Here is a 112,990-nt window from a genome sequence, read left to right on the forward strand (position 1 = left end):
GTCGGCAGCGCCTTCGAGGCCTACACGCGGACGCTGCAGAGCGGCCGCGAGCGCCGCGTCTTCTTCGTCCCGGCCACGATCAACTACCTCATCACGCTCGAGGCCGAGACGCTGATCGCCGATTTCCTCTCCGAGGCCGGCAAGGGCCGCTTCATCATCGAGGACGACGAGTCGAGCCGCATCGGCCGGATCGCCTCGTTCCTGCGCAAGCTCCTCGCGATGAACGCCGCGGTGGTCATCCGCTTCTCCGAGCCGCTCGATCCGTTCGGCAACCGGGTCGACGAGCTGGGCCGCTCGTTCGACGCCCGCGGTCGCGAGGTCGATCCGGCGAGCTACGTGAAGGATCAGGGCGGCAGGGCGGTCATCGACGCGGCGCGCGACGCCCAGTACGCGCGCGAGCTCGGCGAGGAGATCTGCCGGGCGTACGCGCGCGACACGGTCGTGATGGCGACGCACGTCGTCGCGGCGGCGAGCTTCGCCCGGCTCCGCAGCCAGGCGCCCGCCGCGGATCTCTTCACGGTGCTCCGGCAGCGCGACGTGCTCACGGTGCCGCGCGACGACCTCGCGGCCGACGTGGTGGCCCTCTGCGATCGGCTGCGCGCGCTCGAGCAGCGGGGGTGCATCGTGCTGGGCGAGGACGTCCGGCTCGGCTCGGGTGGGGACATCGTCGAGCGCGCGCTGCGCGCCTTCGCGGGTTACCACTCGTCGCCGGTGCTCGACTCGCGGCCCGACGGCATCGCGCTCTGCGACACCAACCTGCTCTTTTACTACCAGAACCGCCTCGCCGCCCACGGGGTGGCGTGGGACGTGATTGCGCCGCCCGGCGTCCCTTCCGGCCTGCAGGTCCAGCCGCCGCTCCCGCCGCTCGAGCCCGCCTCGCCGCCGCCGCCGCTGGATGAGCCGCGGGGCTCGGCCTCGCCCGTTTCGTCGTCCTCGCCGGCCTCGTCCCGCGCGGGCGAGGCGGACGCGCGCGTGGGCTCGATGAACGGCGCCGGGGGTGGCCAGTGAGCGCCCCGGGGAGCGCGCTTCCGGCGCCTTCGGTGGGGGTCATCGGCGGCGGTTTCTGGGGCGTGGCGCTGGCGCTCGCCGCGAGCCGCACCGGCGCGGAGGTCCTCCTGTACTCCCGCCGCGAGCACCCGCAGATCAAAGGCGGCCCGCGGATCGTGCGGGACCACGCGGAGGTCGCCCGGGCGCGGCTGCTCGTGATCGCGGTGCCGTCGAACGCGGCGCGGACGGCGCTGCGCGCGCTCGGCGATCACATGGACGGCTCGCACCTCGTGATCCACGGCGTGCGCGGCCTCGAGGGTGAGGCGCTGAAGACCGTCTCGGACCTGGTGCGCGAGGAGACCCCGGCGCGCCGGGTGGGTGCCCTGGGCGGCCCGGTGCAGGAAGACGAGCTCCGGGAGGGTCGTCCCTCGGCGATGGTGTGCGGCTCGCGCTTCCCGGAGGTCCACGCCGCGGTGACGGCGGCGTTCCAGTCGGAGGCGCTCCACGTCTACACGACGCCGGATCTCCAGGGCCTGGAGTGGGCGTCGGCGCTTGTCGGCTGCCTCGCCGTCGGCGTCGGCTTCGCCGAGCAGGCGGGCGCGGGGCCGGGGTTGCTCGCCGCGCTGATCTCGAGGGCGGTCGACAGCGCGGCCCGCGTCGCCGCCGCGGCGGGCGCGGAGGAGCGGACGATGCTGGGGCTCGGCGGCTACGGCGACCTGCTCGCCTCGATCCGGCTCGAGGGCCGCCCCGAGGTGGTGCTCGGCAAGGCGCTCGCGCGCGGGCGGACGCTCGACGAGGCGGTCGCGGAGGCCAGGCTGCGGGTGGAGGCGATCCCGCTGATCCCGCGCGTCGTGGCGTTCGCGAAGGCGCGGAAGGTGGATGCGGGGGTGTTCGAGGCGCTCGAGGCGACCCTGAAGGGCGGCGCGCCGAGGGCGGTGCTCGACCGGATGTTCGCGGCGTGAGGCGTGGCGACGGCAGCGCGCTCACTCGTTCGCGAGCGCGAGGACGGCCTGCGCCACGCCGGTGACGACCTTTGCCGCGCGCGCATAGTCGAGCGTATCCGGCGTGTCCTTGTCGGTGTGGTAACGCCGGTTGCGCAGAAACGCCGTGTCCGTGATCATGACCGCTGGATAACCCGCTTCCCAGTAGCTCCGGTGGTCGGACCAGTCCACGCCCTGAACGAGCGCCGGAGCGCTCAGGGAATAGGCGGGTAGATCGGTCGCGCCGCGCATCGCCCCCTTGACGGTGCGAACGAGCGAGAACCCTTCCAGGTTGCCGACCACGGCCACGAAGTTCCCCTTCGTGGGATAGAGCATGGCGAGCGGCGCCAGCGGGAATGCCTGACTGTCCTCCTCGTCGGTGAAATACCCGATCATCTCCAGGCTGATCATCGCCCGGACCTTCACGCCTGCTGCTTGCATTGCATTGGCATGATGGGCGCTTCCCATGTGCTCAGACCGGAAATAGGGCGGCTCCTCCAGCGTGAACGCCACGAGCTCGACCTCGCCCCGGAGGGGCGTCCGGCCGAGCATCCGCCCGAGCTCGAGCAGCCCTGCCACGCCGCTCGCGTTGTCGTCGGCGCCGGGCAAGTCGTCCGCCGCGTCGTAGTGGGCGCCGACCACGACGCGCGCCGGCGAGTCCGGGCCGAACCGGGCGAGCACGTTGCGGTACGTCCGCCCCTCGACATCGTAGAGCTGCTCGGTCACGCGTCCTCCGGCGGCGCTGAGCTCGTCGCGGAGGTACGCCGCGGCGCGGTCCAGCTGCTCGATTTGCCGGTAGCCCCGCGGGCGGAACTCCTCCACGAGCCTCCGGACGTCGCGCTCCATGCGAGCGGGGTCCGCGAAGAGCGCCGGAGCGGGCGGCGGGAGCGTCGCCACGAGGGGCTGGCTGATGCAGACTGCGACGGCCGCGAGGCCGGAGAGGAGCAGCGCCGCGGCTGCCGCGGCCCACCGGCCGTAGCGGGGGCGAAGCCTCGTGATCGCGCGAGCGTCTTCCGTGGTCGTCGCTGCGCCCGTGCTCATCGCGAGGGGAGGACATCTGGGGGAGGCGCCCTGTTCCTGGCGCGGGCAGGAATCGACGGGCGATCCTCCGAGACGGCCGACCGCGACAAGCACGCCGCGGCCGTCTCCGGGGCGCAGCGTCGCTGGGGGCGCCGCCGCGGGCGAGCTCGCCGGGGCCAGCGGGCGCCGGGGCCAGCGGGCGCCGGGGCCAGCGGGCGCCGGGGCCAGCGGGCGCCGGGCGATCTCGGCGCCGGCCCGCGCGTCGCGGCCGGCCGCGACGTCAGCCGCCGTCTCGCTGGCTCGCGTCGATCGCCGCCGGCGCGGCCGGCAGCTCGACGCTGTCGCAGCAGCGGAATCCCGTGGAGTAGTCGTGATAGGCCGGCTCGTGGGCGATGGTGGTGAAGTAGCAGCCGGGGCCGAGCTCGCTTGTCGTGCTGAAGAAGCCGCCCATGAACACGCCGTTTCCCTCGTGCCACGGCTGATCGCGGCGCTCGACGCCTTCGGTGCTCATCCGCATCACGAGCTCGCGATCGACCATGTCGCCGACCCACTCGTGCAGGTTCCCGACCATGTCGTGGACGCCGAGCTCGCTGGCGCAGCCGGCGTGTTCGCCGCTCCTCGCCAGGAAGCCGGGTTTCTGGTCGAGGTCGGGGCTGTTGAAGTGTCGTTCGTAGCTCCACCCGCCCGGCGGGTGCTCGCCGAAGACCTCCCGCAGGAGGTGGGGTTTGCCGGTGTTGCACCGCCCGCGCTCGCCGCGTGGGCCGTAGGGGTAGCGGTGGGCGCCGTTGCCGCGGCAGGCGCGCTGCCATTCCCGCCGCGTGCAGAGGCGCTTGCCGGCGGCGACGCAGGCGGCCTTGGCCTCGACGCGGCTGATGTACGCCTGCGGAAAGGCGCCGGCCGCGCTTCGGGCGAGGTAGCGGACGCCCGGCTCGGGGCGCTTGAAGTGCGGGTGGACGGCGAGCTCCCCGCCGGCGTCGACGACCAGGTGCGCCTCGTAGCGATCGATGCAGAAGCCGCCGACGAGGGCCATGTCGGCGGGGCAGGGGCCGGGCGGCGGGGCGGGGGGGGCGGGCGGCGGGACGCCGGTCGAGCCGAGCGGGGGCGCTTCCGCGGGGGCGACGCCCGGGCTGACCGCGGTCGGCGTGGCATCGGGCGCTGCGCCGCCCGAGATGGCCGCGCCGGCGTGCGCGCTGCCGGCGGATGCCGGCGTTATGAGCGCGGGAGCCGCGGCGGGAGCCGTCCCCTCGGCGGCGTCCGTCATGGGGGGGGCGCCGGGGGCGTCCGCCTTCTTCGCCGAGCTGGCGCCGCCGTCGTTCGGAACGGAGCACGCGGTGAGCCCTACCAGCGCGGCGAGCAAGGCGGAGCCTGCGGGACGTGACGGGCGGTGTCGGGGCGGCGAGGATCTCTTCGACAGGCGAGCCCGGAGGCGATCGCGGGGCGGCGCAGACGGCACGAGGCGGAGTGTACACGCGTCCCGCGCGGCGGCGTGAGATTGCGGTGCGCCCTTCCATCTTGCCCGCCCGCGTGGTCGCGTCGCTCTCGTGGGCTCGCGTCGTCGTAACTGAGATCACGCTGAGGGGAGGAGCGAAGCGTCGAAGTCAAGGCGCCTGTCGCGCTCGATCGGCGGAGCGGTGATGTCGTCTCGACGCAACGGCCCGCGAGAGGCGCTGAGGCTTTTCGCACTACGATGGCGCGCATGAGAATGCGCACATCGCTCCGCTGGCTCGCCGGTGTCGGCATCCTGGTCGTATCCGGCCGTGGGCTGGTGCTCGGCCTCGACGACCTCGAGGACGCCGCACCGGCGGACGCCACGACGGCGACGGGACAGGCGGAGGCTCCACGCGCGTGCCCGAGCACGCGATCGCGTGCTACTCCGGCCCCCCTGGGACGAAGGGCGTCGGGATCTGCGAGGCCGGGACGCGGGCGTGCAAGCAAGACGGCTCCGGGTACGAGGCGTGCCACAAGGAGATCTGGTGGTCGCAGGCTCCTTCTGCGGCTCGATCGACCGCGAAGACCGGTGGTGGGACCTTCTCGGTCGCTCGATCAGAACCCGCGAGCGCTAACACCACTGCGGGAAGTTGCCCCGGATCGGCAGAAAAACCGCCATGGAGCCAAGGTTGCCAAGGGAGAAGAAGAAGTGCCGTCCCGGCATTTCCCCCCTCCCATTCCCCTGGTTTCTTGGCGTCATGGCGGTTTGCATCCCCCTCAGACTTCCAGCAGTAGTGCTAAATCGCCTACTGATTGCACGGATTCACCACGGAATCGCAGCTCTCGTTGCAATCTGCGCAGGTGCATGCGTAAACGGCGTCAATCATCTCTTCCGTCGGTGTGCCAACGTGGTCTGTGTTGCAGCCGCTGAAGCACTGGGGCTGCGGATCGTTTCTCATGCACCCCAGCGCACACAGTTGCCAGAGCTGACATGAAATGTCGTCGCCGCAGGCATCCAGGCAGCCGTTTTGGTTCGCGCAACTCAGGCACGCCACGGCGCTGCCCCCTTCGCTACCCTGGCACTCGTTCAGGCAGTCGGTGAGCTCCTGATCCGCGGGGCCCGCTTCGAGCGACTCGAGCTGCTCGCACGTCGCGCCGACCACGCACCGAGCGCTGCACTCCGCTGCTGGATCTGCGCAGTCGAACGGAAGGGCGTCACACACGGGCAAGCCGCATTCGTCTGCCTTGTCGCAGGCCTGATCGCACACGGTGGCGCCGCCGTCGCTGCCGCCTCCGCCGTCCCCGCCAGCTCCGCTCGACGTCGCGGCCGTCGTCGAGCTGGTGCTCGCCCCTGTCGTGCTGCTCGTCGTTCCCGCGCTGCCGCTCGCTCCGCTTCCCCCGTCCCCGCCAGGGTTCTCCGTCGTCTCGCCCGAGCACGCTGCGAACGCGGCGCCCGCCGCGAGACAGAATACGAACACCAAAGAAGAAGTTCTGCTCCGCATCGCCGTTCTCCTTGGGCACGCCGCGGGTGTTCCACGTTATTGCCCCAACGGCGCGGGATCGTTCGCCTGCTTCATTCCCCCGGCAAGGTTTTTCGCCGAGGAACCCATGCCCGGGCGCGCGCATCCCCGCGACCAGCTTCCGGTGACGCCGTCGCCACCCGAAGGCGGCCCCGTCGTCGCCCTCCTCGCCCCGGCTGCGCCCGGCGCGCCCCCGGCACGCCACGCCGTGCTCGACGATCCCTCGCCGCCGCCTTCCCTCACGGCCCCGGCGACAGCGCCCCGAGCTCCGCGCCTTTGCGCTCCACGCCGAGCAGATCCCGCGCGGGCACCTCGCGCGCATCGCCCTGCCCGAGCAGCATCTTCGACGAGCGCTTCGGCCTGAAATCCGGCCGGCTCGGGTTCAGCTTCCACCAGCCCCCCTCGAGGATCACCCACGGCTCCTCGCTCGCGCGCACCACCTCCGCGGCGAGCCGCGCGCGCGTGATGCCCGTGATCGCCCGCGTCTCCGGCAGCGCCGCCGCCAGGCGCTTCAGGCCGTCCGGCATCCCGCCGTAGCTCACCTGGGTCACCACGTTGTTGTCCGCGTCGAACCGGTAGATGCCCGTGCTCAGCACCTCGATCGACGACGCGGCGTCGTTGACGAAGATGTTGTTCCGCAGCCGGCAGCCCCAGCTCCCGTTGCCGCACTGGAGCGCGGCCCGGCCGCTCGCGTTCATGATCACGGTGTTGTTGCGGATGAGGTTGTTGCGGCAGCCCCACAGCGGGAGCGCCTCCGGGCCGCTCACCTGCTCCGGAGCGCGCGGACCGGGCTCCACGTAGGCCCGGTCGAACGGGTTCGCGTTGTCCCACTGCGCGATCCCGTGGGCGAGGTTGCCGTAAACGAGGTTGTTCTGGATCAGCGAATCCGACAGCCCGGCGAGGTTGATCGCCCCACCGCCGATGCGACCGTTGCCGTTCATCACGTTCTGCTCGATGATGAAGTTGACGCCGCGGCCGTCCGGAAACCCGTACTCGCCGAACCTGTCTGTCGCGAGCTTCATCAGCCCCGCGGCCCAGGCGCGGGTCGGCTCCATCGGCGGATAGCTCCGGAACGAGGGGTGCCTCATCACCTCCTCGAGCGACGCCTCCGGATCGAGGTTCGCCTGGAACCCGCCCGCGTTGTTGCCGAAGAACACGTTGCGACGAACCACGTAGTTGTCCGAGCCGTCGGACGCATAAGCGCCGTGCTCGCGCCCGGAGAGGGCGAACAGGTTGTCCTGCAGGAGGACCGTGTGGCTGTCGGTGGAGTGGAACCCCCACGTGTGATGGTGATGAGAGAAATTGCCGACGACGGCGATGTGGTGCGCGAGCCTGCCGGTCTCGCCGAACGCGCCGTCCACCATGATGCCCGCGCGCGGCGTGCCCGCACGCGGCGCGCCCGGCTCGCTGCTCCCGGCGATGTTGAAGCCCTCGATCACGACGTGGTGCGCTGCCTTCAGGTAAATCATCCAGCGCGGGTCGGCGGCGCACCCCCGGTTGATCACGACCTCGCCCGGGCTCCCCATCGCCTTGAAATGGATGTACCGCTCCTGGCCGGCGCTCGGCTTGTCGCCAATCGAGAACCCCACGTACGTCCCGGGCAACACGGCGATGAGATCGCCGCCGCGCGCCGCGTCCGCCGCCTCCTGGAGCGTCGCGAACGCGCGCGTGACAGGGAGCTCCCGTGGCTCGCCCGCAGCGCCGCGCGCGTTCAGATCGAGCGCGGCCACGCGGATCGTGGCGGGGGCCGGCGCGCCGACGACGAGGACGCGCTCGTGCCGCGCCTGCACTTTCATCGTCTGGCGCACCCACTCGTCGGAGTCCCGCGTGGTCACGAACGGCTCGACGGCCGCGGGCGCCGGCGGCTCTGGCGCCTCGGGGGTCTTCGCCGGCGCGGGCGGCTTCTTCGCCAGCGCCGGCGGGGGCGCCGCGTCCTCGGGCGGCGGCCCCGGGACCTGGATCGTGCCGCTGCACGCGAGCGCGGCGACCGCGACGAGCCCGCCGCCGATGCGCGCGCAGCCACGGGCCAGCTGGATGACGCTTGTCGATCCTCTCATCTGGACGCTCCGGGGAAGGCCGCCCCTCCGAGGTGCGCCGCGCGTGCGGCGCTTGGCTCTCGTTGCCCCGGCTTACCCCAAAGCGCGCGCCTCGGCCAGGGCCCGCGCGCGCCTCGGCCCGCGCCGCGCGCCGCGCGCCGAGCGAGGTGCGACATCGCCTTCCAGCGGCGGCGGTCATGCAGCCGACACGTGCCCGTTTGCTTCCGTCGCTGCCCTTCCTTTGGTACGAAGAGCTCATGAAAGCGCTGCCCTCGCTCGTGAGCGTCGCTCTTGCCGGCGCCACCCTCCTCACGCTCGCGCCCGAAGCGCAGGCGAACATCAAGAATCCGAACGATCACCCCCGCTACTTCGCCGAGCTCGAGCCGCACGGGGACTTCGTCTTCATGCACCGCGACTACGGCCTGAGGCGGTACGGGCCCGGGCGCTACAACGGCTTCGGCGACCCCGAGTTCGGCCTCGGCTTCAGGGCGAGCATCGAGCTCGCCGACCCGGCGTTCATCCCGAAGCTCAACAACACTGTCGCCATCTCGTTCGGGCTGGATCTCACCAACTGCAGGTACTGCCGCCGTGACTTCACCATCTGGAGTCCGGTCACCATGCAGTGGAACTTCTTCTTCACCGATCAGTGGAGCGCGTTCGCCGATCTCGGCGCTGTCGTCCGCACCGACGGGTTCTACAACGACGTGTGGCTCGACTTCGTCACCATGGTCGGCGGCCGCTACCACTTCAACGACAACATGTCGCTCACGATGCGGATCGGGTATCCCTTCTTCAGCGTCGGCGTCTCGTTCTTCGTCGGCTGAGCCGCTCCCCGCTGGCTCTGGCCCTCTGGCGGGCTGAGCCGTCTCGGGCGCTGCCCTCCTGTCGCGCTCTCCCGGCGCGTCCGGGGCCGGCGGGAGCGCGCGGCCTCCGCCGTGGGCGGCCTCTCGCCGGGGCGGGCGTACGGCGCGGACATCGGGCACGTGCGGACAGGGCCCGCCCTGGTTAGACTAGCCGGAGATGGTCGGCTGGTATTTCGTAGGCATCCTCGGTCTCGCCCTGCTGATGGTGGTCCACGAGGGAGGGCACTTCCTCGCCGCGCGCGCTTACGGCATGCGCGTCTTGAAGTTCTCGATCGGCTTCGGCCCCACCTTCTTCAAGGTCGTCCCGAAGGACGGGTACTACTGGTTCACGACCGCCGCGGACAAGGTCCGCGTGCGGCTCTTTCGCCACGACCCGGTGAAGCACGGCCCCACCGTGTTCCAGGTCGCGATGATCCCCTTCCTGGCGTACGTGCAGATCGCGGGGATGAACCCCCTCGAGGAGGTCGATCCCGAGGACAAGGGCAGCTACGCGAACGCGAGCCTGATGGGCCGGATCGCCGCGATCTTCGCCGGTCCGCTCGCCAATTACCTGTTCGCCTCGGTCCTCTTCTTCGCGAGCCTGATGGTGGGCGGCAAGCCCCACCGCCTGACCGACATCGGCGTGGTCGCCGGGATGCCGGCGGCGGCCAGCCTGAAGGACGGCGACCGCATCGTCGAGATCGACGGGACCCCGGTCCACGACTGGGAGAAGATGGCGGAGATCATCTCCAAGAGCCCCGGCCGTCCGCTCGACCTCGTGGTGGAGCGCGCGGGCGAGCGCGTCGAGGCCAAGGTCACGCCCGCGAACGAGAGCGGCTCGGGCAAGATCGGCGTGATCCCCGTCGGGCCGGTCCAGCGGGTGCCGGTGACCGCGGGCGAGGCCGCGCTGCTCGCGCTGAAGATGCCGCCGAAGGTCGTGCAGGACCTGGTCGTCGGGCTCGGCCAGGTCCTCACGGGCAAGATCGAGGGCGAGCTCGGGGGCCCGGCGCGGATGATCGGGGAGACCGCGCAGGCGGCCAAGCGCGGCTTGCCGCACGGGCTCGAATTCCTCGGCGTGCTCTCGGCCTACCTCGGCGCGTTCAACCTGATCCCGTTCCCCGCTCTGGACGGCGGCCGCCTGATGTTCCTGTTTTACGAGGCGGCCACGCGGCGCCGGCCGAACGCGCGCGTCGAGGCGCACATCCACCTGGTCGGCGTGTTCATGCTGCTCGGGCTGATGCTCTACGTCACCGCGAACGACTTCGGCCTCGGGTCGAAGTAGCTTTCCCTGCGTGGCGACGAGGCCGCCCGCGCGGGTTCCGGCGCCCGACGAGCGCCTCGCCCGCGCGGTGATGCGGCTCCTGCTGCGCTGCCTGCCCCTGTTCTTGTTCTGGCCGTGCGCGCGGCCGGCGTCCGCGCTGGCCGCGGCGCCGGGCGCGTGGTCCGACGAGGAAGACGAGGCCGTCTTCGACGTCCCCGCGCCCCCGACGCTCCCCGGGCTCACGCTGCGCGATCCGACCTTCACCTTCGAGTACACGGCGGCCGTGATCGAGCCCGACGCGGCGAGCCGGGCGGGCGGCAAGCTCGCCTTCGCCTGGTACTCGCACGGTGAGATGGAGGTGCCGCTCGTCCCGCGCAAGTGGTTCGTCGGCGCGGTGCATGACAGCGCCGCGGCGAGCGTCCCGGGGGTCGAGCGGTCGATCCTGCTCGGGAGCCCCGAGCTGTACGGGCGCGGCGTCTGGTCGAGCGTGCGCGGGCTCGCCTCCGGCGGGGGCTTCGGCCTCGTGCTCCCGGTCCCGCGCGACGTCTCGCGCGACCAGGCCGAGGTGCTCCGGACGGCGCGCGTGGTGCGGCCGTGGGACGAGACGCGCTTCCGGGAGCTCACGCTCACGTTCCGCCCCTGGTTCGACATGCGGCACATCACCGGGCCGTTCATCTTCCAGCTCAGGCAGGGCCTCGACTGGTCGCTGCTCGTGCGCGGCCCGCGGTCCGGGGAGCGCCGCACCGACATCACGGCGCACACGGCGTTCTACTTCGGCTACCGGATCGCGAGGCCGGTCGGGGTGGGTCTGGAGCTGTGGGAGGTCTACCAGCTGACCCAGGACGTGCTGGACGACCGGCGCGCGACGTTCGCGGTCTCGCCGAGCGTCCGCTTCATCCTGTCGAACGTGCAGCCGGCGCTGAGCGTGCTCTTGCCGGTCACGACCCCGCTGCGCGGCGACGTCGCATCGTATTATGCCGCGCGGTTCAGCGTCGGGTTCACCTTCCCGACAGGCGCTCGACGGGCTCCCCCGTGAGCGCGGCGGGCGCGCTCGCCGGGCGCGCTTCAGCCGAAGGCGCGGGCTCGGCTTCGAGTGTGCGTGCATCCAGCGCGGGCGCTCGGTACCCTGGCCGCGTGGTCAACGCAGGATGGCTCCGGCGCGGTCTGGTTCTCGCGGCGCTACTCGGCCCGGCCGGCTGCTCGACCCAGCTCGTGAGCCTGAACGAGGGGCCCCGCGAGTACGTCGCGACGGACTACGAGAACGTGCTGCGCAGCTGGACGCGCACGGAGCACCTGTTTGCGCTCTCCGAGCTCGACAACTTCCTCACCGCCACCGCGACCTTCGAGTCGTGGGACTTCCGCTGGGCCTACGTGGTCCGCTACGCGCAGGACTACCGGCTCACGATCGAGCAGCGGCAGAAGCTGCTCGAGAAGACGCTCGAGGAGACGCGCCAGCGCCATCAGTTCTTCGTCGCGATCTTCGGGGGGGAGCGCAAGTACAACGACCTCTCGACGCCGAACAGCGCGTGGATCGTGCGGCTGATCGACGACACCGGGAACGAGACGGCGCCCGAGGAGATCGTCGCGATCACCAAGCCGAACGCGCTCGAGCGGACCTACTTCCCGTACAACACGGTGTGGCGCCAGGCGTTCCGCATCCGCTTCCCGCGCGCGACCGCGGACGGGAAGCCGACGATCTCGCCGAGCGCGAGGTGGTTCGGGCTCCGCTTCGCCGGGGCGCAGGGCAACAGCGAGCTCGTCTGGCAGGTCAACGAGGAAGCGGAGCCCATCGATCCTGCCGAGCTGGAGCAGGAGGCCGCGCGGCCGCTGCGGCCGAGGCGCGGCCAGCTGTAGCTCCGCCCGCCGGGCATCCCGCCAGGGCTCGCTGACGCGCGGAGCCAGCCGGGCCCCGCGCGGCGCTGGCTCCGCGCGCCGCCTCAGCCGCGCTGAGCGTTCATCGAGACCGCCTGCGCCAGGATGGAGAGCAGCTCGGGCGTGCTCTCGAACAGCTCGCGCAGCGTGGGGTGGTCGGCGAGGAGCACGAGCGCGCCGCCCCCGGCGGCGCGAGCGATCGACGGCGCCGGCTGGCCTCCGAGCAGCTCCGAGGCGAACAGGAGCTCGCCGGGCCTCGCGGTGCCTGCGATCGCCTGCGATCGCTCCGCGACCAGCTCCAGCGCGCCGGCGCCGATGATCACGAGCCCGGGGATGGGGTTGCCGGCGTGGATGAAGTGCTCGCCGGGCGCCAGGCCGCGCAGCTGGAGCCGGCCGAGGACGCGGCGCAGCAGCGGTTCTTCGAGCTCGCCCAGCGGCCCCATCGTGGCGCCTGCGAGCGACTGGATGCGGTCTGCGACGGTGCGCAGCTCGTCGAGCACCCAGGGGCAGCTGCGGAGCGCGTGATCGATGGTCGCCTGGCCCCAGATCGCCACCCGCGCGCCGTCCGCGCCGGCGACGACGCGCAGGGGGATGCCTTCCGCGAGCGTCCCTCGAGACGGCACGAGCGTCCTCGTCGCGGCGCGCTCGGCGGGGATATCGACGATGTTCGCGCACACGGCGGCGTCCCCGCGCAGCACCAGCGCCGCCCCGTCGACGGCGAGCTCCTCGTCGGACGAGAGGTCTTCCACGCGCGCTGCGAGCGCGAGCTCGTCGTGCATCTCCTCGGGCAGGTCCGCGAACGCCTCGATCTGCTCCAGGTCGCGGCCGGTGAGGGCCGCGGCGTCAGCGGCTGGCGCGGCGCTGGCCGCGCCGGGCCGCGGCAGATCCGGCGCGATCTCCGGTGCGAGGTCGCGGGCCGCGAGCGCCTCCGCCTCCGGTGGCGCGCTGGGCGGCGCGTCGAGCGCCATCGCGGTGAGGTCGGCGCTCTCGCCTGCGGCCGACCGCCGCCGCTCGTCCGAGGGCACATCGAGGAGCGGCGCCTCGGCGAGATCGGGGAGGGCCTCGTCCGAGGCCGGCGCGCGGGCGTCGGCGGCGGACGCAGGCCGCGGCGCGGCGTCGGGCGCCTGGGCCGGGGGCTCCTCGACGAGCGCGAGGTCCGCGTCGTCGAGCAGCTCTTCCACGGGCTCCGGCGCGGGCTCGCCCGGGGCTTCATCGAGCGCGCGCGGGCGCGGCGCCTGGACCTCGGCGCCGTGGGGCGCGGGCTCGCCGCGGGACGGGGTGGCCTTCGTCTGCAGGTCGTCGTCCTGCTCCGCTGCCTGCGGCGAAGGCGGAGGGGTGGCGAGCCGGCTCGACATCGGCGCTTCGAGGTCGCTGTCGGAGAGCTCGATGACGACCGTCCCCTCGATCGTCGACTCCGCGGGCGACGCGTCTGCGCTCGCAGGGGGCTCGATCTGTGCGCCGTCGCTCGCGGAATTTGCGGTGCCCTTCGCGGGGATGCTGTCGGCCGAGGCCCCGAGGTGTCCCGGGGGTTCGTTTCCGGTGGGCGTCGCCGGGCGGGGGCGCGCCGCCGCAGGCGCCGGGGGCGCGGGAGGTCGCGCGGAGATCGGCTTCCGCTTGAGCGTCAGATCGAGCGGCGCGGCCGAGGTGATGACCTCGTCTTCGTCTTCGTCGCCCGGCTGTGGCGTCGAGGGATGCCTGCGGGCCACGAGGTACGTGTCGCCGTTCGACGTGATGATCTCCTGGGGAGGCCGCGGCGGCGCGGCTGGCTCCGCGTCCTCGGACCACGGGTCGAGGATCGGCTCGCGCGGCCTGCGTTTGGAGCTGATCGCTCCCTGTGCGGGCGCGGCCGTGCCTGTGCGGGCCGCCGTGGGCGTCGGGGCCTCGGCCTCGACGACGATCTCGCCGATGTCGTCGCTGGGCGCGTGCTCGTCGGCGGGAGCTGGAGGGCTCGGGGCCTGGTGCGACGCCGAAGTCTGGAGCGAAGCCGCTGCGACCAGAGGCGCGGCGGATACCGGCAACGATGGCGCGGCGGGCTGCGCGGGCGGCGGGACGGACGCCGGCGATGGCGCGGCGAGCGGCGGCGCGGCAGGTGATGGAGGCGGCGCGGCGGCCCCCGAGGGTGCATCGGGAGGCGCAGCAGGCGGCGCGGCCGGGATCGACGAGGCCAGCGGCGGCGCCGCGGGGGGCGGAAGCGCGCCGGGCGGCGGTGTCGCGGAGGTCAGCGTGGGCGGCGGCGCCGTCGGGGGAGGCAGCGCCTGCGGGTGTGGCGGCGTGCTGATCGACGGCTGCGGCGGCGCGAAAGACGGCGGCGACACCGGCGGGGGGAGCACCTGCGGGGGCGCAAGCACGCCGGCCGACGGCGCCGCGTGTGTCGGCACGGCGGGCGGAGGCGGAGGTTGCGGGCGCGGAGGTTGAAAAGACGGCGGATGCGGTGCTGGCGCAGGCTGCGGGCGCGGGGGCGCCAGAGGCGGCGGGTGCGACGCGGGTGGAGACCCCAACGTGGGCGGATGCGGCGCTGGTGGAGACCCCAACGTGGGCGGATGCGGCGCTGGTGGAGACCCCAACGTGGGCGGATGCGACGCGGGTGGAGGCCCGAACGACGGCGGGTGCGGCGCTGGCGGAAGTCCGAGGGACGCCGGATGCGGCGCTGGCGGAGGTCTGAACGACGGCGGGCGCGATGCGGGCGCGGCGCCTCTTGCCATCGGCGGCTGCGGCTCCGCGATGAGGCTCGGCAGCGGAGCAGGTAGAGGTACCGCCGGCAGCGCCGACGGGGGTCGCGGTGCCGCGGGCGGTGGCTCGCTCATGGAGCGTGTCCCGGCGGGGCGCGGGGGCTGCAGGGGGCTCATCGCGGGGTCGGATCGGCCGCGCTCCGGCGATGGAGGTAGGGCAGACTGCAGCTCCTGCGGCGTGGGCACGGAGGCGGCGCGAGGAGGGATCGAGGACGGCCGCCGCGATGCTCCCCGCGGTACGGCCGGCGGTGGTATCGGGGCGGGCGGTCGCGCGCTCGGCGTCTTCGCCGGCGCTGTCACCTGAAGCGGGTCCGTGGTGAGCTGCTGCCGGAACGACGGAACCCCCGGCGCGGGAGGAAGCGGCGGAATGGCGTTCGCCATGGGGGCGGGCAGCGGAGCCGCCGGCGGTGGCTGACTCCGGTACATCGCGCCGGTCTGGACGCTGGGCGCAGCCGCCGGCGGTGCGGAGGGCGCGGCCGACGGCGCCAGCGGTTGCGCGTGCGGTGGGTCGAGCCGCTGCGGGTACGCGGCGGGCGGCGGCTGCGAGCGCGACACGGGCGGCGCCACCGGCGCGAAGGGCGGCGGCTGCGAGCGCGACACGGGCGGAGCCGCCGGCGCGAAGGGCGGCGGCTGTGAGGGCGACACGGGCGGCGCCACCGGCGCGAAGGGCGGCGGCTGCGAGCGCGACACGCCAGGCGGCGCCGCCGGCGCAAAGGGCGGCGGCGGCGGCTGAACGGGCGGCGCAGCCTGCGGGAAGGCACCGCCGGGAGACTGCTGCGTCGGCCGCTGCGCCATCGGCGGCGTGGGGGGCGACGTGCTGCCTTGCGCATGGCCGGGCGGCGCGGGGGAGAACGGCGCGATCGGTCGTGCTCCGGCGCCCTGCCCGCCCTCTGCACCCGGGCGGAGCGGCGGCGACGGCGGGGACGATCCCGTCAGTCGCTCTGCTTCGGCCGCCAGCTCCGGCTGCGAGAGCGGTTCGAACATGTCGATCTCGATCGAGGGCATCGAGGCGCGCAGCTCCTGGGTGAGCGACATGCGGCGGCGCCAGGTCTGCTCGTCCGACGGCGGCGCCTCGTCAGAGGACGGAGGCGGCGCGTCGCCTTCGCTGTCGATGGTCTCCAGGAGATCGGGATCGCTCGGCTGCCCGACCTCCGAGGCCATGACCTCCTCGAGCGCCGTCACGCACAGCCCGAGCTCCGAGGCGCGGAACGGCTGCCCGGCCGCCCCGGCGGCGTCGGCCGCGCGTCGCAGCCACACGATAGCGTCGCGCCGCTCGCCGCGCGCCCACAGCGCGCTTGCCGTGGAGATCCCCCACACGACATCTTCATCGTCATTCGGGTGAGGTTCGGGGAGGGCGACCACGCGGTTCGCCATGAGCAACACCACCTATCACAGGCCCCACTGCGGCCGTTTACCCCATGGTACCGAGCGAGCCGACGTCCCGGATCGGGCGTCGCGCGAGCCCCGCGGCGCGGAAAGCCGCGCCGCCCAGGAGCTTAGCCGCGCTCGCTACGGCACGTACAAATTACGGTACGGATGTCGCTTTTAGCGCTCGCCTCGCCATCGTCGCCCATCAGACGCACCGTCAGGTGCCCGTCAGAACCCGGTGCTGGCACACATGCGGGTGCGTCCGCGGCCTGTGCAATGACGGCGGGTCAGGTGGAGCGCCGTCCACCGATGCGCCGCGGCCGGCAGCCCAGGACCGCCGCGCGACGGCACATCTCCTCGACACCATCCCGCGATGCGGCCTCTCCGGGCATGCGTCTCGCGAGCCAGCCGATGAGCGTCAGCCCCGCTGCGCGGGCGTCTGCGGGCATCGTCCCGTCGTTCAGGAGGCTCGCGATCTGGGCGATCAGACGCGTGCGCGTTTCCTCGGGCGCCATCCTGGGTGCTCCATGAAGCATTCGAACGGGAAAGTCAAAAGAACCGCCATGCCGGCGCGCAGCCCCGTCGACGGGCACCTCGACGCTGTGTGCTCCTCGACATCCCGTCTGTCCCGCTTGCCTGGGTCGGCGGCGTGCCAACTCCCTCTGTGCAGTGGCGTCAAGATAAATCACATAGGGTCAAATCGGCGCGATCAGCACCTCGCGATCCTTCGCGCCGTTCGCGGGCCCGACGAGCCCGCGCTTCTCCATCGCCTCGACCAGCTTGGCCGCGCGGTTGTAGCCGACGCCGAGCTTGCGCTGCAGCCACGAGGTCGAGCAGCGCCGGGTGTCGGCCACGATGCGAACCGCGGCGTCGTACATCGGATCGGCCTCCGCGTCGGACGTGTCGGGCTCCTCACCCTCCTCGTCTCGGGGCCGGAGGATCGCCTCGTCGTAGACGGGCTCGCCCTGGAGCCGGAGGAAGTCGGTGATCCGCTGGACCTCCTCCTCCGAGCAGAACGGGCACTGGACGCGGCGCGTATCGTTCGAGCCGTTCATCTTGATCAGCATGTCGCCGCGGCCGAGCAGGTGCTCCGCGCCCTGCTCGTCGAGGATCGTCCGGCTGTCCACCTTCTGGGCGACGCGGAAGGCGATGCGCGTCGGGAAGTTCGCCTTGATCATGCCGGTGATCACGTCGACGCTCGGCCGCTGCGTCGCGAGGATCACGTGCATGCCGGCGGCGCGCGCCTTCTGCGCGAGGCGGGCCACGCTCGCCTCCACGTCCTTGCCCTGCTGCATCATGAGGTCGGCGAACTCGTCGACCACGATCACGATGAACGGGATCTTCTCCGGCAGCGCCGCGTCCGATCCGTCCTTCGCCGCGTCGATCTCCACCTCGAGCCCGTCGGCGCCGACGGCGCTCACCTTGGCCGGGGGCTTCGGCGGGCGCGCCTCGCCGCGCTGCACGCGCTCGACCCAGGCGTTGTAGGTCGTGATGTTCTTCGTCCCCGCGTTCGCGAAGAGCTGGTACCGGCGCTCCATCTCGTCGACCGCCCACTTGAGCGCGTTCGCCGCCTGCTTCATGTCCGTCACGACCGGCAGGAGCAGGTGCGGGATGCGGTCGAAGGGCGCGAGCTCGACGACCTTGGGATCGATCATCAGCAGCCTGAGCTCCTCCGGCGTCTTGCGGAAGAGCAGGCTCACCAGCATCACGTTGAGGCCCACGCTCTTGCCCGCGCCGGTCGCGCCCGCGACGATGACGTGCGGCATCGACGCGAGGTCGGCGAAGTACGGCGTCCCGATGATGTCGCGGCCGAGCACGCACGGCAGCGGCGCCTTCATCTCGACGAAGCGGCGATCCTCGACGAGCTCGCGCAGGTTGACGGGCAGGCGGTGCTCGTTCGGGATCTCGAAGCCGATCCGGTTCTTGCCGGGGATGGGGGCGACGATGCGGACCTTGCGCGAGAGGCCGAGCGCGAGGTCGTCCGCGAGGCCTGCGACCTTCGACACCTTGGTGCCGGCGGCGGGAGAGACCTCGAACGTCGTGACGGTCGGCCCCGGGTGGATCTCCTCGACCTTCCCGCTGACGCCGTAGTCGGCGAGCGTCTTCTCGAGGAGCTGCGCGGTCGCCTTCAGCTGATCCGCGTCGAGCTGCAGGCGCCCGCCCGCGGCCGCCTCGAGCATGTCCGTCAGCGGCAGGCGGAAGCCCGCCCCGGCCGCCGGGACGACCTTCACCACGGCCGGCTTCTCGCTGACGAGCTCGCGGCTCGTATCGACGATCGTCGGGTCGCGCGGCGCGACCCCGCGAGCCCGCTCCGGGCCGATGGCGGGCGAGGGCTCGCGATGAGCCATCGCGGCGTCCGGCGCGCGCGCGGGCAGCTCGCGATGAGCCATCGCGGCGTCCGGCGCGCGCGCGGGCAGCTCGCGGTGGGCCATCGCGGCGTGCGGCTCGCGCGCGGGCAGCTCGCGATGAGCCGCCGCGGCGTGCGGCTCGCGCGCGGGCAGCTCGCGATGAGCCGCCGCGGCGTGCGGCTCGCGCGCAGGCAGCTCGCGCGCCGGTGGCTCGCGCCGCTGGCGCACGGGCAGGATGGGCGACGGCGTCGGTACGTCGACCTCGTCCGGTTCTCCGAGAGCGGTCACCATCTCGTCGTCGCCCGGGTCGAGCGCCGCGAGCGCCACCGGCTCGTCCTCGTCGAGGTCGCCCTGCTCCTCGTCGAAATTGCCCTGCTCCTCGTCGAGGTCGCCCTGCTCCTCGTCGATGTGCGCCTCGCCTCCGAACGGCGGCTCTTCGCTGTCCTCCTGGGCGGCGGCGCCGCGCGGCGCCGCGGGAGACGCTGCGCGACGCCGCGTCGCTCGGCGCTGCGTTCCCTCGCGCGGCTCGGCGGCGCGCTGCGCCCGGCCGCGCTGCTCGGCGCCGTGCGACACCGCCTCGCGCGGCTCGTCGTCCCGCTGCGCTGCCTCGCTGGGCTCGGCGCCGTGGGTCACCACCTCGTGCGTCTCACCGCCGTGGATCACCAGCTCGTGCGGCTCGGCGCCGTGGGTCACCACCTCGTGCGCCTCACCGCCATGGATCTCCACCTCGCGCGGCTCGGCGTCGCGCGGCTCTGCGCCCCGCTGCGCCGCTTCACGCGGCTCCTTCGCCTGCGCCTTCCGCCCGCGCCGCGGCTTCGCCGGGGCGGCCGGCTCCTCGGGGGACGCGTCGAACGGCGCGCTCTTCCAGAGATCGAGCGCCGGCGCCTCGACGGGCGCCGGCTCGACGGGCGTCGCCCTGGCGGCGGGATCGGAGGGCCGCTCGTCGGTGTCGTCGGCCAGCGCGGCGATGATCGCGTCCGGGCTCGAGTTGCGCGCGATGATCGGCGGCGCGTTCTGCGTCTTGGCCTCGGTCTGCCGCTCCAGGTCGCGCGCCGCGGCCCACGCCCCGAAGAGCGCGCGCGCCCAGCCGGCGACGCGCGCGGCGATGGCGATCGCGAGCTGCTCGGCCCGGTGCGCGAGCTCGATGAACGAGAACGTCGCGCGGCCCATCAGGATGAGCGCGACGATGGTGAGCCCGATGATGTAGGACCCGATGTTCGAGAAGAGCGCGCGCAGCACCTCCCCGAACAGCTCGCCCACGGCCCCGCCGAGCGGCATCGCGCCGAACGCGACCGCGCTCGGGAACGCGACGTGCGCGAGCGCCGCGAGCACGATGACCACCACGATGTCGCCGCTCAGCCGGAACAGGCTGGCGATCGAGCGCTTCGCCCCCAGGAGCGGCATCGCGAGCAGCGCGAGCTCGAGCGGGACGAACCACGCGACGACGCCGATCGCCTCGATCGACGTCCCCGCGAGCGCAGCGCCCACGGGGCCCACCCAGTCGTCGCCGGACACCTCCGGCCGCAGCGGATCCCCGCGAAAGGACGCGAGCGCCAGCGCGCTGTACAGGGCGGAGACCAGCAGAACCAGCGCCGCCGCATCCCGGGCGTAGCTATGGCCTGGCGGCACAGCAGGACCCGCGATCCCTGCTGGGCTGGTCCGCGCGGCGCCGCGCGCCCCGGACCGCAGGGGCTCGCCAAGGCCGGCGGCGGGCTGGGCGCGGCGAGGAGCGAACAAGGGGACGTGCATACCTACCTGTACCTACTTTGCTCACATATGCGCACTGCGCTCGGGGGGCAAGAAGTATGGGAGGACTGCAAGAAGTGGAAGAGACCGGAAGAGGCGGGGCGGACAAGGAAGGGGCGAGGCGGCGTGGGCGCTGCCCTGCGCGCGCGGCTTGGCTCGCCCGGGAAGGCGAAACGCAGCCGCTTTCGGGCAGCGTGGGCGAGGGGGAGGGCGCCGGGAGGGCGGGGGATCGCCGGCCGCCTGCGCGCTGGAGTTCTGGCCAGATTTCGCGCAGACTTTGAAAAGGCTCCTCTCTATCCCGGCCTTGAAATTCTTTCAAACAGAGCGCTGCGGGCGGTACCATCCCGACCCTCCTGGGACGTGCATGGAAACTGTCGAACGAGCAGGGCGGCGCGTCGGCGCTGCGGGCCTTCTTTTGCTGTGCCTCGCGACCGCCGGCGCAGGGCTCGCGACGAGCGGGTGCCGCGTCAACGAGAACGACATCCACCGGTGGGAGAGCACGGCGCACGGCCCGGACAAGCTCAGGGCGGTGCTGTTTCACGATAAGTACGACAGCTCGCTCCGCGTCGAGGCGGCCACCTCGCTCATCCGCATGAAGCCGCGGCAGGGCCGGCGCGTGGGCATCGGCATCATGGTCGAGACCCTCGCGACCCTGGCGCCGGAGGCCCGGCAAACCATCGTGGCGGCGCTCGTTCCGTCGATCATCGCCGAGCTGAGGAAGCCGCCGCCCGTCGCGCAGCCAGGGCAGCCGCTGCCGCAGGACACGTCGTTCCCTTACAAGGACGCGGCGTACGCCATGCTCACGTCGGATCGGACCGTGATCATCGCGGACGAGGGGCTGAAGGAGGGGCTCAAGGCCGCCCTCATCGACTGGGCGATGGCGGACTTCGAGCACCGGCTCGAGGACCGCTCGCAGGCCTACGGGATGGAGCAGCTCCTGCGCTTCATCGGCCCCGCCGCGGTGGCCGGCCTGCCGAAGCTGATGACCCGCGAGGCGAAGCGGCTCGACCAGCTGGCGTCGCTCGTGGCCGAGTACGGCGACCCGCCGACGAAGGAGGCCGCCTCGGCGAACCTGGTCGCCATCGCCAGGTTCGTCACCTCCGGCGAGTGGACCGCCGTCAAGAAGCCCGAGCTCCAGGCGGCGAACGCCGCGTCGAAGCTCGCGCCGACCGAGAAGCAGTTCGAGGCGCAGCTCGCGCAGTACCAGGAGGAGGAGCTGTTCCGGGTCTTCGGGTCGATGAAGAAGCTCGGCGGCCGGCCGTCGGTGGACTTCCTCCTCGGGTTCGCGGCGGACAAGGAGCAGCCGGAGAAGCGCCGCCAGGCCGCCCTCGCCGCGCTCGAAGGCCGGCTCGATCGCAACAACCCGAGCGACATCCAGCGCATCCTCGAGATCGCGACCGCGGACGCGCCCGACGCGGTGCTCGACCAGGCCTTCCGCCGCGTCGGCGAGATGCCGCGCGAGCTCGTCGTCGAGAAGCTCTACGGCCTCTTCAAGACCGACAAGTGGAAGATCCGCCGCGCCGCCGCCGCGACCATCCTGAAGATGTCGACGGTGAAGCACATCGACGAGTTCATGAGCAGGCTCCCCGACGGCAAGGACAGCAAGGGGTTCGCCATGCCGGAGGCGCTCACGTACGGCGCGGCGCTCGGCGACCTGAAGGAGGGCTCGCCCGTCGAGGCGCTGAAGAAGCACTTCGCCGCGGGCCCGGCGGCGGCGCGGACGAGCGCGATCGCCTACTACTTCACGTTCGGCACGGCGGCCGATCTCCCGGCGGTCAAGCCGCTCGAGGGCGACTCCACGCGCGTGCCGGTCTGCGAGGCCGACCCGGACTGCAAGTGGGCGTGCGAGGTGCAGAAAGAGGGATCGACCGAGCGTGAGCTCAGGGACGTGAAGACCGTCGGCGAGTTCGTTCAGTACTGCATCGAGCCGGCCATGCAGGACAGGAAGCCGGAGCTCGAGAAGGGCGAGAAGAAGTGACGCGCTTCTTCGTCCGCCGCGCGCGTCACGCGCGGCCCAGAGCCGTCAGTTGCTTGCAGGGAAGAGGCCGGGAGGAGGCTTCCCAGCGCAATTCATCCTCCATTATCGTTGGGTAGAGATGAGCGCGGATCCGAACAAGAAAAGCGCACGGACGTTCCAGTGTCGCGATGTCCTTTGGGAGACGTTCGAGCAGATGGCGCGCGAGCTCGAGTGCTCCATCGACTACCTCATCAACGAGTCGATGAAGCAGTACGCGCGGCAGCGAAGCTACAGCCCGCGCACGCCGTTCCCGCCGCCCGCCAGGGGCGACGCGGTGCCCCCCTCCGGGCACATGGCGGTCCCGCACGCTCATCAGGCCAGCGCGCCACCTCCCCTCGCGACGTCCCAGCCGCCCGGGCTGGCGATGTCCGGCTCGGCGCCGCCCCTGGGAGGCTTGCAGCAGCAGCCTGCAGCCGGGATGCCCTACGGCGCCTCGGCGCCTGCGTATGGCGCGCCGTCGCCGCAGTACGGCGTGGCGCCCGTCGGGCCAGGGCCGACGCCGGTCCCGGCGATCACGCCGCCTCCTCCGCCTCCGGGGCAGGTCCGCCCGGGCGCGCCGCCGCCGCCCCCGCCGCCCCCCGGCAGCAGCAGCGCGGGCGGCAAGCGGCCCAGCCTGCCCGTGCCGCCGCCCATTCCGGGTCGCGTCGGCGGCCCGCCGCCTCCACCGACCAGCGTGACGCGCCTCGGCGCGCCGCCGCCGCTCCCGTCGCAGGTCACGAACCCCGGCGGGCGCCAGAGCCTCCCCGGCGCCTCGGCGAGCCGCTCGGGGCCGCCGCCGCCGCCGCTGAGCAACGCCGGCGGTTATGCCTCGCCGATGGGGCCGCCGGTGGCGCCGCCCCTCGCGCCCCCGCTGTCGCCGCCGCCGTATGTCGCTCCGCCGCAGGCCTCCAGCAGCGTGCCGGGGCCGCCGCCGATGGCCATGGGGATGCCGAGTCAGGTCCCCATCGGCCCGACGCTCGCCGCGTTCTACGCGGGGCAGCGGTTCGTGGTGAACAAGGATCGGTTCATCATCGGGCGCGGCAAGCAGTCGAGCGACCTGACGATCAAGGACCCGAACGTGTCGCGCCAGCACGCCATGGTCGAGTTCCTGAACGGCCAGTACTACATGGTCGACATGGGCTCGACGAACGGCGTCGAGTACAACGGCCAGCGCATCGCCCGGAAGGCCATCGTCGAGGGCGATCTCTTCCGGATCTGCGATCACGAAGTGCGCTTCTCCTACCGCTGAACCCGCCGGCCGCGGGCGCGCAGGCGGGAGTTTGGCTGGAGCGCAGGCGAAGGCTTAGGATCTCGCCGCAGGATGACGAAGCGTGGAGGCGCCGAGGCCGGCTCGCAGGAACGGCGGCGCGGCGCGCTGCGACGAGCGCGCCGCGGCGCGCTGCGCGGCGGCGCCGCGGCGCTCGCCCTCGGCGTGGCGATCTGGGGCGGAGCGGTCCTCGCTTCGCAGCTGCCGCCGTGGGTCGCCGCGGGCGACGCCCCGCTGCCGGCGTGGGTCAGGAGCGCGCGCGTGCTCAAGCGCGACCAGCCGCTGTTCGACGCCCCCGGCGAGGGCGCGCGCCGGCGCGGCTCTGTCGATCGCAACGTGCAGCTGCCCCTCTTTGCGGCCAGGCGCGCCGGCGGATGCCTCGGGCGCTGGCTCGAGGTGGGCGCCGCGGCCTGGGTCTGCGACGACGCCGTCGAGCTGTCCGCCGCGGGCCCGATCAGCCCGCTGGTGCGGACGTGGCGCGAGATGCCCGATGGGCTCCCTTACCGCTACTACTTCGTCGGCCCCGACGGGACCTTCGGCTACCGGCGGGCCGAGGCGGCCGACATCGACGCGCCGGACGCGCAGCTCGAGCCCGGCTTCGCGGTGGCGATCGTCGAGGAGCGGAGCGAGGGAGGCGCCCGGTACGGCCGCACGAACAGCGGCTTCTGGTTGCCGATGCGCGATCTCGTTCCGGTGCGCGCGTTCGCGTTCCACGGGGTGGACGTCGCGCCGGGCGCCGCGCAGATCGCGGCCGCGTGGGTCGTGTCGGAGCGGGCTCCGCTCTACACGCGGACGGGGGCGGGCTTCACGCGGACCGAGGAGAGCAAGGTGCGGTTCGAGGTCGTCCCCTACCTGGAGGAGGCGCAGGGCGCCTCGGGGAAGCTCGCGCGCATCGCGGAGGGCGACGTCGCGGCGTGGATCTCGACCCGCGATCTCCGGCGCCCCTCGGTGGCGCCGCCGCCCGAGGTCGACGTCGAGGCGGGTGAGCGCTGGATCGACGTCGAGCGCTCGACGCAGACGCTCGTGGCCTACGAAGGGCCTCGCCCCGTGTTCGCGACGCTCGTCTCGACCGGCAAGGGCGCGCCCGGGTCGCAGCGCGCCACGCCCGCCGGCACCTTCCGGATCTGGGCCAAGCTGCTCACCTCGGACATGGACAACCTCGAGGACGAGGCCGCCGAGCGGTACTACCGGATGGAGGACGTCCCCTACGTCCAGTACTTCTCGAAGGGGATCGGGCTTCACGGCGCGTTCTGGCATCGCTCGTTCGGCCAGGTGCGGAGCCACGGCTGCGTGAACCTGGCCCCGCTCGATGCGCAGCGGCTGTTCTGGTGGACGTCGCCCCGGCTCCCCGCCGGCTGGACGGCCGTCCTCCCCACGGCGCACGAGCCGGGCACCGTCGTGCGCGTGAGGTAGCGGCAGGCGCGAGGCCCGTCAGGGTGGCGGGGAGGGGGGGAGGGGGCGGGAGGGAGCAGCGGAGCCGGGCGCGGTAGGCGCGGCGAGCGCTGGCTCAGGGGGCGATCTTGCCCTGGAGGAAGAACGCGATGACCCAGGAGAGGAGCACGAGCGACTCGATGAGCGCCAGGCCGAGGATCATCGGGGTCTGGATCCGGGCAGCGGCGCCCGGGTTCCGGGAGATGCCCTCCAGGGCGGCGGCTGCCGCGCGCCCCTGGCCCATGGTGCCGCCGAGGGCAGCGATGCCGATCGCGAATCCGGCAGCGACGGCGAGCCACGAGTTCGCGTCGTACTTGTTCGACGCCGCGCCATCCTGCGCCAGCGCCATAGCGGGAACCAGTACCAGCGCAGTGCCGACAACGGCGGACAGCGACAGCTTGCTCTTCAGCGACATCCGAATCTGCTCCTTTCAAGCCACACAGCCCGCGGGGCTGCATGCGAAACATCTGCTTGGGTCGGGGGCCGCGGGGCGGTCCCCCATCGAGATCCGGGGATCGCTCCAGGGACCTCTGCTACTGCTCGGCAGGGGCCGCGCTTCCGCGATCCACCACCGCTGTGGGGCAACCCATCGACAGCGGGGCCCCTCTAATCCGATTTTCGAGGGCTGGCTAGCCTTCTCTTCACCTCCAGCGCCATTCTCCGCGGCGCCGGTGGGCGGCTGACCAGGCGGCCAGGCGAAGCGGTCAGTGGTGGTCTGCCTTCTCGGTCGCGAGCCCGATGTAGATGCAGCTCAGCAGGCAAAACACCAGCGTCTGCACGACGATGACGATGATCGCCAGGAACATCAGGGGCACCGGGACGAACAGCGCGACGAGCCCCAGGAAGATGCTCGCCACGAGGTGATCGACGCCGATGTTGAGCATGAGGCGGATCGAGAGCGTGACCGGGCGGACGCAGGTGGAGATGACCTCGATGGGGAAGATGAGCGGCGCCAGGTACCACTTCGGCCCGGCGAGGTGAGCGAGGTAGCTCCAGCCGTTCTCCTTCAGCCCGTAGTAATTGAACAGGACGAACACCACGACCGCGCACCCGATCGTGATGTTCAGGTTCGAGGTCGGCGGGTTCACCCCCGGGATGAGCGCCGACGCGTTCGAGAAGAAGATGAACGCGGCCGAGCCCCCGATCAGCGGGAAGTACCGCTTCGCGTTCGCGGGCCCCATCACGTCCCGGGCCATGCCGTAGAAGTAGCCGAAGAACGCCTCGAAGAACGTGCGCAGCGTGAGCTTGTCCTCCGGGATCACGGACTCGTTCAGGCGCCGGTACTGGCCGCGGACCTCGCTGGCGAGGAGCACGAACAGCACCATGATCAGAAGGCTCATGAAGATCGGCTCGGTCCCGCGGTAGTCCACGGTGTGGTGACCGATGAACGTCTTGCCGATGTTGCGAGCGTTCTCCCGGAGTCCGGGGAGCTGCGCCAGGAGGTACGTGAGGAACCCTGTGTGCTCAGGCATGGCTTTCGTCGTCGATGCGCCGCGCCGGCAGCCGCGCGGCTGTGCCGGCACGGCCGCGAGCGCTGGCGCGCCTTGTGGGAGTTCGCCCTCGATCGAGGGGCCTCGCCTCTACCACAACTCGTTTACGGTGGGCACCCTGGAGCGCTCCAAGTCGCCTCACGCCGCGCGGGTCGCTCCCGGAGGCCGGTTCCGGCCGGAGCTCAGCCGTGAGCGCCCGGCGGGCTTCCGTCCGCCGGGGGCTTCGGTCCGAACAGCGTCCCCAGGGTGATGCCGACGACGAGCGAGGCGTAGCCGACCATCAAGGCGACGCCCGAGACCACGTCGCTCTTCAGGAGGAGCCACACGCCGCCCATCAGGCCGAGCAGCTTGATCATCGCGATCAGCGTCCACGACACCGTGTGGCCCCGGCGCGAGAGGAACGCGTCGACGATGCGCGCGAAGACGTACAGGTTCACCGTCGCGATGGCGCCTCCGATGCACACGCCGAGCGCCGCGCGCGCGCCGTACGCGAGCAGCGCGGCCACGGACAGGACCGCGGCCGTGCCGGCGACCCAGCGGAGCACAGACCGCATCGTGGCGTCCCCGACGCCGGGCCGCTCCTCCGCGTCGGGCTCCTCGTGCGGCGGGTCGCTACCGGGCGCCCCGGGCCTTCGCTCAGCGCTCATCGTTCCCCTTCGCGTCCTGCAGCCCGTCGGGATCGCGGACGCCGTCGCTCGAGTCTCTCCGGCGCTCGTCGTCCGGCGCGCGCTCGTCCCGCCGTGCCTTCCGGTCGTCGAACCTCGGCGCAGGGTTCCCCTGCTCGCGCTCCTCGCGCTCGGCCACGGCCTGCATTTCCTTCCACGCCCGGAAGACCGCCTTGCCGGCGGCGCCGAGCCCGAAGAAGAACCAGAGCACCGAGAGGTACGGATCGGTCCCGAGCTTCCCGTCGAGCCAGCGGCCGATGAACAGGCCGACCAGCATGCACAGCACCACCTCGAGACCGACGGTCCCGTAGCTTCCGACGGCCTTCCAGTCCTGCTTCATCAGGGGATCCGATCACCGGGCAGTACGTGGGTGCCTCCGGTCGCGATTACAAGCGGTCCCGGACGGGGTCAACCGCCGTCCGGGGCCGCTCGATCGGCACCCACCGCGCACCGCCTGTCGTCCTACCGTCGCGCGACCAGCGCCTCGAGCGAGGAGCGCATCTCCCGCGCGGCCTTGCCGCGGTGGCTCACGAGGTTCTTCTCGGCCTCGCCGAGCTCGGCCATCGTCCGTCCGTAATCCTCCACGACGAACAGCGGATCATAGCCGAAGCCGCCCGCGCCCCTGGGCTGCCTGCCGATCCGCCCCTCGCAGCGCCCTTCGGTCACGATGGGCCGCGCCTCGGACCGCGGATCGAGCAGCACCATCACGCAGCGGAAGCGCGCTCGGCGCCGGTCGTCCGTGACGTCCGCGAGCGCCGCGAGCAGGGCCTCGTTGTTCTCCGCGTCGGTCGCGCCCTCCCTCGCGAAGCGGGCGGACAGGACGCCCGGCCGCCCGTCGAGCGCGTCCACCTCGAGCCCCGAGTCCTCGGCGAGCGTCACCATCGCCGACCGGAGCGCCCCGGCGCGCACCTTGAGGAGCGCGTTGTCGAGGAACGTCGCGCCGTCCTCGACCACCGGCGGCGCGCCCGGCAGCACCTCCGCCAGCGAGAGCACCTCGATCGGGAGGTCGGAGAGCAGCGAGCGCAGCTCCACGAGCTTTCCTCGGTTCGAGGTCGCGGCGAGCAGGCGCAGCGGCTCTCGGCTCACGCGACCCTCCAGCGATCCGTCTGGAAGAGCGCGGAGAAATCGACGCCGGCGCTCGACAGCGCCCGGTGCTGCGCGCTCGCGAGCGACGCCACGCCCGCGAGCGCGAGGTCGGTCATGCGATCGAGCTCCGCCCGGGGGATGGCCTCGTCCTCGGCCGTCGCCTGGACCTCGACGATCGAGCCGACCGCCGTCGCCACGACGTTCATGTCGACGCGCGCCGAGCTGTCCTCGGTGTAGACGAGGTCGAGCGCGAGCCCGCCCGGGAGGTGGCCCACGCTGATCGCCGCCACCTGATCGCGGAGCACCGGCGCATCGAGCGATCCGGCCGCGCGCATCCGATCGAGCGCCAGCGCGAGCGCCACGAACCCGGCGGTGATCGACGCGGTCCGCGTGCCCCCGTCCGCCTCGAGGACGTCGCAGTCGATCGCGATCGTCTGCTCGCCGAGCTCCTTGAGATCGATCGCCGCCCGGAGCGCGCGGCCGATGAGCCGCTGGATCTCCTGCGTGCGCCCGCTCGGGGCCTTGCCCCGCCCGTCGCGCGGCTCCCTGCGGGCTGGGCTCGATCGCGGGTGCATCTGGTACTCGGCCGTGAGCCAGCCCGCGCCCTTGCCCATCATCCAGGCGGGCACGGTGGGCTCGACCGACGCCGTGCAGAGCACGACCGTCCTCCCGGCGCGGTAGAGGACGGATCCCTCTGCGTTGCGGTGGAACCCGAGGATCATCTCCACGGGGCGGTGGACATCGAGGGCGCGGCCGTCAGGGCGATTCACGGGGCCGCCTTAGCACACTTCGCGCGTCGCGCGGGCTCGCCTCGCGGCGGCGCGCTGCGGGCCCGGGCCGCTACATCCCGAACCAGGGGCCCGGGTCGATCACCTCGGCGCCGCGCCTCAGCTCGAAGTAGAGCTTCGCGCCGCCCGGTCCGCTCGCGACCGTGCCCACCCGCGCCCCGCCCGCGAGCTGATCGCCGGCGCGCACGTCCGCGGCGCCGAGGTTCGCGTACACCGAGTAGAGCCGCTCGCCGTGATCGACGATCACGGTGAGCCCGTAGTCCGCGTACGTGTCGGCGAAGGCCACCCGCCCCGCGGCCACGCTGCGGACCGGCGCGCCGTCGAGCGCGGTGAGCTCGACGCCGGGGCCGCCGGCGCCGCGGCGCGACACCTTGCGCACCTCCGCGCGGCCGGCGATCGGGAAGGGGAGCCGCCCCATGAGCGAGCGGAAGCCGGCGCGGCGATCGAGCTCGGCGGGCCCGGTGTCCGCGCCGTAGATCGCGAGGTAGTCGGGGCGCACGCTCGTCTCGAACGCGCGCGAGAACGCGGCGCGGCGCTCTTCCTCCTGGGCCAGCGCGACCCGGGCGCGGTTCATCGCCTCGCGGTGCACCTCGAGCGGCGCCCGCTCCGCTCCGAGGTGCGTGAGCCGGTCCGCGAGCTCGGCGCTGCGCCGGGTCAGCTCCGCCTCGCGGGCGAGGTCGCGCTCGAGGGCGAGCCGGGTGCGCTCCACGCGGGCGGCGTGGTCCACCAGCGCGTCGAACCCGCCGCCCACCGGGAGGAAGCCGGCGCGGACGTGGCGGTAGTACGCGCGCCCGCGCGCGATCATCCGGCGGCGGGTGAGCTCCAGCGCGGGGCCGATCGCGTCGAGCTCCGCGCGCAGCGCCTTCTCCTCGGCGTCGAGCTTCGCGAGCAGGCGATCGAGATCGTTCTCGGCCAGCGCGGAGCCCGGGCGCGCCGCCGGGGCCCTGGCCGCCCAGGCGGACGTGGGCGCCGGGGCGCCCGGCACCTCGGCGCCGCTCGTGGCGGCGCCGGTGAGGAGCGCCAGCGCGAGCGGCGCGAGCCGGGCGCGGCGCCTCACACGGCCACCATCTTGCGCAGCGTGAGCAGCGCGGTCGTGGCGCCGAGCGCGGCCCCGAGGGTGATCATCCCGCACGCGACCTCCCACGGCAGGAACGACGGCGAGACGCCGAGCAGGTTGGCGAGCTCGTGATCGAAGCGGCCGCGCACCATCATGAACAGGGCGCCCAGCACGAGCAGCGCGCCGACCGCGCCCGCGGCGCCCTGCGTGGCGCCCTCGACGATGAACGGCCGGCGCACGAAGCCGTCGGTCGCGCCGACCAGCTTCAGCACCTCGACCTCCATCTTCCGGCGATGCAAGAGCAGGCGCATCGTCGAGCCGATGACGCTCACGACGGCGCAGAGGACGATCGCGGCGAGGCACGCGCTCGCGGCGACGCCGCCGCTGAGGAGGGACGACAGCCGCTCCGTCCAGCGCTGGTACGTCTCCACCGTGTCCACGGCCGGCAGGGCGCGCAGCTTCACCGTCATCGAGGCGAGCGCCTCGTCGGACACCTCCTCGGTGAAGCCGACCTCGAGCGACGCGGGGAACGCGCTCGGCGGGAGCGCGGCGAGGGCCTTGTCGCCGTCGTCGTGCACCACCTCGCGGCGCGCCTCGGCGCTCGTCACGAGCCGCACCTTCTTCACGCCCTCGGTGCCCTCGAGCGCGCGGGTGAGCTCCGCGGTCTGCGCCTCGGTCGCGTTGTCGCGCAGGTAGACCGTGGCGCGGCCGGCGCGCGACCAGCGATCGCGCACCGCCATGAGGTTCGTGACCACGAGGAGGGCCGACGCGAGGCAGACGAACGCGACCGCGAGCGAGAAGATCGACAGCGCCTGCAGCCGCCAATCGCTCCTCCCTGCCCGCCAGGTGCGAAGCCATCTCCGCCGATCGTCACGCTCGCTGGTCTGCATCCGGTTCCCTCTATCCGTCTCGTGAGGCGGAGTCCTCGGCGCTACGCCGCGCCGCGCACGCCGCTATCCATCTCGTCCTCGTCGCCGTCCGCGAGCTCGCCGCCGGACCCGAGGCCGTGCGGTACGTCGGTCGCCTTCCCGTCGTCGAGCACGACCACGCGCCGGGGGCGCACGTCGAGCAGCGTCCGATCGTGCGTCGCGAACAGGACGGTCGTGCCGGTCTCGTGGATGTCCTCGAACAGCCCGAGCAGATCGATCGCGAGCTGCGGGTCGAGGTTGCCCGTCGGCTCGTCCGCGAGGATCAGCGTCGGCTCCCCGACGATCGCCCGCGCGATCGAGACGCGCTGCTGCTCGCCGCCGCTCAGCACCTGCGCTCGGTCGCCGCCGCGCCCCGCCAGGCCGACGCGCTCGAGCGCCTCGCCGACCCGGGTCCGGAGCAGGCGCGACGGGAGGCCGAGCACCTCCAGCGTGATGGCCACGTTGTCGAACACGGTCCAGCTCGGGACCAGCTTGAAATCCTGGAAGACGAAGCCGATGTTGCGCCGGAGCGCGGGGATCGACGCGTCGGTCAGGCGCGCGATGTCCCGGCCGAGGAAGAGGATCCGGCCATCGTCGACGCGCTCGGTGCGGTGCACGAGGCGGAGGAGCGTGCTCTTGCCCGAGCCGCTCGGGCCCGTGATGAACACGAACTCGCCGCGCTCGATCGAGAGCGACATCCCGCGCAGCACCGGCTGATCGGCGCGGTACGACTTGTAGACGTCCTCGAAGACGAGGATCGGCCGGCGCGCGGCGGACGCGTCGTAGCGGTGGCCGGGCCGGAGCGCCGGACGAAATGAGCCTTGCAGAGGGGGCGCCGCCATCGGAGCCTTCACCTATCAGCCTGCTCGCACACGGAAAACTTTTCGGCCGACGCTCGGGCGAGCGCCCTCTGCGGGTCGCCTTTTTCGGCCTCCCGCTGGCGGCGTTGCTGCTCCACGGCGACGGTCACGACATCGCCCTCGCCGCGATCAGCCGCGCCGACGCGGTGGGGCTCCGCCGGGCCCGCCGGCTCTTCGGCTCGCGCCTCCTGCTGCGTCCCGACGTCGAGCGCCCGGAGCTCGCGTCGCGCGTCGAGGCGCTCGCGCCCGATCTCCTGGTGAGCTGGTTCTGGACCACGCGCCTGCCGATGTCGCTCGTGAGGGCGGCGCGGCTCGGCGGGATCGGCGTGCACCCCTCGCTGCTCCCCCGTCATCGCGGGCCGGACCCAACGTACTGGGCGATCGCCTCGGGGGACGCCGAGAGCGGCGTCACGGCGCACCGGATCGAGGCGGAGTACGACACCGGCGACATCCTGGAACAGGAGAGGCTCCGCATCGATCCGGGGTGGACCGCGTGGCAGCTCGCCCGGGCGCTCGACCGGCCGAGCCTCCGGGTTCTGCGGCGCACGGTCGCCCGGTTCGCGCGCGGCGAGGAGGTGGCGGGCCTCGCCCAGGATCCGGCGCTCGCGACGCAGGCGCCTGCGCCGGACGACGAGGCGTGCGCCATCTGCTGGTCCTGGCCGACGGAGCGCGTCCTCCTGCACGTCCGCGCCCTCGCGCCGGCCCCGGGAGCGTGGACCGAGATCGAGGGCGCCTGCGTCATCGTCCTGCGGGCCGCGCCGGCGGCGAGCTTCCCCGAAGCGCTCGCGCCCGGCGAGGCGGTGGTCGAGGGCGGGGCGGTCCTGGTGCGGACCGGCGACACGGCCGTCGCGCTGCTGGAGGGGGAGATCGACGGAGAGCCGGCGTCGGTGGGTGAGCTCGCGGCCCTCGTGGCGTCGGGGGCGTCGCGCGGGTGACCGTCGGCAGGGGGCGCTTGGCGGCCGGCCGCGTCGCCGGCGGGGTCGCCTGGCCGGCTCGCGGCCATCGAATCCTGAACCGATGCGCGCGCGACCGCGTAGGATGCGCCCTTCGGAGGATTCATGTCGGAACCCGCGCAGCTTGCGAAAAGCGCCCGCGAACTGCTCGCCGCGGCGCTCAATGCGCTCCAGTCGAACGGGGGGGTGTCGCCTGAGATCGAGGCGCTCGCCGAGCCGATAGCGCAGGCGATGGGCATCATGCACCGCATCGAGCGCTCCGGGGGTCAGGCCCTCGACGGCAGCGAGATCGCGCTCGGCCATGTGCGCGACGTCCTGAACCGCCTGCAGAGGATCACCGCGGCCGATCCGGTGGTGGACGTGCTGATGGAGCACGTCGCCTCCTCGCTGAGCAAGGTCAACGCGCTGAGCAGGGCGCAGGCCGCCGGCGCCTCCGCGCAGGCGCGTGCGCCCGTAGCGGCGGCCGCGCCGGCGCCCGTCGTGGCGGTGGCTGCGCCAGCACCTGTAGCGCCAGCGCCTGTAGCGGTGGCCGCGCCAGCGCCGTTCGCGCCTGTGCCCGTCGCTGCGCCGCCCGCGCCTGCGCCTGCGGCGGTGGCCGCGCCCGCGCCGTTCGCGCCTGCGGCGGTGGCCGCGCCCGCGCCGTTCGCGCCTGCGCCTGCGGCCGCGCCCGCGCCGTTCGCACCTGCGCCTGCGGCGGTGGCCGCGCCCGCGCAGGTCGCTCCTGTGCCCGCGGTGGCCGTGTCTCCGCCCCTCCAGCACACGCTCCCCTCGCCGCAGCAGCCGCGGCGTGCGCCGGCGCCCGCCTCGCCCGCTTACCCCGCCGCCTCGCACCCGGCCGCGGATCCACGCGGCGCTCCGCCGCCCCAGGCCATGCCGCAGCCCGTCGACCACCGCGCGCACGCGGCGGTCGTCGATGTCGAGCTCGGCGCTCTGACACCGTCGAATTTTTACAAGGGACTGGCAGGCAACGACGTCATCGAGCACGGGGGCATCTTCGTCGCGACCTACAAGATCCCGCCGACGGGCTCCGTCGTGACCCTGCGTGTCCGCCTGCCGGGCAACTACGAGTTCACCGCGCAGGCCGCGGTCCGGTGGACGCGCGAGGCAGGCGGCTCGAGGGACTCGGCCGAGCCAGGCTTCGGCGCCCGGATCACGCAGATCTCGGCGGAGGGCCGGCAGCTCGTGTCCCGGTTCACGCGGAACAGGGAGCCGCTCTTCTACGACGACCTCTGAGGTCGCCGCGCCGCCTCGATCTTGGTGAACTCTTCTCCCGTGCGCGCCGGCTCGAGAGCGACCCCGCCGCTCCACCGCGCAGCGTCCGTCCTCTCTGCCGTCGCCCTCGCGGCGCTGCTGCTCCTCGCGCCGCGGCCGGCCCGGGCGACGGGCGACCCCGATCTCGCCTTCTGGACGTTCGAGACCGCCCACTTCCGCGTGCACTACCCGCAGGGCCTCGAGCCCATCGCGGCGCGCATCGCCTCGCTCGCCGAGACGATCTACGGGCGCGTCGAGGATGCGCTCGGCTACGCCCCGCAGGGCCGCACGGAGATCCTGATCACCGACGACTCCGAGATGGCGAACGGGTCGGCCGGCACGCTCCCCTACAACTCGATCCACCTCCTCGCATCCGGTCCGGACGACCTGTCGACGCTCGGCGACTACGACGACTGGTACCTCGATCTCCTCACGCACGAGTTCACGCACATCGCGCACATCGATAACACGTCGGGGATCCCGGCGATCCTGAACGCGATCGTGGGCAAGACGTTCTCGCCGAACCAGGTGCAGCCGCGGTGGATCATCGAGGGGCTCGCCGTGGTGAGCGAGAGCCACCACTCGAGTGGTGGCCGGATGCGCTCGAGCATGTTCGACATGTACCTGCGCGCCGACGTGCTCGAGGACAACATCGCGGGGCTCGATCAGATCTCGAGCTCCGCGTACCGCTGGCCGCAGGGGAACCTCTGGTATCTCTACGGATCGAGGTTCCTGGGCTGGATCATCGACGTCTACGGGCCCAACACGATGCGCGCCGTCTCCGCCGACTACGGGGCGTCGCTCCTCCCGTGGGGGATCAACCGCGCCATCCGCCGCGTGACCGGCAGGACCTACGTCGAGCTGTACGAGGGCTGGAAGGACCACCTCCGCCGGCTCTACCGAGAGCAGATGGCGGCCGTCGAGGCGCGCGGGCTCCGCGAGGGCGCGCGGCTCACCCACCACGGGCGCAACGTGCTCTACCCGCGGTTCGTCCCGCCCGCCGCGCGCCGGACCGCTGCAGACGAGATCGTCTACTTCCGCGACGACGGCAGGGAGCGCCCCGGTATCTACCGCGTCCCTCTCGCCGCGCCCGCGCCCGGGAGCGAGCGCCACGAAGCGCTGGTCGCGCGCACCAACGCGCCCTCGCGACCGGCGTTCACGCCGGCAGGTGACCTGATCTTCACGGCGCTCCTGCCGTGGCGCAACCACTACTACCGAAACGATCTGGTCTCGCTCCCGCGCGGCGAGGCGGCGCCCGACGGCGACGAGCCCTGGCGGCGCCGGTTGACGCACGGCCTCCGATCCGCGGCCCCGGACGTGAGCCCGACCGGAGATCTCGTCGCCTTCTCCCTCAACAGCAAGGGCACCCGCTACCTGGAGATCGCGCGGCTCTCCAGGGATGGCGCCCTGTCCGAGCGGCGCGATCTCGTCCCGAGCGCCCGCTTCGAGCAGGCCTACTCCCCGTCGTTCTCGCCCGACGGCAAGCGCCTCGCGTACAGCGTCTGGACCGCCGGCGGCTATCGCGACATCCGCGTGGTGGACGTCGCCACCGGCGGCTTCCGACAGGTGACCCGCGATCGCGCCATCGACATGAACCCCGTCTGGTCGCCCGACGGCGAGACGCTCTATTTCACCTCCGATCGCACCGGCATCCACAACGTCTACGCCTACGGCGTCTCGTCCGGCGCGTTGCGCCAGGTCACGAACGTGAGACTCGGGGCCTTGCACCCGGCGATCAGCCCCGATGGCAAGACGCTTGTCTATGTCGGATATACCTCTCGGGGCCACGACCTCTTCGCCATGCCGCTCGATCCGGCGCGCTTCCTCCCGGCGCCGCCGCCCCCGGGCGATCGCCCCGATCCCGCCGCCGAGCCTTCGGCGGCGCGGCTCGAGCGCGTCCCTTACAACCCGCTTCCCACGCTCGCGCCGCGCGCGATCACGCTCGACTACGCGCCCGGGAGCTATGGCTCGAACGCGCTCACGGTGAGCGTGACCGGCACCGACATCGTCGGTCGCCACACGATCTTCGGCGAGCTCACCGTGCAGCCGGACGCGCCGGCCCCGAACGTCCTGCTCGGGTACAACTACGGCCGCCTGCCCGTCGACCTCGGCGTCCGCGCGTACCACAACATCTCGCCGCGCGGCGGCTACCGCCTCAACGGCCGAAACGTCGTCTACGACGAGCGAACGATCGGGATCTCCTCCGGCATCAGCTATCCGATCCGCGGCGAGTTCTCGCGGCATACGCTGAGCGCGTCGTTCGGCAGCGCCGCGTTCAAGGGGCAGCTCCCCATCGGCGACAAGCTCGACCCGTACGCGCCCCGGACCATCCTCCCGCCGCGGGGCACCCTGAACCTCGCGCACCTCGGCTACGCATTCTCGAACGCCGAGGGCTCGCTCGACGCCGCCGGCGCGTCGCGCGGGGTGTCGCTGAGCGCTGGGCTCGATTACGCCGGCCCGGAGACGGGCAGCAGCTATACGACCTACGCGTTCTCGACGGGCCTCACCGCCTACGTCGCCATGCCCTGGTCAGGCGATCACACCCTCGCGTTTCGCGTCGCCGGGGCGGTGTCTGGCGGCAACTTCCCCCGGGGCGCCAGCTATGGCGTGGGCGGGTACGATCTCGAGAACCTCACCCTCGTCGACACATTGCTCACCGGGGTCACGAATAGCTCGTTCACGCTCCGTGGCTACGCGCCGGGCGCGATGTTCGGCCGCTCCTACTTCTCGCAGACGTTCGAGTACCGCGTGCCCGTCCTGCAACCCGACCGCGGCCTCGTGACGCTGCCGATCTACCTGCGCCGCGTCGACGCGAGCCTCTTCCTCGACCACGGCGGCGCATTCAACCGCTTCGACATGGACGACCTCGCCCTCTTCACGCGGAAGAGCCTGCTCTACTCGCCCCAGCTGCACGCCTCGGTCGGCGGCGAGCTGTGGCTGAGCTTGAGCATCGGGTACGTCCTCTCCTCGCAGCTGCGCTTCGGGTACGCCTACGGCCTGAGCGATCCCGCGATCCCTGGCGGTCAGTTTTACTTCGTCGCGACGAACTCGTTCTGAGCGCCGCGCGCCTGCTGGAAATTTTGCCCGCGCCGACCCCTTCGCCCAGGGTGCTCGGCATGCGCCGCATCCTCCTCGCCTTGAGCCTCTTGCCCCTCGCCGGCTGCGGCATCGCCCCGAGCACGTCCCAGCGCCTCACCGAAGCGGCGCTCGAGATGAACACGGCCGCCCGGTTCGGCCGCATGGATGTCGCGCTCGAGCGCGTCGGCTCGAGCGCGCGCCAGGATTTCATGAATCGTCACGCCGGGTGGGGCACGCGCCTCCGGGTCGTCGACGTGGAGTTCGGCGGCTTCGAGATGACCCAGCGCGAGGAAGCCGAGGTCTACCTCGACGTCCTCTGGCTGCGGAACGACGAGGCCACGGTCCGCAGCACCCGGGTGGCGCAGCGCTGGCGCGACGAGCGGGGCCATTGGGAGCTCATCGGCGAGGAGCGAAGGGAGGGCGACACCGGGCTCCTCGGCGAGCCCCCGGCCAAGGAGCCCCAGCCCACGCAGAATGGGGCTGGCGATTCGGCGAGCGGGACCGACATGGGCCGGCAGCCCGGCCTGAGCCTTCACACGCGCGTGATTCGCGACGAGTGAACGCCGCCGTTGACGAGGTGTGCGGCCGCGCGCCGAGGGCGCGCCGGGCCGAGCACAACGCCGGCGTGCGACGACGGTGAGCGACGGGATCGCAACAGCGCGGCGATGCGACGGGTGGCGCGTGGTGCGCGGTCGATCGACCGCGCCTCGCACCACGTCAAGCAGCCGGCGAAGGGCTCGCAGGAGCGGCGCTCTTGGGAGCGCGGGGCTTCTTGGCCTTGCCAGCGACCTCCGCCGGGGCCTTCGCCAGCTTGCTGCGCTTGGCGCGCTCCTTCTTGGCAGCCTGCGCCTTGCGGCGCCTCATCTTCATCGACTGGCGGCGATCGCGCTTGCCCATCTGCTTCAATCTCCTCACGGTCGGGGGCGCGGCATCATGACGACAGCTCGCCAGGCGAGCCCCATCCTGCACCGGTGGATGGCCTACCGCGGGGCCCCTCAAAGGGAGCGGGACTCTGCCCAAGAGCGAATGGAAGCGCAAGGGGCAATGCGCGCGGAGATGCAGTTCTCGTGCTAGACGAGTGTGCAGTGCATCGCGCCGTCGTGAGGCGTTAACCTCGGCCTCCCCGCGCGGTCACGTCAGAGGCGCGTGGTCACATCAGCGGCGCGCGCTCGTTCTGAAGGATCCGGAGGATCCGCGCCGCCTGAGCCGCACCTGGCAGGGCTCAGCCGCCGACCGCGCCGTCCAGCGCGACTTCGCGGCCGCGCACCTCGAGGCGGTACCGGGAGTTCACGGTCTCTATGTAGAAGACCTCGCGCCCGGCGAGGCGCAACACGCGCTTGACCGGCGTCGTGACATATTCATGCATTCCGTCGGAGAACTCGATGACGATGACCGAGCCTTTCCGTGGTGCACGGACGAGCCGGCCAACGACTGCGCGTGATCCCCGGCCGAGCTTGCGGAGCACAACCTGCACAACAGAGATGCTAGCACGCGGATCTCGGCCGAGCACAAGCTGCACAAGCAGCACCTCTCGCAACTAGGTCCCACCCTGGCCCAGGGTGTCCGGCTGCATCGGAGCCGTCCGGACCTTCGCGCCGCGGACGGCGAGCCGGCGGGAAGGGTCGCCCCCCGGCGGAAAGTTTCCATGAATCGATCGCCGCCGCGGCCTGTACGTTGAGCCTGCACACCTGCCGCAACCAGGCAGGCACACAGGTCCATGACGCACCGTCATCGCCGGATCCTGGTGAGGGCGGAAATCACGACGAACGATTTCGGCCTTACGGAGGCCTCGTGAAGGCTGCGCGGTGGTCCTGCTGACGGGCCGACAATGCGCAGCCGTCGTCGGCCGAGGGGACCTCGCCGGGGGCACGGCGCCGCGTTCAGGTGCATCTGCGCAGCGCGGCGCCGATCGGCCTGGCGCGCTGCGGCTCGTCGACCCCGCGTCAGCGGCGGAGTGCTGTCGCGCCCGTCCGGTTGTTCGGATCGCGCACGCCGGGCGCGCCCTTGTCGGCGAAGTAGGTGCGGAGCATGTCGCAGGCGACGTTCGTCGCCTTCACCCGCCATTTCGCGCCGTTGGCGACCATCACGGAGATGGCGACCTCGGGCTTGCGGCTCGGCGCGAACCCGACGAACCAGGTGTAGAAGGGCCCCTCGGGCGTCGGTTTCGTGAGCGTCCCCGTCTTGCCCGCGACGCGGATATCCGGGAGGTAGGGGCGGCCGTTGCGATCATGGAACGAACGGTAGCTCGTGCCGTTATCCACCGTCGCCTCCATCATCGCGGTCACCGCGTTGGCCGTGCTCTCGTCCATCACCCGCTTGAGCACCTGGCGCTCGCTCGGGCCCTGGTAGATGTCGCCGATCTCGTCCTTGACGCTCGACACGACGTGGAGCCGGATCATCTCGCCGCCATTGGCGATCGTGGTCGCCAGGTTCGCCCCCTGGAACGGCGACAGCGTCGTGTTCCAGAAGCCCGCCGCGGTCCGCGCGAAGCCGAGATCGTCTTCCGGGAGCGAGATCGTGCTCGTCGCGACCTTCACGTCGAACGGCGTGTCCTGACCCCAGCCGAGCTTCTCGGCCACGGCGCCGAGCTTCTCGTGGTCGAGGTTCTTCGCGGCGAGCCGCGCGAACACCGTGTTGATGCTCCGGCCCATCGCCTGCGCGAGCGTCGCGCAGTACTTGTCGCGGCGCTTGTTGTCGACCATGTCCGCCGGCCGGATCGAGTGCTCGCCGCCCGAATAACACTGCTTGGTGTTCGGGCTCAGGCCCGCCTCGACGAGGGCGGTGCCGGTCACGACCTTGAAGACGCTCGCCGACGGCGCGGTGGCCTCTGCGGCGACGTCGTGCATCGCCCCCTCGTTCACGTAGCTCGCCCAGACCAGCACCTTCCCGGTGCGGATATCGGTCATGACGACCGCGCCCTCCGGGACCTGGCCTGCCCGCAGGAAGCCGAGCGCCGCCCGCTGGTACAGCGGGTCGACGGTCAGCTCCGCGACGCGGTCGCCGTGCGCCGGCGCCGTGGGCGGGGTCCTCCGGTCGTCGATGCGCGTCAGATCGAGGTCCGTGAGCGGCGGCGGCGTCACGGTCCGCGTGATCGTCGGGCCCCCGGCGGTCGTCTTCTTGGCGAGCAGCCCCCCGAGCTGGACGTCGTGCTCGCGCAGCATGGGGAGGGTCACAGCCACGAGCCCCACGGCTGCACCGACGGCGATCCACTGACGCATGTCGCGCATGGCCCGACGGGTACCCCGCCGCGCTGCCCTGGGCCAAAATTGAGGCGCGCGACCTTGTCGGCGAGGCGCCCGCGCTGGAGCGCCCGCGGCGCGGATCGTTGGAGGCCAAAAGGATGAGGGGCGCGGCCGGGACGCCGGCCGCGGTGGGGCGGGGGCGCGTCAGAACGACATGCTGAGCCGGGCGCCGAGCTCGTGCAGCGCGTGCGCGTCCGGATCGGCGGGGGTCACCGTATTGCCGGGCACCCGGAGGAGGTTCTCGCTGGAGCCGCTGCCGGGCGTCAGGTAGGCGCTGTAATTCACGCCGAGCCGTATGTTTTTCGTGTACCAGTAGTTCGCGGCGAGGCCGATCTGCATGACGTTGAGGTCGGTGCCCGGCCCCCCGTCGGCGCCCGGCGTCTTCTCGTCGTACGCACCCCCGCGCGACGCGCCGTCGTACGTCGCGTTGATCCCCGCGAGGAGCGCCGCCACCTCGAGCCCCGACTTCGGCTTCTCGAGCTCCTTCGACAGATCGACCTTCGTGGGGCGCGGGGAGAACCCTGGATCGCCGCTGACGAAGGCGTGGCCGACCGGCCACGCCGAGAGCTGCACGTACCAGCCGAGCCCCTTCACCTGCCCGAGCCGTTCGGTGTTGGTCAGCTGAAAGCCCTCCACGGCCTCGCGCGTGTCGTTCGCGACGTAGTACGCCTCGGCCCGGAGCTCGACCATCTCGATGGGCAGCCGGAGCTCGCCGCCGATCGCGGCCTGCGAGGCCGACGGGATGACGTGGATGGGGCGCTTCAGCGAGTCCGTGTAGCCGGCGCCCCAGAGCGTATAGCCCTGCGCCGTCCTGATGGACGCATAGTCGTAGCCCACGTACCTGTGGTCGCGGTCGCCGTAGCGCGCGCTGACGCCGATCTGCGCCTTCGCGAGCAACCCCTTCTTGTCGCTCGCGAACGGGCGCGCGACCACGCGGCCGATGAAATCGAACTCGCTGTCGACGCCCGGCCGGTTCTGCCCGTCGCCGCCGACCATGCTGACGCCGTAGACGACCATCCTGTCGGCGACGTCGCCCCAGATCGTCAGGCCGATGTCCTTGCCCTCGGGGTAGGCGAAGCTCCGGGTCGCGATGTTGCGCTCCATGAACGTCGTGCTGTTGTCGCTCGTCTGGTTATCCATCGAGAAGAACGCCTGGTGCTGCCCGAACAGGAAATTGAGCGCGGGCATGACCGAGTAGTTGATCCAGGCGTCGGCGAGCACGGCGTTCGCGGTGGTGCTCTCGACGGGCGCGAAGCGCGCGGTCTCGGCGGTCGGCGCTTGCCCGGCTGCGGCGGCCGCGTTCTCGCTCCGGCCGTTGGCGTTCGCGAGCCCCTGGCCGCCGAAGTCGACGTCGACATCGAAGGAAAACCTCTTCAGGAACTCGCCGGCCACCTCGAGCCGCGCGCGGCGGATGAAGAAGCGCGGCTTGAGCGCGCTCCCACCGCTCGCTGCCGACACGTCCGACACGCCGGCGCCGAAGCTGCTGGCGAAGTCGAAGTTCAGCCTCCCCTTCGGGTAGAGCCGGAAGTTGTCGTTCGCGTCCCGGAGGAAGAAGCCGCCGTGCCAGCCGGCGAGCGGCCGCTGCTCTTCTCTCACGATGGCGGCACCGGCGGTCGGCGCGAACACCTGCGCAGGCGGAGGAGGCGGCGGCGCGGCCGTCGGTGCGGCTCCAGGGGGCGGGGGCGGCGGCAGCTCCTCGGCGGGCGGCGCCGCGTCGGGCGTCGGAGCGGCAGCGGGCGTCGGAGCGGCAGCGGGCGTCGGAGCGGCAGCGGCAGCGGGCGGAACCGCGCCGGCAGGGGCCGCCGGGGCAGCGGCTGGAGGCGGCGGTGGGGCAGGTTGCCCTGGGCCCGGAGGTCCAGGCTGTGCTAGCGCCGAAAGGCCCGACAGCGTAACAGTCATGCCCAGCAGCGCCGATGTAGCTAACCTCATGCAGTTCTCCCTGTGTGCGGCTCGCCCGCTCGCCGGATCTCGCATGCACTGCGACGCGAAATTATGACCAGGACGTTACGATTCTGTGTAGGCCATACGGCGAGCGAGCGCGACGTTCGAGCGGGATGTGAGCCGCGTCAAGGTCCCGCTCATGGAGTGGTGGCGGCACATGCCGGCGACGGAGCGCCGGGGCAGAGGCGGGGAAGGATCACGGGATGACGACCAGCGTGCGGATCACGGCGGATGTCGAGGTGCTCGACAGCACCACCTTGGTGGCCCTCGCCGGGCCGGGGAACGAGCATCTCAAGCTCATCGCGCGCACTCTTGGCATCGAGTCGGGCGTTCGAGGCAACACGATCCGGCTCGCCGGGGACGCCGACAAGGTCGCGCTCGCCGAGCGGTGCCTGGCAGAGGCCGCGCAGATGTTGAGGAGCGGCGTGGTCCTCGATCCCCAGGACTACGTGCGCGGAGTGCAGGCGCTCCGGGACGACCCGGGGATGACCTTGCGGGAGCTGTTCGAGGACGTCGTGCTCATCTCGGCGCGCCGCCGGCCCATCTCGGCGAAGGGGCTGGCGCAGAAGCGCTACATCCAGGCGATCCGATCGCACGACATGACGTTCGGCATCGGGCCGGCGGGGACGGGCAAGACCTACCTCGCGATGGCCATGGCGGTGCACGCGCTGCTCGAGCGCCGCGTGAAGCGGATCATCCTGACCCGTCCTGCCGTCGAGGCGGGAGAGCGGCTCGGCTTCCTCCCCGGCGATCTCGCCGAGAAGGTGAATCCTTACCTGCGCCCGCTCTACGACGCGCTCCATGACATGATGGATGCGGACAAGGCGCAAGGCCTCGTGACGCGCGGTCAGATCGAGGTCGCGCCGCTGGCCTTCATGCGCGGCCGCACGCTCAACGATTGCTTCGTCATCCTCGACGAGGCGCAGAACGCGACGAGCGACCAGATGCGCATGTTCCTCACCCGCCTCGGCTACGCCTCCCGCGCCGTGGTGACGGGCGACGTCACGCAGGTCGATCTCCCGCACGGCGCGCGCAGCGGCCTCGCGGAGGCGCGCGAGCTGCTCGCGGGGATCGACGGGATTGCGATCTGCTCGTTCACCGAGGTCGACGTCGTGCGCCACCCGCTCGTGCAGCGGATCATCGTGGCGTACGAGCAACGGGACGCCGAGGTGGCACGCCAGCGCGAGGAGCGGCGGGCGGAGGCGGGTCGCGGCGGCGCGCGCGGCGGCGCCGCGGGAGAGGCCGGGGCTGCGCCGCAGGAGCCGCAGGGCCGCGCGCCGGCAGGCGAGCCGGGAGGAGCCGGCGCGGCGAGCTGACGCGCGACGCAGCCGGGCGAGGCGCCGGCGTCGGCGTCTCGCCAGGCTGCGCTGATCATTTCTTCTTCAGCTCGATGGGGGACTCGCGCACCAGGAGGGCATCGGGCCCGGTCACCCGGATCCTGCCGTGGATGGCGTTCTCCTTCAGCTCGCCGACCAGGACGCCGGTCATCGCGTTCGGCGCGCGCGGATCGTCGGGGAAGACCGATGCGCGGACCATGCCGTCCTCGACCTTTCCCACGAGCGTCGCGTCGCCGAGCGCTCCCTTCGCGGTGCCCTTCAGCTCACCGCTCGGCTCGATGGTCAGCGTCACCGTCCCAGGGCCGGTGACCTGCTTCCCGTCGTCCTTCTGGCGCGCGGCGTCCTTGACCTTCGGGGGCATCACGACGCTGCCTTTCTTGGCGTCGTAGCGCCCTTCCCAGGTCCCTTGCCATGCGGGCGTGCCCTTCGGCTCGCCCGCGTCTCCCGGCGCGCTTGCGCTCGGGGGCTCTGCTGCGGCCGAGCTGGCCGCGGGCGGCGCGAGCCCCGCGCTCGGCTGGGGCGGCGGGGGCGCGGGCCGCTCCGGCTCGCTCGGGCGAGGCGGGTTCTCCTCGCATGCCGCGAGGACGACGGCGAAGGACAGGAAGAGCGCGGAGGCAACGCCGCGCGCGCGGCGAGCTCGTGTTCCGGTGGCGTTCACGTGGACGCTTTTATTACGAGCCGGGCTGGCCGTCGCGTCGATTTGACGTGCCCGCGCCGCGCCCCGGATCGGCGCGCGGCGCCTCCGGATCAGGAGGCCCTGCGGAGCGCGAGGGTCCGGTGCCGGTCGCTCGTCACTTGAGCGCATTCGGGGGAAATCCGGAGCGAGCGCAGCATCTCACGCACCTCGTCGAGCGAGAGCGCCGCGCGCAGCGAGCCCGGCCTGCTCGACATGGCGGCGCGCGAGTTCGAGCCTCGCCGCGGAGAGATCGATCGCCTCGATCCGCGCGGCGGGGCGCGCCTGCAAAGCGCGATGGGCAACAGGCACGTCCCTGCGCCGACGTCGAGGGCGGTTGCGAGACCGGGGTTGTGGGAGAGGAGCGCATCGCAGAGCGCCGTGTTCGCGGCGGCGTGGTCCATGCTGTCGTAGGCCCGCGCGTCCTCGTCGGTATCCATGGCCTCTGGCTCGAGCACGCGCACCAGCGACATGCGCGCATCCTTCTCCGCGGCCGAAGCGCGTGTCAACCGATTGTCGGCGGCTGGTCAATCTCGGCCGCCGGTCGGACGGAGGTCGAGCGGGGGCGGGGTGGATCCTGGGCGTCGTAGATATGGACAGGAAGGCGTTTGAAGAAGTCGAGGCGGAGCCGGCCGGCTCCCCGCCGTCGTCCTCCCATTGGAGCAGGCGCCAATGTCGTAGAGGACGTGCCCCCACGGTGGACGCGCGGACTCGCGCTCGCGAGCGTGGGGCCGAAGGCTGAGCTCTCTCGGAAGGGCACGATCGGAGAGGCCGAAGACGATGATGAGCGCGCCTCCGCGCTCTGCTATGTAACGAGGTGTCTTGCGGGATGAGCCTGAGCCGCGCGCACACGCCGGTCCGCCGGGCACGACGGCCTTCAAGCGCCTACCCAGCGGGAGCGGCGGGCGGCGGCCGCGCGCGTGATGTCGAGAGCGGCCCGAGCGGGCCTACGGCGGCGGGACCGGCGCCGAGTCGTCATTTCGAAGAGCTCGGCGGGTTGGCGCGCGATCGGGCGGTCAGCGTGGGTCCGCGCAATCCCGGGCGTGATGAGCGGATGTCGTGTCGAGAGCTCGACCCGGACTCCCGCCCCGCCGGCGCTCATAGCGAAGCGTCCGTGCTGCGCCCCACCCGCCGAGCGGGGCATCCTATCTCGCCTCCGCATAGGTCAGTCGTGCGCCCGGGGCGTGCAATGTAGCCGCGCGCCGGCCGCCTGTGGTCGCCAGGCGGTCGCACCCTGCGTGAGGCGCTTCAATGATTGGGGGTGGCGAGGCTCGCGCCGGGTCGCTGCGCCTCGCGGATGTGCGCGCGCCCGCATTGCCGCCCGTGACGGGCGCGGCCCGAGGCGCGGGGTTGCTCGGTTCTCGGACGGTGCTTACCTGACCAGACCCGAGCACCCGAGACACGCAATGCCGCGGTGCATCGTCAAGGGGGCCGAGCGAGGATTGGCGCGGCCCAGGGGCCGTCCTGCGCGGGGGAGGGGTCTCGGCCATCAATCGACGCTGGCGGGCTTCATCGCTCGGCGCCTGTCGAGCAAAGCAGCCCAGCCGTTCGGGGCCGTCCCGTCCAATGAGCTCTCCGATTGAGCCCGCCCGCAGCGCCTATTGAAAGAAAAGACGGCCCTCTATCCTCAATTCGCTTGACCAGGCAAGTGGCAACGGCATAGTCGTATCCAACCGCCGAGCTGGATTCGGCGACGAGGGAGAGCACATGGCAACGGACGCCTTTTCACAGCAGATTGTAAACCTCGTGCGGAAAATGCCGGACGAGGCGATCCTCGCGCTCGTCAAGAATCAGCTGGGCGCCGTGACAGGGGAAGCGCCGTTGGTTCCTCCTGCGGCCCCGCGCCGCAGCCGCGCGCGCGCCCGCGCTGCTGGAGCGGTCCAGTCCAAAACGTCTTCCGTCGCGGCCAAGCGCGGCGCCGCGCCGAAGCGTCGGCCTGGTCGCCCGCGCAAGTCGCCGGCCGCCTCGGCGGAGCGTCAGGAGACGCTGGATGCCGTCGAGCGCGTCGTCAAAGCGAGCTCTGGCGTCAGCGCGAGCGAGGTGGCGAAGCAGGCGGGTATCCCGCAGACCCGCGCCGCCGCCGCGCTGAAGGAGCTGAAGCTGGAGAAGCGGATTTTCCAAGGTGGCGACCGTCGCTTCGCCCGCTATGCAGGCGACGCGAAGACCGCCGAGCAGGCGAGCGCGAACGCGCGCAAGACCGCGGCTGGGCCTGCGCCCGTGAAGAAGCCGAGCGCCAAGGGCCGCAAGCGCGTCGCTCCGGCTGCTGCTCCTCCGAAGTAGAAGTAGGTCTGAGGACCACCGCGCACGTCAGCAACAGATAGGGATGCAAGCTGTGCTGACGCGCCGCGTTTGGAATGACTATCCCGTTCGAGACGGAGCTCAGGGCGGGCTCCAGGTGAGCCCGCCATCATCGGAGGCCGCGACGTACCAGCCGCGGCGCGATGTCCCGGTGACGTCCGCTTGGAGGAGCATCAAGAGTCGATTTCCGAACGAGAGGAGGGTTCCGAGCTCGATACGGCCGCGCTCGCCCGCGCCTTCGCCGATGACCCTGGGGACGTCGTAGATCTTGCCCACTTCCGGCGATTGCGCGATATAGAGCCCCCATCGCGCTGCCGCGCGGGAGGTCAGCACTGCGGTGACGGCTTCGCGTGTGGGCGCCAGGGCGACAGACCGTTCATGCGGCTCCAGCCAGGGTCGAAAGGGCGGTTTCTCGGCGATGACGCAGGTGCCTTGGAGGGTGCACGTCGCGAGCGTGAGCTCTCCGGTTGTGGGCGTCATGACTTCGACCATGATCCGGTCGGCTGCGCAGCCGACCGACGCTCCGGGCGGGGCTTTCGCCGGGAGCTTCAGCACGGCTGTCTGGGCAGCGGAGACGGCGACCACGGCGGTCTTGTCGGGCGGCTGAGGAACGAGCTGGATCGACCAGCCGGCGAAGTCGCATGCTGGTGTCGTGGAGAGCGCGGCGATAGCCGCTGGGCTCATCGCGAGTCCCTCGACGCTCTTCGGTGCGTCGAGCGGCTTCCCCGGCGCGGGGACGGGCCGCACGAGGAGGTTGCGCCCGCGCACCGACAGGAGCGTCGGTGGGCGGCCATAAGGCACGGGCAGCGCTTGTTCCTGCGTGGGGAGCGGGACGGGAGGCACCGGCTCGGCGCCCGCCGGCCCCGCATAGACGAGGGTCGCGTGCCGAGGCTTGGGCTCCACGAGCAGCGCGGCGCTCTCGGCGGAGAGCACCGCGGGCACAGCGTTGACCAGCGGCCGCGCTCCGCGGCTCAGCGCGGGAAGCGTGACCGGTGAAGGTGCCGAGAGGTCGGTCGCCTCGAACGGAGCGAAGAAGAGACTCGGCGGGTCCGGCGCGGACGGCGTCCCTCGATTCCCGCGTGTCTCCGCCGGGAGAGCCGGGCCGCGCGGACCGGTCGTGAGCACCGTGGCGCCGTCTCCGCCGACCGACCAGGTCGACCACCCCTCGCGGACGCGCCGCAGAGATCGCCAGGTCCGGCCTGCGTTCTCGGTCACGAGCGCGATCGCCTCGTTCTCGACCTCTCCTGTCACCACGGCTCGCCTCTCATCGAGCACGAACGCCCGGCGCCATCGGGTCGACGACGGCGCGAGCGCCGAATCGATGCCACGCGCCTGGCCAATGGCGGTGGTGAGCTCATCCGAGGACGCCGCGCCCGGGGGCGGCGGGACGGTGATGGGCGCTGCCTTTTCCTTCTTCCCGCAGCCGAGCGCCAGGAGGGCCGTCAGGGCGGCAAGGGCGGTCGCAGCGGCACGGCGCCGCGTGGGCGCGCTCACTAGGGAGTCGAGCATCGGCAATCTCTCCGCTGGTGGCGCCCTGGCTTGCTGCGCGGCGGCCCTGGCCTCTCCACGACGCGCTCGCTCGCTCGCGCTGCGCCCGAGCCATCTTGTCGGAGCGCCCGTCGCGTCACGGAAAGATGCGCGCGCGGCGATCGCCCGGTCTCCCCGCTGGGTCGCCCCGAGCTCCGCGTTCGATTCACGTCTGCCCCATAGCGGGGTGCAGGTTCGCGCGGTACAGGCTCATCCGCGTCGTTCGGCTCGCTGCGGCGTACCTTCGTACGCCTCACTCGCCTGCCTACCGGCTGAGCCCGTATCACACGAACCTGCACGCCGCTATCGTGCCGGCCGCACGCCGCGCGGCCAGCACTAGTCGGCCTGCTCCGGATCCATGCAGCACCGGAAGCCAGTCGAGTAGTCGTGGTAGCCGAAGGAGTGGGCGGTCGTGGCATATTTGCAGCCCTCGCCGTTGCGCGTCGTGTCCATGAAATAGCCGCCCCGGAAGGTGCCGCTCGGATCATCGACCCACTCGTGGAGGTTGCCTACCATGTCGAACACGCCGTAGGCGTTGGTGCATCCCGCGCGCTCGCCCGTCGGGAGCAGCGCCTGGGACAGCTGGTTGATGAGCGGGTTGTTCATCGCCGTCGTCCAGCGCTCCTCGGGCTTGATGTCGAGCAGCGCGGCGATCTCGGCGACGGGGTGGACCCGTCGCTCGTCATCGTTGCACACGCCCTGCTGGCGGAGCGCGCCGTAGGGGAACGTCGTGTCGTCCGGCCCTCGGCAGGCGGTCACCCACTCCTCCGAGGTGCACAGGCGCTTGCCCGATGCCGCGCACGCCAGCTTGGCCTGCCGCCCGCTGATGTAGCCTTGGGGGATGACCCCCTGCCAGGACACGGCGCGGACGCTGCGCTCGTTCCCGTCAATCGGATCGTAGGGCGACCAGGGGCGCTCACCGCTGGGCGTCACCTCGACCAGAGTGCCCTCCCAGCGGTCGACGCACACGCGATCGTCGACGAGGGCCATCTCCGCGGGGCAGCGCGCGCTGGCCGTCGAGGAGGACATCGAGATGGCGCCGATCTCGGACTCCATCCCCGAGGCGAGCGTCGCGCTGTCCTTGACGGCAGCGAGCGCGCTCTCCTTGGCCTTGATGCGCCGTTCCGTCGGGACGGCGGCGGTCCCCTCGAGCGAGGCGCGCACCATCAGGCGCGGCGTGATCTGCTCCGCTGTCGTCGACCCGGGAGCACAGCCGGCCGCCGCGACGAGCACGCCGAGCAGCGCTCCACCGAGGAATGGACGCGCCCCCGGCGATCGCGGAACGGAGGCTGCCAGGCGCGGGCGGGAGGAGTCCTTGGCCACGGAGGAGCCGAGGATCCCTTCCCGCGATCTTTTTTGCAACCGAATACCGCGCTCGGGGGCTCCCCGAACCGGCCTACATGAGAGGCTGCGCGCGCCGAGGCGCTAAGGTGGGTATGAGCTGGTGAGAGGCCCAGAGGTCATCTGGTGTGCGTCGAATGCCAGAGGAAAAGGACGGCGAGAGCAGAGCGCGCACGGTGGGCGCGCAGGCCGTGCACCCGCGGCGGCTGCCGGGTCAGTAGAAGGCCATGATCTCCTCGTAGCATGCGTCGTAAGCGTCCTGGCAGGAGACATCGGGGTTGTCGTTCATGCACGCGACGAGCTCGTCCGCTGCATCTCGGTTGAGGGGGTTCATCTGAGCCGCGCACTTGGCGGGGTCGAACGTGCCGGCGTCGCAGAACTCGGAGATGGTGTCGCAGATCTCGTCGGCCTGGTGCGGGCACGCGTTGGCGTACGTGCGGTTCATGCACGCCTGAACGGGATCCACATCGCACGCCCGCTCCACGCCGATGTCGCTCAGGCAGTCCACGAGGTCCGCGGCGTGACCCGGGGAGAAGACGGCGAAGCCGTGCTTGCAGAGCCCGTAGCCGATCGGGTCCTCGTCGCGGTTCGCGCCGCACTGGCTCGTCGCCCCCTGCGCAGGCGAGATGTTGAGCTCGTCGCATGCCGCGACCGTGAGGTCGCCGTCCGACGCTTCGATGCAGGCGTCGCTGCCGCCGGTCCCGCCCTGGCCGCCGTCGCCGCCGTCGCCGCCGTCGCCGCCGGTGCCGCCGTCGCCGCCCTGGCCGCCGGTGCCGCCGTCGCCGCCGCTGCCCGTGGACCCGTGGGTGACGCCGGGGCCGACCGTCTGGTCCACCTCGTTGTCGGTGTCCGCCGTGGTCACGACGCAGCCGGTGTAGATGGCGGGCAAGATGAAGGTAAGCGCGAGGAAAGAATGGCGATGGCGAGCAAGCATGGTCACGTTGCCTCCTACAATGTCAGGGAAGAGTTCCACAGCCTGGTGCGTTCGACTGAACGTGGGGCTCCCCTATTCCCCTCGCAATCCTGCTCTTCGGCCTGGTCCAGCCGTCCGACGCCGACGTTCCGGGGGTGCACCTCCGCCGTCGACGGCTCAGACCGCCGTCGACAGCTTGTTTCAGATGCATTTCGTCAGTGTCAAGAACAGATTTCAGCCTCGTGGTCGCCCGCCCGCCTGCCCGAGCACCAGGCCCGGCGTGCCCGGAGCCCCCCGACGTCCGTTCAGGAAGATCTGAAAAGCTGCTCAGCCCACGGGGACGCGCGAAACAAACTGAAAGGGAGCGGAAGGATCGCGCTTGCGTACCGCGCCTCCCGCTGGTAATCACCGCGCTCCGTTTTCCCGGGCGATCGGGTGTCCTCCCGGTCTCCCAGTAGAAGAGCCGTAACGGCGCTTCGATCCCAGCTCCGCCCCTTCGGCCGCCGTGGGAACCCCCCCGGTGACGCGAAGGGGGCCCACGTCGATGGACGTCGGGCTGGGACCGGAAGCGTACGACGGTGCAACCGGTTCGCAGTGAACCGAAACCCGGTACGGAGTCACTCCGCCCGCCGGTGTCGCGAGGTGTCTCGAATGGTAAGCAAAGCCAGTGCGATGTTTTCGCGGATCGCCCCGCGCAAGGCTCGCATGATCGCCGATCTCGTTCGAGGTCGCGACGCGGACGAGGCGATCCAGCTGCTCTCGTTCACGCAGAAGAGCGGAGCCCCCGTCCTGCGGAAGATCATCGAGAGCGCGGTCGCGAACGCCCAGCAGGCGGGCGCTGACATCGACGCGCTCTTCATCAGCAAGGCCACCGTCGACAAGGGGCCGAACAAGTTCAACCGCCGCTGGCGGCCGCGCGCGATGGGCCGTGCGACCCGGATCACCAAGGGCGTGTCGCACATCGTCATCGAAGTCGACGAGAGAAAGTAAGTAGAGGACCTGCCGCTATGGGACAAAAGACCCATCCGTATGGCTTCCGCGTCGGTGTCATCAAGACGTGGAGCAGCAAGTGGTACGAGGACGGCGCTGCGTATCAGAAGTGGCTCCACCAGGACATCCGCATCAAGCGCGCGATCAAGCAGTACCTCTACAACGCCAACATCGCCGGCGTGGAGATCGAGCGCGCCGCCAACCGCGCGAAGGTGATCGTCTTCACCGCCCGCCCCGGCATGGTGATCGGCAAGGGCGGCAAGGGCATCGAGACGCTGAAGAGCGGGAACGTCGGCACCGCGTCCAAGGGCGAGACGCTCTTCCCGGGCGTGTCGTCGTTCACCGACAACGAGGTGTTCATCGACGTGCAGGAGGTCCGGAAGGCCGAGACCAACGCGCAGCTCGTCGCCGAGAACATCGCGACGCAGCTCGAGCGCCGGATCGCGTTCCGCCGGGCGATGAAGAAGGCGGTGTCCACCGCGATGAAGTTCGGCGCGAAGGGCATCCGCGTGCGCTGCGCCGGCAGGCTCGGTGGCAGCGAGATGAGCCGCGTCGAGACCTACCGTGAGGGCCGGGTGCCGCTGCACACGCTTCGGGCCGACATCGAGTTCGGCCTGGCCGAGGCGAAGACCAAGGTCGGCATCATCGGCGTGAAGGTCTGGATGTTCAAGGGCGAGGTCCTGCAGCGTAAGGCGCGCCGGATCCAGTAGAGGGATTGCAGAATGCTGTCTCCGAAGCGAACCAAGTTCCGCAAGATGCAGAAGGGGAACAACCGCGGCCTCGCCATGACGGGCAGCGATGTCTCCTTCGGCGACTTTGCGCTCCAGTGCGTCGAGCCTGCCCGCGTGACCTCGCGGCAGATCGAGGCGGCTCGTATGGCGATCCAGCGGCACGTGAAGCGCGCGGGCAAGCTCTGGATCCGCATCTTCCCGGACCGTCCGGTGACGAAGAAGCCGCTCGAGGTCCGCATGGGTGGGGGCAAGGGCGCGCCCGAGGAGTGGTGCGCGCTCGTGCAGCCGGGCCGCGTGATGTACGAGATCAGCGGCGTGAGCGAGGAGACTGCGAAGGAGGCGTTCCGCCTCGCGTCGCACAAGCTCCCGATGCAGTGCAAGTTCCTCGCCCGCGGGCTGACGTGAGGTAGGCGATGAAGGCGAAGGATTTGCGTGAACGCACCACCGAGCACCTGCGCGAGCTCGAGAAGTCTCTGGCGGCGGGCCTGTTCGAGGCGCGGTTCAAGAATTTCACGAACCGGCTGAACGACACGGCGACGATCCGCAAGGCGAAGCGGGATCTCGCGCGGGTGAAGACGATCCTCACGCAGCGTGCGCGTGCCGAGGAGAAGGCGTAGCCATGGCGAAGAAGAAGGCAGAGATCCAGCAGCCGGCCGCTGCGGCGCCCGAGCTGGCAGCCGCGGCGCCTGCGCAGGCCGAGACCGAGGCGAAGGCGCACGGCTTCCGGCGCAAGCTGGTCGGCAAGGTGACCAGCGACAAGATGAACAAGACGGTCACCGTCGAGGTCATCCGGAACGCGCTCGACCCTGTGTACAAGAAGTACGTCCGTCAGCGGGAGCGCTACAAGGCGCACGACGAGACGAACCAGTACAAGGTGGGCGATCGCGTCGAGATCACGGAGCACAGGCCGATCTCCCGCGACAAGCGGTGGCTCGTGACCAAGCTCGTTGCCCGCCCGGTGGAGGAGTAGCGCCATGATCCAGGTGTCGACGCATCTCGAGGTCGCGGACAACTCCGGCGCCCGAATCGTGAAGTGCATCAAGGTGCTCGGCGGCTCGCGCCGCAAGTACGCCGCCCTCGGCGACGTCATCGTCGTCTCGATCAAGGAGGCGTTGCCGGGCACCAAGGTGAAGAAGGGCGAGACGGCGCGCGCCGTCGTCGTCCGCACCGCCCGGGAGTACCAGCGCTCGGACGGCAGCTACATCAAGTTCGACGGGAACAGCGCGGTCCTCATCAACAAGGAGAAGGAGCCGATCGGTACCCGTATCTTCGGGCCGGTCGCTCGTGAGCTCCGCGCGAAGAAGTTCATGAAGATCATCTCTCTCGCTCCGGAGGTCCTCTGATGAAGCGCCTCAGGGTCGGTGACCTCGTGCAGGTCATCAGCGGCAAGGAGGAGGGGAAGCAGGGCCGGATCACCAAGATCCTCGCTGACGAGGATCGCGTGGTCGTGGAAGGCCTGAACACGGTGACCCGCCACCAGCGGCCCACGCCGCGCAACCAGGAGGGTGGGAAGATCACCAAGGAGGCGCCGATGCACGCCTCGAAGGTCATGCCGGTCGATCCGGCGACGGGCAAGCCGACGCGCGTGAAGATCCGCGTCGGTGAGGACGGCAAGAAGACGCGCGTCGGCAAGAGCGGCAGCGCGATCGGTGTGGGCTAGCCATGGCGGACAAGAAGGACAAGGACAAGGCGGCCAAGGACGCCGGCAAGGGCAAGGACAAGCCCAAGTCGCAGCAGGCCAAGCCGCAGGCGCCCGCCAAGAGCAAGGAAGCCAAGGGCGCGAAGGCCAAGGGCGCCGAGGCCGAGGCCTCCGGGCCGGCCGAGGAGCGCCCGCGCGACCCGAACTACGCGCCGCGGCTCCGCACGCACTACAGGAAGAGCGTGACGGCCGCGCTCGCGAAGAAGTTCGGCTACAAGAACCCGATGATGGTGCCCCGCCTGCAGAAGGTGGTCATCAACATGGGGCTCGGCGCCGCGGTGCAGAACCCGAAGATCATCGACTCCGCCGTCGAGGACATGCGGGCGATCTCCGGCCAGAAGCCGGTGGTGACCCGGGCCCGGAAGTCGATCGCGACCTTCAAGCTGCGCGAGAACCTGCCCATCGGGGTGATGGTGACCCTGCGTGCCGAGCGGATGTGGGAGTTCGTGGATCGCCTGATCGCGTTCTCTCTCCCGCGTGTTCGCGACTTCAAGGGCGTGAGCCCGAAGGGGTTCGACGGCAAGGGCAACTTCACGATGGGCCTGCGCGAGCAGATCATCTTCCCCGAGATCGACTACGACAAGATCGATGTCGTGAAGGGGCTCAACATCTCGTTCGTGACGACGGCGAAGACGGACGAAGAAGGACGCGCGCTCCTGACCGAGCTTGGCATCCCGTTCCGGCATTGAGGGATTATCGATGGCCCGTGCAAAAGAGTTTGCGAAGCTGAACCGTCCGCCGAAGTTTTCTACGCGGCACAAGAACCGTTGCAAGGTGTGCGGGCGCGCGCGCGCTTACTACCGCGACTTCGAGCTCTGCCGCGTCTGCCTTCGGTTGTTCGCGCTCCGTGGTGAGCTCCCTGGTGTGATCAAGGCCAGCTGGTGATTCTATGATGACCGATCCCATCGCCGACATGCTGACCCGCATTCGCAACGCGGCGCTCGCGCGGCACGACCGGACCGAGGTCCCCGCGAGCCGCATCAAGGCCGCGGTCGCGGAGATCCTCAAGTCCGAGGGCTTCATCGCCGACGTGCGCGAGACCGAGGGCGAGGGTCCCAAGAAGCTCACGATCGTGCTCAAGTACGGGCGCGATCGACAGAGCGCGATCGACGGCGTGCGCCGCGTCTCCCGCCCCGGGCGCCGCGTGTACGTGCGTCACGACAGGATCCCGCGCGTGTTCAGCGGTCTCGGGATCTCCATCCTGAGCACGTCCCGCGGGCTCATGAGCGACAGGGATGCGCGCCGCCTCAAGATGGGTGGCGAGCTGATCTGCGAGGTGTGGTGATGGAAGCTCAGGCGAACGCAGCCCAGCCCGCGAACGGTGATAGCCGGCTCGCTCCGAAGACGTCGCGCGTCGGCAAGCGCCCGATCGACCTGCCGAAGGGGGTCACCGCGACCGTCAACGGCCGGAAGATCGACGTCAAGGGCCCGAAGGGCCAGCTCTCCCGCGCGATCACCGACAAGGTGGACATCAAGCTCGAGGGCAGCAAGCTGCACGTGAGCTCGGTGGCGCCGGGGCGCGACGGGTCGCGCCTCCAGGGCCTCACGCGGGCGCTCGTGGCCGCGATGGTGAAGGGCGTCGCCGAGGGCTACGAGCGGACGCTCGAGCTCAAGGGGACCGGCTATCGCGTCGAGCTCAAGGGCACGACGCTGAACTTCGCCCTCGGCTTCTCCCACCCGGTGACGTTCCCGGTGCCGACGGGGCTCACGGCGACGATCCCGGCGGACTCGAAGGGCACCGTCCTCGTCCTGGCGGGCGCGGACAAGGAGCTCATCGGGCAGACGGCCGCGACGATCCGTGGCTTCAGGCCGCCGGAGCCGTACGGCGGCAAGGGCGTCCGTTACCGCGGCGAGCGCGTGCGGGAGAAGGCTGGCAAGGCCGGCAAGGGCGGCAAGAAGTAAAGGCGAGCGGCGGCGGCGACGCCGCTGCACCGAGGGACGAGACGGTCATGGGCATGAAAATCGTCGGTCGGGAGCGCCGGAAGCTCCGCATCCGCAAGAAGGTCGAGGGGACGCCGGAGCGCCCGCGCCTCAGCGTCTTCCGCAGCTCGAAGCACATTTACGCGCAGGTCATCGACGACGTGAGCGGCAAGACCCTCGCCCACGCTTCGACGCTGTCGAAGGACCTCAAGGGCTCCCTCGACGAGGACAACAAGGTCGAGGCGGCGAAGAAGGTCGGGGCGCTGATCGCGAGGATCTGCAAGGAGAGGCAGATCGACAAGGTCGTCTTCGACCGCAACGGCTATCTGTATCATGGGCGCGTCAGCGCCCTCGCCCAGGCGGCGCGCGAGGCAGGTCTCGATTTCTGACTCCCACAGCCGCTGCCCTGATGGTGAGGGCGGCGGGCGCGGTCAACTGCCGCGGCGGAGAACGTGATAGAGGACGGTTATGGCGTTCGATCATGTCGACGAAGAGAAGCTGAAAGAGCGAGTCATCCACATCAACCGCGTCGCCAAGGTCGTCAAGGGCGGCCGGCGCTTCAGCTTCTCGGCGCTGGTCGTGGTGGGCGACGAAGCGGGGCACGTGGGCATCGGCCTGGGCAAGGCCAACGAGGTGCCGGAGGCCATCCGCAAGGGGAACGATCAGGCTCGCAAGAACCTGTTCCGCATTCCCCTGGACGGCGTGACCATCCCGCACGACTCGTTCGGCCACGTCGGGGCGGGCAAGGTCCTGCTGAAGCCGGCCAGCCCCGGGACGGGCGTCATCGCCGGCGGCGCGGTGCGCGCCGTCGTCGAGTCGGCGGGGATCCACGACGTGCTGTCGAAGTCGCTCGGCACGAGCAACCCGCACAACGTCGTGCACGCGACCGTCGCGGCGCTCCGTGGGCTCAAGAGCCCGGAGAGCGTCGCCGGCAAGCGGTCGATGCAGCTCGACTCGCTCGACTACCAGCGCCGCGGTAGCACGAACACCGCGGGTCGACGGCGCGCGAGCGTGGCGCCGCCCCCCGGGAAGCCGGGCGGCGGCGGTGGTGCACCGAGCGGCGGCGGTGAAGGAGGCTCGCAGTGAAGCTCCGGGTACGTCAGAAGGCCAGCAACATCGGCCAGGTCGAGCACACCCGCAAGATCATCAAGGGGCTCGGCCTGCGTGGGCCGGGGTCCGTGGTGGTCGTCGCGAACACGCCCTCGTTCCGTGGCATGGTGAAGAAGGTCCTCCACCTCGTCGAGGTCGAGGAGGTCGCCGACGGAGCGACCTCGTCGAAGGCCTGAGAAGCGAGATCGTCATTCCAGCGGAGTCGCCGCGTACGGAAGTGTGAAACATGGACATTCTTTCTAAGCTCCAAGCCCCTGAAGGCGCCGTAACCAAGAGGCTCCGCGTTGGCCGTGGCGTGGGCTCGGGCGTCGGCAAGACGTCTGGCCGCGGACAAAAAGGGCAGAAGGCGCGGGCCGGCGGCAACATCAACAAGAAGCACTTTCAGGGCGGGCAGACGCCGATCCAGCGTCGCCTCCCGAAGCGTGGCTTCCGCAACCCGCTCGCGGACATCGTCGTCAACGTCAACGTCGGCGACCTCGAGGCGTTCGATGATGGCGCCCAGGTCGATCTGATCGCGCTCCACGAGCGCCGCCTCGTGCAGGGGCGGTTCGACGTGCTGAAGATCCTCGGCGACGGTGAGCTCACGAAGAAGCTCACGGTGACGGCGCACCGCTTCTCCAAGGGTGCGGTCGAGAAGATCGAGAAGGCGGGGGGCAAGGCGGTCGTGCTCGCGGCGCCTGCACCCCAGGGCAACTCGACGGACTCCTCGTCCTCGTAGTCAGCGCGCACGCGCACCCACCAAGCCGGAGTCCAGGATCGCCTATGGCCAGCCTCGCGGGAATCACCAACTTCCACAAGATCCCCGAGCTCCGGCGACGCGTGATCTTCACCCTGGTGATGCTCGCGGTCTACCGGGTTGGCGTCTTCGTGACGACGCCGGGCGTCGACCGGAACGCGATGCGGCAGTACGTCGCGAAGCAATCCGGCGGCCTCCTGAGCTTCTTCAACATGTTCTCGGGCGGCGCGCTGGAGAACCTGTCGATCTTCGCGCTCGGGATCATGCCGTACATCTCGGCCTCGATCATCATGCAGCTCATGGGCATGGTCTACAAGCCCATCGACGAGCTGCGGAAAGAGGGCGAGCAGGGGCGTCGGCGGATCGATCAGTACACGCGGTACGGCACGGTCGCGCTCTCGCTGTTCCAGGCCTTCTCGATCGCGAAGATGCTCGAGGGCCTGTCGAGCAGCGAGACCGGGGCCGGGATCGTGAACCACCCCGGCATCGGCTTCCAGCTGATGACGGTCATCACGCTGACGACCGGGACCGCGTTCCTGATGTGGATCGGCGAGCAGATCACGGAGCGCGGCGTCTCGAACGGCGTCTCGCTCCTGATCTTCGCGAGCATCGTCACGCGCATCCCGGAGGAGATCGGCAACTACTTCGCCCAGAACGCCGGCGATCTCCAGCCCCTGACGATGGCGGCGATCGTCGCGTTCATCGTGTTCGTCATCGCCATCATCGCCTTCTTCGAGAACGGCAGGCGTCAGATCCCGATCGTGTACTCGCGGCGCCAGGTCGGTCGTCGCGTCTACGGCGGGCAGACGGCGCACCTGCCGCTGAAGGTGAACACGTCCGGCACCATCCCCCCCATCTTCGCGTCGTCGCTGCTGATGTTCCCGCAGACGCTCGCGAACATGAACGTCCCGGGGGCCGAGCAGATTCAGGCGATCATCAACCGGGGGGACTGGGTCTTCAACACCGGCTACGCGCTGCTCATCATCTTCTTCTGCTTCTTCTACACGAACGTCACGTTCCAGCCGGTGGACGTCGCGGAGAACCTGAAGAAGCAACAGGCAAATATCCCCGGGATCAGGCCAGGCAAGCAGACGGCGGACTACATTCACCGCGTGATCCAGCGGATCACCGTGGGCGGCGCGCTCTATGTCGCCGCGGTGTGCGTGGTGCCCTCGATCGTCGGCAACCTGCTGCGTGTTCCCTTCGGCTTCGGAGGCACGTCGCTCATGATCGTCGTCGGCGTCGCGCTCGACACCGTGAACCAGCTGGAGGCGCACCTGATCACGCGGAGCTACGAGGGGCTGACGGGCCCCGGTGCCACCCGCATCCGGGGCCGCAGGCTCCCGGAAGCGTGATGGAGGGCAAATGATCTTGGTTCTGGTGGGGCCTCCTGGAGCTGGGAAGGGTACGCAGGCGAAGCTGCTGTGCGCACGCTTCGGCATCCCGCAAATCTCGACCGGCGACATGCTGCGCGAGGCGAAGCGGTCGGGGACCTTGGAGAAGCGCTATCTGGACATCATGGACTCTGGCGGACTCCTGCCGGATGAGGCCGTCATCGGCCTCATCGCGCGCAGGACGGTCGAGCCCGACTGCAGCAATGGCTTCCTGCTGGACGGATTTCCCAGGACTGTGCCTCAGGCGGACGCGCTCGACGAGCTCCTGGCCAACCAGGACGGCAGGCGGATTGATGCGGTGATCCAGCTGGACGTGGCGCGTCCCCTGCTTGAGGAACGGCTGATCCACCGCCGAACTGACAAACGCAGTGGACAGATACATCATCTCGTCTATAATCCGCCGCCCCCCGGTGCGGAGCTAGAGCATCGGGCCGATGATCGGCCCGAGGCTGTTGCAAAGCGTCTCGACGCCTACGAGGCGATGACGGCCGCCCTTCTTCCGTTCTACGAGGAGAAGAAGCTGCTGCATCGCGTCGATGGAGTCGGGAAGCCTGAGGAAGTGACGCACAGGGTGCTGTCGGCCATTGGCCGGCCGGGCTCGGGTGGAGAATGAGGCGTAAGAATCAGACCAGACCGCCGAAAGAACCGAAGGGCGACAAGCTCGAGTTCGACGGCGTGGTTCAAGAGGCCCTGCCGAACGCCATGTTTCGCGTGAAGGCGGACAACGGCCTCGGCGTCCTCGCGACCATCAGCGGCCGGATGCGGCAGTACTACATCAAGATCCTGCCGGGCGACCGCGTGACCGTCGAGGTCTCGCCGTATGACCCGAGCCGAGGCCGGATCACGTACCGGCATAAGTAACGTAGTTTTTTGAGGAATCTGGAGGCTCCCCGTGAAGGTGCGCCCGAGCGTCAAGAAGATCTGCGACAAGTGCAAGGTGGTCCGGCGGCGTGGTGTCGTTCGAATCATCTGCGAGAACCCCCGCCACAAGCAGCGCCAGGGGAACTAGCTCTTTCGGCGGAAGCCCGCCCTCGTTTCGGTTTGGAGTAACCATGGCTCGTATCGCTGGTGTCGATCTCCCGCGTCGGAAGCATGTCGCCTACGCCCTGCCGTACCTGTTCGGTATCGGGCGGACTCTCGCCTTGCAAATCTGCGAGAAGACCAACATTCCGCAGAACAAGCGGGTCGAGGAGCTCAGCGACGCTGAGGTGAAGGCGATCCGCGACCTCCTGGACGCCGAGTACAAGGTCGAGGGCGACCTGCGGCGCGAGGTGCAGCTCAACATCAAGCGGCTCATGGACCTCGGCTGCTACCGGGGGCTCCGCCACCGGCGCGGGCTCCCGGCGAACGGCCAGAGGACGCATACGAACGCGCGCACCCGGAAGGGACCGCGCAAGGGCATGTTGCAGCGGCGTCCTGCCGCGACCAAGTGACGAGCGGGGATTAGGACGCCATGGCGCAAGCGAAGACGGCTGCCAGTACCACGAAGGCCAAGCAGAAGAAGAAGGTCAAGAAGAATGTCTCCGCGGGCATCGCGCACATTCAGTCGACCTTCAACAACACGGTCGTGACGATCACGGACATCAACGGCAACGCGATCGCGTGGTCGTCCGCTGGCGCTCGCGGCTTCAAGGGATCGCGCAAGTCGACGCCGTTCGCCGCGCAGCTCGCGGCGGAAGAGGCGGCGCGCCGGGCGCAGGAGCACGGGATGCGCTCGGTCGCCGTGTTCGTGAAGGGGCCGGGGGCCGGGCGTGAGAGCGCGCTCCGTGCGCTCCAGACCGCTGGCTTCAAGGTGACGCTGATCCGCGACGTCACGCCGATCCCCCACAACGGTTGCCGGCCGCCCAAGCGGCGCAGGGTTTGAGGTAATTCACGATGGCTCGCTACATTGGTCCGGTCTGCAAGCTCTGCCGCCGCGAGGGGATGAAGCTCTACCTCAAGGGCGAGCGGTGCTACTCCGAGAAGTGCGCGTACACGCGGCGCCCGTATCCCCCCGGCCAGCACGGTCAGGGGCGCATCAAGCTGAGCGAGTACGCGGTGCGCCTGCGCGAGAAGCAAAAGGTGCGTCGCATCTACGGCGTGCTCGAGCGGCAGTTCAGCGGGTATTTCCAGGAGGCCAACCGGCGCAAGGGCCGGACGGGCGAGGAGATGCTCGGGCTGCTGGAGCGGCGGCTCGACAACGTGGTGCACCGGATGGGCTTCGGCTCGTCCCGCGCCGAGGCGCGCCAGCTCGTCCGGCACGGGCACGTGCACGTGAACGGCAAGCGGCTCGACATCCCGAGCTACGTCGTTCGGGCGGGTGACCGGGTCGAGCTCACCGAGGGGGCGCGCAAATTCAAGAGCGTCCTCGCCTCCGTCGGCGGCGCGGACAAGCGCCCGGTCGCGAGCTGGATCGACGTGGATCGCGCGGCGTTCACCGGCGCGATCAAGGGCGCGCCGATCCGCGAGGATCTCAACGAGCCGGAGATCCGCGAGCAGCTCGTCGTCGAGTACTACTCGCGCTGATCGCGCGAGTGCGGCGCGGAGGAGGGCGGCGTCGCGAGCGCACCTTGCAGGGTGCGCTCGCTCGCTGCGGGCTCCCCTCGGCGCCGCCGTCCCGCGCTCGCGCGCGGGGGCATGGAGCCTAGGATGCGGGCAGGAGGCGGCGCCGATCGGCCGAGTGCGGCCACGGCGTGAGACCTCCGCGCAAACCTCATGAAGGAAGGAGATCGCCATGACGATGAACAACCCGAACCTCACGATGATCGCCCGTAACTGGCGCGACCTGATCCGGCCGAAGGGCATCTCGATCGACGCGGAGAGCGGGACCCAGTTCTACGCCAAGTTCACGTGTGAGCCCCTGGAGCGCGGCTTCGGGATCACGATCGGCAACTCGCTGCGCCGCGTGCTGCTCTCCTCCCTCCAGGGGGCGGCCGCGACGGCCATCCGCATCGAGGGTGCGCTGCACGAGTTCACCACCGTGCCGGACGTGGTCGAGGACGTCAGCGACATCATCCTCAACGTGAAGGAGGTCGTCTTCAAGGCGGCCACCCCGAAGACGTACTCGGTGCGGATCGATCGCGAGGGGCCCGGGCCCGTGTACGCGCGCGACATCCAGCTGGTCGATGGCCTGTCGGTGCTCAACCCCGACCACCTCATCGCCGTGCTCGACAAGAAGGGCCCGCTCTCGATGGAGCTCACGGTCAACGTGGGCCGCGGCTACGTGCCCGCCGAGCGCAACAAGACGCCGACCATGCCGATCGGGACGATCCCGATCGACGCGCTGTTCTCGCCGATCCGCAAGGTGAACTACACCGTGCAGAACGCCCGCGTCGGGCAGGTGACCGACTACGACAAGCTCACGCTCGAGGTCTGGACCAACGGGTCCGTCTCGCCGGCGGACGCGGTCGCCTTCGCCGCGAAGATCCTCAAGGAGCAGCTCTCCATCTGGGTCAACTTCGAGGAGAGCGAGGAGACGAGCTACCAGGCGGTGATGAGCGACGACGAGCCGCTCAACGAGAACCTGTTCCGCTCCGTCGAGGAGCTCGAGCTGAGTGTCCGCTCCGCGAACTGCTTGCAGAACGCGAACATCACGCTCATCGGCGAGCTCGTGCAGCGGACCGAGCAGGACATGCTCAAGACCAAGAACTTCGGTCGCAAGTCGCTGAAGGAAATCAAAGAGATCCTCGCGAACATGGGGCTCTCGCTCGGGATGAAGATCGACAACTGGCCGCAGCTCCTCGAGCGCTGGAAGGCGCAGCAGGCGCAGGCGTGAGTCGGTACTGAGGGAACGTCATGCGTCACAAGAAAGCGGGCAGGCAGTTTGGTCGGGATACCTCCAGCCGCAGGGCGATGCTTCGCAACCTGACGGCGAACCTGATCACCCACGAGCGGATCGAGACGACCGACGCCAAGGCGAAGGAGCTGCGGCGCGTGGCCGAGCGGCTCATCACCAAGGCGACGCGGCTCGGCAAGGTCGCGTACACCGCGCACGGGGAGCTCAGCCCCGGCGACAGAGCGCGCCGTCTCCACGCCGAGCGGCTGGTGGGCAGCTACATCCCTCGCTGGGGGGTCGCGACCGACGGCAAGAAGGTCGACATCATCGCGAAGGTGATGATCGATCTCTCGAAGCGCTTCGAGGGGCGGCCGGGCGGCTACACGCGGATCATCAAGCTCGGTCCGCGCCGCGGTGACTGCGCGCAGATGAGCCTCATCGAGTTCGTCGACGCGCCGCCGGTCGCGGACGCGCCTGCGCAGGCCGCCGAGCCGGTCGCCGCGGCGGAGCCGGCCACCCCGGCGACGACCGCCGGCTGAGCCGGAACCAGGCCGGCGCAGCGCGGCGCCGGCGCAGTCGCAGACAGCACGCCGGGAGAGCGCTCAGCTCGCCCGGCGTTTCTGCGTTGTGAGCCCGGCCGGCGCTGCTCGGGGACCGACCGCTGCGTGGGCCTGGTGCTCGCGACGGCTCAGCGGTCGTGCGCGCCGGCTTCAGGGGCGTCGTCGCTCCGCGATTCCGCCTCCTCGATAGGCTGTGCTGGCAGGTCGGGGTCCGCCTTCGAAATGGCGGTCGGGGCCGGCTCGGGAGGCGTCTGGGGCTGCGGAAGAGCGGCGCTGTCCTGCCCTCGGGGCGGCGCCGAGGCTGGCGATGCGCTCGGCCGCGAAGGGGGTGGCGCCGAAGCTGGCGATGCGCTCGGCTGCGAAGGGGGCGGCGCCGAGGCTGGCGATGCGCTCGGCTGCGAAGGGGGCGGCGCCGAAGCTGGCGATGCGCTCGGCTGCGAAGGGGGCGGCGCCGAGGCTGGCGATGCGCTCGGCTGCGAAGGGGGCGGCGCCGAGGCAGGAGACGCCGGCGGGGGCGCAGGAACGGTGCCGGCTTGCGCTCGAGCGGGCGATGGAGCGCTCCGCCGCCGGGCGATGAAGAACATCGAGAGCACCGCGGCCAGACCTACGGCTCCCGCGGCGATGTGGCGGTTCGTCTGGCTCTTCCGCTCCGCGACCTTGTCCCCGAGGGAGGTGAGCGCAGCCCTGGCGCCGGCGTGGGAAGGGTCGAGCTCGATCGCGCGCTCCAGCACGAACTTGTCCGGCGTGCCGCGCTCGATGAGGAGCTCGCCCTCGAGGTAGGCGATCTCCGCTTCGATCTTCTTCGCGCGCTCGCCTGGCGCGTCGAGGCGCAGCGCCTTGCGCAGCATGGCGAGCGCGTCGTCGCGCCGGTCGGCAGGCAGCGATTTCGCCCGCTCCACGTAGGCGTCGACCATCTCCTTGCGGCGCTCGAAGAGCGGCGCGCGGGCGAGCACCTTGTCGAACGCGTCGGTCGCCTCGGCGGGCTTGCCCGCGCTCGCCGCGGCGACGCCCTCGTCCATCAGCTTGTACACCTCCGCGAGGCGCGCGCGATCGTACGTCCCGAAGAGCTCGCGCGCGACACGGTCCCACGACCACTCGCGCGGCGGCTTCGCGCCGGTGAGGTCCAGGTAGGCGTCGCGGAGTTGCCAGATGCCGGGCTCGCCGATCGCGGAGATCGCCTCCCGCGCGGCGTCGCGCAGCCGCGCGCGGTCGCTGTTGCAGAAGCTCAGGATCACGCGCATGGCGTCCACGTCCCGGACGCGGCCGTAGGCGCGGAGGACGTCGGCCAGGATCTGCGTGTCATTCGACGCGATCGCCTCGCCGGGGATCGCCCGGCCGAGCAGGTCGAGCTGCTTGTTGGCCCACCGCTGGACGATCTTGGCGTCGTGCTGGCGCGCCTCGATCAGCGCGGGGACCGCCTTGTCGCGCAGCTTGGCCACCTGTCGCTGGAGATCGATGCGGAGCAGCTCGCCGAAATAGGCGTGCAGCGCGATGAGCTCGCGGACCGCAGGCGTCGTGCCTGCAGCGACGAGCATCCGCTCCATCGCGAGCAGCTTGACGACGTCGCGCCACGCGCTGTCCCGCGGCCGCGCCACGGCCAGCATGAAATCCAGCCAGTCCCCCTCGTCCTTCTCGTCGTCAGCGCCCTTCTTGGCGCTCGGGTCGGCCTTGATGTCCTTCTTCGCGCTCTTCGCGTCGCCGGCGTCCTTCTTTGCGCCCTGGTCGGCCTTCGCGTCCTTCTTCGCGTCCTTCGCGTCACCGGCGCCCTTCTTTGCGTCGCCAGCGCCCTTCTTTGCGTCGCCAGCGCCCTTCTTCGCGCCCTTGTCGGCCTTCGCGTCTGCGGTCTTCTTCCGGTTGCCGTCGCGCTCGCCCTCCCCCTTCATGGCCTTGCGGCCTTCTCTGCGCGCGTCCGCGAGCACGCGAGGCGCCGCGCTCCGATCGAGCGAGCCGCGGATGTCCTGAACGCGCAGCCGCACCGCGTCGACGATGCCAGGGATCGGCTCATCGAGGGCCGCGCGGGCGTCCTCCCGCGAGCGCGCGTCCTCCGACGTGATCTGGTCGAGTATCCGGTCGAGCTCGCGGACCGCGGCGATGTCTGGCTCCGGGCGGGCGATCGGGGCGAGGCGCGGGAGCTCAGGGAGCGCGGAGGAGGCCGGCGCGGAAGTGCCGGCGTCGCGCTCGCCGGCGGCGCGCGCCGGAGGCGTCGCGAGCGGCGCCGCTGCGAGCAGGCCAATCAGGACGAGCCACGCGCACGCCGGCGTGCGTCGCCGCGCCCATCGCGCGCCTGCGCCCCTCGGATCCGTCGTGTGCCGTGCCAAGCGCCTCAATCCGTGATGCGAAAGTCGAAGAAATCGCCGGAGAAGCCCCGCCACCGGACGTCGACGCGCTCGACCCGCGCGGCGCTCGGGCCGCGGTTCGCCCAGGCGATGAGCTCCTTCAGCTCGTCCTCCTCCCCCTCGGCGAGGACCTCGACGCTGCCGTCGGAGCGGTTTTTCACCCAGCCGGTGAGGCCGAGCCGCTTGGCCTCGCGCTGCGTGGAGGCACGAAAGAAGACGCCCTGGACGCGACCGCGGACGAACAGCTGAACCTGTTTGAGCCCCATGGAACCAGCTTGACTTAGCCGCGCGTTCCGGGGGAGGCAACTTCAGGTAACACCTGGGAGCCACCGGCAGTTCGCCCGCGTCGTTCTTCGTACGGACGGCGCGGGCGACCTGTATCCGTGCCGCGCCCCACGACGCGCGCGCATCGTCCGTGCCCCCCGCCGCGCATTGACAGAGCAGACGCGCTTGATAGAGTCGCCGCCCGATCGGCAAGCACAGCCCGCCGATCGAGCGACATGAACGTGAGGGGCGCCGGTTGCGAGGCGAGCCCTCTTCCCTCTGGCGACCCGCCGACATCGACGACATGCTCGGCCCCGCCTCGGGTCCGACCCGCTAGTCCCCCCCAACAAAAAACCAACGACCGACGGCCTCCACGCCCTTGACAGGGCACGCGCCGTCGCATCCTGGAGCTTTCCGACTCATGCACCTCAGGGAACTGAAGCAGAAACCGATGGCCGAGCTCGTCCAGATGGCGAAGGGGCTCAACATCGAGGGCGCTGCCGGGCTGCGCAAGCAGGAGGTCATCTTCGCTCTCCTGCAGGCCCACGCGGCGCAGGACCAGCCGGTCTACGGCGAGGGCGTGCTCGAATGCCTGCCCGACGGCTTCGGCTTCCTCCGGGCGCCGGACTACAACTACCTGCCGGGTCCGGACGACATCTACGTCTCGCCGTCCCAGATCCGGCGCTTCAACCTCCGCACCGGCGACAGCGTGAGCGGCTCCATCCGGCCGCCCAAGGAGCGCGAGGCGTACTTCGCGCTGCTCAAGGTCGACAAGATCAACGGCGAGCCCCCCGAGGTCGCCCGCGACAAGATCCTGTTCGACAACCTCACGCCCCTCTACCCGCAGCAGAAGTTCAACATCGAGAACGGGACGAAGAGCTTCTCGACCCGCATCATCGACATGCTCTGCCCCATCGGGAAGGGGCAGCGCTGCCTCATCGTCTCGCCGCCCCGCGCGGGCAAGACGGTGCTGCTCCAGCAGATCGCCAACGCGATCTCCGCGAACCACCCGGACACGACGCTGATCGTGCTGCTCATCGACGAGCGCCCGGAGGAGGTGACCGACATGCAGCGCACCGTGAAGGGCGAGGTGATCAGCTCGACCTTCGACGAGCCCCCGACGCGGCACGTGCAGGTCGCCGAGATGGTGATCGAGAAGGCGAAGCGCCTCGTCGAGCACAAGCACGACGTCGTGATCTTGCTGGACTCGATCACCCGCCTGGCGCGCGCGTACAACACGGTCGTCCCGCCGAGCGGCAAGATCCTCTCCGGCGGCGTCGACTCGAACGCGCTGCACAAGCCGAAGCGGTTCTTCGGCGCCGCGCGCAACGTCGAGGAGGGCGGCTCGCTGACGATCGTCGCCACCGCGCTCGTCGACACGGGCTCGCGCATGGACGAGGTCATCTTCGAGGAGTTCAAGGGCACGGGTAACAGCGAGATCCACCTGGATCGCAAGCTGATGGAGAAGCGGATCTTCCCCTGCCTCGACATCAACAAGAGCGCGACCCGCAAAGAAGAGCTGCTGCTGCCGGAGTGGATCCTCCAGCGCGTGTGGCTGCTCCGCCAGCTGCTGCACCCCCTCAACGTCATCGACTCGATGGAATTCCTCCTGGACAAGGTGAGCCGCACCGAGACCAATCAGGAATTCCTCGAGAGCATGAACCAGTAGCGGCGCGTCCTAGGGGCGTTCCCGGCGGTCGTCGGGAGCGCTCTCTACCTATCGCGCGAACGGCCCGCGCAGGGGCCCGCGCGCGCGCGCTCCTCCGGGCGAAGTCGTGTTAGCGTCTTCTGGTGACCGCGAAGGCGGAACAACGCACGAAGGCGCTGCAGGCTCGCAACCAGGAGCTCGAGGCGCGCCTCGCCCACGCCGACAAGACGGTGCGGGCGCTCCGGGATGTCGGGCTGGCCCTCGGCAGCACCCTGGATCTCGACCAGCTCCTCGCGCTGATCCTGAACAAGATCACCGAGCTGCTCGACGCGGACCGAGCCACCCTCTACCTGCTCGACGAGCAGCGGCAGCGGCTTTTGTCGCGCATCGTCATCGGCGAGGAGGCGCGCGCGATCGAGCTGCCCGTCGGCGCGGGGATCGCGGGCCATGTCGCCAAGATGGGGCGCACCGTCCGCGTCAAGGACGCCTACCGGGATCGCCGGTTCCAGCGCGACTGGGACGAGGTCACGGGGTACCGCACCCGCTCGATCCTCGCCGCGCCGATGAAGAACCACGTCGGCCGGACCATCGGGGTCATCCAGGTCCTGAACAAGCACGGGGAAGGGGAGTTCTCGGTCCACGACGAGGAGCTCCTGAGCGCGCTGGCGACGCAGGCGGCCGTCTCGATCGACAACTCGCGGCTGTTCCTCTCGGTGATCCAGAAGAACACGCAGCTCGTGGAGACCAAGGAGCAGCTCGAGCACCGCGTGAGCGACCTCAAGCTGCTCTTCGATCTCGAGAGCGCGATGGGCCGCGCGACCACGATGGAGGACCTCGCGCGCGCGGTCATCACGGAGGCCGGCAGGGCGTGCGAGGCGCGGGCGGGGGGGATGCTCGTCGACGAGATCGAGGGCGGGCTGTTCCTCTACTTCTTCGATCTCACGGCGTTCGACGGGGGCAGCGCGCCGCCCCGCGCGCCCGCCCTCGAAGAGGAGCCGGAGGGCGTCGTGAGCGGGGCCCCGCCGAGGCCGGCGGTGAAGCGCATCGCGATGCGCCGCGGCGAAGGGGTGGTCGGGCGCGCCATGGTGAACAACGAGGCGGTGTGCTTCTCGCGCGAGGGCGGGGGCCGGGATCCGGACGACACGCTCGTGTCGCCGCGGCTCGCCCAGCTCGTCGGCGCGGAGCTCAGGACGGCGATCGCCGTGCCGCTCGAGGGCGAGGACGCGGTGCCGATCGGCTCCATGGCCCTCTACAACTCCAGGAACCCCCACGGCTTCTCGAAGGACGATCGCGCGCTGCTGCGGCTCGTGTCGGCGAACGCGTCGACCGCGCTGCGCCTGTTCCGGTCGCGCCTCGAGCGGGAGCAGAGCGAGCGGCTCACCACGATCGGGCGCCTGCTCTCGGGCGTGATGCACGACATGCGCACGCCGCTCACGGTGATCAGCGGTTACGTCCAGCTCATGGCCGGCGCTCCCGACGCGGCGACGAGGGAGGACCACGCGCGGCTGATCCTCAAGCAGTTCGACGTCATCAGCGCGATGCAGCGCGAGGTGCTGGAGTTCGCGCGCGGCGAGCGGAGCATCCTCGTGCGCAAGGTGTACTTGATCAAGTTCTTCGGCGACATCGAGAAGCAGCTGGAGCACGAGCTCGCCGGGACCGGCGTCTCGCTCTCCCTGGAGCTCGAGGACCGAGGGACCGCGCGGTTCGACGAGGCGAAGATGACGCGGCTCCTGCACAACCTGGTCCGCAACGCGGTCGAGGCGATGCGGCCAGGCGGGGGCACGGTGACGATCCGCGCCTACCGCGACGGGGGCGACCTCGCGATCTGCGTCGCGGACACCGGGAAGGGGATCCCCAAGGAGATCCAGGGCCGCCTCTTCCAGTCGTTCGTCACCTCCGGCAAGCGCGGCGGCACCGGCCTCGGGCTCGCGATCGTGAAGAAGATCGTCGACGAGCACGCCGGGACGATCACGGTCGCGTCGTCCGACAAGGGCGCGAGGTTCACCATCCGCCTGCCCCAGGAGAGCGCGCCGTCGCGGTCTCCCGGGACCGCAGGGGGGCAGCCCCAGCTGGTGTCGACGGACGGCAGCCCGGCGACCAAGGCGGGCGCGAGCGTCGCGCCGGTCGTCCACGAGGGCATCCCCCGCCGCAGGCCGGCGGGCTCAGCTCCCTCCGTCACCCCCGTGAACGAGCGGGGTCGACGCTCGTCCAGCAACGGCTCGGGCGCCTGACGCGCTCCCGCCGCTTGCGCGAGGCGCACCGGATGGAGAGACTCGAACGGTGTCCCAGCTCCGCCTGAAGCTCCTCGAGCCGCACCGGACGTCGCTCGAGAAGTGCGTCTACTGCCCCAAGCTCTCCCGCGCCGCCTGCCCCGTGTCGAACGTCGAGGCGAACGAGACGGTGACGCCCTGGGGGAAGATGTCGATGGCGTACTTCGCCGCGCGCGGTGACGTGCCGCTCGACGCAGGCCACGCGGAGCCCGCCTGGGCGTGCTCCGCGTGCTTCGGGTGCCGCGAGCGCTGCGATCACAAGAACGAGGTGGCCACCGTGCTGACGGACGCGCGCGCGGAGCTCTTCGCGCGCGATCTCGCGCCGGAGGGGGCCAGGCGCGTGGCGGAGCGCTTCGCGGCGCGCGAGGCGGGCCGCGCCGGTGAGCTCGACGCGCGCTCTCGATCGGCCGCGGCCGCGCCCGACGCGGTCCACGTGCTGCTCGGCTGCGGCTACGAACGTCACGCGCCGGACGTCGCCCGCGACGCGCTCGACGCGACCGAAGCGCTGGCGGACGCCCCGACCCGCCCGGTGCGCGCCTGCTGCGGGTTGCCGCTCCTGTACGCCGGCGATCGCCCGGGCTTCGAGGCCGCCGCGCGGCGGCTCGCCGCGGAGGTCGCGACCGGGGGGCGCTTCGTCGCCGTCGATCCCGGGTGCGCGCGCGCCGTGCGCGTCGAGTACCCGCGCGTGGGGGTGAGCGTGAAGGCCCCGGAGCTGTTCGTCGATCTCGCGCGCTCGTCGCTCGACAGGCTGCAGCGATCGGCGTCGGAGCGGCGGGTGCGCTACCACGATCCCTGCCAGCTCGGGCGCGGCCTCGATCGCTACGACGCGCCCCGGGAGATCCTCGCCCGCATCACGGGGCGCCCGCCGGAGGAGTTCATCCACCGCCGCGAGCACGCCGATTGCAGCGGCGGCGGTGGCCTCCTGCCCGCCACGCGTCCCGCGTCGTCCGCCGCCATCGCCGACGCCAGGATCGCGGAGCACCGCGCGCTCGGCGGCGGGCTGCTCGTGACGCACTGCGCGCAGAGCCTCCGGCGGTTCAGGACGCAGGGCGAGCCGGCGGAGGACCTCGCGAGCCTCGTCGCCTGGGCCGTCGCGCCGCGATGAGCGCGCCGCCGCCGGCCGCGGACGAGGCGCGCGGCGGCGCCGCGGGGCCGGAGGAGCGCGCGCCCCAGAAGCGGCGCACGGTCGCGGGGAGGCTGCTCGCGAGCTACCTCGTGGTGCTCGCCGCCTTCGCGCTGACCGTCGGCTGGAGCGTCCAGGCGCTGCGGGCAGCCTCGCGCGACGCCCAGCTGCTGCGCGCCGGGTACGTCCCGCTGCTGCTCCGCATCGGCGAGGTCCTGGCCGAGCAGAACGTCTTCAACGCCCAGCTCAACCACATCACCGCCGCGAAGAACCCGGGGGACGTGCGCGAGTGGATTGAGACCGCGAGGCGGACCCGTCCGCTCGCGTTCTCGATCGTCAAGGACGCCGCCCGGGCGCTCGCCGGCGCCGATGAGAAGGCGACCGGCGGGGACGCCCGCGTCGGGCAGGCGGCCGCGTCGTCCGGCGTCCGCCGGTTCAGCGACGAGGTCGCGGACGAGGTGGCGGCGATCGAGCGGCTCGTCGGCGCCAGCCCGGAGCGGTTCGCCCAGCTCTTCCAGGCGCTCGCCGTCGGCGATCGCGACCTCGCCGAGCGCACGCGCGACGAGCTGGTCAAGCGAGAGGTCGAGGGCGCCCAGCGGCTGCGGGCGATCAGGAGCCGCGTCGAGGAGCAGATGGAGAGCCTCACCGACGAGGCGGAGCTGCGCGAGCAGCGCTCGATGCACCTGCTCCTCGGGCTGGGCGTGCTGACGCTCCTCGTCGGCGTGATGATGTCGCTGTACGCGCGGCGCGTGCTCGCCCCGCTGACCGCGGTCACCGAGCGGGCCAACGCCGTCGCGCGCGGCGACCTCACCCCGAAGCAGGCGCTCGCGACGAACGACGAGATCGGCGAGCTCGCGACGACGTTCGAGGACATGGTCGCCGCGATCCGCCGCGCGCGCGCCGAGCTCGTGAACGCCGAGCGGCTGGCGGCGATCGGGAAGATGGCCGCGCACGTCACGCACGAGATCAGGAACCCGCTGTCGTCGATCGGGCTGAACCTGGAGCTGCTCGAGGAGGAGGTGGCGCGCGCCTCCGCCGCGGACACCCCTGACGCGGCGCTCAGGCCGGTGATGAAGGAGTCGGCGCAGCTCGTCACCGCCATCCGGGCCGAGGTGGACCGCCTGTCTCGCATCGCGGAGCAGTACCTCAGCGTCGCCCGCCGCCCCCGCCCGCGCCTCGAGCCGGAGCGGGTGGACGACCTGGTGCAGGAGCTGGTGGCGTTCGTGAGGCCCGAGCTCGACCGCGCCGGCGTCGCGGTTCGCGTCGAGGTGGAGGAGGCGGGGCCCGAGATCCTCCTCGACGAGTCGCAGATCCGTCAGGCGCTCCTGAATTTGCTCCGCAACGCGCGCGAGGCGATGCCGAAGGGCGGCGAGATCGTCGTGAGCGTCAGCTTCTCGAGCGGCGCCGCGACCATCGCGGTCGACGACACGGGCCCCGGCGTGCCGGAGGAGCTGCGGGCGTCGATCTTCGACCCCTTCTTCACGACGAAGCAGCGCGGTACGGGGCTCGGGCTCGCGGTCACGCGGGACATCATCGAGGCGCACGGCGGCACGATCTCGTGCGAGCCGCGCGAGGCGGGGGGAACGCGGTTCCGGATCGCGCTGCCCGCCGGGCGCTCGCCGGCCCAGGGCCGCGCCGCGGACGCGGCCCTGTGAGCCGCGCCGGCCGCGGCGCGCTCGCGCGCTGGAGAGCGGCACGTCCGACGCGGAGCCGCTGCGCGCGGCCTATTTCGGCACGTCCAGGTACTCGAGGGCATACCCCATGAGGAGGAAGCCCACGACGGCGAACAGGATCGCCGCGAGCACATAGACGATGGTTCGAAGCGTCCGCGCCGGCGGCGGCGCCGGAGGCCGCTGCTCGATCGGCTCTGGCGCACCGGCGATGGGCCCCAGGCTCGCCGAGTCCATGCTTGGCCGCACGGGTTTGTAGACGAGCGTCGGACCCTGGCCGGTCGTCGACCCGCCCGAGCTGTCCTCGGAGAAATCCGGGAGCGTCCGCGGCGTCACGGGGTGGGACACGAGCGGGGGCACGAGCTCTCGGGCCGCGTTGTTGAGCACCATGGTGCCGTTCGGGCCGGTCCATTGGACGGGCGTCACCGCCGCCTGCCCGCCCGGCGCGCGCCCGCCGGGCATGTACGGCGGGAGCTGGCCCTCGTTCTGCGTGAGCGGCGGCTCCCCGACAGGGCGGGCCGGCCGCTCAGGCTCGCCGTGCGGGCGCACCACGGTCTCGACCCGCGGTTGCGCCCCCGGGTCGGTCGCCGTGCGGATCAAGATGGGGTCGAGCGGCGGCACCGGGAGCTTGACCGCGCCGGAGGACGGGGGCTTGTAGCTCGGGTGCGCCGGCGGGATGGGCGAGCTGCGCGCATGGCCGGAGGCGCTGCTTGCCGGCAGCGTGGAGATGGGTGAGCCGCTGACCGGATGGCTGGAGCTCCTCGCCGGCCGCAGCTCCCGCCAGGCGGTGAGCCCCTCGAGCGCGCTCTGGAAGCGGTCCGCGGGCTCCCGCGCCAGCCCCTTCGCGAGGAACGCCTCGAGCCGCGGGTCGACGGGCCCGTCCATCGCCTCGGCCAGCGTCCGCGCGTCGGTCTTCTGCTTCATCTCGACCATGATGAGCAGGTTGCGCGCCTGGTAAGGCAGCTGGCCGCTCATCGACTGGTAGATCATCGTGGCGCAGGCGTAGATGTCCGCGCGGTGGTCGACCGTCTTCGCCTTGCCGATCTGCTCGGGCGGCATGAACGAGAACGTGCCCAGGCTCTGGCCCATCTCGGTCAGGGTCTCCGCTCCCATCTCCTTCGGCAGCTTGGAGATGCCGAAGTCGAGGATCTTGACCCGCCTCGACCCGTCGGGGCGCGCCTCGATGTACACGTTCGACGGCTTCAGATCGCGGTGGATGATCCCGGCGCGGTGCGCGTCGGCGAGCCCCATCCAGACCTGCTCGATGATCGGGTGAAGCTCCTCGAAATCGATCGGTCCCGTCCGCTTCAGCCGATCGATCAGCGACTCGCCCTCGAGCAGCTCGAACACGAGGACGATGCCGTGCTCGGGGTCCTCCTCGACGTCGAGGATCTCGGTGACGTGATCGCTGTTGATGGATCCGGCGGCGCGCGCCTCGCGCCGGAACCGCTCGGCCGCGGACGACTTGGCCTTCGATTCGGCGCGCAGGAGCTTGACCGCCACCTGGCGACCGGTGCGGATGTTCTCCGCGGCGAACACCTCGCCCATGCCGCCGCGGCCGAGCTGGCGGATGATGCGATACCGGTTCGCAACGACGGTTCCAGCTTCGAGCTCCAAGCGCGCCCTCGCCACAGAGTATCCTCCGCGCGGATGCGGCGGATCAAATTCTCCGGCGCGAACGCGGTGATCCGACCGTAAGCCGCGGGATGCCGGTCGTGGGCCGCCGTCGCTCTTCCCAGGGCCGAGCGCGGCGAAAGAGCCGCAGGATCGAGCTCTTCCGTGGGTTCTCCTCCCCTTCGCCGAGGAGCAGGCGCTGCGCCGTCACGCGCGGCGTCCTCGCGTCGGTCGCAGGGGCACGGCCGCGCCCCTGCGCCGCCGCGGGGCTCACTCCTCTTCTTGCTGGCGGAGCTTCGCCATGACGCTCAGGTCCTCGAGCGTCGAGGTATCGCCGGTCAGCTCTCGACCAGCGGCGACATCCTTCAGGAGCCGGCGCATGATCTTGCCGCTGCGGGTCTTCGGCAGGGCGTCCGCGAAGCGGATGGCGTCGGGGCGCGCGAATTTGCCGATCTCCTTGGCGACGTGCTCGGCGAGCTTTGCCTGGAGCTCCGGCCCGGCCTTCACCCCCGGCCGGAGCGAGACGAACACCACGAGCGCCTGTCCCTTGAGGTCGTCCGGGCGACCGACCGCGGCCGCCTCTGCGACGGAGGGGTGAGACACGAGCGCGCTCTCGATCTCGGCCGTCCCGATGCGGTGGCCGGCCACGTTCAGCACGTCGTCGATGCGGCCGACGACCCAGAAGTAGCCGTCCTCGTCGCGGCGCGCGCCGTCGCCGGTGAAGTAGCAGCCCTCGACGTCGCTGAAGTATGTCTTGCGGAAGCGCTCGTCGTCGCCCCACACCGTGCGCAGCATCGACGGCCACGCCTGCTTCAGGACGAGCAGCCCGCCCTCGCCCGCCGCGACGGGCTTGCCGTCCTTCGTCACGACCTCGGGCAGGACGCCGAACATCGGCAGCCCGGTCGACCCCGGCTTCGAGAACGACGCGCCGGGCAGCGTGGTCATCATGATCGAGCCCGTCTCCGTCTGCCACCAGGTGTCCACGATCGGGCAGCGGCCGCCGCCGATGGTCCGGTGGTACCAGATCCACGCCTCGGGGTTGATCGGCTCGCCGACCGAGCCGAGGAGCCTGAGGCTCGACAGATCGCTCTTCGCGGGCCACTCGTCGCCCTGCCGCATGAAGGCGCGGATGGCCGTGGGGGCGGTGTAGAGGATGGTGACCCCGTGCTTCTCGATCAGCCGCCAGAAGCGGCCCCAGTCGGGGAAGTTCGGGGCGCCTTCGTACATGAGGCACGTCGCGCCGTTCGAGAGCGGGCCGTACACGATGTAGCTGTGGCCCGTCACCCAGCCGACGTCGGCGGTGCACCAGTAGACGTCGTCGTCGCGCAGATCGAAGACGTACTTCGTCGTGACGTGCGCGCCGACCAGGTAGCCGGCGGTCGTGTGGAGCACCCCCTTGGGCTTCCCGGTCGAGCCGCTCGTGTAGAGGATGAAGAGCGGGTGCTCGGCGTCGACGACCGTCGGCTCGCAGGCCGGGGCGGCCCCGGCGAGCAGGTCGTGCCAGAAGACGTCGCGGCCCTCCGTCATCTGCACCTCGCAGCGCTCCTTGCCGATGTGCTGGTACACGACGACGCGCGTCGCGCTCTTCGCCTCCGGCTGCGCGAGCGCCTTGTCGACGGTCGCCTTCAGCGGCACGACCTGCCCGCGCCGGTACGCGCCGTCCTGCGTGATGACGAGCTTGGCCTGGCTGTCGTGGATGCGGTCGCGGAGCGCGTCCGCGGCGAAGCCGCCGAACACGACGGTGTGCACCGCGCCGAGGCGCGCGCAGGCGAGCATCGCCACGGCCACCTCGGGGACCATGCCCATGTAGATCGCGACCCGGTCCCCCTTCTCGATGCCCAGCCGCTTGAGCGCGTCGGCGAGCAGCAGCGTCTCGCGGTGGAGCTGGGCGTAGGTCAACGTGCGCGTGGCGCCGTGCTCACCTTCCCAGATGATGGCGGCCTTGTTCTTGGTGGCCGTCGTCAGGTGTCGATCGAGGCAGCTCTCCGTGACGTTGAGGGTGGCGCCGAGGAACCACTTGGCGTGCGGCAAGGACCAGTCGCTGGTCGTGGTCCACGGCGTGCGGAACACGAGGTCGCTCGTCTCCCGGCGCCAGAACGCGTCCGGCTGCTCGATGCTCTCGCGGTAGAGCGCCTCGTAGGTCGCCTGCGCGCCGACGCGCGCGCGACGCGCGAACTCGGCCGGCGGCTCGAACCGGCGCGTCTCCTTGAGCAACGACGTGATGGCATCCTGCGACATGGTCACCCCTTGAGGGGACGGCGGCAGCCGATCCCCGGCTGACGTTGAAGTGGACGGCGTGAGCCGATCCCCGGGCTCATGCTCTCCGCTGGAGAGCGCGGCGAACCCTCGACGACTCGCCGCGAGGGCGTGCGAGGATACATCCGTCAAGCGTCAGAACAAGGATGGAACGAGCGGCCGGGATCGGCGGAGGCCGATCACCAGAACGCATAGCCGGCGTGCAAGCTGCCTCCCAGCTGTAGCAGCACGGCCGAGTAGAGCGTGACGTCGTCGTGGTCGGGGTTCTTGTAGCTGATGCCGCGCGACGACTGGAAGTAGCTGTCGAGCGAGAACCCGAGGAGCACGCCCCCGAGGTCCAGCTCGACGCCCACCTCGGAGAACACGAACGCGTTCACCCCGGCGGCCTTCTGGCACAGGCCATTGCAGATGTCTCCGTCCTGCGTCTTGATGCTGTCGAACTTCACGGAGTCGTAGGTGAGACCGCCCCCGATCGAGCCCACGAACCGCCAGGTCTGCCCGGGGGTCATCAGGCGGACGTTCAGCCCGAGGCGCGTCGAGCCGAGCGTGTAACTGGCGTTCGGGTAAGCGGGGTCGTCCGAGCCGGTCGCGATGTTCGCGTACTGGAGCATCACGTCGAACGCCGCGGGGGTGTTCACGCGGTATCCCACCCGGATCGAGCCAGCCCCGCCGCTGTTCGCCTCCGGCGCCGGGAAGGCGCGCGGGTGGCCGAGCGGCCAGAGCAACGACGCGGCGCCGATCACATAGTAGCCCTGCGGCGGGAGCGACAGGGGCACCGGCTTCGGCGGAGGGGGCAGGGGCGGCGTGAACGGCTGGGCCGCCGGGGTCGCGGGGGCTCTGTCCGGGACCAGCGCGAGCTTCACCTTCTTGTCGCGCTCGCCGCTCACCACGGTGACGCTCTCGTCAGCGCTCGCGTGCCCCTCGGCGCGCGCGCCGATGCGGTGCACCCCCGGCCCGAGCTCCACGACCCGCGTCCCCGAGGACGAGGGGGGCTGCTCCTCGCCGTCGATGATCAGCGTGGCGGTCTGTGGGCTGAGCTCGATCGTGAGACGGGCGAGGAGCGCGCGCATCTCCTCGATGGCGCTGCGCGCCGTCTTCTCGTCGCCCTCATCCATCGTGTCGCGGTGCTGCGCGAGCGCGCGCTCGAGCGCCGCGATGGCCCTCGGGTAGTTGAAGAGGGCCTTCTCGGCGAGCGCGATGTTGAACAGCGGGCTGGCCTTCGGCTTCTCCTTGTAGGCCGCCTCGAACTCGACGACCGCGGCCCGGTAGTTCCTGTCCTGGAACAGCTTGATGCCGTTCTCCATGTGCTGCCGGTACGGCTCGACCTGCGCGAGCGCCGGCGAGAGCTGCACGGCCAGGCCGAGCGTCGCCGCGCAGAGCGCCAGCGTGAGTCGTCCGTGTGAGCTGCCCAAACCCGCCTCAGTCGACCTTGAGCTGCAAACCCGCCGCGACCCCCGCCGGCTTCGACGTGGCAACCGCCGGGGTGGCCTGCGCCGGACCGGCGGCCTTCGCCCCGGCGCCCGGGCCCCTCGGGCGCGCCGCGAACGGGAGCGCCGTCGCCTTCTTCGGGCTCGGCTCGGCCTTGGGCGCCGGGGCGGGCGCGACGGGCGCCGCGGTTGCGGCCTCGGCCGGAGGCGGCGACGGTGTCACGGCCGCCGGCAGCGGGTGGAGCAGGACATCGATCGGAGAGTTGGCGTCCTGGAGCGTCACCTCTTTGTCCACAGGCGTGTAGCCGGAGGCCTCGATCCGCACGCGCTTCGTCTCGCCCGTGCGGCCGCGCAGCGTGCGATCGGCCAGCGCCACGCCGTCGACGGTGAAGAGGGCGCCTTCGGCGTTCGTCCGGAGCTCGACGGAGACCTGGGTGGGCAGCGCCGGCGCGGCGGCCACCGTGCCCGCCTCCGGCGAGCGGCGCGCGTGGAGGACCGCGCCGGCGAGCCCGCCCATCAGCGCGACCAGCGCCACCGCGGCGAACGCGAGCCGCCGCGGGCCGCGCGCGCCCGTGGGCCCGCTGCTCGACCAGCCCACCTTCGAGCCGCTCCCGTGCACCTCGAGCGTCGGATCCAGCCCGATGCTCGGATCCCCCGGCGCCTGCTTCGCCGGCGTCTGCCCGAGGGCGCCAGGAGCGCTCGTCGTGTGCGCTCCGAGCTCGTCGCTCGAGCTGCGCCGCGACGCGAGGAGCCCGCCGGCGCCGGCGACCAGGGCGTCCAGGAAATCTCGCGCGGACGAGAACCTCGCGTCCCTGTCCCGCGTGAGCGCTTTGGCGATCACGCGCGCGATCGGCTCGGGGACGGCCGGGTTGCTCATCCGCACGTCGAGGGCGTCCTTCATGCAGATGTTGACGATCACCTGCTCGTACGAGCCGCCGCTGTGCGGCGGGTGCCCCGTGAGGCACTCGTAGAGGATCGCGCCGGCGGCCCAGAGATCGGTCCTGCCGTCCACGTCGGGCATCGCCTGCGCCTGCTCCGGCGACATGTAGAACGGCGTTCCGAGCACCGTGCCCTGCCGGGTCAACGTGTGGGCCGGAGCGCCGTCGGCGCGGCGCATCTTCGAGATGCCGAAGTCCAGGATCTTGGCGAAGTTCGGGTCGTCGTCGCGGTCGACCAGGAAGACGTTGTCCGGCTTGAGGTCGCGGTGGACGATGCCCGCCTCGTGGGCGCGGTGGAGGCCGCGGAGGAGCTGCGCGGTCACGTGGAGCGCCTCGCCGAGGTCGAGCCTGCCGCAGCGCCGGATGCGGTGGCCCAGGTCCTCGCCCCGGAGCAGCTCCATGACGAGGAAGGGGGTGTCGTCGGCGAAGCCGGCGTCGAAGATCTCGACGATGTGCGCGCTCTCGACGGCGCTGGCCGCCTGCGCCTCGCGGTGGAACCGTGCCACCGCATCCTTGTTTTGCGCGAGATCGCCGTCGACGAACTTCATCGCGACGCGCTTCCCGATGGCGGTATTCACCGCCTCGTAGACCGTGCCCATCCCGCCGCGCCCGATCGTCCGTACGATTTCGTACTTCTGAACCCGCTTTCCGACGAGCGCCCCCTCGACCGGCTGGGTCGCTGCGGCGGTGGTGTCGGTGCTGCTAGGCATGGCGGTTCGACGTGGGGGAAGCGGACGAAGCCCGTGAAGCCCTTTGGACGAACCGCATCAAAGAAAGCTGCGCCCCGTCCCCGCGCGGCAGCTTATCACCTCCTCACGCCGGGGTGCACCTTCGCCGGCAGGGCCCCAGGGGTGCGTCCGACGAGGATTCTCCGTCGTACCTCAGCCACCCTCCTCCGCCTCAGCGCGGCATGGGAGGTGCGTCCGCGCTCGGCGCCTCACCGAGGCGCGGATCGAGCCCCCCCTCCTTGTCGAGGGCCGAGAGGTCGCTGAATCCGCCGATGCTGGCTCCATTGATGAAGATCTGAGGGACCGTCCGCTGCCCGGAGGCCTTGACCAGCCAGGCGCGGAGGTCGTCGCGGTTCTCCACGTTGATCTCCGTGAAGCGCGCCTGCTTCTGCGTCAGCAGGCGCTTCGCCATGGCGCAGTAAGGACAGTAGTCGGTGACGTAGATGGTGACTTCGGCTGCTTGCATGGGCATCTCGTCCTCTTTCCTTTCCCGGTCAGGCCAAAGATGCAAGCGCACAGGGCTCCACCTTGCGGTAGGCTGCGCGCATGGCCGAGAAAGAGGGGACGATTCACCTCGATCGCTATACCGGCGACGCGAAGCAGGTCGTCGCCGGCGCACAGCAGATCGCGGACGAGCGCCAGCACGCCGAGGTCACGCCGCTGCACCTGCTCATGAGGTTGCTGGAGCGCGACCGGGGCGTGTCCGAGGTCTTTCGGCGGGCGGGCGCCGACCCGAACGAGGTGCTCCAGCTCGCCGAGAACGCCCTGAAGAAGCTGTCCAGGGCGGGCAGCAGCGGTGTTGCGTACGTGAGCCCTCGCCTGCTCGATCTGCTCGGGCGCGCCGAGCGGGAGGCGACCCGGGACAAGTCGCAGAACGTGGGCATCGAGCACCTGTTGCACGCGCTCGCCCAGGAGATCCGCGGGCCTGCCGGGGAGATCCTCTCTTCGTTCGGCGTCGGTCCGGGCGCGTTCCGGCCGCACCTCGGGGCGCTGGAGGCGGCCTCGCGGGAGCCCTCGCCCGCGCCGGCCAACGCGGCCGAGCCGGGTCAGCCCGCGCCCTACACGCGGGACCTCGTCGCCGACGCGCGCGAAGGGCGGTTCGACCCGGTCATCGGCCGTGACGTCGAGGCGCGCCGCTTGCTGCAGATCCTCGAGCGGCGGTTCAAGAACCACCCCCTCATCGTCGGCGAGCCCGGCGTGGGCAAGACCGCGCTCATCCGGGGCCTGGCCGACCGGATCGCGCACGGCGACGTGCCCACGAACCTCGCGGGCGCCCACCTCTACGAGCTCGACACCGGCGCGCTCGTCGCCGGGGCGAAGCTCCGCGGGGAGATCGAGCAGCGCCTCAAGGTCCTTGTCGATCGGCTGCGCGGCGAGCAGGACGCGGAGAGCATCCTCGTCGTCGAGGATCTCGACGCGCTCTTCGGCCAGGGGGTGCAGGGCGCCGGCGTGGGCGAGCTCCTGAAGCCGCTCCTGTCGCGCGGGGAGATCCGGATCATCGCCACGACGACGCCCGAGGGCGTGCGCAAGATCAACGAGCGCGATCCCGGGATCATCCGGCGGTTCTCGACGATCACGCTGGAGGCGCCGAGCATCGATCAGGCGACGGAGATCCTGCGCGGGATCGCCACGAAGTACGAGGCCCACCACCGCGTCCGGGTGGGGGAGAGCGCCATCACCTCGGCGGTCGCGCTGGCCAAGCGGTACATCTCGGACCGCGCGCTCCCCGACACGGCGGTGGACCTGCTCGACGAGACGTCTGCCCGCAAGCGGGTGGAGGTCGATGGCGTGCCGGCCGAGCTCGACACGCTGACCCGGCGTGTCGACGCGCTCCGCGCCCAGATCGCCGCGCTCGCGGACGACGACGACAAGCTCAGCGTGCAGACCCGCACGCGCCTGGAGGCGGAGCTCGCGGAGATCGAGCCGAAGGCGTCGTCGATGCGCAGCCGCAACGCGTCGCGCCGCGGCGTCATCGCGGCGTGCCAGTCCATCCGCCGGGAGCTCGTCGCCGCGACGGAGGCCTTGAAGGCCGCCCAGCGCGACAAGGCGTTCGCCAAGATCGGCGAGCTCGAGCACGTCACGCTCCCGGAGATCAGGCGGCGGCTCCAGGCCGCGGAGGAGGCCGCGCAGCGGGAGGGGGTCGCGCCGACCTCGAACGTCGTCGCCGAGTCGGACGTGGCGGCGACGCTCAACGACTGGACCGGCATCCCGGTGGCCAAGATGCTCGAGGGCGAGGCCGAGAAGCTCCTCAAGATGGAGGCGCGGCTCGCGCAGCGGGTGGTGGGTCAGGACGAGGCGGTGCGCGCGATCGCGAAGGCGGTGCGCCGCGGGCGCGTCGGCCTGCGCGATCCCGGCAAGCCGATCGGCTCGTTCCTGTTCCTCGGGCCGAGCGGCGTCGGCAAGACGGAGCTCGCGAAGGCGCTCGCCGAGTTCCTGTTCGACGACGAGCAGGCGCTGACGCGCATGGACATGAGCGAGTTCATGGAGCGCCACATGGCCCAGCGCCTGATCGGCGCGCCCCCGGGCTACGCGGACAGCGAGCAGGGCGGCTTCCTCACCGAGGCCGCCAGGCGCCGGCCGTACAGCGTGCTCCTGTTCGACGAGGTCGAGAAGGCCCACGCGGACGTGTTCAACCTGCTGCTCCAGATCCTCGACGACGGCCGGCTCACCGACGGACGCGGGCGGCTCGCCGACTTCTCGAACACGGTCGTCATCATGACCTCGAACATCGGGTCGAAGCGCGTGCTCGAGACCGACGCCAAGCTCTGGACCACGGAGGACGGGCGCGAGGCGATCCGCGACGTCCTGCTCGAGGAGCTGCGCGGCTTCTTCCGCCCCGAGTTCCTGAACCGGGTCGACGACATCGTCGTCTTCAAGGCGCTCAGCAAGGAGGACCTCCGGGGCATCGTCGACATCCAGCTCCGTCGGCTGGAGCAGCTGCTCACGGACAAGGACATCCGCCTCGCCCTCACGGACGCCGCGAAGGTCCGGCTCGTCGAGCTCGGCTACGAGCCGAGCCTCGGCGCTCGCCCGCTGAAGCGGGCGATCCTGCGCGAGCTCCAGAACCCGCTCGCCGAGACCATCCTCGCCGGCCGGTACCAGCCCGGCCAGACGATGCAGGTCGACGTGGTCGACGAGAAGTTCGTCTTCACCAAGGCGTGAGCGCGAAACAGGCGCTGGGCGAGCGGCGAGCGCGACATGCACCGCGACCGGGCGCGCGGCCCGGGCTGCGCTCTGCCCGGGGCTTTCCAGGGCCCTGCCGCCCGAGGAGGCCGCGGGCGTCGCTCCAGGCGAAGAACCTGGGCGACGCCGCTGCGAACCACTTGCCAAGCCGGAGAAGGTCCGTATACTGCCGCTCCCTCGCTCACCGGGTCCTCCGATCGAGGGCCATTTGCGTGGCGTATGGCGAGGGATCGCGGTCCCCAGGTTGAGGAAGACGCACCATGTACGCGGTCATCAAGACGGGCGGCAAGCAGTATCGGGTCGCCGAAGGTCAGAAGCTCCGGGTTGAGAAGCTTGTCGGCAATGCCGGAGACAAGGTCACCTTCAGCGAGGTGCTCCTCGTCGGCGGTGACTCTCCCAAGATTGGCAAGCCCCTCGTGAGCGGCGCCTCTGTCGCTGCCGAGATCACCGGGCAGGACCGCGGCAAGAAGATCGTGGTCTTCAAGTTCAGGCGCCGGAAGAACTACCGCCGCAAGAACGGCCATCGCCAGCCGTACACCGAGCTCAAGATCACCGGCATCACCGCCTAGCAGGAGAAGTAGAGATGGCTCACAAAAAAGGCGGCGGCTCCTCCAGGAACGGCCGTGACTCGAACTCGCAGCGCCGTGGGGTGAAGGTGTACGCCGGGGCGCCCGTGCGCGCTGGCAACATCCTGGTCCGGCAGGTCGGCTCCTCGATCCACGCCGGCCACAACGTCGGCACCGGCCGCGACTTCACGCTCTTCGCCCTCGTCGACGGTGTCGTCACGTACGAGTGGAAGTCCAACACCAAGAAGCAGGTGTCGGTCTACCCGGCTTCCTGAGCCTTCCTCACCGGGAGGGCGCCCTGATCCGCCCCATCCCGTCCCGCCTGCTGCGCTCCACGCGCTCCCGAGCTACTCAAGCGCGGTGACGACCTACAAGCTCCTAGCCCTCGACGTCGACGGGACCCTCGTCCGTCGTGATGGGTCCATCCACGACGAGGACCTCCGCGCCATCCAGCGGCTCCAGGACGCCGGCGTCCCGGTCTCGATCGCGACCGGGCGCCTGTACTCGGGGACGCGCGAGGTCGCGCGGCGGATCGGCGTGCTCGGCCCCATCGCGTGCGTCGACGGCAGCCACATCGTGCACACCGAGGGCGACGCGCACCTGTACTCGCGTACGATCTCCGGCGCCGAGGCGTCCCTCCTGCGCTCGATCACCGAGCGGCATGCGACGGCGTCGTTCCTCTTCGCGCAGGACAGCATCGTCCACGACGCGACGGGCGCGCCGCACGTCCACTATGTCCGGGGCTGGTCGCCCGCCATCGCCGAGGTCGAGCGCGTCTCGTCGCACCCGTACTGGGAGCACGAGCATGGCCTGCTCGCGCTGGTGGCGCTCGGGACCGAGCTCCAGGTCACGGCGGCCGTCGAGGAGGTCCGATCCGAGCTCGGCGAAGCGACCTTCGTCGTCTCGTTCCCCCTCATGCGGGACGACCAGACGAGCCTCTTCGCGATGATGGTCCGGGCCGCTGGGCCCACGAAGGGGACGGCGATCGCGTGGCTCGCGGAGCACCACAGCTGCGCGCTGTCGGACGTGGTCGTCGTCGGCGACTGGCTCAACGACGTGCCGATGTTCGAGGTGGCGGGGCGATCGTTCGCCATGGCGCAGGCGCCCGAGCAGGTGAAGCAGGCGGCGACGGACCGCCTGAAGGCCGACGGCCTGGTGGGCGGCGGCATCGCCGAAGCCATCCGCCGCGCCTTCGGTCACTGAACGCCGGCGGACGGCGCGCACCGGGCAGCGGGGGAGCGCCGCTCAGCGCTCCCCCACGCCTTGCTGCGCGTCAGGCCTTGCGCTGCGCCGGCTGGGCCGCCGCGGCGAGCTGCTGCTGCTGCTGCTGCAGGTACTGAGCGACGGCGCGCGACCGCTCGATGGCGAACTGCTTGACCTCCTTGTTCGGAGAGCCCGCGAGGGCGTTCAGCAGCTTGGTCACCTTCTCGAGCTGGCGCGACTGGAACAGCGCCTCGAAGTAGTTGTTCGCCAGGCGCACGTCGCGGCTCATCTTCGCCTCGTGCGGCTGGAGCAGGCGGACCACCGCCTCGAGGTCGTTCTTCTGCCCGTAGAGCGCCGACAGGCAAAGCAGCGCCAGCGGGTTGTCCGGGTTCTGCGCGACCGCCTTCTTGGCGTACTCGACCGCCTTGTCCCGCGTCTCCTCGTTGGCCGCGTAGAAGCCCTGGATCGCGATGTACGGAGCGGCCGTCTTCTTGTCGGCCGAGAACTTCTCGATCGCGGCGACCGCGCTCGCCTCGTCGCCGCGCTGCTTCTCGTACTGGAAGAGGTAGGCCCACGCGTCGATACAGTCCACGTCGATCGAGAGCGCCTTCTCGATGAACTCGCGCTCCTTCGCGTCGTCCTTCTTCGCCTGGTAGAGCTTCGCGAGGTGCAGCGAGGGGTAGGGGTTGTCCTTGAGCAGGTTCTGCGCGCCCTTCAGCGTCCCCTCGGCCTTGTCGTGCTTGTCCTGCGAGAGCTGCGCGATGCCGAGCGCGAGCCAGTCGTCGCCCGTGCCGCCCTTCGCGACCACCTTCGAGAGCACCTGCTCGGCGCGCGCCAGCCGGTTGTGCTTGAGGAGCTCCTGCGCGTAGATGCGCCCGCGGTTCAGGTCGTCAGGCTGCTCGGTCCAGTGCTTCTCGAGCCCCGCGAGCAGGTCCTCCAGGCCGATCGCGATCGGGCGACCCTGATCGTCCTGCACCTGCACCGCCGGCCCGTTGAAGCCGAGGAGCTGCCACATCTGCTCGAGGGTCACCGCCGCGGGACCCTGCTCGAGCAGGCCCTTCAGCTCGTCCGTCGGCTTGTTCATCGGGATGACGATGAGCGCGTTCCCCGGCACACCGTTCGGAAACGCGCTCACGGGCGCGACGATCGCCGCCCCTCCGGTGATGTTGAGCCCACCCGCCTGCTGCTGTCCGTTGGTCGTCATCGTCGATGCTCCGAGATCTCTCCCCCACGCGCGCCGAGGCGCAGGCATCACCCAGCCTCGCCCCGGTACCCTGCGCGCTGTAATGATGGGGGCAGTAGTTCGTGTAGAAGGGGCGCGAACGCTAGCAGGGAGGGCCCAGCCGGGCAACGGGGGAGCTCGGAGCGCGCGCGGCCTCATCGCGGCCATCGCGTTCGGGTCAGACGCGCTTCCGCCGCTTCCGCCGCTTCCGCCGCTTCTGCCGCTTCCACCGCTTCCACCCGTGAATCCGCGCGTCGCGACCGTGAACCTCGCCGCGGTCCCCGCGCTCGAAGCCGGCTGCGCCGCTGCGGTTCGCGTCGCCGTCGCCGCCTCGCGGTCGCTCGTGTGATCCCTGTCGTGCTCGCTGTCGCTATCGCCGTCTCGGACGCCCATCTCGCTCGCCCTCTCCCTCGCCGCGCGCCGTCCTAGTCGAGTCGTGGGCCGGCGGCGAGGGGGGCCTCGAGCGCGCGCGCCGATCCAGCGCGCGCCGCCGCGCCGCCGCGCAGCCGCTCCGCGAGGTGCGTGCGGCGCTCCTCGCGGCGGGTCTCCGCCAGCGCCAGCGACACGGCCCGCGGATCCGCGACGAGCACCACGAGCCGCTTGCCGCGCGTCACCGCCGTGTAGATGAGGTTGCGCGACAGCATCACGAAATGCTGGGTGAGGATCGGCACGATCACCGCCGGATACTCGCTCCCCTGGCTCTTGTGGATGCTCGTCGCGTAGGCGAGCGTCAGCTCGTCGATCTCCGCTTCCTCGTAGCTGACCTCGCGATCGTCGAAGCGCACCTGGAGCTTCCGCTCCTCGGTGTTCACGTCCGTGATGAAGCCGACGTCGCCGTTGTACACCTCACGGTCGTAGTCGTTGCGGAGCTGCATCACCTTGTCGCCGAGCCGCAACGTCCTCGCGCCGCGCGTGACGCTCGGGCCCTCGGGGTTCAGCGCCGCCTGCAGCCGTGCGTTCAGCGTGATCGCCCCCGCCTCGCCCTTGTGCATCGGCGTCAGGACCTGGACGTCGCGCCGTGGATCCAGCCCGAACCCCTTGCCGATGCGCTCCGTCACGAGGTGGAGGATCAGATCCGCCGCCGCCTCGGCCTCGATCCGCTCGATCACGTAGAACTCGCCGCCGGGCCCGCGCGCGCCCTCCGGCGGCTCGCCGTCGTGGATCCGGTGCGCGTTCCGGACGATGAGGCTGCCCTCGGCCTGGCGGAAGATCTGCGTGAGCCGCGCCGTGGGCACCTCGCCGGAGGCGATCACGTCCCGCAGCACCGCGCCCGGCCCCACCGACGGGAGCTGATCGACGTCGCCCACCAGCACGAGGCGCGCGGCGTCGGACGTCGCCTGCAGGAGCGCGTCGGCGAGCGCCAGGTCGAGCATCGACGCCTCGTCGACCACGATGGCCCCCGCCTCGATCGGCCGGCCCCGCTGGCGGCCGAACTTGCGCTGCTTGGGATCGAACTCCAGCAGGCGGTGGAGCGTGACGGCCTCGCGCCCCGTCGCCTCGCTCATCCGCTTCGCGGCGCGGCCCGTGGGCGCGGCGAGCCGCACCGGGAGCCGGGCGCGGTCGAAGAGCGCCAGGATGGCCCGGACGATGGTCGTCTTGCCCACGCCCGGGCCGCCCGTGATGACCAGCACCTTGTTCCGCGCCGCCTGCGCCACGGCGTCCCGCTGGGCAGGCGCCAGCGAGACCTGCGTCTTCGCCTCGAACGCGGCGATCGCCGCGTCGACGCCCTCCACGAGGCGCGCCTCGGGCGCCGCGCCGTCCTCGTCGTCGCCCAGCAAGGAGCGCATCCGGCGCGCGAGCCGCACCTCGGCCTCGTGGAGGTCCTTCGGGTAGACGGCGACCTCGCCGGTCTCGAGCGTCTCGACCCGCACATGGCCGCTCGCCACGAGCGCGTCGATCGCGCTGTCGACCTCGGCCGCGTCGCGCTCGAGCATCGCCGCGGCGAGCTCCGCGAGCTCCGGCCGCGCCGCCAGCGTGTGGCCGCGCGTCGACAGATCGACCAGCGTCTGCAGCACGCCCGCCTGCGCCCGCTCCGGCGAGTCGGCCCGGACGCCGATCGAGCGCGCGATCCGGTCGGCGGTCTTGAAGCCGATGCCCCACACGTCGAGCGCGAGCCGGTACGGGGAGCGGGAGACGATGTCGATCGCGTGGGGGCCGAATCGCTTGTAGATGCGGCTCGCCAGCGCCGGGGAGGCGCCGTGCGCCTGGAGGAAGATCATGATGGCCCCGATCGCCCGCTGCGCCGCCCACGCCTTCGCGACGGCCTGCGCCCGCCGCTGGCCGAGCCCGGGGACCTCGGCGAGCCGCTCGGGCGACCGGTCGAGGATCTCCAGCGTCTCGGTACCGAACGCCTCCACGATCCGCTTCGCGTACGCCGGGCCGATGCCCTGCACCATGCCGGACCCGAGGTAGCGCTCGAGCCCATCGAGCGTTGCGGGGGCGATCGGCAGCAGGGTCTCGACCTTGAGCTGCTCGCCGTGCTTCGGATCGCGCTCGTAGCGCCCCGTCGCGCGCACGCGCGTGCCCGGCCCGACCTGCGGGAACACGCCGACCCAGACCTCCGGCGGGGCGCCGGGGGTGACCTCCACCCGCAGCACCCGGAAGCCGCTCGACTCGCTCTCGTACGTGACGCGGACGACCTCTCCCTCGACCGTCGCCGCCCCGTTGCCCGCCGCCTCCCGGGCCGAGAAGAGCTTCTGCTGGCCCCCGCCGCCCGGCTGCCGCTCGCCGGTCCCGCCCGTGCGGCCGTCGTGGTGCGGCGCGTTGTCCGGCGCCGGCGCCGGCGCGGCTGCCCCCCGGGCCGCCTGATCGGGGCGGCCGCTCCGCTGGGACGGTTGCACGAGGGCAGCATGTAGCCGCCGGCGCGGCGGCGGCAACGTCCTCGTGCGCCGCTGCAAAACATCGCGCAACGCCGCATGGCGCCCCGTCACCTGGGCTCACGCTGAACGCGCGTCGCGTGGAGCGCGCCGCGCGCGCGGCCGCGGTTGGCGTCGCTCCCTCGTGTCAGTATAGTGGCCCGCGATGGGGCGCAGCAGCTTGGTTTCCGTCCTCTGCGCCCTCCTCCTCGCGGGCTGCGCCGGGAGGGCGCCGGAGGCGGCGCGGTCCAAGGATGGCCTGCTGCGCGTGGCTTCCGGGGTGTCCTCGGAGCAGGGCGGCGCCTCGCCCGCGCCCGGGATGGTGGCGGAGGAGGCCGCGCTCGCGGACGCCCACGATGTCGACGACGACGACGGTGAGGTCGACGACGGCCTGGAGCTGCCGGCGGAGCCGGGCACCGGGGCGCGGGCGCACTCGCCGCTCTCGGCGATGACCGAGGCCGAGATCGAGGAGCTTTTCTCGAAGGACCCCGCGGCGCTCGGGCCGATGTCGCTGGGCGCGACCAACGCGGGCGCGCTGTTCAACGGCGTCCGGATGCCCGAGAGCGATCGGTGGGAGCTCGTCGATCCGGCCCACGCCTGGGGGACGCGCGAGACGATCGACGCGCTCGACCGGGCGATCGCCGAGGTGCACCGGCAGTTCCCGGGGAGCCCGAAGCTCTACATCGGGCACATCAGCGCCCGGGAGGGCGGCCGCCTCTCGCCGCACAAGAGCCACCAGGCCGGGCGCGACGTCGACATCAGCTATTTCCTCGACGCCCGGCACCGCTGGTACCAGCGGGCCACGGCGGCGAACCTCGATCGGGATCGCACCTGGGCCTTCGTCCGGGCGCTCATCATCGAGACCGACGTGGAGCTCATCCTCATCGACAGCAGCGTGCAGCGGCTGCTCAAGGAGCACGCGCTGAAGATCGGGGAGGACAAGGACTGGCTCGACGAGGTCTTCCAGCTCGGGTCGAGGAAGCCGCGCCCGCTCATCCGCCACGCTCGCGGCCACGCGAACCACATCCACGTCCGGTTCTACAACCCGATCGCGCAGGAGTCGGCCGCGCGCGCGTATCCGCTGCTCGTGAAGCGCGGGGCGATCAAGCCCACGTCGCAGTACGTGCGCCACACCGCGAAGAAGGGGCAGACCCTGGGCTCGCTGGCCCGGCAGTACGGCACCACCGTGGAGGCGATCAAGCGGGCCAACGGCCTTCGATCCACGGCGATCCAGGCGAAGCGCGTCTACAACATCCCGCGGCCGTCCAGCGGCCCCGCCGCGCCCCCGAAGCAGGTCGTCGTGCCGCCGCGGCGGCTGCCCCCGTCGAAGGCGGCCGACGCGCCTCCGCCGCCGGCGCGCCACGGCGAGCCCGGGCCCGCGCTGGACGGCTGAGGGGCGGGAGGCGCGCCCTGTGGCTCGCCCGCGGCCCCGGGGAGCCGCGGGGGGCCGTGGGCGCGGCCTCAGTGCTTCACGTCGACGACGAGCCGCGCCGGCTTGGTCAGCTCGAGGACGCGGTACCGGTTCGGCGACGAGACCCCGAGCACCCAGGTCACCTCGGCCTCGAAGTCGCACGTCCGCTCGATCTCGCGCGCCACGCCGAGCGCGAGCTTCCGCTCGCGGAACGGGACCGTGGCGTTCCCCGCGTCGTTGTGCGCCGCCGCGGGGGTCATCCGCACCGCGAGCCATCCGTCGCCCGCGATCTCCGTCGCCTCGCCCGAGCCGCACTGGCGCACCGGCTTGTCGATGTAATCGATGTGGTAGCCCGGCACCGCGTCCCCCTCGAACTCGAACACGACGCGGTCGTAGTGCTCGTGCCGGGCCGCCCGCACGTCGCGCAGGACCGCGACCTTCGCGCCGGCGCGCGGCTTGTCGGTGGCGCCCGCGGTGCCCTCGAACGCGTCGGTGCTCGTGGGATCGGCCTCCTTTGGGGGCCGCGGCGTGGGAGGCTCGTCGTCGACTGCCGGCTCGGCGGAGGCGCGCGTGTCGATCGGCGTGACGTTTGGCATGGGCTGGGCAGGCTCGCTGCCGGCGCCGTTGCGGCAGCCCGCGGCGAGCGACACGGTGGCGGCTGCGAGCAGCAGGGCGGCGGTCCTCATGAGGTCCCTTCCATGGTGCCGCGGCCTCCGCGCGTCCACCGAGACGCCGACGCGCACCGCGACGCGGCGGCGCTCGCGCGGGCAGGGCGAGAAGCGCCGTCCCGGCATGTTTCCCTCCCATTTCCCTGGTTTTTGGGCGCCCTTGGCGCGTCATGGCGGTCCGCTTCCCCCTCCGGCTTCCCGCAGCAGCGCTAGCTCCGCCGAGGCGGTCTCGTCCTCCGGCCGCACGACGAGCGCGGCCGGCCTGTAGCCGGGCATGGTCAGCTGGAGCCGGTGCTCGTCCCTGCTCCCGGCGCCCTGAAGCACGAGCCGGCACGGCGTCGCCAGACAGACCTCCGTCCCGCGGTCGGAGACGCGGGCGCCGGGCGGGGCGCTCTCGATCCTCACGATCCTGAACTCGGCCGCCGCGCCCGGCTCCGTGCCCGCCGATGCCTCGACGGGCACGGCGACGGGCATGGGGGCGGCCTGGACGGCGGCAGGGGGGCTCGTGGCGTCCGGCCCGCGCCAGCCGAGCGCCAGCACCAGGCCCCCGCCGACGATCGCCGCCACGAGCGCGACCAGGTAGAGGGATACGGTCGCGTGACGGGGCGGGGCGACGGAGCCGCTGAAGGTCGCGGGAGCCTGCGGCGGAGAGAGCGAGTCGAGCTGCGCCGAGCGAAGCGACACGAGCGGCTCGCTGGGAGAGGGCGAGAAGGCCGAGATGCGGAGCTCCGAGATCGACGACGCGGAGGGCAGCGCGCCCCGGGGTTGCGCCGGGGACACGCGGTCCGGGACCGAGGCCCGCGAGACGTGCGAGACGTGCGAGACGTGCGAGACGTGCGAGACGTGCGAGACGTGCGAGACGTGCGAGACGTGCGAGACGTGCGAGACGTCGAACGGCTCGCCCGCCGCGCTCTTCAGCGCGGTGAGGCACTCCCTCATCGACTGGAAGCGCCTGTCAGGGCTCTTCTCGAGACACCGCATCACGATGGCCGTCATCGCCGGCGACACGAGCGGGCCCTGAGCGTGATCGGCGAGCGGCGGCGGCGGCTCGCTGACGTGCGCCATGAGCGTCGCCGAGGCCACCTTCCTGTCGAACGGCGCCCTGCCGCAGAGCATCTCGTAGAGCAGGACGCCGAGCGCATAGATGTCCGCGCGCGGCGAGAGATCGTGGCCCATCGCCTGCTCCGGAGCGGTGTACTTGGGAGAGCCGATGAACAGGCCCCTCTGCGTCAGCTCGTCCAGCTGTCGCCCCGAGACGTCCTTGACCAGGCCGAAGTCGAGCACCTTGACGAAGTCCTTCTCGTCCTCCCGGTCGACGAGGAGCACATTGCCCGGCTTGAGATCCCGGTGCACGAGGCCGAGGCCGTGCGCCTCGGCGAGCGCGCGGCAGATCTGCCGCGCGATCCGGCCCGCGCGCGCCTCCGGGAGCGCGCCCTCGTCGTGGAGCACGCGGTGGAGCGTGCGCCCGGCGATATACTCCATGGCGATAAAGTAGATCCCGCGCGGATCGTCCCGGCCGTAATCGAAGACCGTGACGGAGTTCGGGTGGGTGAGCCTCGCCGCGGTCGCGGCCTCGCGCGAAAAGCGTCGAAAGAACTCCGGATCTTGCTCGCGGCGCTCATCGGGGACGAGCAGCTTGAGGGCGCAAACCCGGCCCAGCGCGAACTGCTCTGCCCTGTAGACCCTGCCCATCCCCCCTCGCGCGATGAGCGAGATGATCCGGTATCGATCGGCGATCGCAGCGCCGATGAGGGGGTCTTGACCGTTGCTCCTGGCCGCACCCATGGTCTTTACTATATGCGCGATGACGGGCGCACCGCCACCGCGACTCGTGTGTTCTGGCCGACTGCGCGGCTCCGGATCAACGATGCGGCCTGGATCGCACGGCGGTGGAGCGCGAGCGAAGCGGCGAGTTGCCGGCACGTTTTCCTGACGGCCTCGTCCCATGGGTCCGCCGCGTTACCCGGCGAGCGCCGAACCATTGCGATCCGGTTTCGCGCGGCCCGCGCCCGCGCGCTGTCCAGGGCGGGGCGCCTCTCCTCCGGCGCGCCCGTCACAGCGCGGCGACATCGATGTCGACCTCGCGCGGCTCCTCGGTGGCGCCGCTGCGCGTGGCCTCGGCGCCCAGGATCGCGCCCACGGTGAGGGTCAGGGTCACCTCTCCTCTCGTGAGGGGCGTGGCGACGTACTTCCAGCGCAGCCGCACGCTGCCGCCTCTCTCCCCCTCTGCCGAGAGCGCCTCCACGGCGCGCCGCTCGATCTCCGGCGCCGTGAGCGCGGTGCGGAGCCGGTGGCCCGTCGAGGCGATGGCGGGCCAGCGGATGAGGGCGCGGTTGAAGGTCCCATCGAGCGTGTGGGTCACGACCGCGCGGTGCCCCTGGACCCGGACGCCGTTCACGGCCCGGAACACGAACGTCTTGTAACGATGGACCTCCGGGGCGGAAGCCGCCGTTCCGTCCTGATCCTCTCGCAGCGTCCTCCGCTGCACCACGGCCCCGATCTCGTCGTTCGGTATGCCCCAGCTGTTCAGGCGCGCCAGCGCGTTCCGCCGGAGGAGCGCCTCGTCGGGCGAGATCCGCGGCCCGTTCGGCGTCTTTCGAAGGACGAGCACATGGCCGTTCGACGGGTCCTTCTCGTAGGTCCAGTCCGCCGACTCGTGCTCCGTCCGGCGCCCCAGCTCGCCGAGCGGCGTGAACTGCTGATCGGCCCCGATGAGCGAGCGCTGGATGAGCGCGTCATCGAATGAACGCAGCGTCAGCCGGCCGCCGGGAGCCTCGCGGCGGGCGCCGTGGCGAGCTCCCGCGCGTCGAACGTGAACCCCTCGAGCGCCTGCGGGGCCGCGGCGATCTCGCCGTCGTCGCCGCCCCCTTCGGTCGCTACCTCCGGCGCCCCGCAGGCGATGAGGGTCGTCGAGAGCGCGGCCCAGAAACCGATCGTTCGCGTCGTCATCGCCATGTCTCCTGTCGTTCGAATCCTTCGGGCAACACGCGGCGTTCGTCGTTCATCCGCCGGGCAGCACGCGCCCGTTCGAGGGGTCGCAGCCGGCGATGTAGTAGGTAGATGGTCGAGCCGGTCTTCGGTCCGGTGTTCTTCCGGTCGCGCCACCCGCCATACTCGTACATGAGCTCCCGCGACGCGAACGACGAGCCGAACACGATGGAGACGGGGCAGTCGTCGTCGTTGCTGAACTGGCTGTCGTCGTAGGCCTCGTCGATCCAGTTCTCTCCCACCCCGTTGGAGATGGAGCTGATCGCGTAGTCGCCCACGTAGTCCTTCACGTGATTGCCGCACGACGAGTCGCCGTGGAACGCGTTCCACATCGTCATGGTGCTGTCCGAGGTCGTGATCTGCTGCTCCCATAGCGAGACCATGCGGAGGAGGTTGAACGTGCTCGCGAAGGCGGCGGCGGTGCTCGTGTGCACCGCGTGCGACAGGCTGGTGTCGTCCTCGCACTCCCCCGTGTGTCCGAAGTTCGCGACCCCGTAGACGTGCGTCTCGTGCTGCGCGCGCGCCGACGACGGCATCGCAAGGAGGCACCCGAGCACCGGAACCCCTGCGAGGACATGGAACGATCGCCTGTTGCTCATGCGCTCGACTCCTTCGTTGTCTCGATCGGTGGAGGTTCGCCGCGACCCGCCGCCCGGCGCGCTCCACGGGCGCGCCGCCGGTGGACCTCGGGCGTGGACCGGCGCCGGGCAGCGCCGACGGGCGCGGGCGTCAGCGCGCCGCGCTCCGTTCAGCGCGATCGCGCGTCGTTGACGTCGACAACGGCGTCGACCTCGACGACGTCGCCAACGCACCCAGCGTCATTCGCAGCTTCCGTGCCATCGCCTGGCGTCCTTCAACGGGGGCGTCGCGCCACCCGGGACTTCAGCGATCTCCTGGGATGCGCGGGGATCGTGCCCGCGCGTGCGCCGTCGGCCGCCCTGCGGTTCCGCTCGAGGTGGCGGCGCGATCCCGCGGGGTGATGGCGCGGGCCACCACCAAACCACCTCGAGGCGCCGGGCGGCGGTCCAGAAACTGGAACCCCCGGACGCGCGGATGCTCCGCTGAAAATCGCGGCGCGGCTCCGGAACCTGGGGCGGGCGGCGCTGTCGATCCCTGGCGTGGACGCGGTGCTCCGCGGCGCACGCAGAGAGCGGTGAAGCTCGCCGCGCGTGCGCCGGGGCGCGCCGAGAGAGGCGGGCCCTCGAGGGCTCGCTCCATTCAGACCGCTCGCCGCGCGGACATGCGCGCGAGCGCGAGCAGGGAAAGGGCTGTTCTCCGATGGACACGTTCAAGATGGCTCCGGGCATCGCACCCTCGAATCCGTTCCTCAGCAACCTGCCCTTCAGCCCGTATCCGGCCATCGAGGCCGACGTGCCCGCGGACGCGCCGGAGGGCTCCTATACATACGCGCTCGTCAAGAGCGCGCCGGACGTCCCCGCCGACGAGTGCGAGACCGACGCGCTGTCGCTCGAGGTGATCATCCGGTGGGGGAACACCCCGCTTCATGTGGCGCACCTGACGCCGCCGCGCGCCTTTCATGTCGGCGAGGCGGAGGGCCCCGGGGGCGTGTGCGACTTCTTCCTGCCTGCGGAGCGCCTCGGCGCGGCGCGGGCGCCGCTCGTGCTCGTCGGCGAGGGCGGGGAGGTGAGCGCCGTCATCCCGCCGGGCGCGTCGGGATCCATCGAGTTCGGCAGCTGCAGGATGACGATCGCGCAGGCGATCGCCACCGGCCGCGCGGCGCCGTGCGCGGAGCTCGACGGGGCGCGGCGGATCGCGCTGCCGCCCGGCGCTCGCGCGAGGCTCGAGCTCGGTGATTTCGGGTTCGAGGTGGCGGTGGGCAGGGCGGGCCGCCGCGTCGCGGGCAAGGCCGGCATGGACCGCCGCAACCTGCCGTTCACCGCGCTCTCGACGCTGCTCCACGTCGGCCTGCTCGGGGCCATGGCCGCGTTCATGCCCCCGCTCGCCATGGCCGACGACGGCGGCGTGAGCGCGGAGCAGGCCTACCTCATGGCGCAGGCGATCGGGGCGATCGCCGAGAAGGAGCTGCCCGAGGCGAAGGACGTCACCGACGCGAGCGGCCAGACCGAGCGCGAGGGCGGCTCCGGCGCGGCCGCGATGGGCGAGTCGGGCAAGGCCGGGAGCGAGACGAGCCGGAAGACGGGCGGGCGCTTCGAGATCCAGGGGCCGAAGGACAACCGCGACGTGCGGATCTCGCGGGCCCAGGCGCTCGACGACGCGGCGCGCTTCGGCATGATCGGCGTGCTCCAGGCGGGGTCCGGCGGCGATCCCAACGCGCTCTCGGCGCCCTGGGGCGGCGCCGACACGCTCGGCAACGGCGAAAGGAGCGTGATCGCCCACATGTGGGGTGAGACGATCGACGAGTCGGGCGGCGTGGGCGGGCTCGGGCTGACGGGCGTCGGCGAGGGCGGCGACGGGCGCTTCACGGGCATCGGGATCGGGTCCATCGGCACCATCAATCACGGGAGCGGCGTCGGCGACGGGCAGGGCTTCGGCCCTGGCGGCGGCGCGTCGCGCTTCGCCAACGGCCCTGGCCACAGGGTGAGCGCGCCGCGCATGCGGGTCGGCTCGCCATCGGTGTCGGGCCGTATCCCGCCGGAGGTCATCCAGCGCATCGTGCGCCAGAACTTCGGCCGCTTCCGGCTCTGCTACGAGAACGGGCTGCGCAACAGCCCGAACCTCACCGGGCGCGTGTCGGTCGGCTTCGTGATCGGCCGCGACGGGGCGGTGTCGAGCGTCCACAACGGCGGCTCCGATCTGCCGGACGCCGGCGTGGTCTCCTGCGTGGTGCGCTCGTTCTACGGGCTGTCGTTCCCGCCGCCGGACGCAGGCATCGTGACCGTGACCTATCCCCTCCTCTTCAGCCCCTCTGGCGGCTGATCCGGCGCTTCAGCCAGGTCCCTATCTCTGCCGCGGCCAGGCGGGCGACGACGTGAACCGCCATGACGCCAAGGGCGCCAAGAAACCAGGGGAGCAGGAGAGGCAAATGGGCCTGCCCAGGGCTGCGCCCGCGCCCCGCTGCTACCCTCGCCGCCGATGGCCGCCACGACGATCCCCCCGCTCTCGCGCCGGCGCGCGCTGCTCGGCCTCGCCGCGCTCGCCGCGCCCTCGTGCCGGCGAGGCACCTCACCGCCGGCGCCGGACGAGGCGGCCCCCTCGGCCTGGAAGGATCTCCGGTTCGAGCCCGCCCCCGAGGGCGAAGGCCCGCAGCGCGCGCTGCTCCTCGCGCCCGAGGCCGCGCCGGCGCCGCCGCTCCTCGTCGCGCTGCACGGGCGCGGCGAGGCGGTGCGAGGCCTCGAGGTCGGCGCGCGCGGGTGGCGCGACGACTACGGCCTCGACGCGGCCCTCCGGCGGCTCCGCTCGCCGCCGCTCGCGCCGGACGATCTCGGGCAGATGGTGACGCCCGAGCGGCTCGCGCAGCTCAACGCCTCGCTGAAGGAGCACCCCTACCGCGGGCTGTGCATCACCACGCCGTTCACGCCCGACCTCCGCGACCGCTCCGTCGAGGGGGCCGCGGGCTTCGGCCGCTTCCTCGTCGAGCGCCTCCTGCCGCGGGCGCGCGCCGAGGGCGGCTGCCAGGCGGCGCGCGAGGCCACCGGCATCGACGGCGTGAGCCTCGGCGGCCGCCTCGCGCTGCTCGTCGGCCTGTCGTTCCCCGACGTCTTCGGCGCGGTCGGCGCCCTGCAGCCCGCGGTGCGGGCGGGCGAGGCGGAGATGTTCTCCGCGCTCGCGCGCCGGGCCATGGAGCGCCGCGCGGTCGCGCTCCGGCTCGTGTCGAGCGAGGCCGACCCCTTCTTGCCCGCCATCCAGGCGCTCAGCGATCGGCTGCGGCAAGACGGCGTGACCCACACCCTGCTCGTCGTTCCCGGCCCGCACGACTACGCCTGGAATCGGGGGCCGGGCGGCGTTGAAATGGTGCTCTGGCACGAGCGGATCCAGCGCGGTTTGCCGCCGCCGTGATCGCGGCGGCCCGGCCGTCACATGCCCCTGACCCAGGCCGCCGAACCGTGTTACTCCCTCGGCATCGACGTGGCCGACCCCACACGCACCGCCCGCGCCGACGGCGCGACCGACCCGCCCACCGTGCGCGAGTGGCTCAAGCCGCTCGAGAGCGCCGGTCTGCGCCGCCACACGAGCGCGAAGCGCGTCGGCGGCAAGGCGGCCTCGCTCGGGCGCCTGCTCCGCGACGGCTTCCCGGTGCCGCGCGGGTGGGTGCTCGACGCGCGGTACTTCACGGAGCTCGTCGACCGGCAGCTGCCGCCGGGGCACGACCTCGCCACGCTGATCCGGCTCTCGGGCACGAGGGCGGGCGTCGACCGGGCGGCGCGCGCGCGCGACCGCATCCTGAGCGAGCCGCTGCCCGAAGCGCTCTCGACCGCGCTGCAGGCGCTCTGGCAGGCCGTCGAGCAGGAGGCGCCGTGGGGCCTCGCGGTGCGGTCCAGCGCCACGTGCGAGGACAGCGAGGAGACGTCGATGGCCGGTCTCGCGACGTCCGTGCTCGGCGTGCGCGGCGAGGCCGGGCTCGACGCCGCGATCCGGCAGGTCTGGGCGAGCGCCTTCCTGCCGCGCGCGCTCGCGTACCTCGCGCACGCCGGCGTCCGCGACGTCGCGATGGGCGTCGTGCTGCAGGTGATGGTGCGCGCCGAGGCCGCGGGCGTGCTGTTCACCGCGCCCCCGCCGGGGCTCGAGGGCGAGCACTGGCACGCCGGCGAGCGGCTCGTGAACGCGACGCTCGGGCTCGGCGCGCCGGTCGTCGACGGCGCCGCGGCGGCCGACACGATCCGGCTCGCGCGCGACGGCGGCAGGGTCGTCGCGTCGGCGGTGGCGCAGAAGCGGCGCGCGCTCGTCGTGGGCGCGGCCGGGCTCGAGGAGGTCACGGTGCCCGAGCCGAGCGCCGAGCAGCCGGCGCTCGGCGAGGCCGCGCTGCGGCAGCTCGCCGAGCTCGCCGAGCGGCTCGAGCAGGGCGGCAAGGGCCCGTTCGACGTGGAGTTCGCGGTCGAGGTGGTCGAGGTGGGCCCGCCCGGCGCGGCGCTCGCGGTCGGCGGGGGAGCGCCGTCCGACCCGCCGGAGGCCGCCGCCGCGGCGGGCGCGTCCGCCCCGGTGGCGCCGGAGCGCGGCGAAGACGCGCGCTCCTCGGTGGCGTCGGAAGCCGGCGAAGGCGCGCCCTCCTCGGTGGCGCGGCGCGTGTGGCTGCTCCAGGTGCGCCCGGTGAGCGGCGGCGGCTTCCCCGAGGGCGGCGACGCCGACACGATCTGGTCGCGCGCCAACGTGGGCGAGGCGCTCCCCGGCGCGGCGACGCCGCTCACCTGGTCGGTGGCGCGGGCGTTCTCCGACCGGGGCTTCCGCGAGGCGTTCGCCGCGCTCGGCTGCCGCGTGCCGCGGGGCGCGCGCCTCGTGGCCAACGTGCACGGGCGCTTCTACCTCAACCTCACCGCCTTCATGCGGATCGCGGCGCAGGTCCCGGGGCTCTCGCCGCGCGCGCTGCTCGGCATGAGCGGCGGGGCGAGCGAGGCGCTCATCGCGCGGCTCGCCGAGCAGAGCGAGGGCGTCTCGCGGCGCGGCTTCTATGCGCGGCTGCCGCTCACGGGGCCGCGGCTCCTCCTCCGGCAGGCGCGGCTCGAGCGCGAGGTGGCGGCCTACGAGGGCGAGGCGCTCTGGGCGCAGCGCGCCCTCTCCGAGCTCGACATGACGCTCCTGCCGGACGACGCCATCGGCACCACGCTCCGGAGCGTCTTCCTGCTGCTCGAGCGGACCGGCACGCGGATGCTGCACTGCGCGTCGGCGTCGCTCGCGAGCCACCTCGCGCTGTGCAAGGCGCTCGAGCGCATCGCGGGCCGCCGCGCCTCCGCGCGCTCCGCCTCCGGGGAGGCGCACCTCGACGCGCCTGCCGGGCGCGCCGAGACGAACGTCGAGCACCTGGCGCAGGTGCTCGCGGGCGGCGTGCGCGAGCTCGACAGCGCGGGGCCGGGCATCGCGCTCGCGCGGGTCGCCGAGCTCGTCATGCAGGATCGGACGGCGCGCGAGCGGCTCCTCGCCGGCGGGGTCCTGTGGCCGCGCGACCTGCCCGAGGGGCCGGCGCGCGACGCGTACGCGCGGTTCCTCGACGCCTACGGCGATCGCGCGGTGCGCGAGGCGGAGCTCGCGACGCCGCGCTGGCGGGAGGACCCGTCGCCGGTCGTCGCGATGCTCACGGCGTCGCTGCGCGGGGCGCCGGGCGATCCGGAGCGCGCGCTGGCGCGCGCCCGGGCGCTCGCCGATCGGGAGATGGCGATGCTCGAGACGCGCGTGCCGCGGCTGGAGCTCGCGCTCCTGCGCACGCTCGTCGGCCGCGCGCAGCGCTACGTGCGCCTGCGGGAGCGCATGCGCACGTGGGTGACGCGCGTCCTCGGCATGCTGCGCAGGGTCGCGCTCGACATCGACCGGCGCCTCCGGCGCCTCGACCCCTCGCTGGAGCCCGGGAGCGTCTTCTTCTGCACCTACGAGGAGCTCGCGACGGCGCTCTCCAGCGGCCGCGCCGACGTGGGCCACCTCGTCCGGCTGCGGCGCGCCGAGCACCTGCGCGACGCCGCGCGCCCCGATCCGCCGGCCACCTTCATCGGCCGGCCGCCGCCGGTCGTGCTGCCGCCCGCGTCCGGGGAGCGCCTGCTCGGGCTGCCGGCGAGCCCTGGGGTCGTCGAGGGGCGGGCCCGCGTGCTCGATCCGGGCGCCTCGGCGCTCGACGCGGTGGCGCCGGGGGAGGTGCTGGTCGCGCGCACGACCGACGTCGGCCTCTCGCCCCTGTTCCTGGTGGCCGCCGCGGTCGTGACCGAGCTCGGCGGCCCCATGTCGCACGCCTCGATCGTCGCGCGGGAGTACGGCATCCCTGCGGTGGTGAACGTCCCCGGCGTGACGCTGGCGATCAAGACGGGCGATCGGCTCCGCATCGACGGCGATCGCGGCGTGGTCGAGCGCCTGGACGAGCGCGCCTCGCCGTCGTCGCCGGGCGTCGTCGCCGGGGAGGCTCCTGGCGGCGGCGCTGCCCCGCGCGTGGCGCCGCCGGGATGACGGCCGCGCGCTTCCGCGTCGGGCCCTCGGACGGCCCCACGGTGGCCGACGTCCTCGAGCGCGCGGGCGGCGCGTCGCGGGGCCTCGCGGGCGCGGCGGCGGAGGGGCGCGCGTTCCTGAACGGCCGGCGCGCGCGGCCCGGCGACGCGGTGGCCCTCGGCGACGAGCTCGCCGTGTGGCCGGCGCGGCGCGACGCGCCGGGGGCGCCGCCGGTGGAGGTGCTGGCGCGCTGGGGGGAGCTCCTCGTCGCGTCGAAGCCTGCGGCGCTGCCGACGGAGCCGGAGCGCCGGGGCACGCGGTCGCTGGTCACGGAGGTCGCGGAGCTGCTCGGGCTGCGCGACCTGCCTCACGCGGCCTCGCGGCTCGACGTCGGCGTGAGCGGCGCGGTGCTGTGCGCGACAGGCGCGCGGGGCCGGCGGCACCTGGCCGCGATGCGCGAGGCGGGGCGCATCGCGCGGGTGTACGTCGGCGTCGCTGGCGGGCGCGTCGAGGGGTCGGGCACGTGGGATGCGCCCATCGGCGCCGCGCGGTCGCGGGGCGGGCGCAGCTTGCCCGCGGTGGGCGGCGCCGGGGCGAGGGACGCGGCGACGCGTTACCGCGCTGTCGCCTCGGCGGGCGGCGGCGCGTCGCCGGCCACGCTGCTGCGCCTGGATCCGGTGACGGGCCGCACGCACCAGCTCCGGGTGCACGCGGCGCACGCGGGGGCGCCGCTCCTCGGCGATCGCGACCATGGGGGGGCCCGGTCGGTGACCACGGCGAGGGGCCGGGTGATCCCGCTCTCGCGCGTCGCGCTGCACGCCTTGCGCGTCACGGTGCCGGACGAGCGCGGCGAGCTCTGCGCGGCGGTCTCGCCGGTGCCGGACGAGCTCCGCGAGCTCTGGGTGGCGCTCGACGGCGGCGGCTCGGCGTGGGAAGAGGTGCTCTCCGCGACGCTCGAGGCGGCCCTGCCGCTCGGGCCTCCTTCCGGTACCAGATGACCTCGCCTCGCCCTCTCACCCGCGCCGCCCTGGGGCTCCTCGCCGGCCTTGCGCTCGCCGCCGCCGGCGTGGTCGCCGTGGCCGAGCCGGAAGCTCCGCCGTCCCGCGCGGGGTATGCGCCGGACCCTGCCCCGCGGCCCAGCGCGAAGCAGTGGGTCTTCGACGTGCAGTACGCGAAGGGGAGGGGCTCGATCGTGCGGGTGCGGCCGGTGGCGCTCGACCGTCCTCTGGCGACGGCGCGTGTGATGGGCCGGTTCGCGATCGAGCTGTACGTTGGTCAGGAGCTGCTCGATCGGGTCCGCTTCAACGTGCCGCTGACGGGGGACGCGCCGGAGCGGCCGCCGGGCGCGCTGCTCCGCCGTCCGACGTTCGACAGCGGCGTGACGGCGCGGCTGCGCGTGCAGATGGCGGACAACCCGCGCGCGAGCTGGGCCAAGCTGGTGGATCGGAAGACGGGCGCGGAGGAGCGCTTCTTCTGGCCGCCGGAGCCGGACGGTCGGCTGGTGTCGCTGAGCGCGCAGGGCGGGGGGGCGATCGACGGGGGCGCGCCGGGGGATGCGGGGAAGCTGCCCGTGGACGCTGGAGGACCGGCGGACGCGGGCTGGCCGGACGCTGGCCCCGATGGGGGCTCTCCGCCGGTGGACGCGGGGTGGCCGGATGCGGGCTTTCCGCCGGTGGACGCGGGGTGGCCGGATGCGGGCTGGCCGCCGGTGGACGCGGGGCGGCCTCCGGATGCCGGGTTGCCGCCGGATCCGTTCAGGCCGCGGCGGAAGTAGCGCGCCCTGCCTGAGCTGCGGTACCTTGGCGGGCATGCAGGACCGCTCGCTCGCTGTCGTCGCATCGCTCGCCCTCGCTGTCGTCTTCTCCGCGGCGCCGGTCGCCGCCCAGCCGCCTGCGGGCAAGGAGAAGCCGCAGGCGGCCGCGCCCGAGCCGGCGGCGGCCGCGCCCGACGCTGCTTCCTCGCAGCGCAAAGATCCCAACGGGCACACCGGCATCAGCCCCTACACGGAGCAGGTCCTGAAGGGCCAGGCGTCGTTCGTTGCGCGCGACATCCCCGGCGCGATCGCGGCGTTCCAGGAGGCGATCAAGCTGGATTCCTCGAAGATGCTCGGCTTCTACCTGCTCGGCGAGGCGATGCTGGAGTCCGGCAACATGGCGGAGGCCGAGACGGCCTGGACCACGGCGACCGGCAAGAAGGGCACGGAGGAGCTCCACGCCAAGGTGCTCTTCTGCCTCGCCGATCTGCGCGAGCGTCAGAAGAGCTGGCAGGCGGCGAAGGAGGCGTGGGGGGCCTACAGCGCGTTCCTGACGAGCAACCCCAAGGCGACCGGCTATCCGGCGACCGCGGCGGAGCGGCAGAAGCAGCTCGACCGGCGCATGAAGGACGAGAAGGACTACGCCGCGGTCAAGGAGCGCATCGTCCAGCGCGAGGCCGAGCGTCAGAAGGAAGCCGAAGAGAACGCCAAGAAGGACAAGCTGAACCGGTAGCGCGCCCTCGGCCCCGATCGCGCCGTCGACGCGGAGCGCCCGGCGCGTGGCGAGACGACGCCGTCCCGCACCGCCTCAGGGGGCGGGCGAGTCGACGCGCATGAACGAGAGGGTGCGGAACGTCCGCTTGCTGAGCTTCCACCCGGAGGGCGTCCGGACCGCCTCGTTCTCGTACGTGCCGTGCGCCACCTGGACGCTGCTCAGGGGGTCATAGACGTGCGTCGCGATCAGGTACGAGGTGATCTTCGCCCGGTTGCCGCCGGGGAGGATGTCGACACGGACGTTGCTGATCAAGTGCTGCGTGCCGACATAACCGGAGTCCGCGAACAGGACATCGATGAAGTCGGCCCAGGCCTCGGCGCTGGGCACCGAGACGACCGGCGGATCATCCGGAGCGGCGCCGGCTTCCCAGATGAGGACCGGGGCGTCCGGCGTGAAGCACCTCGAATAGATCTGCTTGCCCGTCGCCAGATCACCGCGGCCGATCGCGTCGGTTCCGGCCGCGTAACAGTATTCTAGCTGCTCGATCTCCCGCACCGCCTGGAGCTCGGGCACGCCGTTCGGGGGCGTGCCCTCCGCGGGCCCCGCGAGCGACACGGTGACGGCGCCTGCCAGCGCGAGCGCGGAGACCAACGGGAAGACACGACGCACAATGCCGCTGAGACTATCGCTGTTCGTACTCAAGGAGCTCACCCCTTTCGTTGGGTTCCCGAGTCGTCAAGGATCAACCTGACAATATAAATGTGTGAACGGGCCCGGTCAAGCACGGCCAGCGAAGGTCGTTACGTTACGTCGTTACGTCGTTACGCATTCTTCAATTCTTCTTGAAGACGTGCTTGTCGGTCCGAGCGAGAGGGCCGAGGTTGTCGTCGACGCAGCGATAGGACGACCTCTCTCTCTCTTGCCTTTTTGCGTCTTGGCGCCTTGGCGTTAAAATCCGAGATCATCGACGACGTCGGCTGGAGGTACGATGATGCCCCCAGAGAGCGTATCGATCTCGGACGCACGAACACGCGGAGAGCACCCTCTACCTACCGCGCGCCCGGGAACCTGCCGGAGCCGCCTTGGCTCACCCACGTATTCTTTCGAGGAACCGTATTCTGAGGACGCGTATCAATCGACGAGCTGGCGCCGCGCTCCCTACCCGCGACGCCAGGCGTCGCTGGGCTGGGCCCCCGCCTCCGTCCACCGATAGAACCCTTCGCCCGTCTTCTTTCCGAGCTTCCCCGCCCGCACCATCTGCCGCAGGATCACCGGCGGCCGGAACTGCTCCCCCACCTCGCGGTGGAGGTGCTCCAGGATGGCGAGCCGCACGTCGAGCCCCACGAGGTCCGTCAGCTTGAGCGGCCCCATCGGGTGCCGGTACCCGAGCTCCATCGCCCGATCGATGTCGACGGCCGACGCCACCCCGGCCTCCAGCATCCGCATCGCCTCTGCGCCGAGCGCCACGCCGAGCCGGCTCGTCGCGAAGCCGGGCGTGTCGTTCACCACGATCGGCGTCTTGTCCAGGCGCCTCGCCACCGAGAGCGCCGCCGTCACCGTCGCCTCGTCGGTCTCGAGCCCCCGCACCACCTCGAGCAGCTCCATCACCGGCGGCGGGTTGAAGAAGTGCAGGCCGATCGTGCGCCCGCCCGCGTCGAGCCGGCGCCCGAGCTCCGTGACGCTCAGGCTCGACGTGTTCGTGCCGAGCAGCGCCCGCTCCGGCGCCGCCGCCTTCACCCGGCCGAGCACCTCGACCTTGAGGTCCATCCGCTCGGGCACCGCCTCGATCACGAGATCGGCGTCCGCCGCCGCGCGCTCGAGATCCGGCGACGCCACGAGCATCCCGATCATCTCGCTGCGCGCCTCGTTGAGCATCCTGCCCTTCTGGACGAGGCGATCGGTCGCGCGCTTGATGTCCTCGATCGCCGCGCCGATCCGCGCGGCGTCGACGTCGTAGAGGCGCGTCACGTAGCCGGCGACCGCCGTGACCTGCGCGATCCCCTGGCCCATCGTGCCCGCGCCGAGCACCAGCACCGTGCGCATGCGCGCTGCGGCGGGGTCCATTGCGATCGCGCTCACTTCGACGGAGCCGGGGCGCCGTCCTTCTGCCGCGCCTCCATGCGCTTGCGCACCAGATCCACCTCCTGCGGCGTCAGCTTGCGCAGGTTCGCCGGGCCCGGCGCGGCGGTGCCGGCCGCGCCGGCGCGCAGGGTCTCCGCGGCCGGCCCTGCCGCGGGCCCGGTCGGCGCCGCGGGGCGCGCGCCGGGCCGAGCCTCGGCGGTCGCCGGGCGGGCGGCAGCCGGGGCGGGGCGAGCGCCGGCCGCGGCCGGACGAACCTCGGCCGCAGCCGGGCGCGCGCCCGCCGGCGCGGCCTGCCCCGCGGCGCCGTCGTCGTCGCTGTTCATCGCGAGACACGTGACGCCAGCCATCACGAAGACCGCGAGCCCCAGCGCGGGGACCCAGTTCGGGGTGGGCGGCTCGTCCGCCGGCAGCGCGCGGGCGGGCTCCCCGTCGAAGCCATGGTGATCGCTCACGTCGTGCGCCGGGGCCGCGTGAGCCTCGTGATGGGCCGTGCTCATGCGCGGACAGTTGCCGCACTTCGAAAGCGGCGTCGAGGGGTTCCACGCGCTTCCACCTACCGCCCACGTACGGCCCGCGCCCCGCCGGCCGGGCGCGCTCAGCCCGCGAGCCGCCGGTGGCTGTCGAGCGCCGCGCGCTGGTCCTCGAGATCGTCGCCGTAGACGGCCTCGATCGCCTCCGCCGCGAGGCGGTGCTGCCGCTCCGCCGACTCCTCCGGCTGCATCCCGTACGCGGCGTCGCGGATCAGCACCGTGCAGAACTCGAAGCGGTGCTCCCCCATCCGCGACCAGATCCGCTGCGCCTCGCCGAAGCGCAGGTGATCCACGAGCGCCGAGGCGTCCGGGATCATCCGGGCGAGCACGCGCGTGTCGAACTCGCGCCCCAGCACCGCGGCGGAGATCACCGTCTGCCGCGTCCGCGGCTCGAGCCGCTCGAGCCGCGCGACGAGCAGGCTGTTCACGGTCCGCGGCGGCATGAACCGGCTCGAGCGCGCGGCGTCGTGGGCCGACCCGTACCGCCCGTCCTCCAGCCAGTACGCGAGGATCTCCTGCGCGAAGAACGGGTTCCCCCCCGCGGTCTGGCCGAGCAGCGACCCGAGCATCGTGGGGAGCGGGCCGCCGAAGAACGGCTCCGCGAGCGCGAGCAGCCGCTCCGCCGGGAGCGGCGCGAGCTCGATCGCCTGCGACGGGATGCCGGCGTCGAGCGGGATGCGCGCGTCCACCCCCTCCTCCGAGGACGCCGCCGGCCGCGCCGAGCAGATCACCGCCAGCGGCAGGTCCCTGCAGGCGGCCGTGATCGCGCGCACCGCGTCGAGCGAGGTCCGATCGGCCCACTGCGCGTCGTCGAGGTGCACCACCACCGGCTGCAGCGAGCTCTCCGCGACGAGCAGCGCGGCGAGCGCCCCGAGGACCTCGTCGGGCCCCCCGGCCTCGTCCCCGGCCTCCTGGCCGCGCAGCCTGAGCAGCCGCGCGAACGCCCCGCGCGACCTGTCGATCCCGGCCCGCACCTCGGTCCAGCTCTCGGGCAGCCGCTCCAGGAGGAGCTCCAGCGCGAGATCGAGCCCCGCCTCCTTGGCCCGCTGGCCGAGCTCCGACGAGATCCCGAGGTACTCCTTGAGCGCGAACTCGAACGCGTAGAGCGGGGTCCTCAGCGTCTGATCGCAGCGGGCCTCGATCCACAGGAGCGGGCGCATGTCCATGAGCTGCGCGCGCTGGTGGCGGTAGCTGTGCACGAGGTAGCTCTTGCCGATGCCCGCCTCGCCGAGGATGTACACGACGCCCGCGGAGCGCCCGGTGAACAGGGGCTCGAGCGCCTGCGTCAGCCGCCCGAGCTCGACCTCGCGGCCGATGGGGCCGAGGTCGTAGAACTCCTCTTGCACGGCGATGCGCCGCCGCTCGAGCGAGTACACGAGGATCGGCAGATCGAACCCGTCGAACCGGAAGATGTTCTCCGTCGACCACTGGTGGCTCGCCTCGCCCGCGCGGAACGCCCGCTCGTCCGCCCAGATCGACGACGGCGCGGCCTTCCGCGCGATCTGCGCGGCGAGGTGGATGGCGCGGCCGACGCACGCGAACTCGCGGCGGCCCACGGCGCCGAAGAAGCCGACCAGGCAGCGCGCGCGGGTGACGCCCACCGCGAGCCGGGGCACGCCGAGGCCGTTGCTCTTCAGCTCGAGCGCGAAGTCGAGGGCGCGATCGTGGTCGCTCTCGTGCGCGACGGGCGCGCCGAAGTAGAACTGCGCGCCGAAGCCGCGCTCCGCCACGGTCATGCCGGCGAACGTCGCGCCGTACATGGCCGAGATCTCGTGCAGCTGCTGGAGGAGCTCCGTCGGGCTCTCCACCCGATCGAGCGAGACCGACACCGTCGTCACCTCGCGGATCTCGCCCTCCGGCGCGAGATCGCCCGCGCCCGGCGGCAGGAACGCCTCGACGTCCGCGTCCGTCGGGGCCGACGCGATCGTCAGCGAGGGGGGCCCGCTCAGGAGATCGGCCTCGTCGAGCTCCGCCACGCTCTCCCGCGCGCTCGCCGCGGGGAGCCGCTCGCGGAAGCTGCGATCGAGGTGGAGCTCGCTGTCGTCCACCCCGCGGTCGGTCGCCTGGCAGGCCTCCATCGCGGGGCCGTAGATCAGGAAGTACGCGCGATCCGGGGCGATGCGCACGATCGTCCAGTGGACCGTGCCCCAGGCGAGCCCGATCCTGAACGGCGTCTGCGCGCCCCCGACGCCCAGCGCGCGCCGCGCCGCGAGCTCCAGGAGGCTGCGCCGCATCGCGAGCGCCGCGCTGCGGGCGTGCCGGGTGACGTTGCGCCCGGGCCGATCGGGGAACAGCGCGGTGAACCCGCCGGCGGGCGACAGCGACGCGACGAACCCGCCCGACTGGTGCACGGCCTCGAACAGCGGATCGAAGAACGAGCGCAGCGCGTCCGGATCGAGCGCCTGGTGCACGATCATCTGCTCGGCGAGCTCCACGATCGCCGGCAGCGAGACGTGCAGGACAGCCGCGTCGACCGCTCCCGCGTATTGCCCTTCGGCGTCCTGTTCGAGGATGAAGTCCGGGACGAGCGGATTCATGTCGAAACTGTATCGGGTATCTCCGCCCGACACGAGCGCGGCGGGAGGGCCGCTCGATCCCCGGGCGAGCGCACCCGGGGGGCGATGAAGTTGTTACGGAAGCGCGCTGCGAGGGTCGTTCAGGACATGTGAAGGGAGGGGTGCGCAAGCGAGAGCCGCCGCGCGTGGGCGGAGGTCGTTCCCGTCTGGTTCGTCTTCGTCCGTTCCTTCAGTTTCGTCCGTTTCCTCAGAACCGCGGGGCCGCCAGGCCGTCGACCGGCACCAGGCGGGAGGTGAAGAAGACGCGCACCGTGCCGAGCTCGAGGCGCGCGCCGTCGAGCGTGAAGGGCACCTTGCGGGTCTCTCCCGCGAGGCGCAGGGTCAGCTCGCCGCGGACCGGGCCCGGCGCGCTGGCCCCGGGGCTCGAGGCGCCGGCGCCCTCCTCGGCCGACGCGCGCGCGATCTCGACGACGTAGCTCCCCTTGGGGAGGCTCCGCAGCGCGAGGGACTCCGAGCGCGTGCTCGTCGCGTCGCGCGAGCGCACACCCACCGACGGGAGGGTCGCGCCCATCCACGAGACGCGCCGCCCCTGCGCGTCGATGAGGGAGAGGTCGAGGTCGGCCCCGCCGGTCCACTCGGCGCTGAGCCGCACGTCGCCGGGCAGGTCGGCGGCCGGCGCCGCGTCCGGCTGCGCGAGCCGCCGGTCGATCTCCGCGCGGATGGCGGAGGTCGCGTCGAGGCGGAGCTGGCTCGCGAGCTCGCTCATGCCGCCCTCGCCGGCGCACCGGATCGCGGCGGCGACGAGCTTCGCGTCGGCGGGCGCGAGGTCGGCGAGCGCCACCCGGTGCTGGCACGCGAACGCGGGCCGGCCCGCGGCGTCCCAGAGCTCGGCGAGCCGCGCCTGGGTGGCCCGGTCGCCGGGGCGCACGTCGGCGAGGCCGCCGAGGATGCGCGCGGCGCGGTCGCGCTGGCCCTGCCGCGCCGCGAGGTCGGCGCGGGCGATGAGCGCGTCGGGATCGAGCGCGTCGCGCCCGCTCCAGCGCGCGGTCAGCTCCTGGGCCTCGCCGAGGCGGCCGGTCGTGGCGTAGAGCGCGTAGAGCCCCGCCGTCCTGTCGCGGCTGTCCGGGGCCGCCGCGAGCGCCGCCTCGGCGGCCGCGGTCTTCGCGGCGCTCTCTGGCGCGAGCGTGTTCGTCGCGTCGAAGCTCACCTTGCGATCGAACACCCGGCGCATCGGGATCATCCGCCGCGGCCGCGGGCGCGACCACTCCTCGGCGGCAAAGAGGTCGTCGTCGCGCGATCTCCGGGCGCGCTCGTCCAGCGGGGGCGCCGGCTTCGGCTCCGCGGGCGCGGCGGCCGTCGGCGCAGGCGCAGGCGCAGGCATGTCGTCGAGCGAGCCCGAGAGGGGATCGAGCTCTTGGAGTCGTCGCTTGGCGGGCGACGCCGGGCGGGCGCCGGCCGACGTGCGAGACTCCGCCTTCGCGGCCGGCGTGGCGTCCGGCCAGCCGGAGCCGCCGCCGCCCCTGCCGCTGCCCGACAGGCCGAGGCCCCCGAGCGCGTCGCCCTTCTCCTCGGCGCCCTCGTCCGCCGCGTTGCCGGGCGCCTCCCCCTCGGCGCTCGCGCTCACGCGCTCGGCCTGCTCCTCGCCCGTGAAGGCGGAGGTGATGCCGTCTCGCTCGAGGCCGAACGCCTTGAACATCGCCTCGCTCTCCAGGACGAGCAGCGAGGTGAACCGGCTCGCCACCGAGAAGCGCCGCGACAGCTCGATGATGGCGGGCTTCTGCGCGTCGCCGCCGGTCTCCTCGAGCTCCGCGATCTTCGCCGCGGCGTAGAGGCGCGGGACGAAGGCGTTGCCCGCGCCGGTCGCGGCGACGATGTTGACGGGGTAGGTCTGCTCGAAGCGCTCGCCCGAGACGCGGCCGCGGAGGCGGATCGCGCCGCTCACGTCGGCCCCGGAGCTCATCCGCGCCACGACGAGCGCCTCGCCGCCGGCGCGGATCGGATCGAGCCGCGCCGGCGTGACCTGGGTCAGGCCGGGCGGGAGCTCGATCTCGGGATCGCGCAGCGCGAGGCCGTACGCCGCGCCGAGGACCGACTGCGCCGCGCTCGCGACCTTCTGGCCGGGCACGTAGGGGACCATCACCCCGCCGCCGCCCCGCGCGAGCGCCCTGAGCGACGTGGTGTCCGCGTCGCTCCCGAGCGCGACCGCGACCACGGCGGCGGCGCCGTCCGCGGGGACCGCGCCGCGCGCCGCGGCCTCGATGTGGGCGGGGCGCGTCGGGCCGACCGAGGGCGTGCCGTCGCCGAGGTAGATGATCCGGAGCTCCTTGCCGTCGAGCGGGCCGGCGGCCGCGCGCGCCGCGATCATCGCCGCGGCGAGATCGCTGCCGCCGTCGGGCTCGATGCCGCCGAGGAAGCGCTCGACCTCGCCCGCCGAGGCGGCGCCGGGGGCCATGGGGCGCGCGGCGCCGCCCTGGCCGGCGTCGCCGAGCGAGCGGCAGAGGGTGTCGCACGCGAGCACGACGACCTCGTCGCGCCGGTCCATCTCGCGGACGAGCGACGAGGCGAGCCGCGTCGCGCGCGCGAACCGCTCGCCGACCATGGATCGGCTCGAGTCGACGACGATCGCGTGGCGCCGCGAGGTCGACTCCTGCCACCGGGGGAGCCGGGGCCGGATCGCGATCGCGACGTACGGCGACGTGTCGCTCGCGATGGCCTGCGCCGCGGCGAGGGAGGCCTCGTGCTCCGCGCCGTCGCGCTTCGGCGCGCCGGCCGCGCCGCGCCGCGCCTGGGACGTCGCGGGCGGCGCGGCCTGCGCCGGGGCGGGGGGCATCCGGTACGCCCAGGCGGTGACGGGCCGGTCGCGATCGGGGAGCGCGTACTCGACCGTGAGGTCGCCGGCCGGCGTGAACCCGCGGGCCTCCAGCGTGCGGCGGTCGGCCGCGCCGTCCGCGGGCGCGGCGGCGAGCTCGTAGCCGCGCGTCGCGACGCCGAACTCCCGGTCGTGGCCGAGCACCTGCACGTCGAGCGAGAAGTCGCCGATGTTCGTCGTGCCGCTCTGGTCGTGCGCGAGCGGGTAGGTGAAGCGCCGGACGCCGCCGGCCTGCTCGACGAGCTGCGTGTAGGTGAGCACGACGCGCCGCGAGCCGCGCTTCGGGATGGGGAAGATGCGCAGCTCGAACCGGCCGCCCCGCTGCCACTCGAGCAGCGCGGGGTCACGCCACGGGCCGGGGACCCAGATGATCTCCTCGCGCGGCTTGGGCGCCTTGGGGGCGGCGTTCTGGAGGACGCCGCGCCAGATCGCGGCCCCGCGATCGCGATCGACGAACGCGCCCTCGATGAGCTTGCCGTCCACCTCGAGCGCGAGCCGCTCGATCTGCGCGCCCGGCGGGAGCGGGAACCGGAAGATGCCCTCGAGCTCCTCGTCGGTGTCGTTGGCGAAGGTCTCGTCGATCTCGGTCCTGGCGACGACGTCGACGATCCGTACCTTGACGGCGTGCCTGGCGAGCCGGACGGCCCGCTCCTTCTCCTGCGTCGCGCCCGGCTTGCGCGCCCTGAGCTCGCCGAGGCCGCGGAGCGCCGGGGCGTCGGCCTCCTCGGCGGAGCGGTCGCTCCACTCGAGCGTGTCGGCGAGCGACGTCGCGCTCGCGACCTCGGGCGCGGCGCCCTTCGCGAGCGTCGCCTCCTCGCCGGCGCGCACCTCGACGGGCTCGCCGCGCTCGCCGGTGACGCGCACGGCGCCGCGGGCCACCTCGACCGAGGCGCGCCCGGCGCCCGCGGTGATCGCGAGCTTGGTCCCGAGCACCTCGATCTGGCCGTGCGGCACCTCGATGCGCGCGGGCGGCGCGCCGGGGGCCGGGGTGACGTCGAGGACGACGGCGCCCTCGTCGACGCGCGCGCGGCGGCCGTCGCCGGCGATCCACACGCGGGAGCCGCGGTCGATGGCGAGCGCGGAGCCGTCCGCGAGCGACAGGTGGGCGCGCGTCCGCGCGTCGGTGCGCAGGGTCGCGCCCTCCGGGAGCGGGGCGCCCGCGGCGAGCGGCGCGCAGGCGCCCGCGGCGTCGCACGCCTCGAGGCCGCCCGACCTGTCGGCCGACGCGCGCGACACCGAGGCGACCTTGCCGGACCACGGCGCCCCGGCCGCCGCGGCGACGGACGGCCCCGCTGTTTCGCCGCCGCGCCGCAGGGCGACGCCGGCCGCTACCGCCGCCGCCGCGGCCAGGGCGGCGGCGGCGAAGGCCGAGCGCCGCCCGAAGGCCGCGCGGCGCGCTGCCGGCGCGGTTCGCTCCGGCATCGTGGAGCGCGGTCCGCCCGTGCGCGCCTCGGCCGCGCCGGATCGCGCTCCGGACGTGTCGGAACGCGGCCTGGGCGCAGGGGAACGCTCTTCGGTGGCGCCGGATCGGACGTCGGCCGTGTCGGATCGCCCTTCGGCGATGTCCGATCGCTGCTCGGCGATGTCGGATCGCGCTTCAGCGGTGTCCGATCGCGCTTCGGCAGTCTCCGATCGCGCTTCACCGGTGTCGGATCGCCCTTCGGCGATGTCCGATCGCCCCTCGGTCACGCCGGATCGCGCGCCAGCGGCGCCGTGTTGCTCGTCGGCCGCCACCTTCAGGACCGCGCCGCTCGTCGCGCCCTCCGAGGGGCGCGCCGCCTCGATCCGCCGGAGCAGCGCGTCCGCGAATCCGTCCGCCGGCCGGAAGTCCGCGCCGGCCGCCGCGGCGACCTCCGCGGCGCGCGCCGCGTCGTGGCGGAGATCGCGGCACGCGTCGCAGCCGGCGATGTGCTCGTACAGCGCCGGCCGCGCCGTCCCGTCGAGCACCTCCGCGAGCTGCTCCTCGACCTCGCCGCAAAGC

General features: G+C 72.0%; 98 protein-coding genes and 1 pseudogene (2 of these 99 only partly in view). 56 read left to right on the forward strand and 43 right to left on the reverse strand.

What is annotated here, in order from left to right:
• A protein-coding gene (locus ACSRUE_RS08525) for a 1-acyl-sn-glycerol-3-phosphate acyltransferase (RefSeq protein WP_441290579.1) crosses the window boundary here: on the forward strand, positions 1 to 1,008 show its 3' portion. The gene continues 783 nt to the left of window position 1, outside the view; the window shows 1,008 of its 1,791 coding nt (coding positions 784–1,791); its start codon lies off the left edge, out of view; the stop codon is at positions 1,006 to 1,008.
• A complete protein-coding gene (locus ACSRUE_RS08530; RefSeq protein WP_437763629.1) occupies positions 1,005 to 1,949 on the forward strand; it encodes an NAD(P)-binding domain-containing protein in 945 nt (314 codons plus the stop codon). The genes ACSRUE_RS08525 and ACSRUE_RS08530 overlap by 4 nt, the downstream gene beginning before the upstream one ends.
• Before the next feature lie 21 nt (positions 1,950 to 1,970).
• On the opposite strand, the gene ACSRUE_RS08535 is transcribed toward ACSRUE_RS08530, so the two are convergent.
• The 3 genes from ACSRUE_RS08535 to ACSRUE_RS08545 form a co-directional block, all read right to left on the reverse strand.
• Entirely contained in the window at positions 1,971 to 3,008 is a 1,038-nt protein-coding gene (locus ACSRUE_RS08535; protein ID WP_441290580.1) for a M28 family peptidase, read from the reverse strand.
• A 259-nt stretch (positions 3,009 to 3,267) separates the two neighbouring features.
• Positions 3,268 to 4,344 (reverse strand): SUMF1/EgtB/PvdO family nonheme iron enzyme, encoded by a 1,077-nt coding sequence (locus ACSRUE_RS08540; RefSeq protein WP_441290581.1) that lies wholly within the window; start codon positions 4,342 to 4,344, stop codon positions 3,268 to 3,270.
• A gap of 1,830 nt (positions 4,345 to 6,174) precedes the next feature.
• Positions 6,175 to 7,992 carry a right-handed parallel beta-helix repeat-containing protein gene (locus ACSRUE_RS08545; protein WP_441290582.1) on the reverse strand — a complete coding sequence of 606 codons (1,818 nt, stop codon included), beginning with the start codon at positions 7,990 to 7,992 and terminating at the stop codon, positions 6,175 to 6,177.
• Between the two features lie 236 nt (positions 7,993 to 8,228).
• Here ACSRUE_RS08545 and ACSRUE_RS08550 point away from each other — a divergent pair, with 236 nt between their 5' ends.
• The 4 genes from ACSRUE_RS08550 (at position 8,229) to ACSRUE_RS08565 (ending at position 11,928) form a co-directional block, all read left to right on the forward strand.
• Positions 8,229 to 8,795: a hypothetical protein gene (locus ACSRUE_RS08550; RefSeq protein ID WP_437742297.1), complete on the forward strand. Its 567-nt coding sequence runs from the start codon at positions 8,229 to 8,231 to the stop codon at positions 8,793 to 8,795.
• Between the two features lie 196 nt (positions 8,796 to 8,991).
• Positions 8,992 to 10,095 (forward strand): M50 family metallopeptidase, encoded by a 1,104-nt coding sequence (locus tag ACSRUE_RS08555; RefSeq protein ID WP_441290583.1) that lies wholly within the window; start codon positions 8,992 to 8,994, stop codon positions 10,093 to 10,095.
• Between the two features lie 10 nt (positions 10,096 to 10,105).
• Positions 10,106 to 11,110: a hypothetical protein gene (locus ACSRUE_RS08560; protein WP_441290584.1), complete on the forward strand. Its 1,005-nt coding sequence runs from the start codon at positions 10,106 to 10,108 to the stop codon at positions 11,108 to 11,110.
• Between the two features lie 98 nt (positions 11,111 to 11,208).
• Entirely contained in the window at positions 11,209 to 11,928 is a 720-nt protein-coding gene (locus ACSRUE_RS08565; protein ID WP_441290585.1) for a hypothetical protein, read from the forward strand.
• 83 nt (positions 11,929 to 12,011) lie between these two features.
• On the opposite strand, the gene ACSRUE_RS08570 is transcribed toward ACSRUE_RS08565, so the two are convergent.
• A complete protein-coding gene (locus tag ACSRUE_RS08570) occupies positions 12,012 to 13,652 on the reverse strand; it encodes a hypothetical protein (RefSeq protein WP_441290586.1) in 1,641 nt (546 codons plus the stop codon).
• Between the two features lie 199 nt (positions 13,653 to 13,851).
• Between ACSRUE_RS08570 and ACSRUE_RS08575 the strand changes: the two genes are divergently transcribed.
• Positions 13,852 to 14,361: a hypothetical protein gene (locus tag ACSRUE_RS08575; RefSeq protein ID WP_441290587.1), complete on the forward strand. Its 510-nt coding sequence runs from the start codon at positions 13,852 to 13,854 to the stop codon at positions 14,359 to 14,361.
• A 1,296-nt stretch (positions 14,362 to 15,657) separates the two neighbouring features.
• Entirely contained in the window at positions 15,658 to 16,017 is a 360-nt protein-coding gene (locus ACSRUE_RS08580; RefSeq protein WP_437295800.1) for a hypothetical protein, read from the forward strand.
• Between the two features lie 313 nt (positions 16,018 to 16,330).
• On the opposite strand, the gene ACSRUE_RS08585 is transcribed toward ACSRUE_RS08580, so the two are convergent.
• Together ACSRUE_RS08585 and ACSRUE_RS08590 are read right to left on the reverse strand one after the other, a co-directional pair.
• Complete coding sequence (locus tag ACSRUE_RS08585; protein ID WP_162144043.1) at positions 16,331 to 16,558, reverse strand: hypothetical protein; 228 nt, start codon at positions 16,556 to 16,558, stop codon at positions 16,331 to 16,333.
• Between the two features lie 180 nt (positions 16,559 to 16,738).
• Positions 16,739 to 20,140 carry a DNA translocase FtsK 4TM domain-containing protein gene (locus ACSRUE_RS08590; RefSeq protein ID WP_441290588.1) on the reverse strand — a complete coding sequence of 1,134 codons (3,402 nt, stop codon included), beginning with the start codon at positions 20,138 to 20,140 and terminating at the stop codon, positions 16,739 to 16,741.
• Between the two features lie 361 nt (positions 20,141 to 20,501).
• Here ACSRUE_RS08590 and ACSRUE_RS08595 point away from each other — a divergent pair, with 361 nt between their 5' ends.
• From ACSRUE_RS08595 to ACSRUE_RS08605, 3 genes are all read left to right on the forward strand, one after another.
• Positions 20,502 to 22,115, forward strand: coding sequence for a hypothetical protein (locus tag ACSRUE_RS08595; RefSeq protein WP_441290589.1), 1,614 nt, complete (start codon positions 20,502 to 20,504; stop codon positions 22,113 to 22,115).
• Positions 22,116 to 22,233: 118 nt separating this feature from the next.
• Positions 22,234 to 23,382, forward strand: coding sequence for an FHA domain-containing protein (locus ACSRUE_RS08600; RefSeq protein WP_437763648.1), 1,149 nt, complete (start codon positions 22,234 to 22,236; stop codon positions 23,380 to 23,382).
• 72 nt (positions 23,383 to 23,454) lie between these two features.
• A complete protein-coding gene (locus tag ACSRUE_RS08605) occupies positions 23,455 to 24,813 on the forward strand; it encodes a L,D-transpeptidase (RefSeq protein WP_441290590.1) in 1,359 nt (452 codons plus the stop codon).
• A gap of 94 nt (positions 24,814 to 24,907) precedes the next feature.
• Here the strand turns inward: ACSRUE_RS08605 and ACSRUE_RS08610 are convergent, their stop codons facing one another.
• The 9 genes from ACSRUE_RS08610 to ACSRUE_RS08650 form a co-directional block, all read right to left on the reverse strand.
• Positions 24,908 to 25,246, reverse strand: a complete 339-nt coding sequence (locus ACSRUE_RS08610) for an ATP synthase F0 subunit C (protein WP_012240589.1) — start codon at positions 25,244 to 25,246, stop codon at positions 24,908 to 24,910.
• A gap of 289 nt (positions 25,247 to 25,535) precedes the next feature.
• On the reverse strand, positions 25,536 to 26,303 hold the full coding sequence (gene atpB / locus ACSRUE_RS08615; RefSeq protein WP_272102099.1) for a F0F1 ATP synthase subunit A: 768 nt from the start codon (positions 26,301 to 26,303) through the stop codon (positions 25,536 to 25,538).
• Between the two features lie 200 nt (positions 26,304 to 26,503).
• Positions 26,504 to 26,968 carry an ATP synthase subunit I gene (locus ACSRUE_RS08620; protein ID WP_437742286.1) on the reverse strand — a complete coding sequence of 155 codons (465 nt, stop codon included), beginning with the start codon at positions 26,966 to 26,968 and terminating at the stop codon, positions 26,504 to 26,506.
• The gene (locus ACSRUE_RS08625; RefSeq protein WP_441290591.1) at positions 26,958 to 27,326 is read right to left on the reverse strand and encodes an AtpZ/AtpI family protein; all 369 of its coding nucleotides are present in this window, start codon (positions 27,324 to 27,326) and stop codon (positions 26,958 to 26,960) included. The genes ACSRUE_RS08620 and ACSRUE_RS08625 overlap by 11 nt, the downstream gene beginning before the upstream one ends.
• 122 nt (positions 27,327 to 27,448) lie before the next feature.
• Complete coding sequence (gene rdgB / locus ACSRUE_RS08630; protein ID WP_441290592.1) at positions 27,449 to 28,072, reverse strand: RdgB/HAM1 family non-canonical purine NTP pyrophosphatase; 624 nt, start codon at positions 28,070 to 28,072, stop codon at positions 27,449 to 27,451.
• Complete coding sequence (gene rph / locus ACSRUE_RS08635) at positions 28,069 to 28,842, reverse strand: ribonuclease PH (protein ID WP_437763652.1); 774 nt, start codon at positions 28,840 to 28,842, stop codon at positions 28,069 to 28,071. The genes rdgB and rph overlap by 4 nt, the downstream gene beginning before the upstream one ends.
• A 70-nt stretch (positions 28,843 to 28,912) precedes the next feature.
• Positions 28,913 to 29,917 carry a murein hydrolase activator EnvC family protein gene (locus ACSRUE_RS08640; protein ID WP_437763653.1) on the reverse strand — a complete coding sequence of 335 codons (1,005 nt, stop codon included), beginning with the start codon at positions 29,915 to 29,917 and terminating at the stop codon, positions 28,913 to 28,915.
• On the reverse strand, positions 29,914 to 30,807 hold the full coding sequence (locus ACSRUE_RS08645) for a cell division protein FtsX (protein ID WP_441290593.1): 894 nt from the start codon (positions 30,805 to 30,807) through the stop codon (positions 29,914 to 29,916). Before ACSRUE_RS08645 ends, ACSRUE_RS08640 begins: the two co-directional genes overlap by 4 nt.
• A 41-nt stretch (positions 30,808 to 30,848) precedes the next feature.
• Positions 30,849 to 31,667, reverse strand: coding sequence for a cell division ATP-binding protein FtsE (locus tag ACSRUE_RS08650; RefSeq protein ID WP_012240581.1), 819 nt, complete (start codon positions 31,665 to 31,667; stop codon positions 30,849 to 30,851).
• 104 nt (positions 31,668 to 31,771) lie between these two features.
• Between ACSRUE_RS08650 and ACSRUE_RS08655 the strand changes: the two genes are divergently transcribed.
• The 4 genes from ACSRUE_RS08655 to ACSRUE_RS08670 all read left to right on the forward strand — a co-directional run bounded on the left by ACSRUE_RS08655 (position 31,772) and on the right by ACSRUE_RS08670 (position 37,527).
• Positions 31,772 to 32,620, forward strand: coding sequence for a methionyl-tRNA formyltransferase (locus tag ACSRUE_RS08655; RefSeq protein WP_441290594.1), 849 nt, complete (start codon positions 31,772 to 31,774; stop codon positions 32,618 to 32,620).
• 123 nt (positions 32,621 to 32,743) lie between these two features.
• On the forward strand, positions 32,744 to 33,871 hold the full coding sequence (locus ACSRUE_RS08660) for a hypothetical protein (RefSeq protein ID WP_441290595.1): 1,128 nt from the start codon (positions 32,744 to 32,746) through the stop codon (positions 33,869 to 33,871).
• 24 nt (positions 33,872 to 33,895) lie between these two features.
• The gene (locus ACSRUE_RS08665) at positions 33,896 to 36,946 is read left to right on the forward strand and encodes a BamA/TamA family outer membrane protein (protein ID WP_441290596.1); all 3,051 of its coding nucleotides are present in this window, start codon (positions 33,896 to 33,898) and stop codon (positions 36,944 to 36,946) included.
• A 59-nt stretch (positions 36,947 to 37,005) separates the two neighbouring features.
• Complete coding sequence (locus ACSRUE_RS08670; RefSeq protein ID WP_437763658.1) at positions 37,006 to 37,527, forward strand: hypothetical protein; 522 nt, start codon at positions 37,006 to 37,008, stop codon at positions 37,525 to 37,527.
• 157 nt (positions 37,528 to 37,684) lie between these two features.
• Here the strand turns inward: ACSRUE_RS08670 and ACSRUE_RS08675 are convergent, their stop codons facing one another.
• The 4 genes from ACSRUE_RS08675 to ACSRUE_RS08690 all read right to left on the reverse strand — a co-directional run bounded on the left by ACSRUE_RS08675 (position 37,685) and on the right by ACSRUE_RS08690 (position 41,805).
• Positions 37,685 to 37,864 (reverse strand): hypothetical protein, encoded by a 180-nt coding sequence (locus ACSRUE_RS08675; protein ID WP_044967002.1) that lies wholly within the window; start codon positions 37,862 to 37,864, stop codon positions 37,685 to 37,687.
• Between the two features lie 325 nt (positions 37,865 to 38,189).
• Positions 38,190 to 38,486 carry a hypothetical protein gene (locus ACSRUE_RS08680; RefSeq protein ID WP_437546551.1) on the reverse strand — a complete coding sequence of 99 codons (297 nt, stop codon included), beginning with the start codon at positions 38,484 to 38,486 and terminating at the stop codon, positions 38,190 to 38,192.
• A 424-nt stretch (positions 38,487 to 38,910) separates the two neighbouring features.
• On the reverse strand, positions 38,911 to 40,194 hold the full coding sequence (locus ACSRUE_RS08685; protein ID WP_441290597.1) for a penicillin-binding transpeptidase domain-containing protein: 1,284 nt from the start codon (positions 40,192 to 40,194) through the stop codon (positions 38,911 to 38,913).
• Between the two features lie 159 nt (positions 40,195 to 40,353).
• The gene (locus tag ACSRUE_RS08690) at positions 40,354 to 41,805 is read right to left on the reverse strand and encodes a porin (protein WP_441290598.1); all 1,452 of its coding nucleotides are present in this window, start codon (positions 41,803 to 41,805) and stop codon (positions 40,354 to 40,356) included.
• 548 nt (positions 41,806 to 42,353) lie between these two features.
• On the opposite strand from ACSRUE_RS08690, the gene ACSRUE_RS08695 reads away from it, so the two are divergent.
• A complete protein-coding gene (locus ACSRUE_RS08695; RefSeq protein WP_441290599.1) occupies positions 42,354 to 43,466 on the forward strand; it encodes a PhoH family protein in 1,113 nt (370 codons plus the stop codon).
• Between the two features lie 55 nt (positions 43,467 to 43,521).
• On the opposite strand, the gene ACSRUE_RS08700 is transcribed toward ACSRUE_RS08695, so the two are convergent.
• Both ACSRUE_RS08700 and ACSRUE_RS08705 read right to left on the reverse strand, forming a co-directional pair.
• On the reverse strand, positions 43,522 to 44,145 hold the full coding sequence (locus ACSRUE_RS08700; RefSeq protein WP_441290600.1) for a hypothetical protein: 624 nt from the start codon (positions 44,143 to 44,145) through the stop codon (positions 43,522 to 43,524).
• An 89-nt stretch (positions 44,146 to 44,234) separates the two neighbouring features.
• A complete protein-coding gene (locus ACSRUE_RS08705; protein ID WP_441290601.1) occupies positions 44,235 to 44,633 on the reverse strand; it encodes a hypothetical protein in 399 nt (132 codons plus the stop codon).
• Positions 44,634 to 45,867: 1,234 nt separating this feature from the next.
• Between ACSRUE_RS08705 and ACSRUE_RS08710 the strand changes: the two genes are divergently transcribed.
• Entirely contained in the window at positions 45,868 to 46,440 is a 573-nt protein-coding gene (locus ACSRUE_RS08710; RefSeq protein WP_437943442.1) for a hypothetical protein, read from the forward strand.
• A gap of 99 nt (positions 46,441 to 46,539) precedes the next feature.
• Here the strand turns inward: ACSRUE_RS08710 and ACSRUE_RS08715 are convergent, their stop codons facing one another.
• The 3 genes from ACSRUE_RS08715 to ACSRUE_RS08725 form a co-directional block, all read right to left on the reverse strand.
• Positions 46,540 to 47,967 carry a hypothetical protein gene (locus ACSRUE_RS08715; protein ID WP_437763665.1) on the reverse strand — a complete coding sequence of 476 codons (1,428 nt, stop codon included), beginning with the start codon at positions 47,965 to 47,967 and terminating at the stop codon, positions 46,540 to 46,542.
• Positions 47,968 to 48,321: 354 nt separating this feature from the next.
• Entirely contained in the window at positions 48,322 to 49,308 is a 987-nt protein-coding gene (locus ACSRUE_RS08720) for an SUMF1/EgtB/PvdO family nonheme iron enzyme (protein ID WP_441290602.1), read from the reverse strand.
• A 232-nt stretch (positions 49,309 to 49,540) separates the two neighbouring features.
• A complete protein-coding gene (locus ACSRUE_RS08725; protein WP_441293069.1) occupies positions 49,541 to 50,260 on the reverse strand; it encodes a hypothetical protein in 720 nt (239 codons plus the stop codon).
• Positions 50,261 to 50,890: 630 nt separating this feature from the next.
• On the opposite strand from ACSRUE_RS08725, the gene rplV reads away from it, so the two are divergent.
• From rplV to rplQ, 24 genes and pseudogenes are all read left to right on the forward strand, one after another.
• Positions 50,891 to 51,229 carry a 50S ribosomal protein L22 gene (gene rplV, locus ACSRUE_RS08730; protein WP_012240567.1) on the forward strand — a complete coding sequence of 113 codons (339 nt, stop codon included), beginning with the start codon at positions 50,891 to 50,893 and terminating at the stop codon, positions 51,227 to 51,229.
• A 17-nt stretch (positions 51,230 to 51,246) separates the two neighbouring features.
• Complete coding sequence (gene rpsC, locus ACSRUE_RS08735) at positions 51,247 to 51,939, forward strand: 30S ribosomal protein S3 (RefSeq protein WP_020740980.1); 693 nt, start codon at positions 51,247 to 51,249, stop codon at positions 51,937 to 51,939.
• A gap of 12 nt (positions 51,940 to 51,951) precedes the next feature.
• Positions 51,952 to 52,365: a 50S ribosomal protein L16 gene (gene rplP / locus ACSRUE_RS08740; RefSeq protein ID WP_012240565.1), complete on the forward strand. Its 414-nt coding sequence runs from the start codon at positions 51,952 to 51,954 to the stop codon at positions 52,363 to 52,365.
• 8 nt (positions 52,366 to 52,373) lie between these two features.
• Entirely contained in the window at positions 52,374 to 52,577 is a 204-nt protein-coding gene (rpmC, locus tag ACSRUE_RS08745) for a 50S ribosomal protein L29 (protein WP_012240564.1), read from the forward strand.
• Positions 52,578 to 52,720: 143 nt separating this feature from the next.
• Positions 52,721 to 52,930, forward strand: a complete 210-nt coding sequence (gene rpsQ, locus ACSRUE_RS08750; protein ID WP_061614911.1) for a 30S ribosomal protein S17 — start codon at positions 52,721 to 52,723, stop codon at positions 52,928 to 52,930.
• A gap of 4 nt (positions 52,931 to 52,934) precedes the next feature.
• Complete coding sequence (rplN, locus tag ACSRUE_RS08755) at positions 52,935 to 53,303, forward strand: 50S ribosomal protein L14 (RefSeq protein ID WP_012240562.1); 369 nt, start codon at positions 52,935 to 52,937, stop codon at positions 53,301 to 53,303.
• Complete coding sequence (gene rplX, locus ACSRUE_RS08760; protein ID WP_437763667.1) at positions 53,303 to 53,620, forward strand: 50S ribosomal protein L24; 318 nt, start codon at positions 53,303 to 53,305, stop codon at positions 53,618 to 53,620. Before rplN ends, rplX begins: the two co-directional genes overlap by 1 nt.
• A gap of 2 nt (positions 53,621 to 53,622) precedes the next feature.
• Complete coding sequence (rplE, locus tag ACSRUE_RS08765) at positions 53,623 to 54,348, forward strand: 50S ribosomal protein L5 (protein WP_437763668.1); 726 nt, start codon at positions 53,623 to 53,625, stop codon at positions 54,346 to 54,348.
• A 10-nt stretch (positions 54,349 to 54,358) separates the two neighbouring features.
• A complete protein-coding gene (locus ACSRUE_RS08770) occupies positions 54,359 to 54,544 on the forward strand; it encodes a type Z 30S ribosomal protein S14 (RefSeq protein WP_012240559.1) in 186 nt (61 codons plus the stop codon).
• A 4-nt stretch (positions 54,545 to 54,548) separates the two neighbouring features.
• Positions 54,549 to 54,944, forward strand: a complete 396-nt coding sequence (gene rpsH, locus ACSRUE_RS08775) for a 30S ribosomal protein S8 (protein ID WP_012240558.1) — start codon at positions 54,549 to 54,551, stop codon at positions 54,942 to 54,944.
• Positions 54,944 to 55,561 carry a 50S ribosomal protein L6 gene (gene rplF, locus ACSRUE_RS08780; RefSeq protein WP_441290603.1) on the forward strand — a complete coding sequence of 206 codons (618 nt, stop codon included), beginning with the start codon at positions 54,944 to 54,946 and terminating at the stop codon, positions 55,559 to 55,561. Before rpsH ends, rplF begins: the two co-directional genes overlap by 1 nt.
• A 47-nt stretch (positions 55,562 to 55,608) precedes the next feature.
• Positions 55,609 to 55,968, forward strand: coding sequence for a 50S ribosomal protein L18 (gene rplR / locus ACSRUE_RS08785; protein WP_012240556.1), 360 nt, complete (start codon positions 55,609 to 55,611; stop codon positions 55,966 to 55,968).
• A 79-nt stretch (positions 55,969 to 56,047) separates the two neighbouring features.
• A pseudogene (gene rpsE, locus ACSRUE_RS08790) lies at positions 56,048 to 56,527 on the forward strand (30S ribosomal protein S5); the annotation flags it as partial.
• Between the two features lie 134 nt (positions 56,528 to 56,661).
• Positions 56,662 to 56,865, forward strand: a complete 204-nt coding sequence (gene rpmD / locus ACSRUE_RS08795; protein ID WP_437295775.1) for a 50S ribosomal protein L30 — start codon at positions 56,662 to 56,664, stop codon at positions 56,863 to 56,865.
• Positions 56,866 to 56,915: 50 nt separating this feature from the next.
• Positions 56,916 to 57,407 (forward strand): 50S ribosomal protein L15, encoded by a 492-nt coding sequence (gene rplO / locus ACSRUE_RS08800; RefSeq protein WP_012240553.1) that lies wholly within the window; start codon positions 56,916 to 56,918, stop codon positions 57,405 to 57,407.
• 44 nt (positions 57,408 to 57,451) lie between these two features.
• Entirely contained in the window at positions 57,452 to 58,780 is a 1,329-nt protein-coding gene (secY, locus tag ACSRUE_RS08805) for a preprotein translocase subunit SecY (RefSeq protein WP_441290604.1), read from the forward strand.
• A gap of 10 nt (positions 58,781 to 58,790) precedes the next feature.
• Entirely contained in the window at positions 58,791 to 59,432 is a 642-nt protein-coding gene (locus ACSRUE_RS08810) for an adenylate kinase (RefSeq protein WP_441290605.1), read from the forward strand.
• Entirely contained in the window at positions 59,429 to 59,680 is a 252-nt protein-coding gene (gene infA, locus ACSRUE_RS08815; RefSeq protein WP_012240550.1) for a translation initiation factor IF-1, read from the forward strand. The genes ACSRUE_RS08810 and infA overlap by 4 nt, the downstream gene beginning before the upstream one ends.
• 31 nt (positions 59,681 to 59,711) lie before the next feature.
• The gene (gene rpmJ, locus ACSRUE_RS08820; RefSeq protein ID WP_012240549.1) at positions 59,712 to 59,828 is read left to right on the forward strand and encodes a 50S ribosomal protein L36; all 117 of its coding nucleotides are present in this window, start codon (positions 59,712 to 59,714) and stop codon (positions 59,826 to 59,828) included.
• A 43-nt stretch (positions 59,829 to 59,871) separates the two neighbouring features.
• Entirely contained in the window at positions 59,872 to 60,252 is a 381-nt protein-coding gene (rpsM, locus tag ACSRUE_RS08825) for a 30S ribosomal protein S13 (RefSeq protein WP_012240548.1), read from the forward strand.
• 20 nt (positions 60,253 to 60,272) lie between these two features.
• Entirely contained in the window at positions 60,273 to 60,683 is a 411-nt protein-coding gene (gene rpsK / locus ACSRUE_RS08830; RefSeq protein ID WP_437277599.1) for a 30S ribosomal protein S11, read from the forward strand.
• 11 nt (positions 60,684 to 60,694) lie between these two features.
• Positions 60,695 to 61,324, forward strand: a complete 630-nt coding sequence (rpsD, locus tag ACSRUE_RS08835; RefSeq protein ID WP_272102129.1) for a 30S ribosomal protein S4 — start codon at positions 60,695 to 60,697, stop codon at positions 61,322 to 61,324.
• A 208-nt stretch (positions 61,325 to 61,532) separates the two neighbouring features.
• Positions 61,533 to 62,573: a DNA-directed RNA polymerase subunit alpha gene (locus ACSRUE_RS08840; RefSeq protein ID WP_020740962.1), complete on the forward strand. Its 1,041-nt coding sequence runs from the start codon at positions 61,533 to 61,535 to the stop codon at positions 62,571 to 62,573.
• Between the two features lie 20 nt (positions 62,574 to 62,593).
• A complete protein-coding gene (gene rplQ, locus ACSRUE_RS08845) occupies positions 62,594 to 63,112 on the forward strand; it encodes a 50S ribosomal protein L17 (protein WP_437763674.1) in 519 nt (172 codons plus the stop codon).
• A 149-nt stretch (positions 63,113 to 63,261) separates the two neighbouring features.
• Here rplQ and ACSRUE_RS08850 read toward each other — a convergent pair whose 3' ends face one another.
• Together ACSRUE_RS08850 and yccX are read right to left on the reverse strand one after the other, a co-directional pair.
• Positions 63,262 to 65,451, reverse strand: a complete 2,190-nt coding sequence (locus ACSRUE_RS08850; RefSeq protein WP_441290606.1) for a hypothetical protein — start codon at positions 65,449 to 65,451, stop codon at positions 63,262 to 63,264.
• Between the two features lie 5 nt (positions 65,452 to 65,456).
• The gene (gene yccX / locus ACSRUE_RS08855) at positions 65,457 to 65,735 is read right to left on the reverse strand and encodes an acylphosphatase (protein ID WP_012240542.1); all 279 of its coding nucleotides are present in this window, start codon (positions 65,733 to 65,735) and stop codon (positions 65,457 to 65,459) included.
• 419 nt (positions 65,736 to 66,154) lie between these two features.
• On the opposite strand from yccX, the gene rho reads away from it, so the two are divergent.
• From rho to ACSRUE_RS08875, 4 genes are all read left to right on the forward strand, one after another.
• The gene (rho, locus tag ACSRUE_RS08860) at positions 66,155 to 67,402 is read left to right on the forward strand and encodes a transcription termination factor Rho (protein ID WP_012240541.1); all 1,248 of its coding nucleotides are present in this window, start codon (positions 66,155 to 66,157) and stop codon (positions 67,400 to 67,402) included.
• Positions 67,403 to 67,524: 122 nt separating this feature from the next.
• Positions 67,525 to 69,612, forward strand: a complete 2,088-nt coding sequence (locus tag ACSRUE_RS08865) for a GAF domain-containing protein (protein ID WP_441290607.1) — start codon at positions 67,525 to 67,527, stop codon at positions 69,610 to 69,612.
• Positions 69,613 to 69,661: 49 nt separating this feature from the next.
• Positions 69,662 to 70,756 (forward strand): (Fe-S)-binding protein, encoded by a 1,095-nt coding sequence (locus ACSRUE_RS08870; RefSeq protein ID WP_441290608.1) that lies wholly within the window; start codon positions 69,662 to 69,664, stop codon positions 70,754 to 70,756.
• Positions 70,753 to 72,429 carry an ATP-binding protein gene (locus ACSRUE_RS08875; protein ID WP_441290609.1) on the forward strand — a complete coding sequence of 559 codons (1,677 nt, stop codon included), beginning with the start codon at positions 70,753 to 70,755 and terminating at the stop codon, positions 72,427 to 72,429. Before ACSRUE_RS08870 ends, ACSRUE_RS08875 begins: the two co-directional genes overlap by 4 nt.
• Positions 72,430 to 72,498: 69 nt before the next feature.
• Here the strand turns inward: ACSRUE_RS08875 and ACSRUE_RS08880 are convergent, their stop codons facing one another.
• The 5 genes from ACSRUE_RS08880 to grxC all read right to left on the reverse strand — a co-directional run bounded on the left by ACSRUE_RS08880 (position 72,499) and on the right by grxC (position 79,873).
• Complete coding sequence (locus ACSRUE_RS08880; RefSeq protein ID WP_441290610.1) at positions 72,499 to 74,076, reverse strand: serine/threonine protein kinase; 1,578 nt, start codon at positions 74,074 to 74,076, stop codon at positions 72,499 to 72,501.
• A gap of 252 nt (positions 74,077 to 74,328) precedes the next feature.
• Positions 74,329 to 76,296 (reverse strand): acetate--CoA ligase, encoded by a 1,968-nt coding sequence (acs, locus tag ACSRUE_RS08885; RefSeq protein ID WP_441290611.1) that lies wholly within the window; start codon positions 76,294 to 76,296, stop codon positions 74,329 to 74,331.
• A 197-nt stretch (positions 76,297 to 76,493) separates the two neighbouring features.
• Complete coding sequence (locus ACSRUE_RS08890) at positions 76,494 to 77,726, reverse strand: hypothetical protein (RefSeq protein WP_441290612.1); 1,233 nt, start codon at positions 77,724 to 77,726, stop codon at positions 76,494 to 76,496.
• A gap of 7 nt (positions 77,727 to 77,733) precedes the next feature.
• On the reverse strand, positions 77,734 to 79,389 hold the full coding sequence (locus ACSRUE_RS08895) for a serine/threonine-protein kinase (RefSeq protein ID WP_441290613.1): 1,656 nt from the start codon (positions 79,387 to 79,389) through the stop codon (positions 77,734 to 77,736).
• Between the two features lie 190 nt (positions 79,390 to 79,579).
• Entirely contained in the window at positions 79,580 to 79,873 is a 294-nt protein-coding gene (grxC, locus tag ACSRUE_RS08900; protein ID WP_044966993.1) for a glutaredoxin 3, read from the reverse strand.
• 80 nt (positions 79,874 to 79,953) lie between these two features.
• Between grxC and ACSRUE_RS08905 the strand changes: the two genes are divergently transcribed.
• The 4 genes from ACSRUE_RS08905 (at position 79,954) to ACSRUE_RS08920 (ending at position 84,359) form a co-directional block, all read left to right on the forward strand.
• Complete coding sequence (locus tag ACSRUE_RS08905; RefSeq protein ID WP_441290614.1) at positions 79,954 to 82,569, forward strand: ATP-dependent Clp protease ATP-binding subunit; 2,616 nt, start codon at positions 79,954 to 79,956, stop codon at positions 82,567 to 82,569.
• Between the two features lie 281 nt (positions 82,570 to 82,850).
• The gene (gene rplU / locus ACSRUE_RS08910) at positions 82,851 to 83,159 is read left to right on the forward strand and encodes a 50S ribosomal protein L21 (RefSeq protein ID WP_012240531.1); all 309 of its coding nucleotides are present in this window, start codon (positions 82,851 to 82,853) and stop codon (positions 83,157 to 83,159) included.
• 14 nt (positions 83,160 to 83,173) lie between these two features.
• Positions 83,174 to 83,431: a 50S ribosomal protein L27 gene (gene rpmA, locus ACSRUE_RS08915; protein ID WP_437763684.1), complete on the forward strand. Its 258-nt coding sequence runs from the start codon at positions 83,174 to 83,176 to the stop codon at positions 83,429 to 83,431.
• A gap of 85 nt (positions 83,432 to 83,516) precedes the next feature.
• A complete protein-coding gene (locus ACSRUE_RS08920; protein ID WP_441290615.1) occupies positions 83,517 to 84,359 on the forward strand; it encodes an HAD family hydrolase in 843 nt (280 codons plus the stop codon).
• A 70-nt stretch (positions 84,360 to 84,429) separates the two neighbouring features.
• On the opposite strand, the gene ACSRUE_RS08925 is transcribed toward ACSRUE_RS08920, so the two are convergent.
• Together ACSRUE_RS08925 and recD2 are read right to left on the reverse strand one after the other, a co-directional pair.
• Complete coding sequence (locus ACSRUE_RS08925; RefSeq protein WP_044966990.1) at positions 84,430 to 85,563, reverse strand: tetratricopeptide repeat protein; 1,134 nt, start codon at positions 85,561 to 85,563, stop codon at positions 84,430 to 84,432.
• 443 nt (positions 85,564 to 86,006) lie between these two features.
• Positions 86,007 to 88,421: an SF1B family DNA helicase RecD2 gene (recD2, locus tag ACSRUE_RS08930; protein WP_441290616.1), complete on the reverse strand. Its 2,415-nt coding sequence runs from the start codon at positions 88,419 to 88,421 to the stop codon at positions 86,007 to 86,009.
• A 283-nt stretch (positions 88,422 to 88,704) separates the two neighbouring features.
• Here recD2 and ACSRUE_RS08935 point away from each other — a divergent pair, with 283 nt between their 5' ends.
• Positions 88,705 to 89,829, forward strand: coding sequence for a LysM peptidoglycan-binding domain-containing protein (locus ACSRUE_RS08935; RefSeq protein WP_441290617.1), 1,125 nt, complete (start codon positions 88,705 to 88,707; stop codon positions 89,827 to 89,829).
• A gap of 68 nt (positions 89,830 to 89,897) precedes the next feature.
• Here ACSRUE_RS08935 and ACSRUE_RS08940 read toward each other — a convergent pair whose 3' ends face one another.
• The 5 genes from ACSRUE_RS08940 to ACSRUE_RS08960 all read right to left on the reverse strand — a co-directional run bounded on the left by ACSRUE_RS08940 (position 89,898) and on the right by ACSRUE_RS08960 (position 94,102).
• Positions 89,898 to 90,641, reverse strand: a complete 744-nt coding sequence (locus ACSRUE_RS08940) for an AMIN-like domain-containing (lipo)protein (protein ID WP_441290618.1) — start codon at positions 90,639 to 90,641, stop codon at positions 89,898 to 89,900.
• 42 nt (positions 90,642 to 90,683) lie between these two features.
• Complete coding sequence (locus ACSRUE_RS08945; protein WP_441290619.1) at positions 90,684 to 92,300, reverse strand: serine/threonine-protein kinase; 1,617 nt, start codon at positions 92,298 to 92,300, stop codon at positions 90,684 to 90,686.
• Positions 92,301 to 92,568: 268 nt separating this feature from the next.
• Positions 92,569 to 93,126 carry a hypothetical protein gene (locus ACSRUE_RS08950; RefSeq protein ID WP_441290620.1) on the reverse strand — a complete coding sequence of 186 codons (558 nt, stop codon included), beginning with the start codon at positions 93,124 to 93,126 and terminating at the stop codon, positions 92,569 to 92,571.
• Positions 93,127 to 93,269: 143 nt separating this feature from the next.
• Complete coding sequence (locus ACSRUE_RS08955; RefSeq protein ID WP_441290621.1) at positions 93,270 to 93,464, reverse strand: hypothetical protein; 195 nt, start codon at positions 93,462 to 93,464, stop codon at positions 93,270 to 93,272.
• On the reverse strand, positions 93,461 to 94,102 hold the full coding sequence (locus ACSRUE_RS08960) for a hypothetical protein (protein ID WP_441290622.1): 642 nt from the start codon (positions 94,100 to 94,102) through the stop codon (positions 93,461 to 93,463). Before ACSRUE_RS08960 ends, ACSRUE_RS08955 begins: the two co-directional genes overlap by 4 nt.
• A gap of 679 nt (positions 94,103 to 94,781) precedes the next feature.
• On the opposite strand from ACSRUE_RS08960, the gene ACSRUE_RS08965 reads away from it, so the two are divergent.
• From ACSRUE_RS08965 to ACSRUE_RS08990, 6 genes are all read left to right on the forward strand, one after another.
• The gene (locus ACSRUE_RS08965; protein ID WP_441290623.1) at positions 94,782 to 96,401 is read left to right on the forward strand and encodes an AgmX/PglI C-terminal domain-containing protein; all 1,620 of its coding nucleotides are present in this window, start codon (positions 94,782 to 94,784) and stop codon (positions 96,399 to 96,401) included.
• A 156-nt stretch (positions 96,402 to 96,557) separates the two neighbouring features.
• Positions 96,558 to 97,481 carry an alpha/beta hydrolase gene (locus tag ACSRUE_RS08970; protein ID WP_441290624.1) on the forward strand — a complete coding sequence of 308 codons (924 nt, stop codon included), beginning with the start codon at positions 96,558 to 96,560 and terminating at the stop codon, positions 97,479 to 97,481.
• A gap of 21 nt (positions 97,482 to 97,502) precedes the next feature.
• A complete protein-coding gene (locus ACSRUE_RS08975) occupies positions 97,503 to 100,565 on the forward strand; it encodes a PEP/pyruvate-binding domain-containing protein (protein WP_441290625.1) in 3,063 nt (1,020 codons plus the stop codon).
• Positions 100,562 to 101,542 (forward strand): pseudouridine synthase, encoded by a 981-nt coding sequence (locus tag ACSRUE_RS08980; protein WP_441290626.1) that lies wholly within the window; start codon positions 100,562 to 100,564, stop codon positions 101,540 to 101,542. Before ACSRUE_RS08975 ends, ACSRUE_RS08980 begins: the two co-directional genes overlap by 4 nt.
• Entirely contained in the window at positions 101,539 to 102,318 is a 780-nt protein-coding gene (locus ACSRUE_RS08985) for a hypothetical protein (RefSeq protein WP_441290627.1), read from the forward strand. Before ACSRUE_RS08980 ends, ACSRUE_RS08985 begins: the two co-directional genes overlap by 4 nt.
• A 34-nt stretch (positions 102,319 to 102,352) precedes the next feature.
• The gene (locus tag ACSRUE_RS08990; RefSeq protein WP_441290628.1) at positions 102,353 to 103,030 is read left to right on the forward strand and encodes a tetratricopeptide repeat protein; all 678 of its coding nucleotides are present in this window, start codon (positions 102,353 to 102,355) and stop codon (positions 103,028 to 103,030) included.
• A 75-nt stretch (positions 103,031 to 103,105) separates the two neighbouring features.
• On the opposite strand, the gene ACSRUE_RS08995 is transcribed toward ACSRUE_RS08990, so the two are convergent.
• From ACSRUE_RS08995 to ACSRUE_RS09015, 5 genes are all read right to left on the reverse strand, one after another.
• Positions 103,106 to 103,663, reverse strand: a complete 558-nt coding sequence (locus ACSRUE_RS08995) for a nuclear transport factor 2 family protein (RefSeq protein ID WP_441290629.1) — start codon at positions 103,661 to 103,663, stop codon at positions 103,106 to 103,108.
• Between the two features lie 507 nt (positions 103,664 to 104,170).
• Complete coding sequence (locus ACSRUE_RS09000; RefSeq protein WP_441290630.1) at positions 104,171 to 105,076, reverse strand: 3-hydroxyacyl-CoA dehydrogenase family protein; 906 nt, start codon at positions 105,074 to 105,076, stop codon at positions 104,171 to 104,173.
• 11 nt (positions 105,077 to 105,087) lie between these two features.
• Complete coding sequence (locus tag ACSRUE_RS09005) at positions 105,088 to 105,591, reverse strand: hypothetical protein (protein ID WP_441290631.1); 504 nt, start codon at positions 105,589 to 105,591, stop codon at positions 105,088 to 105,090.
• A gap of 98 nt (positions 105,592 to 105,689) precedes the next feature.
• Positions 105,690 to 108,161 (reverse strand): AAA family ATPase, encoded by a 2,472-nt coding sequence (locus ACSRUE_RS09010; RefSeq protein ID WP_441290632.1) that lies wholly within the window; start codon positions 108,159 to 108,161, stop codon positions 105,690 to 105,692.
• 226 nt (positions 108,162 to 108,387) lie between these two features.
• On the reverse strand, positions 108,388 to 112,990 hold the 3' portion of the coding sequence (locus ACSRUE_RS09015) for a VIT domain-containing protein (RefSeq protein ID WP_441290633.1). Its footprint extends 29 nt past the window's final position; 4,603 of the gene's 4,632 nt are visible here — the last part of the coding sequence; its start codon lies beyond the right edge, outside the window; its stop codon occupies positions 108,388 to 108,390.

Source organism: Sorangium sp. KYC3313 (assembly GCF_052075895.1).
Taxonomy (GTDB): Bacteria; Myxococcota_A; Polyangia; order Polyangiales; family Polyangiaceae; genus Sorangium; species Sorangium cellulosum_B.

Bases quoted from the DNA above. Each gene is read 5' to 3' on its own strand.
- rpsH (WP_012240558.1), top strand. From the start codon at position 54,549: ATGATGACCGATCCCATCGCCGACATGCTGACCCGCATTCGCAACGCG.
- ACSRUE_RS08595 (WP_441290589.1), top strand. From the start codon at position 20,502: ATGGAAACTGTCGAACGAGCAGGGCGGCGCGTCGGCGCTGCGGGCCTT.
- rplV (WP_012240567.1), top strand. From the start codon at position 50,891: ATGGTAAGCAAAGCCAGTGCGATGTTTTCGCGGATCGCCCCGCGCAAG.
- ACSRUE_RS08605 (WP_441290590.1), top strand. From the start codon at position 23,455: ATGACGAAGCGTGGAGGCGCCGAGGCCGGCTCGCAGGAACGGCGGCGC.
- ACSRUE_RS08555 (WP_441290583.1), top strand. From the start codon at position 8,992: ATGGTCGGCTGGTATTTCGTAGGCATCCTCGGTCTCGCCCTGCTGATG.
- ACSRUE_RS09010 (WP_441290632.1), bottom strand. From the start codon at position 108,161: ATGAATCCGCTCGTCCCGGACTTCATCCTCGAACAGGACGCCGAAGGG.
- ACSRUE_RS08875 (WP_441290609.1), top strand. From the start codon at position 70,753: ATGAGCGCGCCGCCGCCGGCCGCGGACGAGGCGCGCGGCGGCGCCGCG.
- ACSRUE_RS08625 (WP_441290591.1), bottom strand. From the start codon at position 27,326: ATGAAGCAGGACTGGAAGGCCGTCGGAAGCTACGGGACCGTCGGTCTC.
- rplR (WP_012240556.1), top strand. From the start codon at position 55,609: ATGGGCATGAAAATCGTCGGTCGGGAGCGCCGGAAGCTCCGCATCCGC.
- ACSRUE_RS08660 (WP_441290595.1), top strand. From the start codon at position 32,744: ATGTCGGAACCCGCGCAGCTTGCGAAAAGCGCCCGCGAACTGCTCGCC.
- rplO (WP_012240553.1), top strand. From the start codon at position 56,916: ATGGACATTCTTTCTAAGCTCCAAGCCCCTGAAGGCGCCGTAACCAAG.
- ACSRUE_RS08620 (WP_437742286.1), bottom strand. From the start codon at position 26,968: ATGAGCGCTGAGCGAAGGCCCGGGGCGCCCGGTAGCGACCCGCCGCAC.
- ACSRUE_RS08585 (WP_162144043.1), bottom strand. From the start codon at position 16,558: ATGGCGCCCGAGGAAACGCGCACGCGTCTGATCGCCCAGATCGCGAGC.
- ACSRUE_RS08710 (WP_437943442.1), top strand. From the start codon at position 45,868: ATGGCAACGGACGCCTTTTCACAGCAGATTGTAAACCTCGTGCGGAAA.
- rpsK (WP_437277599.1), top strand. From the start codon at position 60,273: ATGGCGCAAGCGAAGACGGCTGCCAGTACCACGAAGGCCAAGCAGAAG.
- infA (WP_012240550.1), top strand. From the start codon at position 59,429: ATGAGGCGTAAGAATCAGACCAGACCGCCGAAAGAACCGAAGGGCGAC.
- ACSRUE_RS08545 (WP_441290582.1), bottom strand. From the start codon at position 7,992: ATGAGAGGATCGACAAGCGTCATCCAGCTGGCCCGTGGCTGCGCGCGC.
- ACSRUE_RS08725 (WP_441293069.1), bottom strand. From the start codon at position 50,260: ATGCTTGCTCGCCATCGCCATTCTTTCCTCGCGCTTACCTTCATCTTG.
- secY (WP_441290604.1), top strand. From the start codon at position 57,452: ATGGCCAGCCTCGCGGGAATCACCAACTTCCACAAGATCCCCGAGCTC.
- ACSRUE_RS08980 (WP_441290626.1), top strand. From the start codon at position 100,562: ATGACGGCCGCGCGCTTCCGCGTCGGGCCCTCGGACGGCCCCACGGTG.
- ACSRUE_RS08945 (WP_441290619.1), bottom strand. From the start codon at position 92,300: ATGGGTGCGGCCAGGAGCAACGGTCAAGACCCCCTCATCGGCGCTGCG.
- rho (WP_012240541.1), top strand. From the start codon at position 66,155: ATGCACCTCAGGGAACTGAAGCAGAAACCGATGGCCGAGCTCGTCCAG.
- ACSRUE_RS08970 (WP_441290624.1), top strand. From the start codon at position 96,558: ATGGCCGCCACGACGATCCCCCCGCTCTCGCGCCGGCGCGCGCTGCTC.
- rplX (WP_437763667.1), top strand. From the start codon at position 53,303: ATGAAGCGCCTCAGGGTCGGTGACCTCGTGCAGGTCATCAGCGGCAAG.
- rplU (WP_012240531.1), top strand. From the start codon at position 82,851: ATGTACGCGGTCATCAAGACGGGCGGCAAGCAGTATCGGGTCGCCGAA.
- ACSRUE_RS08925 (WP_044966990.1), bottom strand. From the start codon at position 85,563: ATGACGACCAACGGACAGCAGCAGGCGGGTGGGCTCAACATCACCGGA.
- ACSRUE_RS08705 (WP_441290601.1), bottom strand. From the start codon at position 44,633: ATGTCGCTGGTGCGCGTGCTCGAGCCAGAGGCCATGGATACCGACGAG.
- ACSRUE_RS08685 (WP_441290597.1), bottom strand. From the start codon at position 40,194: ATGCGCGACATGCGTCAGTGGATCGCCGTCGGTGCAGCCGTGGGGCTC.
- ACSRUE_RS08975 (WP_441290625.1), top strand. From the start codon at position 97,503: ATGCCCCTGACCCAGGCCGCCGAACCGTGTTACTCCCTCGGCATCGAC.
- rpsD (WP_272102129.1), top strand. From the start codon at position 60,695: ATGGCTCGCTACATTGGTCCGGTCTGCAAGCTCTGCCGCCGCGAGGGG.
- ACSRUE_RS08715 (WP_437763665.1), bottom strand. From the start codon at position 47,967: ATGCTCGACTCCCTAGTGAGCGCGCCCACGCGGCGCCGTGCCGCTGCG.
- ACSRUE_RS08840 (WP_020740962.1), top strand. From the start codon at position 61,533: ATGACGATGAACAACCCGAACCTCACGATGATCGCCCGTAACTGGCGC.
- ACSRUE_RS08590 (WP_441290588.1), bottom strand. From the start codon at position 20,140: ATGCACGTCCCCTTGTTCGCTCCTCGCCGCGCCCAGCCCGCCGCCGGC.
- ACSRUE_RS09005 (WP_441290631.1), bottom strand. From the start codon at position 105,591: ATGAGCACGGCCCATCACGAGGCTCACGCGGCCCCGGCGCACGACGTG.
- rplN (WP_012240562.1), top strand. From the start codon at position 52,935: ATGATCCAGGTGTCGACGCATCTCGAGGTCGCGGACAACTCCGGCGCC.
- ACSRUE_RS08675 (WP_044967002.1), bottom strand. From the start codon at position 37,864: ATGGGCAAGCGCGATCGCCGCCAGTCGATGAAGATGAGGCGCCGCAAG.
- acs (WP_441290611.1), bottom strand. From the start codon at position 76,296: ATGTCGCAGGATGCCATCACGTCGTTGCTCAAGGAGACGCGCCGGTTC.
- rplF (WP_441290603.1), top strand. From the start codon at position 54,944: ATGGAAGCTCAGGCGAACGCAGCCCAGCCCGCGAACGGTGATAGCCGG.
- ACSRUE_RS08600 (WP_437763648.1), top strand. From the start codon at position 22,234: ATGAGCGCGGATCCGAACAAGAAAAGCGCACGGACGTTCCAGTGTCGC.
- ACSRUE_RS08650 (WP_012240581.1), bottom strand. From the start codon at position 31,667: ATGGCGGCGCCCCCTCTGCAAGGCTCATTTCGTCCGGCGCTCCGGCCC.
- rpsQ (WP_061614911.1), top strand. From the start codon at position 52,721: ATGAACAAGACGGTCACCGTCGAGGTCATCCGGAACGCGCTCGACCCT.
- ACSRUE_RS08810 (WP_441290605.1), top strand. From the start codon at position 58,791: ATGATCTTGGTTCTGGTGGGGCCTCCTGGAGCTGGGAAGGGTACGCAG.
- ACSRUE_RS08955 (WP_441290621.1), bottom strand. From the start codon at position 93,464: ATGACGACGCGAACGATCGGTTTCTGGGCCGCGCTCTCGACGACCCTC.
- ACSRUE_RS08990 (WP_441290628.1), top strand. From the start codon at position 102,353: ATGCAGGACCGCTCGCTCGCTGTCGTCGCATCGCTCGCCCTCGCTGTC.
- rpsM (WP_012240548.1), top strand. From the start codon at position 59,872: ATGGCTCGTATCGCTGGTGTCGATCTCCCGCGTCGGAAGCATGTCGCC.
- ACSRUE_RS08670 (WP_437763658.1), top strand. From the start codon at position 37,006: ATGCGCCGCATCCTCCTCGCCTTGAGCCTCTTGCCCCTCGCCGGCTGC.
- yccX (WP_012240542.1), bottom strand. From the start codon at position 65,735: ATGGGGCTCAAACAGGTTCAGCTGTTCGTCCGCGGTCGCGTCCAGGGC.
- rpmC (WP_012240564.1), top strand. From the start codon at position 52,374: ATGAAGGCGAAGGATTTGCGTGAACGCACCACCGAGCACCTGCGCGAG.
- ACSRUE_RS08895 (WP_441290613.1), bottom strand. From the start codon at position 79,389: ATGCCTAGCAGCACCGACACCACCGCCGCAGCGACCCAGCCGGTCGAG.
- atpB (WP_272102099.1), bottom strand. From the start codon at position 26,303: ATGCCTGAGCACACAGGGTTCCTCACGTACCTCCTGGCGCAGCTCCCC.
- rplE (WP_437763668.1), top strand. From the start codon at position 53,623: ATGGCGGACAAGAAGGACAAGGACAAGGCGGCCAAGGACGCCGGCAAG.
- rplQ (WP_437763674.1), top strand. From the start codon at position 62,594: ATGCGTCACAAGAAAGCGGGCAGGCAGTTTGGTCGGGATACCTCCAGC.
- ACSRUE_RS08940 (WP_441290618.1), bottom strand. From the start codon at position 90,641: ATGCCGGGACGGCGCTTCTCGCCCTGCCCGCGCGAGCGCCGCCGCGTC.
- ACSRUE_RS08960 (WP_441290622.1), bottom strand. From the start codon at position 94,102: ATGAGCAACAGGCGATCGTTCCATGTCCTCGCAGGGGTTCCGGTGCTC.
- ACSRUE_RS08550 (WP_437742297.1), top strand. From the start codon at position 8,229: ATGAAAGCGCTGCCCTCGCTCGTGAGCGTCGCTCTTGCCGGCGCCACC.
- ACSRUE_RS08965 (WP_441290623.1), top strand. From the start codon at position 94,782: ATGGACACGTTCAAGATGGCTCCGGGCATCGCACCCTCGAATCCGTTC.
- ACSRUE_RS08645 (WP_441290593.1), bottom strand. From the start codon at position 30,807: ATGCAGACCAGCGAGCGTGACGATCGGCGGAGATGGCTTCGCACCTGG.
- rpmA (WP_437763684.1), top strand. From the start codon at position 83,174: ATGGCTCACAAAAAAGGCGGCGGCTCCTCCAGGAACGGCCGTGACTCG.
- rplP (WP_012240565.1), top strand. From the start codon at position 51,952: ATGCTGTCTCCGAAGCGAACCAAGTTCCGCAAGATGCAGAAGGGGAAC.
- ACSRUE_RS08905 (WP_441290614.1), top strand. From the start codon at position 79,954: ATGGCCGAGAAAGAGGGGACGATTCACCTCGATCGCTATACCGGCGAC.
- ACSRUE_RS08575 (WP_441290587.1), top strand. From the start codon at position 13,852: ATGTCGTCGCTGGGCGCGTGCTCGTCGGCGGGAGCTGGAGGGCTCGGG.
- ACSRUE_RS08610 (WP_012240589.1), bottom strand. From the start codon at position 25,246: ATGTCGCTGAAGAGCAAGCTGTCGCTGTCCGCCGTTGTCGGCACTGCG.
- rpsC (WP_020740980.1), top strand. From the start codon at position 51,247: ATGGGACAAAAGACCCATCCGTATGGCTTCCGCGTCGGTGTCATCAAG.
- grxC (WP_044966993.1), bottom strand. From the start codon at position 79,873: ATGCAAGCAGCCGAAGTCACCATCTACGTCACCGACTACTGTCCTTAC.
- ACSRUE_RS09000 (WP_441290630.1), bottom strand. From the start codon at position 105,076: ATGGACCCCGCCGCAGCGCGCATGCGCACGGTGCTGGTGCTCGGCGCG.
- ACSRUE_RS08535 (WP_441290580.1), bottom strand. From the start codon at position 3,008: ATGAGCACGGGCGCAGCGACGACCACGGAAGACGCTCGCGCGATCACG.
- ACSRUE_RS08985 (WP_441290627.1), top strand. From the start codon at position 101,539: ATGACCTCGCCTCGCCCTCTCACCCGCGCCGCCCTGGGGCTCCTCGCC.
- ACSRUE_RS08580 (WP_437295800.1), top strand. From the start codon at position 15,658: ATGTCGATCTCGATCGAGGGCATCGAGGCGCGCAGCTCCTGGGTGAGC.
- ACSRUE_RS08695 (WP_441290599.1), top strand. From the start codon at position 42,354: ATGACGACCAGCGTGCGGATCACGGCGGATGTCGAGGTGCTCGACAGC.
- ACSRUE_RS08770 (WP_012240559.1), top strand. From the start codon at position 54,359: ATGGCCCGTGCAAAAGAGTTTGCGAAGCTGAACCGTCCGCCGAAGTTT.